The 112,537-nt window shown below is 71.4% G+C and carries 115 protein-coding genes and 1 pseudogene (1 of these 116 only partly in view); 27 read left to right on the plus strand and 89 right to left on the minus strand.

The features are described from left to right. Together J4557_RS21205 and J4557_RS21210 are read right to left on the minus strand one after the other, a co-directional pair. Positions 1-417 carry the beginning of an FAD-dependent oxidoreductase gene (locus tag J4557_RS21205; RefSeq protein ID WP_243776130.1) on the minus strand. 1,341 nt of this gene lie to the left of the window's left edge, so the window shows 417 of its 1,758 coding nt (coding positions 1-417); its start codon is at positions 415-417; the stop codon falls past the left edge of the window. A 2-nt stretch (positions 418-419) separates the two neighbouring features. Continuing rightward, positions 420-2,000: a succinic semialdehyde dehydrogenase gene (locus tag J4557_RS21210; RefSeq protein WP_208268460.1), complete on the minus strand. Its 1,581-nt coding sequence runs from the start codon at positions 1,998-2,000 to the stop codon at positions 420-422. 619 nt (positions 2,001-2,619) lie between these two features. On the opposite strand from J4557_RS21210, the gene J4557_RS49750 reads away from it, so the two are divergent. After that, on the plus strand, positions 2,620-3,285 hold the full coding sequence (locus J4557_RS49750; RefSeq protein ID WP_307800118.1) for a TetR/AcrR family transcriptional regulator: 666 nt from the start codon (positions 2,620-2,622) through the stop codon (positions 3,283-3,285). Between the two features lie 1,070 nt (positions 3,286-4,355). On the opposite strand, the gene glpD is transcribed toward J4557_RS49750, so the two are convergent. From glpD to guaB, 3 genes are all read right to left on the minus strand, one after another. After that, a complete protein-coding gene (gene glpD, locus J4557_RS21220) occupies positions 4,356-6,092 on the minus strand; it encodes a glycerol-3-phosphate dehydrogenase (protein ID WP_208268462.1) in 1,737 nt (578 codons plus the stop codon). 97 nt (positions 6,093-6,189) lie between these two features. Then, positions 6,190-7,305, minus strand: coding sequence for a GuaB3 family IMP dehydrogenase-related protein (locus J4557_RS21225; RefSeq protein WP_208268606.1), 1,116 nt, complete (start codon positions 7,303-7,305; stop codon positions 6,190-6,192). 246 nt (positions 7,306-7,551) lie between these two features. Beyond that, entirely contained in the window at positions 7,552-9,048 is a 1,497-nt protein-coding gene (gene guaB / locus J4557_RS21230) for an IMP dehydrogenase (protein ID WP_208268463.1), read from the minus strand. Between the two features lie 273 nt (positions 9,049-9,321). Here guaB and J4557_RS21235 point away from each other — a divergent pair, with 273 nt between their 5' ends. Further along, positions 9,322-9,711, plus strand: coding sequence for a DUF5319 domain-containing protein (locus J4557_RS21235; protein WP_151596260.1), 390 nt, complete (start codon positions 9,322-9,324; stop codon positions 9,709-9,711). Between the two features lie 116 nt (positions 9,712-9,827). Here J4557_RS21235 and J4557_RS21240 read toward each other — a convergent pair whose 3' ends face one another. The 4 genes from J4557_RS21240 to groES form a co-directional block, all read right to left on the minus strand. Next, positions 9,828-10,706 (minus strand): serine/threonine-protein kinase, encoded by an 879-nt coding sequence (locus tag J4557_RS21240; protein WP_208268464.1) that lies wholly within the window; start codon positions 10,704-10,706, stop codon positions 9,828-9,830. Further along, positions 10,703-11,290: a sigma-70 family RNA polymerase sigma factor gene (locus J4557_RS21245; protein WP_208268607.1), complete on the minus strand. Its 588-nt coding sequence runs from the start codon at positions 11,288-11,290 to the stop codon at positions 10,703-10,705. Before J4557_RS21245 ends, J4557_RS21240 begins: the two co-directional genes overlap by 4 nt. A gap of 349 nt (positions 11,291-11,639) precedes the next feature. Continuing rightward, positions 11,640-13,265 carry a chaperonin GroEL gene (groL, locus tag J4557_RS21250; protein WP_208268465.1) on the minus strand — a complete coding sequence of 542 codons (1,626 nt, stop codon included), beginning with the start codon at positions 13,263-13,265 and terminating at the stop codon, positions 11,640-11,642. A gap of 87 nt (positions 13,266-13,352) precedes the next feature. Then, positions 13,353-13,661 (minus strand): co-chaperone GroES, encoded by a 309-nt coding sequence (gene groES, locus J4557_RS21255; RefSeq protein WP_089314894.1) that lies wholly within the window; start codon positions 13,659-13,661, stop codon positions 13,353-13,355. A 262-nt stretch (positions 13,662-13,923) separates the two neighbouring features. Here groES and J4557_RS21260 point away from each other — a divergent pair, with 262 nt between their 5' ends. The 3 genes from J4557_RS21260 (at position 13,924) to J4557_RS21270 (ending at position 18,657) form a co-directional block, all read left to right on the plus strand. Continuing rightward, positions 13,924-15,207: a class I SAM-dependent methyltransferase gene (locus tag J4557_RS21260; RefSeq protein WP_208268466.1), complete on the plus strand. Its 1,284-nt coding sequence runs from the start codon at positions 13,924-13,926 to the stop codon at positions 15,205-15,207. 610 nt (positions 15,208-15,817) lie between these two features. Continuing rightward, positions 15,818-17,467, plus strand: coding sequence for a hypothetical protein (locus tag J4557_RS21265; RefSeq protein ID WP_307800120.1), 1,650 nt, complete (start codon positions 15,818-15,820; stop codon positions 17,465-17,467). A gap of 230 nt (positions 17,468-17,697) precedes the next feature. Next, positions 17,698-18,657: a phosphotransferase family protein gene (locus tag J4557_RS21270; protein WP_208268467.1), complete on the plus strand. Its 960-nt coding sequence runs from the start codon at positions 17,698-17,700 to the stop codon at positions 18,655-18,657. Here J4557_RS21270 and tsaD read toward each other — a convergent pair. The 8 genes from tsaD to J4557_RS21310 all read right to left on the minus strand — a co-directional run bounded on the left by tsaD (position 18,647) and on the right by J4557_RS21310 (position 27,042). Next, positions 18,647-19,681: a tRNA (adenosine(37)-N6)-threonylcarbamoyltransferase complex transferase subunit TsaD gene (tsaD, locus tag J4557_RS21275; protein ID WP_208268468.1), complete on the minus strand. Its 1,035-nt coding sequence runs from the start codon at positions 19,679-19,681 to the stop codon at positions 18,647-18,649. The genes J4557_RS21270 and tsaD overlap by 11 nt on opposite strands. Continuing rightward, the gene (gene rimI, locus J4557_RS21280; protein WP_208268609.1) at positions 19,678-20,172 is read right to left on the minus strand and encodes a ribosomal protein S18-alanine N-acetyltransferase; all 495 of its coding nucleotides are present in this window, start codon (positions 20,170-20,172) and stop codon (positions 19,678-19,680) included. The genes tsaD and rimI overlap by 4 nt, the downstream gene beginning before the upstream one ends. Positions 20,173-20,177: 5 nt before the next feature. Then, the gene (tsaB, locus tag J4557_RS21285) at positions 20,178-20,858 is read right to left on the minus strand and encodes a tRNA (adenosine(37)-N6)-threonylcarbamoyltransferase complex dimerization subunit type 1 TsaB (RefSeq protein WP_208268469.1); all 681 of its coding nucleotides are present in this window, start codon (positions 20,856-20,858) and stop codon (positions 20,178-20,180) included. 115 nt (positions 20,859-20,973) lie between these two features. Continuing rightward, on the minus strand, positions 20,974-22,455 hold the full coding sequence (locus J4557_RS21290) for a hypothetical protein (RefSeq protein ID WP_208268470.1): 1,482 nt from the start codon (positions 22,453-22,455) through the stop codon (positions 20,974-20,976). A gap of 134 nt (positions 22,456-22,589) precedes the next feature. Further along, positions 22,590-23,051, minus strand: a complete 462-nt coding sequence (tsaE, locus tag J4557_RS21295; protein WP_208268610.1) for a tRNA (adenosine(37)-N6)-threonylcarbamoyltransferase complex ATPase subunit type 1 TsaE — start codon at positions 23,049-23,051, stop codon at positions 22,590-22,592. A 22-nt stretch (positions 23,052-23,073) separates the two neighbouring features. Then, positions 23,074-24,156: an alpha/beta fold hydrolase gene (locus J4557_RS21300; RefSeq protein ID WP_208268471.1), complete on the minus strand. Its 1,083-nt coding sequence runs from the start codon at positions 24,154-24,156 to the stop codon at positions 23,074-23,076. A gap of 2 nt (positions 24,157-24,158) precedes the next feature. Next, entirely contained in the window at positions 24,159-25,286 is a 1,128-nt protein-coding gene (gene alr / locus J4557_RS21305) for an alanine racemase (RefSeq protein WP_208268472.1), read from the minus strand. 283 nt (positions 25,287-25,569) lie between these two features. Continuing rightward, complete coding sequence (locus J4557_RS21310) at positions 25,570-27,042, minus strand: NAD(P)H-hydrate dehydratase (RefSeq protein ID WP_208268473.1); 1,473 nt, start codon at positions 27,040-27,042, stop codon at positions 25,570-25,572. 325 nt (positions 27,043-27,367) lie between these two features. Between J4557_RS21310 and J4557_RS21315 the strand changes: the two genes are divergently transcribed. The 3 genes from J4557_RS21315 to J4557_RS52205 all read left to right on the plus strand — a co-directional run bounded on the left by J4557_RS21315 (position 27,368) and on the right by J4557_RS52205 (position 28,938). Continuing rightward, positions 27,368-28,231: a helix-turn-helix domain-containing protein gene (locus J4557_RS21315; protein WP_208268474.1), complete on the plus strand. Its 864-nt coding sequence runs from the start codon at positions 27,368-27,370 to the stop codon at positions 28,229-28,231. Positions 28,232-28,274: 43 nt separating this feature from the next. Continuing rightward, positions 28,275-28,532, plus strand: a complete 258-nt coding sequence (locus J4557_RS21320) for a DUF397 domain-containing protein (protein WP_307800122.1) — start codon at positions 28,275-28,277, stop codon at positions 28,530-28,532. Positions 28,533-28,731: 199 nt separating this feature from the next. After that, positions 28,732-28,938: a DUF397 domain-containing protein gene (locus tag J4557_RS52205; RefSeq protein WP_190862704.1), complete on the plus strand. Its 207-nt coding sequence runs from the start codon at positions 28,732-28,734 to the stop codon at positions 28,936-28,938. Positions 28,939-29,080: 142 nt separating this feature from the next. Here the strand turns inward: J4557_RS52205 and glmS are convergent, their stop codons facing one another. Then, on the minus strand, positions 29,081-30,940 hold the full coding sequence (gene glmS, locus J4557_RS21330) for a glutamine--fructose-6-phosphate transaminase (isomerizing) (protein WP_208268475.1): 1,860 nt from the start codon (positions 30,938-30,940) through the stop codon (positions 29,081-29,083). Between the two features lie 124 nt (positions 30,941-31,064). On the opposite strand from glmS, the gene coaA reads away from it, so the two are divergent. Beyond that, complete coding sequence (gene coaA, locus J4557_RS21335; RefSeq protein WP_208268476.1) at positions 31,065-32,006, plus strand: type I pantothenate kinase; 942 nt, start codon at positions 31,065-31,067, stop codon at positions 32,004-32,006. Here coaA and J4557_RS49755 read toward each other — a convergent pair. Further along, positions 31,992-32,201, minus strand: a complete 210-nt coding sequence (locus J4557_RS49755; protein ID WP_243776183.1) for a hypothetical protein — start codon at positions 32,199-32,201, stop codon at positions 31,992-31,994. The two genes, coaA and J4557_RS49755, sit on opposite strands and share 15 nt — an antisense overlap. Before the next feature lie 139 nt (positions 32,202-32,340). Next, positions 32,341-32,946, minus strand: a pseudogene (locus J4557_RS52210) (DUF4328 domain-containing protein); the annotation flags it as partial. Between J4557_RS52210 and J4557_RS21345 the strand changes: the two are divergent. Further along, positions 32,909-33,493 carry a TetR/AcrR family transcriptional regulator gene (locus J4557_RS21345; RefSeq protein ID WP_208268478.1) on the plus strand — a complete coding sequence of 195 codons (585 nt, stop codon included), beginning with the start codon at positions 32,909-32,911 and terminating at the stop codon, positions 33,491-33,493. The pseudogene J4557_RS52210 and the gene J4557_RS21345 overlap by 38 nt on opposite strands. Positions 33,494-33,502: 9 nt before the next feature. Further along, on the plus strand, positions 33,503-33,826 hold the full coding sequence (locus J4557_RS21350) for a hypothetical protein (protein ID WP_208268479.1): 324 nt from the start codon (positions 33,503-33,505) through the stop codon (positions 33,824-33,826). Between the two features lie 19 nt (positions 33,827-33,845). On the opposite strand, the gene J4557_RS21355 is transcribed toward J4557_RS21350, so the two are convergent. After that, positions 33,846-34,316 carry a GNAT family N-acetyltransferase gene (locus J4557_RS21355; RefSeq protein ID WP_208268480.1) on the minus strand — a complete coding sequence of 157 codons (471 nt, stop codon included), beginning with the start codon at positions 34,314-34,316 and terminating at the stop codon, positions 33,846-33,848. Positions 34,317-34,401: 85 nt separating this feature from the next. Here J4557_RS21355 and J4557_RS21360 point away from each other — a divergent pair, with 85 nt between their 5' ends. After that, positions 34,402-34,986 carry a cadmium resistance transporter gene (locus J4557_RS21360; RefSeq protein ID WP_208268481.1) on the plus strand — a complete coding sequence of 195 codons (585 nt, stop codon included), beginning with the start codon at positions 34,402-34,404 and terminating at the stop codon, positions 34,984-34,986. A gap of 40 nt (positions 34,987-35,026) precedes the next feature. On the opposite strand, the gene J4557_RS21365 is transcribed toward J4557_RS21360, so the two are convergent. Continuing rightward, on the minus strand, positions 35,027-35,641 hold the full coding sequence (locus tag J4557_RS21365) for a TetR/AcrR family transcriptional regulator (protein ID WP_208268482.1): 615 nt from the start codon (positions 35,639-35,641) through the stop codon (positions 35,027-35,029). Positions 35,642-35,726: 85 nt separating this feature from the next. Between J4557_RS21365 and J4557_RS21370 the strand changes: the two genes are divergently transcribed. After that, on the plus strand, positions 35,727-36,548 hold the full coding sequence (locus J4557_RS21370; RefSeq protein WP_208268483.1) for an SDR family oxidoreductase: 822 nt from the start codon (positions 35,727-35,729) through the stop codon (positions 36,546-36,548). 118 nt (positions 36,549-36,666) lie between these two features. Next, on the plus strand, positions 36,667-38,127 hold the full coding sequence (locus J4557_RS21375; RefSeq protein ID WP_208268484.1) for an MFS transporter: 1,461 nt from the start codon (positions 36,667-36,669) through the stop codon (positions 38,125-38,127). Positions 38,128-38,193: 66 nt separating this feature from the next. Here J4557_RS21375 and J4557_RS21380 read toward each other — a convergent pair whose 3' ends face one another. The 5 genes from J4557_RS21380 to J4557_RS21400 form a co-directional block, all read right to left on the minus strand. After that, positions 38,194-38,910: an ABC transporter permease gene (locus J4557_RS21380; protein ID WP_208268485.1), complete on the minus strand. Its 717-nt coding sequence runs from the start codon at positions 38,908-38,910 to the stop codon at positions 38,194-38,196. Positions 38,911-38,917: 7 nt separating this feature from the next. Then, on the minus strand, positions 38,918-39,829 hold the full coding sequence (locus tag J4557_RS21385) for an ABC transporter ATP-binding protein (RefSeq protein ID WP_208268486.1): 912 nt from the start codon (positions 39,827-39,829) through the stop codon (positions 38,918-38,920). A 52-nt stretch (positions 39,830-39,881) separates the two neighbouring features. After that, the gene (locus tag J4557_RS21390) at positions 39,882-40,760 is read right to left on the minus strand and encodes an ABC transporter permease (protein WP_208268487.1); all 879 of its coding nucleotides are present in this window, start codon (positions 40,758-40,760) and stop codon (positions 39,882-39,884) included. Next, a complete protein-coding gene (locus J4557_RS21395; RefSeq protein WP_208268488.1) occupies positions 40,757-41,785 on the minus strand; it encodes an ABC transporter ATP-binding protein in 1,029 nt (342 codons plus the stop codon). The genes J4557_RS21390 and J4557_RS21395 overlap by 4 nt, the downstream gene beginning before the upstream one ends. Before the next feature lie 63 nt (positions 41,786-41,848). Further along, positions 41,849-42,805 carry a DUF389 domain-containing protein gene (locus tag J4557_RS21400; protein ID WP_208268489.1) on the minus strand — a complete coding sequence of 319 codons (957 nt, stop codon included), beginning with the start codon at positions 42,803-42,805 and terminating at the stop codon, positions 41,849-41,851. A gap of 152 nt (positions 42,806-42,957) precedes the next feature. On the opposite strand from J4557_RS21400, the gene J4557_RS51710 reads away from it, so the two are divergent. Both J4557_RS51710 and J4557_RS21410 read left to right on the plus strand, forming a co-directional pair. After that, positions 42,958-43,767, plus strand: a complete 810-nt coding sequence (locus J4557_RS51710) for an HNH endonuclease family protein (protein ID WP_307800123.1) — start codon at positions 42,958-42,960, stop codon at positions 43,765-43,767. A 28-nt stretch (positions 43,768-43,795) separates the two neighbouring features. Continuing rightward, positions 43,796-44,116, plus strand: a complete 321-nt coding sequence (locus J4557_RS21410; RefSeq protein ID WP_208268491.1) for a hypothetical protein — start codon at positions 43,796-43,798, stop codon at positions 44,114-44,116. A 71-nt stretch (positions 44,117-44,187) separates the two neighbouring features. On the opposite strand, the gene glmM is transcribed toward J4557_RS21410, so the two are convergent. The 3 genes from glmM to rplM form a co-directional block, all read right to left on the minus strand. Next, positions 44,188-45,531 carry a phosphoglucosamine mutase gene (glmM, locus tag J4557_RS21415; RefSeq protein ID WP_208268492.1) on the minus strand — a complete coding sequence of 448 codons (1,344 nt, stop codon included), beginning with the start codon at positions 45,529-45,531 and terminating at the stop codon, positions 44,188-44,190. A 187-nt stretch (positions 45,532-45,718) separates the two neighbouring features. Further along, entirely contained in the window at positions 45,719-46,231 is a 513-nt protein-coding gene (rpsI, locus tag J4557_RS21420; RefSeq protein WP_208268493.1) for a 30S ribosomal protein S9, read from the minus strand. Between the two features lie 90 nt (positions 46,232-46,321). Continuing rightward, positions 46,322-46,774 (minus strand): 50S ribosomal protein L13, encoded by a 453-nt coding sequence (rplM, locus tag J4557_RS21425; RefSeq protein ID WP_208268494.1) that lies wholly within the window; start codon positions 46,772-46,774, stop codon positions 46,322-46,324. A 561-nt stretch (positions 46,775-47,335) separates the two neighbouring features. Here rplM and J4557_RS21430 point away from each other — a divergent pair. From J4557_RS21430 to J4557_RS21440, 3 genes are all read left to right on the plus strand, one after another. Next, entirely contained in the window at positions 47,336-48,151 is an 816-nt protein-coding gene (locus J4557_RS21430) for a CAP domain-containing protein (RefSeq protein ID WP_307800124.1), read from the plus strand. Positions 48,152-48,268: 117 nt separating this feature from the next. Beyond that, entirely contained in the window at positions 48,269-49,579 is a 1,311-nt protein-coding gene (locus J4557_RS21435; RefSeq protein ID WP_208268495.1) for a hypothetical protein, read from the plus strand. Between the two features lie 24 nt (positions 49,580-49,603). Next, positions 49,604-51,394, plus strand: coding sequence for a hypothetical protein (locus J4557_RS21440; protein WP_208268496.1), 1,791 nt, complete (start codon positions 49,604-49,606; stop codon positions 51,392-51,394). Between the two features lie 95 nt (positions 51,395-51,489). Here the strand turns inward: J4557_RS21440 and truA are convergent, their stop codons facing one another. From truA to infA, 8 genes are all read right to left on the minus strand, one after another. Further along, complete coding sequence (gene truA / locus J4557_RS21445) at positions 51,490-52,407, minus strand: tRNA pseudouridine(38-40) synthase TruA (protein WP_208268497.1); 918 nt, start codon at positions 52,405-52,407, stop codon at positions 51,490-51,492. 250 nt (positions 52,408-52,657) lie between these two features. Beyond that, positions 52,658-53,176, minus strand: a complete 519-nt coding sequence (gene rplQ, locus J4557_RS21450) for a 50S ribosomal protein L17 (RefSeq protein ID WP_208268498.1) — start codon at positions 53,174-53,176, stop codon at positions 52,658-52,660. Positions 53,177-53,271: 95 nt separating this feature from the next. Beyond that, on the minus strand, positions 53,272-54,285 hold the full coding sequence (locus tag J4557_RS21455) for a DNA-directed RNA polymerase subunit alpha (protein WP_067454600.1): 1,014 nt from the start codon (positions 54,283-54,285) through the stop codon (positions 53,272-53,274). 128 nt (positions 54,286-54,413) lie between these two features. After that, complete coding sequence (rpsD, locus tag J4557_RS21460) at positions 54,414-55,040, minus strand: 30S ribosomal protein S4 (protein ID WP_190862654.1); 627 nt, start codon at positions 55,038-55,040, stop codon at positions 54,414-54,416. Between the two features lie 24 nt (positions 55,041-55,064). Continuing rightward, entirely contained in the window at positions 55,065-55,466 is a 402-nt protein-coding gene (gene rpsK, locus J4557_RS21465) for a 30S ribosomal protein S11 (protein WP_021596710.1), read from the minus strand. Positions 55,467-55,514: 48 nt separating this feature from the next. Beyond that, a complete protein-coding gene (rpsM, locus tag J4557_RS21470; RefSeq protein WP_208268499.1) occupies positions 55,515-55,895 on the minus strand; it encodes a 30S ribosomal protein S13 in 381 nt (126 codons plus the stop codon). A gap of 310 nt (positions 55,896-56,205) precedes the next feature. Beyond that, positions 56,206-56,319, minus strand: coding sequence for a 50S ribosomal protein L36 (gene rpmJ / locus J4557_RS21475; RefSeq protein ID WP_021596712.1), 114 nt, complete (start codon positions 56,317-56,319; stop codon positions 56,206-56,208). Positions 56,320-56,384: 65 nt separating this feature from the next. Continuing rightward, positions 56,385-56,606 carry a translation initiation factor IF-1 gene (gene infA / locus J4557_RS21480; RefSeq protein WP_018657567.1) on the minus strand — a complete coding sequence of 74 codons (222 nt, stop codon included), beginning with the start codon at positions 56,604-56,606 and terminating at the stop codon, positions 56,385-56,387. Between the two features lie 261 nt (positions 56,607-56,867). Here infA and J4557_RS21485 point away from each other — a divergent pair, with 261 nt between their 5' ends. Continuing rightward, positions 56,868-57,425, plus strand: coding sequence for a hypothetical protein (locus tag J4557_RS21485; protein ID WP_151545522.1), 558 nt, complete (start codon positions 56,868-56,870; stop codon positions 57,423-57,425). Positions 57,426-57,462: 37 nt separating this feature from the next. Here the strand turns inward: J4557_RS21485 and J4557_RS21490 are convergent, their stop codons facing one another. Next, positions 57,463-58,161: a GNAT family N-acetyltransferase gene (locus J4557_RS21490; protein ID WP_208268500.1), complete on the minus strand. Its 699-nt coding sequence runs from the start codon at positions 58,159-58,161 to the stop codon at positions 57,463-57,465. Between the two features lie 165 nt (positions 58,162-58,326). Between J4557_RS21490 and J4557_RS21495 the strand changes: the two genes are divergently transcribed. Beyond that, positions 58,327-59,142 carry a phosphodiesterase gene (locus tag J4557_RS21495; RefSeq protein WP_208268501.1) on the plus strand — a complete coding sequence of 272 codons (816 nt, stop codon included), beginning with the start codon at positions 58,327-58,329 and terminating at the stop codon, positions 59,140-59,142. Positions 59,143-59,152: 10 nt separating this feature from the next. Here the strand turns inward: J4557_RS21495 and J4557_RS21500 are convergent, their stop codons facing one another. The 31 genes from J4557_RS21500 to J4557_RS21650 all read right to left on the minus strand — a co-directional run bounded on the left by J4557_RS21500 (position 59,153) and on the right by J4557_RS21650 (position 80,229). Then, positions 59,153-59,593: a DUF1707 SHOCT-like domain-containing protein gene (locus tag J4557_RS21500; RefSeq protein ID WP_208268502.1), complete on the minus strand. Its 441-nt coding sequence runs from the start codon at positions 59,591-59,593 to the stop codon at positions 59,153-59,155. 40 nt (positions 59,594-59,633) lie between these two features. Further along, entirely contained in the window at positions 59,634-60,446 is an 813-nt protein-coding gene (gene map / locus J4557_RS21505) for a type I methionyl aminopeptidase (protein ID WP_208268503.1), read from the minus strand. 194 nt (positions 60,447-60,640) lie between these two features. Next, on the minus strand, positions 60,641-61,294 hold the full coding sequence (locus J4557_RS21510) for an adenylate kinase (RefSeq protein WP_151545526.1): 654 nt from the start codon (positions 61,292-61,294) through the stop codon (positions 60,641-60,643). Further along, positions 61,294-62,589 (minus strand): preprotein translocase subunit SecY, encoded by a 1,296-nt coding sequence (secY, locus tag J4557_RS21515; protein WP_173101564.1) that lies wholly within the window; start codon positions 62,587-62,589, stop codon positions 61,294-61,296. Before secY ends, J4557_RS21510 begins: the two co-directional genes overlap by 1 nt. A 216-nt stretch (positions 62,590-62,805) precedes the next feature. Further along, positions 62,806-63,273: a 50S ribosomal protein L15 gene (rplO, locus tag J4557_RS21520; protein WP_151545527.1), complete on the minus strand. Its 468-nt coding sequence runs from the start codon at positions 63,271-63,273 to the stop codon at positions 62,806-62,808. A gap of 1 nt (position 63,274) precedes the next feature. Continuing rightward, entirely contained in the window at positions 63,275-63,457 is a 183-nt protein-coding gene (gene rpmD / locus J4557_RS21525) for a 50S ribosomal protein L30 (protein WP_021596720.1), read from the minus strand. After that, on the minus strand, positions 63,454-64,077 hold the full coding sequence (rpsE, locus tag J4557_RS21530; RefSeq protein WP_372442255.1) for a 30S ribosomal protein S5: 624 nt from the start codon (positions 64,075-64,077) through the stop codon (positions 63,454-63,456). Before rpsE ends, rpmD begins: the two co-directional genes overlap by 4 nt. Positions 64,078-64,111: 34 nt before the next feature. Beyond that, complete coding sequence (gene rplR / locus J4557_RS21535) at positions 64,112-64,498, minus strand: 50S ribosomal protein L18 (RefSeq protein ID WP_190862635.1); 387 nt, start codon at positions 64,496-64,498, stop codon at positions 64,112-64,114. Positions 64,499-64,500: 2 nt separating this feature from the next. Beyond that, complete coding sequence (gene rplF, locus J4557_RS21540) at positions 64,501-65,037, minus strand: 50S ribosomal protein L6 (RefSeq protein WP_190862633.1); 537 nt, start codon at positions 65,035-65,037, stop codon at positions 64,501-64,503. Between the two features lie 16 nt (positions 65,038-65,053). Further along, positions 65,054-65,452 carry a 30S ribosomal protein S8 gene (gene rpsH, locus J4557_RS21545; protein WP_208268613.1) on the minus strand — a complete coding sequence of 133 codons (399 nt, stop codon included), beginning with the start codon at positions 65,450-65,452 and terminating at the stop codon, positions 65,054-65,056. Between the two features lie 139 nt (positions 65,453-65,591). After that, positions 65,592-65,777, minus strand: coding sequence for a type Z 30S ribosomal protein S14 (locus J4557_RS21550; RefSeq protein ID WP_018657585.1), 186 nt, complete (start codon positions 65,775-65,777; stop codon positions 65,592-65,594). A gap of 4 nt (positions 65,778-65,781) precedes the next feature. Next, entirely contained in the window at positions 65,782-66,357 is a 576-nt protein-coding gene (gene rplE / locus J4557_RS21555; RefSeq protein WP_151545531.1) for a 50S ribosomal protein L5, read from the minus strand. A gap of 5 nt (positions 66,358-66,362) precedes the next feature. After that, positions 66,363-66,671 carry a 50S ribosomal protein L24 gene (rplX, locus tag J4557_RS21560; protein ID WP_151545532.1) on the minus strand — a complete coding sequence of 103 codons (309 nt, stop codon included), beginning with the start codon at positions 66,669-66,671 and terminating at the stop codon, positions 66,363-66,365. Next, a complete protein-coding gene (rplN, locus tag J4557_RS21565) occupies positions 66,671-67,039 on the minus strand; it encodes a 50S ribosomal protein L14 (protein WP_021596728.1) in 369 nt (122 codons plus the stop codon). Before rplN ends, rplX begins: the two co-directional genes overlap by 1 nt. A gap of 109 nt (positions 67,040-67,148) precedes the next feature. Further along, a complete protein-coding gene (gene rpsQ / locus J4557_RS21570) occupies positions 67,149-67,418 on the minus strand; it encodes a 30S ribosomal protein S17 (RefSeq protein ID WP_208268504.1) in 270 nt (89 codons plus the stop codon). Further along, on the minus strand, positions 67,415-67,657 hold the full coding sequence (gene rpmC / locus J4557_RS21575; protein ID WP_151545534.1) for a 50S ribosomal protein L29: 243 nt from the start codon (positions 67,655-67,657) through the stop codon (positions 67,415-67,417). Before rpmC ends, rpsQ begins: the two co-directional genes overlap by 4 nt. Next, positions 67,657-68,076 (minus strand): 50S ribosomal protein L16, encoded by a 420-nt coding sequence (rplP, locus tag J4557_RS21580; RefSeq protein WP_067806120.1) that lies wholly within the window; start codon positions 68,074-68,076, stop codon positions 67,657-67,659. Before rplP ends, rpmC begins: the two co-directional genes overlap by 1 nt. Before the next feature lie 7 nt (positions 68,077-68,083). Then, on the minus strand, positions 68,084-68,965 hold the full coding sequence (rpsC, locus tag J4557_RS21585) for a 30S ribosomal protein S3 (protein ID WP_208268505.1): 882 nt from the start codon (positions 68,963-68,965) through the stop codon (positions 68,084-68,086). Next, positions 68,965-69,342, minus strand: coding sequence for a 50S ribosomal protein L22 (gene rplV / locus J4557_RS21590; protein WP_151543208.1), 378 nt, complete (start codon positions 69,340-69,342; stop codon positions 68,965-68,967). The genes rpsC and rplV overlap by 1 nt, the downstream gene beginning before the upstream one ends. Before the next feature lie 64 nt (positions 69,343-69,406). Continuing rightward, positions 69,407-69,688, minus strand: a complete 282-nt coding sequence (rpsS, locus tag J4557_RS21595) for a 30S ribosomal protein S19 (protein WP_067807019.1) — start codon at positions 69,686-69,688, stop codon at positions 69,407-69,409. A 12-nt stretch (positions 69,689-69,700) separates the two neighbouring features. After that, positions 69,701-70,534 (minus strand): 50S ribosomal protein L2, encoded by an 834-nt coding sequence (gene rplB / locus J4557_RS21600; RefSeq protein ID WP_151543207.1) that lies wholly within the window; start codon positions 70,532-70,534, stop codon positions 69,701-69,703. A gap of 46 nt (positions 70,535-70,580) precedes the next feature. Next, the gene (gene rplW / locus J4557_RS21605) at positions 70,581-70,880 is read right to left on the minus strand and encodes a 50S ribosomal protein L23 (protein ID WP_151543206.1); all 300 of its coding nucleotides are present in this window, start codon (positions 70,878-70,880) and stop codon (positions 70,581-70,583) included. A 13-nt stretch (positions 70,881-70,893) separates the two neighbouring features. After that, positions 70,894-71,496, minus strand: coding sequence for a 50S ribosomal protein L4 (gene rplD, locus J4557_RS21610; RefSeq protein WP_208243386.1), 603 nt, complete (start codon positions 71,494-71,496; stop codon positions 70,894-70,896). Further along, positions 71,493-72,143, minus strand: coding sequence for a 50S ribosomal protein L3 (gene rplC, locus J4557_RS21615; protein WP_208268506.1), 651 nt, complete (start codon positions 72,141-72,143; stop codon positions 71,493-71,495). The genes rplD and rplC overlap by 4 nt, the downstream gene beginning before the upstream one ends. Positions 72,144-72,157: 14 nt before the next feature. Next, complete coding sequence (gene rpsJ, locus J4557_RS21620) at positions 72,158-72,466, minus strand: 30S ribosomal protein S10 (protein ID WP_018657599.1); 309 nt, start codon at positions 72,464-72,466, stop codon at positions 72,158-72,160. Positions 72,467-72,574: 108 nt separating this feature from the next. After that, positions 72,575-73,768 carry an elongation factor Tu gene (gene tuf / locus J4557_RS21625; RefSeq protein ID WP_190862626.1) on the minus strand — a complete coding sequence of 398 codons (1,194 nt, stop codon included), beginning with the start codon at positions 73,766-73,768 and terminating at the stop codon, positions 72,575-72,577. 85 nt (positions 73,769-73,853) lie between these two features. Further along, complete coding sequence (gene fusA / locus J4557_RS21630; protein ID WP_208268507.1) at positions 73,854-75,965, minus strand: elongation factor G; 2,112 nt, start codon at positions 75,963-75,965, stop codon at positions 73,854-73,856. A gap of 48 nt (positions 75,966-76,013) precedes the next feature. After that, the gene (rpsG, locus tag J4557_RS21635) at positions 76,014-76,484 is read right to left on the minus strand and encodes a 30S ribosomal protein S7 (protein ID WP_021597494.1); all 471 of its coding nucleotides are present in this window, start codon (positions 76,482-76,484) and stop codon (positions 76,014-76,016) included. Beyond that, positions 76,484-76,858, minus strand: coding sequence for a 30S ribosomal protein S12 (gene rpsL, locus J4557_RS21640; protein WP_030176166.1), 375 nt, complete (start codon positions 76,856-76,858; stop codon positions 76,484-76,486). Before rpsL ends, rpsG begins: the two co-directional genes overlap by 1 nt. Positions 76,859-77,368: 510 nt before the next feature. Next, positions 77,369-79,003 carry a hypothetical protein gene (locus J4557_RS21645; RefSeq protein WP_208268508.1) on the minus strand — a complete coding sequence of 545 codons (1,635 nt, stop codon included), beginning with the start codon at positions 79,001-79,003 and terminating at the stop codon, positions 77,369-77,371. A gap of 245 nt (positions 79,004-79,248) precedes the next feature. Continuing rightward, entirely contained in the window at positions 79,249-80,229 is a 981-nt protein-coding gene (locus J4557_RS21650) for an aldo/keto reductase (RefSeq protein WP_208268509.1), read from the minus strand. 204 nt (positions 80,230-80,433) lie between these two features. Here J4557_RS21650 and J4557_RS21655 point away from each other — a divergent pair, with 204 nt between their 5' ends. Further along, positions 80,434-81,009 (plus strand): RNA polymerase sigma factor, encoded by a 576-nt coding sequence (locus J4557_RS21655; RefSeq protein WP_208268510.1) that lies wholly within the window; start codon positions 80,434-80,436, stop codon positions 81,007-81,009. Further along, positions 81,002-82,231: a CU044_5270 family protein gene (locus J4557_RS21660; protein ID WP_208268511.1), complete on the plus strand. Its 1,230-nt coding sequence runs from the start codon at positions 81,002-81,004 to the stop codon at positions 82,229-82,231. Before J4557_RS21655 ends, J4557_RS21660 begins: the two co-directional genes overlap by 8 nt. Before the next feature lie 114 nt (positions 82,232-82,345). Here the strand turns inward: J4557_RS21660 and J4557_RS21665 are convergent, their stop codons facing one another. The 3 genes from J4557_RS21665 to rpoB all read right to left on the minus strand — a co-directional run bounded on the left by J4557_RS21665 (position 82,346) and on the right by rpoB (position 90,174). Then, positions 82,346-82,579: a hypothetical protein gene (locus tag J4557_RS21665; RefSeq protein ID WP_208268512.1), complete on the minus strand. Its 234-nt coding sequence runs from the start codon at positions 82,577-82,579 to the stop codon at positions 82,346-82,348. Positions 82,580-82,813: 234 nt separating this feature from the next. After that, the gene (locus J4557_RS21670; protein WP_208268513.1) at positions 82,814-86,686 is read right to left on the minus strand and encodes a DNA-directed RNA polymerase subunit beta'; all 3,873 of its coding nucleotides are present in this window, start codon (positions 86,684-86,686) and stop codon (positions 82,814-82,816) included. A 20-nt stretch (positions 86,687-86,706) separates the two neighbouring features. After that, entirely contained in the window at positions 86,707-90,174 is a 3,468-nt protein-coding gene (gene rpoB / locus J4557_RS21675; RefSeq protein ID WP_208268514.1) for a DNA-directed RNA polymerase subunit beta, read from the minus strand. 438 nt (positions 90,175-90,612) lie between these two features. Between rpoB and J4557_RS21680 the strand changes: the two genes are divergently transcribed. After that, on the plus strand, positions 90,613-92,430 hold the full coding sequence (locus J4557_RS21680) for a sensor histidine kinase (protein ID WP_208268515.1): 1,818 nt from the start codon (positions 90,613-90,615) through the stop codon (positions 92,428-92,430). Here the strand turns inward: J4557_RS21680 and J4557_RS21685 are convergent. Next, positions 92,371-92,976: a response regulator transcription factor gene (locus J4557_RS21685; protein ID WP_208268516.1), complete on the minus strand. Its 606-nt coding sequence runs from the start codon at positions 92,974-92,976 to the stop codon at positions 92,371-92,373. The two genes, J4557_RS21680 and J4557_RS21685, sit on opposite strands and share 60 nt — an antisense overlap. A gap of 139 nt (positions 92,977-93,115) precedes the next feature. Here J4557_RS21685 and J4557_RS21690 point away from each other — a divergent pair, with 139 nt between their 5' ends. Genes J4557_RS21690 through J4557_RS21700 form a run of 3 tightly spaced genes read left to right on the plus strand, consistent with a single transcriptional unit; the run spans position 93,116 to position 96,284 of the window. Next, positions 93,116-94,120, plus strand: coding sequence for an aldo/keto reductase (locus tag J4557_RS21690; protein ID WP_243776135.1), 1,005 nt, complete (start codon positions 93,116-93,118; stop codon positions 94,118-94,120). A 41-nt stretch (positions 94,121-94,161) separates the two neighbouring features. After that, positions 94,162-95,400: an alpha/beta fold hydrolase gene (locus tag J4557_RS21695; protein ID WP_208268518.1), complete on the plus strand. Its 1,239-nt coding sequence runs from the start codon at positions 94,162-94,164 to the stop codon at positions 95,398-95,400. After that, positions 95,397-96,284, plus strand: a complete 888-nt coding sequence (locus J4557_RS21700) for an alpha/beta hydrolase (protein ID WP_208268519.1) — start codon at positions 95,397-95,399, stop codon at positions 96,282-96,284. Before J4557_RS21695 ends, J4557_RS21700 begins: the two co-directional genes overlap by 4 nt. 125 nt (positions 96,285-96,409) lie before the next feature. On the opposite strand, the gene J4557_RS21705 is transcribed toward J4557_RS21700, so the two are convergent. From J4557_RS21705 to J4557_RS21775, 15 genes are all read right to left on the minus strand, one after another. Beyond that, positions 96,410-97,636 carry an Rv1363c family protein gene (locus tag J4557_RS21705; RefSeq protein ID WP_504740039.1) on the minus strand — a complete coding sequence of 409 codons (1,227 nt, stop codon included), beginning with the start codon at positions 97,634-97,636 and terminating at the stop codon, positions 96,410-96,412. Between the two features lie 2 nt (positions 97,637-97,638). Next, entirely contained in the window at positions 97,639-98,127 is a 489-nt protein-coding gene (locus J4557_RS21710; RefSeq protein WP_208268521.1) for an Rv1363c family protein, read from the minus strand. A gap of 10 nt (positions 98,128-98,137) precedes the next feature. Beyond that, complete coding sequence (locus J4557_RS21715) at positions 98,138-99,619, minus strand: MCE family protein (protein WP_208268522.1); 1,482 nt, start codon at positions 99,617-99,619, stop codon at positions 98,138-98,140. Then, a complete protein-coding gene (locus tag J4557_RS21720; protein ID WP_208268523.1) occupies positions 99,616-101,007 on the minus strand; it encodes an MCE family protein in 1,392 nt (463 codons plus the stop codon). The genes J4557_RS21715 and J4557_RS21720 overlap by 4 nt, the downstream gene beginning before the upstream one ends. After that, on the minus strand, positions 101,004-102,308 hold the full coding sequence (locus tag J4557_RS21725) for an MCE family protein (protein ID WP_307800125.1): 1,305 nt from the start codon (positions 102,306-102,308) through the stop codon (positions 101,004-101,006). Before J4557_RS21725 ends, J4557_RS21720 begins: the two co-directional genes overlap by 4 nt. Continuing rightward, on the minus strand, positions 102,305-103,381 hold the full coding sequence (locus tag J4557_RS21730) for an MCE family protein (protein WP_208268524.1): 1,077 nt from the start codon (positions 103,379-103,381) through the stop codon (positions 102,305-102,307). Before J4557_RS21730 ends, J4557_RS21725 begins: the two co-directional genes overlap by 4 nt. Beyond that, the gene (locus tag J4557_RS21735; RefSeq protein WP_208268525.1) at positions 103,382-104,413 is read right to left on the minus strand and encodes an MCE family protein; all 1,032 of its coding nucleotides are present in this window, start codon (positions 104,411-104,413) and stop codon (positions 103,382-103,384) included. Next, on the minus strand, positions 104,410-105,720 hold the full coding sequence (locus tag J4557_RS21740) for an MCE family protein (protein WP_243776136.1): 1,311 nt from the start codon (positions 105,718-105,720) through the stop codon (positions 104,410-104,412). Before J4557_RS21740 ends, J4557_RS21735 begins: the two co-directional genes overlap by 4 nt. 7 nt (positions 105,721-105,727) lie before the next feature. After that, on the minus strand, positions 105,728-106,576 hold the full coding sequence (locus J4557_RS21745) for an MlaE family ABC transporter permease (protein ID WP_208268526.1): 849 nt from the start codon (positions 106,574-106,576) through the stop codon (positions 105,728-105,730). After that, positions 106,576-107,427: an MlaE family ABC transporter permease gene (locus J4557_RS21750; RefSeq protein WP_243776137.1), complete on the minus strand. Its 852-nt coding sequence runs from the start codon at positions 107,425-107,427 to the stop codon at positions 106,576-106,578. The genes J4557_RS21745 and J4557_RS21750 overlap by 1 nt, the downstream gene beginning before the upstream one ends. Beyond that, the gene (locus tag J4557_RS21755; RefSeq protein ID WP_307800126.1) at positions 107,427-108,545 is read right to left on the minus strand and encodes an ABC transporter ATP-binding protein; all 1,119 of its coding nucleotides are present in this window, start codon (positions 108,543-108,545) and stop codon (positions 107,427-107,429) included. The genes J4557_RS21750 and J4557_RS21755 overlap by 1 nt, the downstream gene beginning before the upstream one ends. A 662-nt stretch (positions 108,546-109,207) precedes the next feature. After that, positions 109,208-109,600: a 50S ribosomal protein L7/L12 gene (gene rplL / locus J4557_RS21760; RefSeq protein WP_208268527.1), complete on the minus strand. Its 393-nt coding sequence runs from the start codon at positions 109,598-109,600 to the stop codon at positions 109,208-109,210. Positions 109,601-109,655: 55 nt separating this feature from the next. Next, positions 109,656-110,243 carry a 50S ribosomal protein L10 gene (gene rplJ, locus J4557_RS21765; protein WP_208268528.1) on the minus strand — a complete coding sequence of 196 codons (588 nt, stop codon included), beginning with the start codon at positions 110,241-110,243 and terminating at the stop codon, positions 109,656-109,658. A gap of 354 nt (positions 110,244-110,597) precedes the next feature. Next, positions 110,598-111,482, minus strand: coding sequence for an SCO4651 family lipoprotein (locus J4557_RS21770; protein WP_208268529.1), 885 nt, complete (start codon positions 111,480-111,482; stop codon positions 110,598-110,600). A 118-nt stretch (positions 111,483-111,600) separates the two neighbouring features. Further along, positions 111,601-112,452, minus strand: a complete 852-nt coding sequence (locus J4557_RS21775; protein ID WP_208268530.1) for an SCO4651 family lipoprotein — start codon at positions 112,450-112,452, stop codon at positions 111,601-111,603. Between the last annotated feature and the right edge of the window lie 85 nt (positions 112,453-112,537).

A 112,537-nucleotide genomic window follows, 5' to 3' on the forward strand; every position in this document is an offset into this window, starting at 1 on the left:
CTGGTCGTAGTAGGGGGCGAGCTCGTCCTGCCAGTCGGTGATGTGCGCCCACTGCCGGTCCTGGAAGAACGGCGCGGGCGGCACGTACAGGGTGTTGGCGTAGTTGAGCGACCCGCCGCCGACGCCCGCGCCGGCCATCACCAGGACCCGGCTGGACTTCGCGCCGCGGATCAGGTGCAGCCGTTGGATCCCGGTGAGGCCGAGCGCCGGCGCCCACAGGTACCGGGAGACGCGCCAGTTCGTCTTCGGCAGTGCGGGGTACCGGGCGCCGGGCGCCGCGGAGGGAGCGGTGTCGAAGCGGCGGCCCGCCTCGATCACGCCGACCTTGTACCCCTTCTCGGTCAGCCGCAGCGCCGAGACGCTGCCGCCGAACCCTGACCCGACGACGAGCACGTCGAAGTCGTGCTTCACGGCCATCCTTACTTGATCCGCAGCTTCTTCATCAGCTTGATGCCGGTGGCCATGAAGTCGGCGAACTTGTCATAGCCGAGGGAGCCGGGGGGCTCGAGGTCCATGATGTGCTGGCTCGCGACGGTCTGCACCTCGGTGAACTTGAGCATGCCCTCGGCGCCGTGGCGGCGGCCCACGCCGGACTGCTTCATCCCGCCCATCGGCGAGTCGTAGGACGCGTAGGCGGCGCCGTACCCGTCGTTGATGTTGACGGTGCCGGCCTGGATCCTGGCGGCGAGCCGGCGGGCCCGCGCGGGGTTCTTCGTCCACACCGAGGCGTTCAGCCCGTAGGCGGTGTCGTTGGCGCGGGCCACGACCTCGTCCTCGTCCCGGTACTTGTAGATCGCGACGACCGGGCCGAACGTCTCGTTGGCGCACAAGTCCATGTCGCCGTTGACGTCCGCGAGGAGCGTCGGCTCGTAGAAGAGCGGGCCGATGTCGGGGCGGGCGTTGCCGCCGGCCAGGACGGTCGCGCCCTCCTTGACGGCCTGGTCCACGTGCTGCGTCACCGCGTCCAGCTGGCGCTGGTAGGTCAGCGAGCCCATCTCGGCCTCGAAGTCCAGGCCGGTGCCGAGCTTCATGCCCTTGACCAGCTCGACGAGGCGCGGGACGAACCGGTCGTAGATGTCCTCGTGGACGTACATCCGCTCGATCGAGATGCACAGCTGCCCGGCGTTGGTGAAGCACGCGCGGATGGCGCCGCGCGCGGTCCGCTCGACGTCGGCGTCCGCCATCACGATCATCGGGTTCTTGCCGCCGAGCTCCAGCGAGTACGACACCAGCCGGGGGGCGACGCGCTCGGCGATCGCCTTGCCGCCGCGCGTGGAGCCGGTGAACGAGACGTAGTCGGCGTCGTCGATCAGCGGGTCGCCGATCTCGCCCGGGTCGCCGACGACGATCTGCCACACGTCGCGCGGCAGCCCCAGCGCGACCAGCAGGTCCAGCACCCACAGGCTGGACAGGCACGTCTGGGTGTCCGGCTTGTGGATCACCGCGTTGCCCGCCATGATCGCCGGAGCGATGTCGCTGGCGCCGAGCGCGAACGGGTAGTTCCACGGCGAGATCAGCGCGACGACGCCCTTGGGGTGCCGCAGTTCCTGCACGCGGGTGAGGCCCGGCATCATGCCCTGCCGGCGCCGCGGCTTCAGCAGCTTCGCGGCCCGGCGGGCGTAGTAGAGCGAGCACAGCGCCACGTCGAGGAACTCCTCCATCGCGTGGCGGCGGGCCTTGCCGGTCTCGAGCTGGATGATGTCCAGGATCTCCTCGCGCCGGTCGACCAGCGCGTCCGACAGCCGCAGGAACGGCTTGACGCGCTCGCTCACCGGCAGCGCGGCCCACGCGCGCTGCGCCTCTCGGGCCCGCTCGTAGGCGGCCCGGACGTCATCGGCTCCGGACCGAGGGACCGTCGCGAGCGGCTCGCCCGTGAACGGACTGGGGATCGTCACCGTCTCGGCGCCGCCCGAAGCGACATGGGAGGCCAGCCGGTCGATCAGGGACTGCGGGAGCTCGTGCTCTGCCTCGCCTTTGGCAGGGACCGTCGGGGATGCCATGCAGGCAGGGTATGACCCCCTGGCCATTTTTGGCTACCCGCAGGTAACAGCGCACTTGCCGTGAAATGCCCCACCTTCCATGGGTTTTCCCGTCCGGCACTGACAACCATCCACCGAACGGACCGTTCCAACCCCGGCGGAGTTGCGCAACTCCGGGACTGACCGCGTCCGACCGGTGTATTCCGAGAACAGGAGGAGAATCCGGCGCCCATCCCGCCGCTCCCGGACGTCCGCTGCCGCGCGTCAGGAGCGCCGTGGACGCGCGCCATGGCAGCGGAGGGAACAGCACATGAACGACGCCCACGGCGACCTACGGCCCGAGGGTGACCCGACGGACGCGAGCGACCCCCGCACCCCGCGCCCGCCCAGCGGCGGCAGCACGACCCCGTCCGCACCCCCCACAGAGACCACCGCCGGTACGGCCGCCCTTCCGGACGGCCCCACCGTCGGAGGAGCGCTCGCCACGACCACCCGCCCCGATGAGGCGACCACCCTCACCGGGGACCCTGGCAAGGTCGGCAACGGTGCGTCCCCGCGCGCCGCCGTGCCCGCCGCGCGACCTGGCGAACCGGAGAGCGGAAGCCAGGCACCACTGCCTCCGGGCTTTGGAGGGCGTCCGGTGACCACCGAGCCGCGAACACTCGAGCGCGACGCCGGCCAGTCACGGCAGCCCGCCCGCGGGACGGGACGAGCGGGCCAGGTGAACGTGCGGCAGGAGCGCCGCGAACAGACCCGGACCGCCCTGCTGTCCGCCGCGGAGCGCCTGTGGGCGGAGCGCGGGATCCACGGCGCCTCGCTCGACGACATCGCCGCGGCGGCGGGTCTCACCAAGGGAGCGGTGTACTCGAACTTCGCCGGCAAGACGGACCTGCTGCTGGCCCTGCTCGAACGCTTCACCAGCGACCGCCTCGGCACGGACGTCTGCGACGAACTGCGGTCCGCCGACCAGGCGCGTGACGACGCCGGGCGCACCGGCCGCAACACCTCGCGCGACGGCTCCGACGACCGCGCCCGCCGACTCGCGCTCCTGCTGGTGGAGTTCTGGCTCTACGGCATGCGCGACTACGCGGCGGGCTGGCGGATCGCCGACTGGTACGCCGAACGCCGGGCGCATCTGGCCAGCGAGTTGCGCGACGTGGACGGCATCGCCCCGTCCGAGCGCGCGGCGCTGGCGATGGCGCTGGACTTCGGGCTGGCCTTCCAGCACCTGCTCGACCCCGATCGCGTCCCCGCCGACCTCTACTCGACCGGCATAGACCTCATGCTGGGGCGAGCAGCCAGCTGATCCGCCTTTCCGGCCCACCGGACAGGCGCGGTCGACCAGCCGGCACCGCCGCCTGGCGTGCACACCTGGCGCAGGCGGGCGGGGCCGCCCACCTGGCAGGGCCAGCCCACCCCGCTGGCATGGTCAGGCGCACGCCCGGGCGGCACCGCCGAGCAGCGGGGAAGAAGGCCCCACGAAACCGGCGGCCTGCACCACCGGTGACCAAGCCCCCCCGGCACGGCCGACCCGCCCGGGCGGCAGGGTCGAACAGCGCGGACATTGCCCCACCACCATCTGGCGGGTCGGCACGCCCGGTGAGCGAGGCACAACCGGAACCGTCAGCCCACGCGGCCGACAGGGTCGCCCGGGCGCCCCTGTCGGCCGCACCGTTGAGGGTGCGAGCAGTCAAGCCCTCGCTGGCCCGGCCGGTCGGCATGGGCGACGGTCGGTCTGCGCGGCCCGGGCGGCGCGGGCGGTTGGCCCCCGGGTGGCAAGATCGGGCAGCCCACGCCCTCGGCGCAAACGGCTGAGGTGGTTGGGCAGTCGCGGGCGGTGGGGCCACTCAACCGGCGTGCCGGTGCGCCGGTCGAGTGGCCCCACCTGCTTGCTCGGGCAGCGCGGGTGATCCGGCCTGCCGCTAGGCCAAACGGCCCTGCCCACCCATACGACCCACCCGCCTGGACGGGCACGGCGGCCAACCCGACACGGCCAACCCGACCGGGCTGGGACGGGCGGCCAACCCAACCAGGCGATCACGCCTGGGCGGGCACGGGCGGGCGGCACGCCTGGACGGGCTCGGGCGGACTGCACGGGCGGGTGCCGCGCCTGAGCGGGCTGGGACGGGCGGCTGATCCGACCGGGCGGCGCGTCTGGGCGGGCACGGCCTACCCGGCGCGGGCAGCCGGCCCGACCGGGCGGACACGGGCACGGCCCGACCGGGCGGGCATGGGCGGCCGACCTGGGTGGGCGGCGCGCCTGGGCGGGCCCGGGCGGGCTGCGGGGGGCGGCTCGGCTTTGGGGAGTTGCCCGGCTGGTGCAGCTCCCGAGGGGTTTCGGCTGCTGGGGGGAGTCTGGTCGTAGAGGTGGGCGGGTCAGATGGCGGTGGGGACGATGTCGGGGGCGCCTCGGCGGCTGGCGTCGGCTTCCTGGTCGTCGTCCTGGGTCTGGGAGGCGCGTTCGGCTTCGACGCGCTTGCGGTAGTACTCGATCTCCCGGTCGCGCTGCTTCTTCGACCAGCCGAGGACGGGCGCGAGGAGGTCGGCGGCCTCCTGCGCGACGCCGACGCCCCGGTCCCACGTCTCGATGGAGATGCGGGTGCGGCGTGCGAGGACGTCGTTGAGGTGGCGGGCGCCCTCGTTCGTGGCGGCGTAGACGACCTCGGCGCGCAGATAGTCGTCCGCGCCGGACAGGGGCTTGCCGAGGTCTGGCTTGTCGGAGATGAGTTCGAGGAGGTCGTCGGTGAGGGTGCCGTAGCGGCCCAGGAGGTGCTCGACGCGGGCGACGTGCACGCCGTAGCGGGACGCGAGGCGGTGGCGGGCGTTCCACATGGCCTGGAAGCCGTCGCCGCCCACGAGCGGGACCCGGTCGGTGCAGGACTCGGGGATCTTGCCGTCGAGGCCGTGGGCGACGGCGTCGATGGCGTCCTTCGCCATGACGCGGTACGTCGTGTACTTGCCACCCGCGACCAGCACGAGGCCCGGGACGGGGTGCGCCACGACGTGCTCGCGGGACAGCTTGGACGTCTCCTCGGTCTCGCCGGTGAGCAGGGGCCGCAGGCCCGCGTAGACGCCTTCGACGTCGTCGTGGGTGAGCGGGGTGGTCAGGACGGTGTTGACATGGTCGAGGACGTATTCGATGTCGGCCTTGGACGCGGCCGGGTGGGCCTTGTCGAGGTCCCAGGCGGTGTCGGTGGTGCCGATGATCCAGTGCCGTCCCCACGGGATGACGAACAGCACGGACTTCTCGGTGCGCAGGATGATCCCGGTCGAGGAGTGGATGCGGTCCTTCGGGACGACGAGGTGGATGCCCTTGGACGCCTTCACGTGGATCTGGCCGCGGCCGCCGACGAGCTCCTGGATGTCGTCGGTCCAGACGCCGGTGGCGTTGACGACCTGCTTCGCGCGGACCTCGCTGGTGGTGTTGCCCTCCAGGTCGCGGATGCGCAGCCCGGTGACGCGCTCGCCCTCGCGCAGGAGACCGAGGACCTGGGTGCGGGACGCGATCTGCGCGCCGTACTCGGCGGCGGTCCGCAGCACCGTCATGACGTAGCGGGCGTCGTCGACCTGCGCGTCCCAGTACTGGATGGCGCCGGTGAAGGCGTCCTTGCGCAGGGACGGCGCGAGCCGCAGCGCGCCGCGACGGGTCAGGTGCCGGTGGTGCGGGACGCCGCGCGACAGACCCATCTGGAGGGACAGGAGGTCGTAAAGGGCGACGCCGGCGCCGAAGTAGGCGCGTTCCCACACGTGGTGGGTGGTCGGCAGCAGGAACGGGACGGGACGGACCAGATGCGGTGCGATCTGCTGCAGCAGCAGGCTGCGTTCGGTGAGCGCCTCGCGGACCAGGTCGAAGTTGTACTGCTCCAGGTAGCGCAGCCCGCCGTGGATCAGCTTGGACGACCGGGACGACGTCCCGGACGCGAAGTCGCGCGCCTCCACGACCGCGACCGAGAGGCCGCGGGTCGCGGCGTCCAGCGCCGCGCCGGCCCCGACGATCCCGCCGCCCACGACCACGACGTCGAATTCCTCGCGGCCCATCCGGTCGAGCGCGGCGGCCCGTTCGGCGGGGCCGAGCCGTGAGCTGCCGAGGCCGGTCACCGGTGATCCCGTCATCGCGATTCCCCCCAGATCGGTTCGTTTACGAGCAGTACCTACCCAACAGTAAGGACAGGTCCACCCTCGAAACGCCCGATTCGGCGTGGGGTCGCTCTCAGTCGGTGGACCGGCGCGGCGCCACCACCACCTGTACCCGCTGGAACTCCTTCAACTCCGTGTACCCGGAGGTCGCCATCGCGCGGCGCAGCGCGCCGATCAGGTTCATCGAGCCGTCCGCGACGTGCGAGGGGCCGTGCAGGATCTCCTCCAGCGAGCCGATGGTCCCGAGGTTCAGGCGGGTGCCGCGCGGGACGTCGCCGTGGTGGGCCTCGCTGCCCCAGTGGTAGCCGCGGCCGGGCGCCTCGCTGGACCGGGCGAACGGGGAGCCGACCATGACGGCGTCGGACCCGCAGGCGAACGCCTTCGCGATGTCGCCGCTGTTGGTCATGCCGCCGTCGGCGATGACGTGCACGTACCGTCCGCCGGACTCGTCCATGTAGTCGCGGCGGGCGGCGGCGACGTCGGCGACGGCGGTGGCCATCGGGACGGCGACGCCGAGAACGGTCCGGGTGGTGTGCCCGGAGCCGCCGCCGAACCCGACGAGCACGCCGGCCGCGCCGGTCCGCATCAGGTGCAGCGCGGCGGTGTAGGTGGAGCAGCCGCCGACGATGACGGGGACGTCGAGGTCGTAGATGAACTGCTTGAGGTTCAGCGGCTCGGCGCGCCCGGACACGTGCTCGGCGGACACGGTGGTGCCGCGGATGACGAACAGGTCGACGCCCGCGTCGATGACGGCCTTGTGAAACTGGGCGGTGCGCTGCGGGGACAGCCTCGCAGCGACGGTGACGCCGGCGTCGCGGATCTCCTGGATCCGGCGGCCGATCAGGTCCTCCTGGATCGGCGCGGTGTAGATCTCCTGGAGCCGCTGTGTGGCGCGGGCGTCGTCCAGCTCGGTGATCTCGGCGAGCAGCGGCTCGGGGTCCTCGTAGCGGGTCCACAGGCCTTCGAGGTCGAGCACGGCGAGGCCGTCCATCCGGCCCATCGCGATCGCGACGGCGGGGCTGACCACGCTGTCCATCGGCGCGACGACCAGCGGCATCTCGAACCGGTAGGCGTCGATCTGCCAGGCGACGCTGACCTCCTCGGGGTCGCGCGTGCGGCGCGACGGGACGATGCCGATGTCGTCGAAGGCGTACGCCCGCCGACCGCTCTTGCCCCGGCCGATCTCCACCTCAGCAGCCACTGCGCCCTTCCTCCACCTCGCGGACAAGCGTGGTGTTCCCGCCGGTGGCGGGAACAAGCCCCGCAAGAGCTTACGGCAGGCCGCGCCGTACCCCGCGACCAGGACGGATCCCGTCCCGTCCGCGACCACGCCGAGCACCGCCCCGTGCCCGGCCTCACCATGCCGGGCGGGGTGGCGGTGAACGTGCCTAGGGGCGGCGGTGGACGTGTCGGCGGGCGCCGGTGCAGGGCCGGGTCAGCGGCCCTGGTAGTTGGGGGCTTCGACGGTCATCTGGATGTCGTGCGGGTGGCTCTCGCGCAGGCCGGCGGGGCTGATGCGCATGAGCTGGCCGCGTTCCTGCAGCTCGGGGATGGTGCGGGTTCCGGCGTACCACATGGACTGGTGCAGGCCGCCGACGAGCTGGTGCGCGACGTTGGCGAGCGGACCGCGGTAGGGCACCTGGCCCTCGACGCCCTCGGGGATCAGCTTCTCCTCGGCGGTGACGTCGGCCTGCGCGTAGCGGTCCTTGGAGAAGGAGCCGCCCCGCTCGCGGTTGCGCATCGCGCCGAGCGAGCCCATGCCCCGGTACGACTTGTACTGCTTGCCGTGCACGAAGATCAGCTCGCCGGGGGACTCCTCGACGCCGGCGAGCAGGCTGCCGAGCATCACGGTGTCGGCGCCCGCGACGAGCGCCTTGGCGATGTCGCCGGAGTACTGCAGGCCGCCGTCGCCGATCACCGGCACGCCCGCCTCCTTGGCCGCGCGCCCGGCTTCGAAGATCGCCGTGAGCTGCGGGACGCCGACGCCGGCGACGATCCGGGTGGTGCAGATCGAGCCGGGTCCGACGCCGACCTTGACCGCGTCGGCGCCCGCGTCGATCAGCAGCTTCGCGCCCGCGTAGGTCGCGACGTTCCCGCCGACGACCTGGACGGCCGCCCGGGCCTTGATCGCGGCGATGGTGTCGGCGACGCCCTTGGAGTGGCCGTGCGCCGTGTCCACGATGATCACGTCGGTGCCGGCCTCGATGAGCGCCCGCGCGCGCTTGATCGCGTCCTCGCCGACGCCGACCGCCGCGGCGACGAGCAGCCGGCCGTCGGCGTCCTTGGTGGAGTCGGGGTACTGCTCGCTCTTGGTGAAGTCCTTGGTGGTGATCAGGCCCTTGAGCCGGCCCTCGCCGTCCACCAGCGGCAGCTTCTCCACCTTGTTGCCCGCCAGCAGCCGGAACGCGTCGTCGCGCGCCACGTCCACCGGCGCCGTGACGAGCGGCATCGGGGTCATGACCTCGCGCACCGGACGGGAAAGGTCGGACTCGAAGCGCATGTCGCGGTTCGTCACGATGCCTACCAGCACGCCCCGGACGTCCGTCACCGGCACGCCGGAGATCCGGTAGCGGGCGCACAGCTCCTCGACGTCGGCGAGGGTCGCGTCCGGCAGGCACGTCACCGGATTGGTGATCATCCCGGCCTCGGACCGCTTCACCCGGTCGGCCTGGCCGGCCTGCTCCTCGATCGACATGTTGCGGTGCAGCACGCCGATGCCGCCCTGCCGCGCCATCGCGACCGCCGTGCGGGCCTCGGTCACCGTGTCCATCGCCGCCGACACCAGCGGGATCCGCAGCGAGATCTCGCGGGTCAGCCGGGTCGTGGTGTCGGCCTCCCCCGGCTGCAGGTCCGAGTAGCCCGGCAGCAGCAGCACGTCGTCGAAGGTCAGGCCCTGCGGGAGGAATTTGGCGGGCTCGGCGGCGGGGTTCATGGTTGCCTTCCATAGGGGTGGCGGTATCCGGCCAGGTCACGGCGACCCTGTCCCCATGGTAGGCCGTCGCCCCGCGCCGGGACGGGCTGTTGCGGACACCGGGCACGTGGCCTTGATGACACCCCGTAACGCGCACCCGACCCGGCCGCATTCCCGCGTGACGGGCGTTCCGGGCCTGCACGGGGGTCCCCGGCGGGCACGCGGAGTGATTGTTCGCGCACAGAGGAGACCGGGGGGTGCACCTGGCGGGGCGGCGCGCAGTAGCGTAAGGGTGTGCACGACGATGCCCCGCTCGACCCGTTCGCCGGAGACCCGGAGGATCCGGCGGCGTCGCTCGGCGACCCCGGCGAGGACGCCGCGCCGCTGAGCGTCGCCGAGCGCGAGGACGTGCTGGCCGACCTCGCCGACCTGGAGGTCTTCCGGGCGCTGCTGGAGCCCCTCGGGGTCCGCGGCCTCACCGTCGACTGCGCCGACTGCGGCAAGCTGCACTACATCGACTGGGACCTGCTGCACGGCAACCTGCGCCACCTGCTCGACCAGGGCCTGCCCCGCGTGCACGAGCCCGCCCTCTCCCCCGATCCCGTCGACTACGTGAGCTGGGAGTACGCCCGCGGCTACGTCGACGGCGTGATCGACAGCGAAGAGGGCCGCGACGAGAACTGACCGGCGCCCCGCAACGGAGCGCCGGCACGCCGCGCGGCCCGGTGGCCCGATGGCCGGGCAGCCGCCCGCAGGCACGCCGACGGCGGCCACCCCGACGCCGGGAGCCCTGGCGGGGCCTACTCCGGGTCCGGGCGCTCGTACGGGCTCAGGCGCTGCTGGGTGCGCTTGCGGATGTCGTCGATGGTGCGGCGCGGGTCGTCGTCGGACGGGAACTGCGGGAACGCGGGGCGGATCGCCGGGGCCGAGCGCGGTGCGTCCGGGCGGCGCGCCCCGGACCGGCGGGGCCGCTCGGCGTCGCGGATGATCTGCTCCAGGCGACGCTTCATGCGGTCGTAGTCCCGGCGGCCGGGGTCGTCGGCGGCGGGGGTCCTGGCCGCGGGACGGGCCGGGGAGGGCATGGACGCGGGCGCCTGAGTCGGGGACGTGGTGCGCGGGGCGGCGTGGGTGCCCGCGTCGGTGTCCTTGGCGTGCGGTCCGGCGGTGCCGGACACCCCGGCGTCGGCGGGCGGGGACGCCGCGGCGCGCTCGGTGACGCCGCCGCCCGCCGCGGCGACGCCGGTGCTGGCCAGGACGGCTCCGGCGACGCCGAGCGCGACGATGGTGCGGGGGCCGCGGCGGCGCGGGCCCGGTCCGGGGGCCGGCGGCGGCGTGCCGGGGCCGGGATCGGACGGCCCGGCGGCGTCGCGTCCGGGGCCCTGGTCGTCGACGTCCGCGATCAGCGCGCGCAGCAGCCGGACGGCGGGGTCGGCCGAGCCCTCGTCGGCGTCGGCGGCGCGGGCGCACTCCCCGGCGGCGCGGTCAGCCGCGGGACGGCCCGTGGAGCCGGCAGCGCGCCGAGCCGCCAGCGCGTCGATGAGCGCGTCGGTACGGCGCACCGCGCCGAGGTCGGCGAGCAGGGTGACCGCCGGGGCCGGCGGCCTGCTCCCCGGCTCGCGGGTCCCGCCGGAGTTCGAAGGCCCGACCGGATCCGGGGCGCCAGGGCTCCGCTCCGTCAAGCGATCGACTCCTCTCTGGCCATCGCGCGGAGCCGGGCCAGGGCCCGGTGCTGCGCGACCCGTACCGCCCCCGCGGACATGCCCAGCACATTACCGGTCTCCTCCGCCGACAGGCCCGCCACCACGCGCAGCAGCACCAGCTCGCGCTGGTGTTCGGGGAGCCGCGTGAGCAGGTCGCGGGCGCGCTGCGCCTCGATGTAGCGGACCACCGTCTCCTCGGGTCCCGGACGGTCGTCCGGGCCGTCGGGCAGGTCCTCGGTGGGCACGGCCGCGCGGACCGCGCTGCGCAGCGCGTCGGCGATCTTGTGCGAGGCGATGCCGAAGACGAAGGACGCGAACGGGCGCCCCATGTCGCGGTAGCGGGGCAGCGCCGACAGCACCGCGATGCAGACCTCCTGGGCCACGTCGTCGGCGATGTGGTACTGCCCGGAGACCCGGCCGAGACGCGCGCGGCAGTAGCGCACGATCATCGGGCGGACCTCGCCGATGAGCACCTCGATGGCGCCCGGGTCGCCCTGGACGGCGAGGTTGGCGAGTTCCCGGAGGTCGCCGTCGCCCTCGTTCGCCGCGCGGAGCACGCGCATGCGGCGGCCGGTGTCGTGGCGCGGCGGAGGGGCCGGTCCCCCCGAGGGTTCCACAGCGCGCGCGGTCATGGTCCCGGCGTAGCTTCCCTCGGTCACGTCAAGCATGATGCCCAGCACCGCCGGGCGTGTCGCCACTGTCGTCGGCAACGGAATGGTCACAGTGCGGGGACGAGCCCGGAAATACCACGCATTGCTGTCACCCAAGTGCCGAGAGTGGCGATGCGGCCCTCCCCGTTCGGAGGGCACGGCGGAAAGGAACGGGGAACGGCGAAGGCCCCCGCCCGGTGTCGGACGGGGGCCTCGGCGATCTCCGCGGCGGGCGAGCCGCACGCCCGCCGAGAACGGACGATCAGTGGCCGTGCCCGTGGCCGTGCCCGTGGCCGCCGGCCGCCGGCTCCTCCTCCTCGGGCTTGTCCACGACGAGCGCCTCGGTGGTGAGCAGCATGCCCGCGATCGACGCGGCGTTGGTGACGGCCGAACGGGTCACCTTGACCGGGTCGATGACGCCCTGGGCGATCAGGTCGCCGTACTCGCCGGTGGCGGCGTTGTAGCCGTGGCCCGGCTGCAGCTCCTGCACCTTGGAGACGACGACGTAGCCCTCCTGGCCGGCGTTCTCGGAGATCCAGCGCAGCGGCTCGACCAGCGCGCGGCGCACCGCCTCCGCGCCGGTGGCCTCGTCGCCGGACAGGCCGAGGGCGTCGAAGCCCTCCTTGGCCACGTGCACCAGCGCGCTGCCGCCGCCGGACACGATGCCCTCCTCGATCGCCGCGCGGGTCGCCGAGATGGCGTCCTCCAGGCGGTGCTTCTTCTCCTTCAGCTCCACCTCGGTGGCGGCGCCGACGCGCAGCACGCAGACCCCGCCGGCCAGCTTGGCCAGGCGCTCCTGCAGCTTCTCGCGGTCCCAGTCGGAGTCGGAGTTCTCGATCTCGACCTTGATCTGGTTGACCCGCGCGGTGATCTCGTCCGCGGAGCCCTCACCGTCGACGATGGTGGTGGCGTCCTTGGTGACGGTGATGCGGCGGGCGCGGCCGAGGTCCTCCAGCCCGATCGAGTCGAGCTTGAGGCCGATGGCCTCGCTGACGACCTGGCCGCCGGTGAGGGTGGCCATGTCGCCCAGCATCGCCTTGCGGCGGTCGCCGAAGCCCGGCGCCTTGACGGCGACGGAGGTGAAGGTGCCGCGGATCTTGTTGGCGACGAGCAGCGCCAGGGCCTCGCCCTCGACGTCCTCGGCGACGACCAGCAGCGGCTTCTTGGTCTGGGCGACCTTCTCCGCCAGCGGCAGGAACTCCTGCACGTTGGAGATCTTGCCGTCCACGATGAGCACGTAGGCGTCCTCCAGGACGGCCTCCATGCGCTCGGGGTCGGTGACCATGTGCGGCGACAGGTAGCCCTTGTCGAACTGGAGGCCCTCGGTGAACTCCAGCTCGAGGCCCATGGTGTGGGCCTCCTCGACGGTGATGACGCCGTCCTTGCCCACCTTGTCGAACGCCTCGGCGATCAGCTCGCCGATCTGCGCGTCCTGGGCGGAGATGGTGGCGACGTGCGCGATCTCGCCCTTCTCGTCGACCTCGCGGGCCGACTTCAGGAGCTGGTCGGACACGTGCTGGGCGGCCGCGTCGATGCCGCGCTTGAGGCTGAGCGGCGAGGCGCCGGCGGCCACGTTGCGCAGGCCCTCGCGGACCAGGGCCTGGGCGAGGACGGTCGCCGTGGTGGTGCCGTCGCCCGCGATGTCGTTGGTCTTGGTCGCCACTTCCTTGGCGAGCTGGGCCCCGAGGTTCTCGTAGGGGTCCTCCAGCTCCACCTCGCGGGCGATGGTGACGCCGTCGTTGGTGATGGTCGGCGCGCCGAACTTCTTGTCGATGACGACGTTGCGGCCGCGCGGGCCGATCGTCACCTTGACGGCGTCCGCGAGAGCGTTGACGCCGCGCTCAAGAGCCCGGCGAGCGTCCTCCTCGAACTCCAGGATCTTCGCCATGGGGTTAACTCCTATGTCACGCGATCCGCCCCGGCCGCCCCGCCGGTGGGCGGCGCGGGCCGGGGCGGGCGCATCACGTCTCGGTGATTACTTCTCGATGACCGCGAGCACGTCGCGGGCCGAGAGGACGAGGTAGTCCTCGCCGTTGTACTTGACCTCGGTGCCGCCGTACTTGCTGTAGAGCACGACCTCGCCGACCTTGACGTCGACCGGGACGCGCTCGCCCTTGTCGTCGACGCGGCCCGGGCCGACGGCCAGGACGGTGCCCTCCTGCGGCTTCTCCTTGGCGGTGTCCGGGATCACCAGGCCGGAGGCGGTGGTGGTCTCGGCCTCAAGCGGCTGGACGACGATGCGGTCCTCGAGCGGCTTGAGAACAACCTTGGTGGCGGTCGTCACGATCTGACCTCCCCTTCGATTGGTCCTCGGCGGCCATGGCCGGCCGCCGGCAATGTGACAGAGAGGCGACCCTGGACCGGCCTGCCGTCGCGGGTGCCAGACCGACCTTGTCGCTGTGTTGGCACTCTCGCGGTGAGAGTGCCAGTCAGTGAGACTATGCCGTGCCCGTTGGCCCGTCAACACGGACACGGAGGCACGGCCCGCGGCGTTCCGGTGCGTTCACCCGCGGATCACCCGGCGCCGCGCTCGGTACGGTCCAGGCATGGACATCGCGTCGTTCCGGGAGCTGCTCACCCCCGTCGGCCAGGCACTTCTGGCAGAGGCGGGCGAAGCGGACATCTCGGAGGCCGGGTTGCTCGGCACGGCGTCGCGGCTGCGCGAGCGGTACGGGGCGGACCTCGTGGCGGCGGCGCTGACGCAGGTGCGGCTCCGGCGGCGCGCCGAGGCGAAGTTCGGTTCCAGCGCGGGCCGCATGTACTTCACCCAGGCCGGCCTGGAGCAGTCCACGCGCGCGAGCGTGGCGGCGCATCGCGCGCGGCGGTTCGCCTCGAAGCTGCCCGCGGGCGCGCGCGTGCTGGAACTGGGGTGCGGCATCGGTGCCGACCTTATGGCGCGTTCGCAGGTGGGTCTGACGGGCGACGGCGTTGAACGCGATCCGCTCACGGCCGAGGTCGCCAGGGCCAACGTGACGGCGTTCGGCTTGGACGGCCTCGCACGCGTGCGCGTGGGCGACGCCCTGGAGGAGGACCCGGACGGGTACGCCGCCGTGTTCGCCGACCCTGGACGCCGGACGGCGCGGGGCCGCGTCTTCGACCCGCGCTCCTACGAGCCGCCGCTCGACGCCGTCCTCGGCCTCGCCGGACGGGCGCCGGCCGCGTGCGTCAAGGTCGCGCCCGGCATCCCGCACGAGGCCGTGCCGGCGGGCGCGGAGGCGGAGTGGGTGTCGGTCGCCGGGGACGTGAAGGAGGCCGCCCTGTGGCTGGGCGGACTCGCGGGGGACGTCGGGTGGCGCGCCACGCTCCTGCCCTCGGGCACCCCCTCGGGCGACCCGTCCGACGGGGAGGCGGTCACGCTGGTCCCGGCCGGGCTCGGCGATCCGGACGTCCGCCCCTGGGGCCGCTACCTCTACGAACCGGACGGGGCCGTCATCCGGGCGCATCTCGTCGCCGAGGTCGCGGCCCTGGTCGGCGGCGGGCTCGCGGACCCGCACATCGCCTACGTCACGTCCGACGAGCTGCGCCCGACGCCGTTCGCGTCCGCGTACGAGATCGACGACGTGCTGCCGTTCTCGGTGAAGCGGCTCAAGGCCGAGCTGCGGCGCCGCGGGACCGGCGTGCTGACGGTCAAGAAGCGGGGGTCGGCGGTCGACGTGGACCGGCTCCGCCGCGACCTCGGCTTCGGCGGGCGGCGGGCCGGGTACGGCGCCGCCGAGACCACGGTGGTGGTGACCCGGGTCGGCCGGGACCCGGTCGCGCTGCTCGCCCGGCCCGTCCCGCGGCCCGGGCCGGCGGCCGCCGACCCGCCCAGGGCGGGCCGCGCCGGCTAAACGGTCCAAAGATCTTCCGCACGGCACCGCAATGCCAAGGGCGTTCGTGCGACGCACCATGCCCGTGCAAATCATTCACACTTTCCGGCATTGCGTTCGCCAGGGATTCCGGGTGCCCGGCAAGGTGAGCACGGCGGCCGGGGAAACGGCGCGGCGAGATCCACGGGCGGCAGAACACCAAGGCAGGTTCAGCGATCGGGTTCCGGGCTCCCACGAATGCCGGCCTGAAATGGCGGCGGGCGCGGCGGCGCACGCCCGGCGGACCGGCCCCGCGCCCGCGCGCCGCGCGTGGAGGGCGGCTCGGGAACTGCCGATGTTGGACGAGATGTACGGACAGAGCCCCCGCCGCAGGGGCTCTGACCCTGTCCGGTCGCCGGCGCGACGACGGAACCGATCGCCACGATCGCCGCGAAGCCCTCGAATACCTGAAATCACCTTTTGGACGGCGCTCAACGTCAATTCTCATCATCGGGATAACAGGCGCATTCCGCAGAACCCGCGACGTTCCCTGCTACCCGTTATAGCGGCGCTTCACACGCACTACAGTGGCGACTTCACGATTCATTGCCGTGCGCCATTTCGACGCGTCCGGCACACGAAGGAGCATCGGGTGGAAACGAATCACAACTTCCTGCAGACGGGGGGTCAACCGGTCTCGGATCGGATGCGGGAGTTGCTCGCCCGTGCGGCGCAGGACCACGTCTATGAACAGCGCTCACAGGGTCAGGTCCTGGACGAGATCCGCCAGCGGCTGGAGGGTATGGAGTGGCTGCTCCGCGAGGTCCGCGAGCGCGAGCTCAGCGGGCTGACCGGGCAGCTCGACAGCGTGCGGGGCCAGGTCGACGAGCTGGTCGGCAAGCCCCCCGAATGGGCCGAGGGACTGGCCGAGCACATCGACGGCCTCGGCGAGCGGGTCAAGCCGGTCGCCGAGCTCCCCGCGCTGTGGGCCGACGTCGGCGTCGTCGCCGAGAACGTCGACGAGGGACTGACCCGCATCCAGGCCGTCCTCGACTCCGCGCAGCACATCACCGACGCCACCCAGCAGGCGTCGCAGCGCATGGAGGAGATGACCAAGCGGCTGGACAAGCTCCAGGGCAGCATGGAGGCCGCGTCCGTCCGCTTCAACCGGCTGGACAAGTCGCTGGCCGAGCTCGGGCACCGGTCCGAGCGGCTGGAGCACTCGATCACCGGCGTCACGGCACGGGTCGACCAGTCGCTCGGGGAGATGGCCGAGCGGATGGAGCAGGGTCTTGAGGCGGTCAACGGCCGGGTCGAGGGCGTCGGCGGCCGCCTCGACGGGCTGGACGGGCGGCTGGACGGGGTCGACGGGCGCCTCGAGGGCCTGTCGGGCAAGCTGGAGGGCCTGGACGGCCGGTTCGAGAGCATCGACGGCCGGATCGACGGCGTGGGCGAGCGCATCGCCCGGCTCCCTGCCACGCTGGAGATCGCGGAGATGCACCGGGTGCTGGGCGAGCTGGCGCGGCGCCCGCCGATGGACCACAGCGACCGGTTCGACGCGCTGGAGAAGCACCTGGCCGACGCCGTCGACCCGCTGATCGAGGAGCTGCGCGCCCGGCCGGACCGCGACGAGGTCAAGGCCACGATGTCGCAGATCGCCGAGACGGCCTACAGCGACGTCGCCCGGCGCATGGACGAGTTCTCCCGCCGGTTCGAGGACGTGCACGAGGACGTCCGCAAGCGGATCGAGGGGATCCACGAGGAGGTCGCCAAGCGTGTCGACGTGGCACTGGAGGAGTTCACCGCGCAGGTCGACCTCGTGTCCCGCCGGGTGGAGTCGGTGCACACCGACGTCACCAAGCAGGTCGAGTCCGTGCACAGCGAGGTGGTGCGGCAGGTCAGCGGGGTGCACGACGACTTCGGCAAGCGGATCGGCGACATCCACGAGGACGTCAGCCGGCAGGTCGGGGCCATCAACGACAACGTCGCCAAGCAGGTCGCCGGGATGCAGGAGGACGTGGCCCGCCAGGTCGGCGGCGCGCAGGAGGAGTTCGGCCGCCGGGTGGACGGCGTGCAGGACGAGGTGACGCGCCGGGCCGAGGCGGTGCAGGCCGAGTTCGCCAAGCGGTTCTCGTACGTGCAGGACGAGGTCGGGAGGAAGGTCGACGGCGTCCACGACGATGTGTCGAAGCAGGTCAACGCGGTGCACGAGGACGTGCTGAAGCGGCTGTCCACGCTGGAGGAGACGATGCTCGCGCTGGCCGAGGCGCTCCTGCGCCCCCGCCGCGACGGCAAGGACTAGTGAGGGGCGCGGGCTCCGGGAAGCGGGTCGGGTGGGGTCGCGGCGCGGCCCCACCCTGCGCCGTCGCCGCGTCTCGGCCGGAGCTCCGGATACTCAACCGGATCCGTTGAGTTCGTCCGGGTAACCGGTGCGATGACCGGAGAGCCTCCGCCAAGACCCCGCGATGACGTGCATTTTGTTACGTTCCGTCTTCGCAAAATCACTCCCAATACCCTTCGGAATCCGTTTTCATGGATCTCGTGACTCCCACACCGGCCCAGTGCCTGCCGACCGGCACCCTGCCCGGCCACGCCATCCTGCGCTGGGTCGAGGGCTGTCTCGGCGCGGGCGCCGAGGTGCGGCTGGTGCGGCCCCTGCCCGGCGGCACCGCGCACGCCAACCACGCGCTCGTGGTCGAGACGCCGTCCGGCAGCGCGCACCGGCTCGTGCTGCGCCGCTGGACCGGCCGCGACTCCGGCCTGGACGCGGGCCCCGGCCGCCGCTCCTACGGCGACACCGAGTTCTCCCCCGAGCGCGAGATCGCCGCGCTCGCGCTGCTCGCCGGCTGCGAGATCCCGACCCCCGAGCTCGTCGCCGCCGACCCGTCCGGCGCGCACTGCGACGTCCCCGCCCTGCTGATCACCCGGCTGACCGGCCACCCGCCGCGCCCGTCCCCCGACGACCTGCCCGAGTACCTCATCCAGCTGGCCGCAGCCCTGCTGCCGGTGCACGCGCTGAACGGCGCGGCCACGATGCCGCCGTACGTCCCCTACAACCGGCTCGACCAGCGGCTCCCGCCGAAGCACGCGCTCCGCCCGCAGCTGTGGGAACGCGCCTTCGAGGTCGCCGCCGGCCCCGCCCCCGAGGCGCCCGCCCGGTTCGTCCACCGCGACTACCACCCGGACAACACGCTGTGGTCCTACGGCAAGCTGACCGGCGTCGTCGACTGGTCGGACGCCTCGTCCGGGCCCGTCGCCGTCGACGTCGCGCGCATGCGCCGCGCCCTCGCGCTCCGCTACGGGGTGCCCGTCGCCGACCGGTTCCTCGGCTCGTTCGACCAGGTCTCCGGCGGTTACGCGCACCACCCGTACTGGGACGTCCGCTGCCTGCTCGACCTGCTCCCGGAGGACGACGGCCGCATCGTCGACGAGGCCAAGGTCCCCCTCTTCGAGGACTACCTCGACGCCCTGCTGGCCGCCCTCAGAGGGTGACGGACTCGATCGGCAGGCTGGAGTCGGCCGGAAGGTCCAGGTCGGACGGGGCGAGGCCGGAGGCGACGAGTTCGGAGCCGAGCGCGGCGACCATCGCGCCGTTGTCGGTGCACAGCTTCGGGCGCGGGACGCGCAGCCGGACGCCCGCGGCCTCGCAGCGCTCGGCGGCCAGGGCGCGCAGCCGGGAGTTCGCCGCGACGCCGCCGCCGATCAGCAGGTCGCGCACGCCGTTGTCCTTGCAGACCTTGAGGGCCTTCTGGGTGAGGACGTCCACGACGGCCTCCTGGAACGACGCGGCGACGTCCGGGACGGGGACGGCCTCGCCCGCGCGCTCCTTCGCCTCCACCCACCGGGCCACGGCGGTCTTCAGGCCGGAGAACGAGAAGTCGTAGGTGCCGTCGTTGTACTTGCCGCGCGGGAACGCGATCGCGGCGGGGTCGCCCTCGCGGGCCATCCGGTCGATCACCGGGCCGCCGGGGAAGCCGAGGCCGAGGACCCGCGCGACCTTGTCGAACGCCTCGCCCGCCGCGTCGTCGACGGTGCTGCCGAGCGAGCGGACGTCGCCCGCCACGTCCGGGACGAGCAGCAGCGAGGAGTGCCCGCCGGACACCAGCATCGCGACGCACGGCTTCGGCAGCGGGCCGTGCTCCAGCTGGTCGACGCAGACGTGCGCGGCGAGGTGGTTGACGCCGTACAGCGGCTTGCCGAGCGCCAGCGCGTACGCCTTGGCGGCGGCGACGCCGACCATCAGGGCGCCGGGCAGGCCCGGGCCGGCGGTGACGGCGAACGCGTCGATGTCGTCGAACGTCACGCGCGCCTCGTTCAGGGCCCGCTCGACGGTCGGGCCCATCGCCTCCAGGTGCGCCCGGGACGCGACCTCGGGCACCACGCCGCCGAAGCGGGCGTGCTGCTCGACGCTGGAGGCGATCGCGTCGGCCAGCAGCGTGTGCCCGCGGACGATGCCGACGCCCGTCTCGTCGCACGAGGTCTCGATGCCGAGGACCAGCGGCTCTTCGCGGATCATTGGTTCCCCCTGGTGAAGCCCACCGGGCGGCGCTCCAGACGGCGGCACATGACGACCGCGTCCACGTCGGCGGGCTGGTAGTAGCGCTTGCGGACGCCGACCTCGAAGAACCCGAACCGCTCGTAGAGCCGGCGCGCGGCCGGGTTGTCGGCGCGGACCTCCAGGAACACCGCCTCGGCGTTGCGCCGGGACGCCTCGTCGATCAGCTCGGTGAGCAGCGCCGCGCCGATCCCGGCGCCGCGGCGGTCGGCGCGGACCCCGATCGTCTGCACGTCGGCCTGCCCGCCCGCGGCGGCGAGGCCCGCGTAGCCGACGATCTCGCCGTCGGGCTCCTCGGCGACGACGTAGTGGCGGGTGTCCGGCGCCCCGGCGAGCTCCTCGGCGAGCATCTGCCGGCTCCACGCGTCCTCGGGGAACAGCACCTGCTCCAGCAGGTGGACGGCCGCCAGGTCCTTCGGGGTCATCCCGCGGAGCACGACGCCGGTCGCCATGCCGGTCACCGAGGCGTCACCTGCTTGCGGGGGCCGGGCTCCCGCGCGTCGGGCCTGCGCAGGTAGAGCGGTTCGGGCGGCAGCAGGTCGGGGCCCTTCTCCCCGGCGAGCCGCGCGACGGCGAGTTCCGCGATGGCGGACGCGGTGGGCAGCAGCGGCTCGTGCCCGGACTCCCCGAGCACCTCCGGGTACAGGGCGGCGCCCTCGCCGATGACGGGGAGGCCCTCCGGCGCGCCCTCCAGGACGTCGGACGCGGGACCCACGGCGGGTTCGGTGGCGCGCGCGCGGGACGAGTCGTACCGCGCCCAGTACACCTCCTTGCGGCGGGCGTCCGTGGCGACGGCGAAGGGCTCGTCGCGTCCGGCGGCCCAGGCGATGGCGTCGAGGGTGCAGACGCCGTGCACCGGGATGCTCAGGGACGCGCCAATGGCGCGGGCCGTGACCAGCCCGACCCGCAGGCCCGTGTACGGGCCGGGGCCGACGCCGACGGCGATCGCGCTGAGGGTGTCGGGCGCCGCGCCGGCCTCCGCCAGCACCGCCTTGATGGACGGGGTGAGCAGCTCGGTGTGCCGGCGCCGGTCGACGGCCTCGGCGTGGCCGCGGCGCCGCGCGCCCTCGCCGGGGATCCACTCATGAAGCGCCACCGTGATCGCGGCGGTCGCGGTGTCGAAAGCCAAGACCAGCACGGGTTGTAAGCCTAGTCCAGACTCCGCCCTGGACGGTCCTCATCTGCGACGGGACGGCTCCGCCACCCGCACGCCGCCGGGTGCGCGGCCCGGCGGGCGGGCGGATCGGGCCGGTTCAGGCCTTGGCGAGCGCCTGCAGGACGGTCTTGGCCGCCTCGGTGGCGCCGTCGCCGGCGTCCTTGGACGACAGCGGGTCGCCGCCGTCGGAGCCGGAGTAGTGGATCGTGACCAGGACGTTCGCGAGCCGCACGTTGGTGATCGCCTCGCCGGACCCCTGCCCCTTGTCGACGCTGTAGACCAGGTAGCCCTCGTCTCCGACGCCCTGGAGGTCGCTCTTCTCGGTCAGCTCCTGGCCGGCGAGCAGCGACTTTCCGGACTCGTCGGCGCTGCGCTCGGAGGAGATGGTGCCCTGCGCGACGGCGGTCGGGGTCTGCGAGGCGGTCCCGGCGATCGCGCGCAGCTCGACGGTGAGCTGGCGCTTGTTGTCGCCCGCGTAGGCGCCCCAGACGCAGCCGTTCTGCTGCTCGTTGTTCTGGTAGTTGTCGGCCGGGTTGCGCTCGGCCCCGGGAGCGAGCCGGTTGACCAGGTCGTCGGCGACGACGGAGCAGGAGTCGGGCACCTCGGTGCGCTCGCCGCCGGCGGTCGGCGAGCTGTCGGCGCCGCTGCCGACGGCCTGGCCGGTCCCGTGCTCGGAGCCGCCGCCGACGCCGTGCAGGATGACGAACACGGCGAGCGCGCAGGCCGCCACGGTGGCGCCCGCCGCCAGGAGGACCGCGCCGCGCCGGCCGCCGCGGCGCTCGCGGGCGACCCGGTGGCTGCCGCTGCCGGACCGGTAGCCGCCGCTTCCCGCCCGGTGACCGCCGCTGCCGGACGCGTATCCCCCGCTCTCGGAGGCGTAGCCGCCGCTTCCGGAGCCGTAGCCGCCGCTGCCCGAGCGCCCGCCGCCGCCCTCCGTGCGGTAGCCGCCGCTGCCGGAGCGGTAGTCGCCGCTGTCCGACTCGTAGCGGTCCCGCCGCGAGTAGCCGCCGCTGTCGGCCGGGTAGTTGCCGCTGCCGGAGCCGGTCTCGTAGCTGCCGCCCGTCCGGTAGTCGCCGATCGGGTAGCTCCCGCTCCCGGCCGGGTGGCCGCCGGAGGGCCGGCCGCCCGGCGGGTAGCGGCCGCTTTCGGACACGTACGCGCCGCCCGCGGTCGAGTACCGCCCGCTTCCGGACGCGGAGCCCCCGCTCTCGGCGGGGTAGCCGCCGCTCGTCGAGTAGCGGCCGCTGCCGGCGGACCGGTCGCCGCCTTGCACGGGGTATCCGCCGGTCGAGTAGCCGCCGGTCGAGTAGCCGCCGGTCGAGTAGCCGCCGGTCGAGTAGCCGCCGGTCGAGGAGTCACCGGTCGGGTACTCGCCGGTCGGGTAGCCGCCGGTGGAGTAGCCGCCCGGGTTGCCGCCGGAGCGGGGCGCGGACGGGTAGCCGCCGGAGCCGCTCTCGAAGCCCCCGGTGCTCACCTGGTGGCCGCCCGTGCCCGAGGCACGGCGGCCGTCCTGTCCCGGGTACGGCCCGTACTCGCCGTCCCCCATGCGGTCGTCGCCGCTGCGATGGCTGCCACTCACCGGATCCCACTCCTGCTGTGAGGAAATCTCTGATATGTCGCGAAGGTGAGGTTCGTTCCGGCAAAGAGTACGACATCTCACAGCAAAGTGGTCCGGGGGCACTTACCAAATTCGGAGAAGATCTCCGATCCTTCTCAGACCAGGTCGACGGGCAGGTCGCGCCAGCGATCACCAACCCCTTCGATCCTTACTTCGCGGATCTCGCTCGGCCCCTCCCCGCGAGAAATGATCACTTCCAGCCGGTCGTCGGCGAGGCCCTCCGCGAGCCCTTCTCCCCATTCCACGATCGTCACCGATTCCGCCAGCGAGGCGTCCAGATCGAGATCGTCCAGCTCGGCGAAACCGCCCAGCCGGTAGGCGTCCACGTGGACCAGCGGCGGCCCGCCCGCCAGCGACGGGTGCACCCGCGCGATCACGAACGTCGGCGAGGTCACCGGCCCGCGGACCTTCAGGCCCTCGCCGATCCCCTGCGTCAGCGTCGTCTTGCCCGCGCCGAGGTGCCCCGTCATCACCAGCAGGTCCCCGGCCCGCAGCAGCCCGGCGAGCCGGACCCCCAGCTCGCGCATGTCCCGGTCGGTCGGGACGGTCACCGTCATGCCGTTCACGCCGTCATGCCCTTCACGCCGTGCGCTCCTCCTCGTCCTCGTCGCAGCCGGGACGGACGCGCTCGACCAGCCGGCGCAGGCCGCCGGTGACCACGCCCGGGTACTCCAGGGGCAGCACGTGCCCGGCCTCGTCCACCTCTACCAGCTCCGCGTCCGGCAGCGCCGCCGCGACGCGGCGGCCGTGCTCCGGCGGGGTCAGCCGGTCCCGGCCGCCCACCAGCACCAGCGCGGGCACCCGCCCCAGCACGTCCAGCGCGTCCAGCTTGTCGTGCACCATCAGCGCCGGATAGAACTCCGCGATCACGTCGATCGGGGTCGCCCTGATCATCTGCTCCAGGAAGTCCACCACCGTCGGGCTGACGTGCTTGTCGGCGAACGCCATCTTCCTGGTGACGACGAACGCCAGGTCGGCGCCCAGCCCGCGGGCCCGCTCCACCAGCTCGGCGCGCCGCCCGAGGCCCCGCAGCGTCCGCGGCGCCAGCGGGCGGACGACCTTCGCCAGCAGCAGCGGCAGCCCCAGCGTCATCTCCGCGAGGTCCCCGCAGGAGGTGTTCACCAGCGCGACGCCGACGATCCGCGTCCCGAACAGCTCCGGGTGCGCGTCCGCCAGCGCCATGATCGACATCCCGCCCATCGAGTGCCCGGCGAGGATCACCGGCCCCTCCGGGACCGTCGCCCGCAGCACCGCGTACAGGTCCTCGCCGGTCTGCTCGATCGTCGCGGTCGCCGGGTCGCTGCGCCCCGACCGGCCGTGGCTCCGCTGGTCCCAGAAGACCATCCGGAACCGTCCCCGCAGGTCGCGGCGCTGGTAGTGCCACGAGTCGCGGTTCAGGCAGTAGCCGTGGCAGAACACGACCGTGAGTTCGGCGTCCTCCGGGCCGTCCACCTCGGCGTGCAGCTCCAGGCCGTCGGAGGCGCGGACGGTCAGCTCCCGGCCGCGCAGCTCGCCGAACGGCTCGTCCGCGTCCGGGTCGGGACGGAGCCGCACCCGGCCCACCGCGAGGTGCCGCAGGCCCACGGCCGCGCCGATCCCGGCCGCGCCGACGCCCGCCACGACCCCGGCGACGCCGATCCGCCGCCTGTTCTTGACGTCCATGCTCACGCCCCCTGCCGCTCCCGGTAGACCCTCGGCACCCGGGACCCGATGCGGGTGACGATCTCGTACGAGATGGTGCCGAGCGCCTCGGCCCACTCCTGCGCGGTCGGCTCGCCCCGGTCCCCCGGCCCGAACAGCACGATCTCCTCCCCCGGCGCCAGCTCGTCGTCACCGAGGTCGATGACGAACTGGTCCATGCAGACCCGACCGGCGATCGTCCGGCGGCGGCCGGCCGCGAGGACCTCCAGCACGTTCGAGCCGTGCCGCGGGATGCCGTCCCCGTACCCGGCGGGCACCACCGCCACGTTCGTCTCCCGCGGCGTGAAGTAGGTGTGTCCGTAGGACACGCCGCTGCCCGCCGGCACCCGCTTGACCAGCGCCGCGTCCGCGACGAGCGTCATCGCGGGCCGCAGTCCGAAGGTACCGAGGGACGGCACCGGCGTCAGCCCGTACGTCGCGATACCCGGCCGTACGAGGTCGAATCGCGCCTCGGGCAGCGTCAGCGCCGCCGCCGAGTTCGCCAGATGCCGGACCTCGAACCGCGCGCCCGCCTTCTCGGCGTGCTCCACCATCTCGGTGAACGCCCCGATCTGCGTGCCGATCGACGGGTGGCCCGGCTCGTCGGCGCAGGCGAAGTGCGACATCGCGCCGACCACCTGGAGGTGCCCGGCCGCCTCCGCCTTCAGCGCGGCGTCCACCAGGTCGTGCCAGTCCTGCCCGCGTACCCCGCCCCGCGTCATGCCCGTGTCGGCCTTCAGGTGCACCCGCGCCGGGCGCCCCGCCAGCTCCGCCGCCCGGACCAGCTCGTCCACCAGCCACATCGCGCCCACGGTGAGGTCGACGTCGCGCGCCACGGCCTGCTCGAACGGCTCGCCGGGCACCCCCAGGCACACCAGGGTCCGGACGTCCACGCCCGCGTCCCGCAGCCTCAGCGCCTCCGCCAGCTTCGCCACGCCCAGCCACGTCGCGCCGCCGGCCAGCGCCGCGCGCCCCGCCTCCACCAGGCCGTGCCCGTACGCCTCGGCCTTCACCATCGCCATCACCTCGGCGCCGCCGGACCGCTCGCGCAGCAGGCCGGCGTTCCCGGCAATGGCGTCCAGATCGACGCGCGCCTCCGCAGGAACCCTCATGGTTACCCAGTGTGCCGTTCCCCAGGCCGTGCCCGAAGCATCGCGGACAGGACCCGTCCCCGGGAGGGCCCACCCCCGTGCGCCCTTTGCCCGATATGACGCACCTTCCCCGCCCCTGGTTCAGCCCCGGGGACCCGCGCTGATCAAGGCCCGGGCCGCAGACCTCGGCCCGCACGCGAGCGCACTATCAGCCCCCACCGGGAAGCTCGCGAAGCGAGGTCGCGCTCGCCCAAGGCCGGTCAGCGGGCGAGCCGCCAGGCGAGCCCGCTGGGCCGGGATTGCTTCAAATACTGCGGAAGGCGTCGGGGAGGGCGGTGATGACGTCGTAGGCGCTGATGGGCGCCTCGGCGGCGGACGGGTGGGGTGCGGAGGCGAGGCGGGCGGCGAGGCCGTGCAGGTAGGCGCCGGAGGCGGCCGCGTCGAGGGCGGACATGCCGCCCGCGAGCAGGGCGCCGATCAGGCCGGACAGGACGTCGCCGGTGCCGGCGGTGGCCAGCCGCGGGGTGCCGGTCGGGTTCACGCGGACGGGCCGGTCCTGCTCGGCGACGAGCGTCGTCGAGCCCTTGAGCAGCACGGTCGCGGACAGCTCGGCGGCGGCGCGGCGGGCGTGCTCCAGCCGGCGGGCCTCGACGTCCTCGCGGGGGACGCCGAGGAGGCGGGACAGCTCGCCCGCGTGCGGGGTGAGGACGGTCGGCGCGGGCCGCAGCAGCAGGTCACGGCGGCGGGCGAGGACGGTGAGGCCGTCGGCGTCGACGAGGACGGGCAGCTCGGTGGCCAGGACGGCCGCCAGCAGCGACTCGGCGGCGTCGCCGGTGCCGAGGCCGGGACCGGCGACCCAGGCCTGGACGCGCCCGACGCGTTCGAGGACCTTCGGCTCGTGCGGGCCGGGCTCGATCACGGTGGTGACGACCTCGGGCCAGCGCTGCCGGACGAGCTCGACGGGGTGCGCGACGGAGGCGAAGCGGACCATCCCGGCGCCGCCGTGCACCGCGCCGCCGGTGCTGAGGACGGCGGCGCCGGTGTACTCGTCGCCGCCGGCGAGGATGCCGACGACGCCGCGCCGGTACTTGTCGGACTCGGGGCCGGGTTCGGGCGGGCGGACGTCGGCGGGGCGGGCGGCGACGACGTCGGGGTCGGGCAGGTCGTCGCCGAGGCCGATGTCGACGAGTTCGACGACGCCGCAGTGGGCGGCGCCCGGGTCGATGAGCAGGCCGGGCTTGTGGGTGCCGAAGGTGACGGTGATGTCGGCGTGGACGGCCTCGCCCTCGACGCACCCGGTGCCGGCGTCGACGCCGCTCGGGACGTCGCAGGCGACGACGAGGCCGGGCGCGGCGGAGGCGAGGGCGGCGAGGCGGGCGTGCGGGTCGCGGAGGGCGCCGGTGCCGCCGATGCCGGTGAGGCCGTCGACGATGAGGTCGGCGCCGGCGATCGCGGGCTCGGGGTCGCCGTCGAGGAGGCGGCCGCCGGCGGCGCGCAGCGCGGCGAGCCCGGCGTCGTGGATCTTGGAGCCGGCCTGGACGGCGTGCACCCGGGCGCCGCGGCGGGCCAGCCGGGCGCCCGCGTAGAGGGCGTCGCCGCCGTTGTCGCCGCCGCCGATCAGCAGGACCACGCGGGACCCGTAGACGGCGGGCAGGACGCGGGCGCAGACGGACGCCAGCCCGGCGGCGGCGCGCTGCATCAGCGCGCCGTCGGGCACCCGCGCCATGAGCGCCCGCTCCGCCGCCCGCACCTTGCCGACCTCGTGCGCGTACCTCATCCGCTGCTCCCCAAGCGCGCCGTCCGGACGATCACATGACTTAGCCTGCCACGCTCCACCCCGGCGTAACCGGCCGGAGCCGTTCCGCGATCCCGCCGCAATGGCACCGCCCCGCCGGGGTCCGATTCATGGTGCGCTACCCGAAAGGTGGGTTAGCGTGTGTTTTCACGGAAGTTGCAGTGCGGCGCGGGCGCGGAAAAACCCGTAAAATGATCAGCCAACGTGCAGCGACGGACGGTCCCGATGCGGCACACTGCGACGGGACCGCTCCCCGGACGAGAAGGGGGTCGGAACGGTGGTCGCGTCTCGGGGTGCCTCCGGGGACATGAGTCCGTTCCGGGGTCCCAACGTCCGGCAGCGCCGGCTCGCCGCCGAACTCCGGCGGCTCAGGGAACAGAAGGGACTCACCGGAGACGATGTCGCCGAGCGGCTGGCCTGGTCGACCGCCAAGGTGAGCCGGCTGGAGAACGCGCGTACCGGCGCGAAGATCGACGACATCCACGCGCTCATCGACCTCTACGATATCGCCGAATCCCACCGATCCGAGCTGATCGCCCTTGCACACGATGCCGCGGAGAAGGGCTGGTGGGAGGGTTACCGGGAACTGCCCGGCGGCTACTCCGCACTGATCGCACTGGAAGACGAAGCGAACAAGATCACGCAATGGGAGACCTACATCGTTCCGGGCCTCCTGCAAACCGAGGCGTACGCGCGCGCGACGATCTCCGGGCTGCATCTTTTCGACACCGTCCCGCCGCGGGAGATCGACCGCAGGGTCGAGGTGCGGATGCGTCGCCAGGGAATCCTGCACAGAGCAGAACCTGTCGAATACACCGTCCTGCTGGACGAGTCCGTGCTGCAGCGCCTCGTCGGCGACCACGCGGTGATGCGAGCGCAGCTCGACCATCTCCTCGAGGTCGCGGAGATGCCGAACGTGACTCTGCGCGTCCTGCGGCTGGGTGTCGCCCATCCTCTGATGGAGGCGTCGTTCCAGTTGCTGGAGTTCGACCCGGTTCACGACGTCGTCTTTCCGGACATCGTTCACACGGAAAGTCTCACGGTCAGCCAGTTTCTCGACGAGAAGATCACGCACATGTATCGGCTCGCCTTCGGGGGAATGGCACGGGTCGCACTCGACAGCGCCGAGTCCATGGAATTCATTGCGCAAGCGCGGGCCGTCTGGCGATAGCACCGCCCGCTATAGCGGTGCATATATCCGGAAAGGCCAACGCGTGTCCTCGTTCAAAATGTCGCCTGACCTCACCGTGCCCGCCGCCGGCGCGTCCGACAACGGCGTGACCGGCTGGCGGAAAAGCGCGCGCTGCGCGGGCAACGGCGCCTGCGTGGAAATCGGGAGCCTGCGCGGCGGCGCGGTCGCCGCACGGGACGCCTTCCACGGCGATACCGGGCCCGTGCTGACGTTCTCCGCCGCCGAGTGGCGGGCGTTCGCGTCCGCCGCCAAGGCCGGGCGCTTCGATCTGGCCCGCTGACCCAGGGGGTCCGCGGGGCGAAGAGGTGACCGAGGGCCCGCACCGGCTGCCGCCGGGGCGGGCCGCTCTTGCGTACCAGGGGTCGCAGCCGTACCGGCGCCCCCGTTGATCATCGGCATTTCCGGCGGATCTTGTTACCTTGTTCCTGGCATCGGCAGCGCCGCCGTGAGCAGAATGCGTCTCCGATTCGGGAGCCAGGATGAGTTTCCATGCCGCACCGCCCCCACGCTGGAGGAAGAGCACCCGCTGCGGGGCGAGCAACACCTGTGTCGAGGTGGCCGGGCACGACGACGGAATCGTCTCCGTACGGGACGGAGCAGCCGACGATACGTGCTTGGACTTCGCTCGCGGAGAATGGCGGCGGTTCGTCGCGGCCGTCCGGAGGGGAGCCTTCGACTTGCACTGAAACTTGCATTTACTGAGATTCTCAGAAACGACCGCGAATAGCTCCCCGCCCATCCGCACCGGCGCGGACGGGCGGGCACGCTGAGACTCCGCACGCGAAGGGCGGGGGAGGCGACCGCCTCCCCCGCCCCCCGTGTCGGCGGCTACTCGACCGTGACGGACTTCGCGAGGTTGCGGGGCTGGTCCACGTCGTGGCCCTTCGCGGTGGCCAGCTCGCAGGCGAACACCTGCAGCGGGACGGTCGTCACGAGCGGCTGCAGCAGCGTCGGGACGGCCGGGACGCTGATCAGCGTGTCCGCGTACGGCTCCACCGACTCGTCGCCCTCCTCCGCGATCACGATGGTGCGGGCACCGCGGGCGCGGATCTCCTGGATGTTCGAGACGATCTTGTCGTGCAGGACGTCCCGGGCGCGCGGCGGCACGACCACCACGACCGGCAGCCCCTGCTCGATCAGCGCGATCGGGCCGTGCTTCAGCTCGCCCGCCGCGAACCCCTCGGCGTGCATGTACGCCAGCTCCTTGAGCTTCAGGGCGCCCTCCAGCGCCACCGGGAAGCCCACGTGCCGGCCGAGGAACAGCACGCACCGCTCGTCCGCCAGGGACCGGGCCAGCTCGCGGACCGGCTCCATGGTCTCCAGGACCTTGTCGACCTTCTCCGGCATCCGCTCCAGCAGCTGCACCATCGCGAACACCTCGTCGCCCCACTTGGTGCCGCGCACCTGCGCGATGTAGAGCGCGATCAGGTAGACCGCGACGAGCTGGGTCAGGAACGCCTTGGTCGAGGCGACCGCGATCTCCGGGCCGGCGTGCGTGTACAGCACGCCGTCGCACTCGCGCGGCAGCGTCGAGCCGTTGACGTTGCAGATGCCGAGCAGCTTGGCCTTCTGCTCGCGGGCGTGCCGGACGGCCATCAGCGCGTCCATCGTCTCCCCGGACTGGGAGATCGCGATGACCAGCGTCGTCGGCGACAGGATCGAGTCCCGGTAGCGGAACTCGCTGGCCAGCTCCACCTCGCAGGGCAGCCCCGCCCAGTGCTCGATCGCGTACTTGGCGATCAGCCCGGCGTGGTAGGACGTGCCGCACGCCACGATGATGATCTTGTCGACCTCGCGGAGCTCCCGGTCCGAGATGCGCATCTCGTCCAGGTGCAGCCGGCCGTCCGCGCCGATCCGGCCGAGCAGCGTGTCGGCGACCGCCCGCGGCTGCTCGGCGATCTCCTTGAGCATGAAGTAGTCGTAGCCGCCCTTCTCCGCGGCCGACACGTCCCAGTCGACGTGGTACTCCTTCACCTCGGCGGGGCGGCCCTCGAAGTCGGTGACCGTCACCCCGCCCGACCGCAGCTCGACGACCTGGTCCTGGCCCAGCTCGATCGCGTCCCGGGTGTGCTCGATGAACGCCGCGACGTCGCTGGCGAGGAAGTTCTCGCCCTGCCCGACCCCGACCACCAGCGGCGAGTTGCGGCGCGCGCCGACCACCAGGTCGTCGTCCTCGCCGTGCACCGCGACCAGCGTGAACGCGCCCTCCAGCCGGCGGCACACCCGGCGCATCGCCTCCGCGAGGCCGCCCTGGGCGTTGCCGTCCACCGCCGCGAGCTCGTCCTCCAGCAGGTGCGCGACGGCCTCGGTGTCGGTGTCGGACTTCAGCTTGTGCCCGGCGTCCTCCAGCTCGGCGCGCAACTCGGCGAAGTTCTCGATGATCCCATTGTGGATCACCGCGACGGAGCCGGTGCAGTCGGTGTGCGGGTGGGCGTTGCGGTCGTTCGGCGCGCCGTGCGTCGCCCACCGCGTGTGCCCCATGCCGAGCGTCCCGGCGGGCGGCGGCTCCTCGGCGAGCGCCTCCCGCAGGTTCACCAGCTTCCCCGCCCGCTTCGCCGTCGCCAGGCGTCCGTCGGCCAGCACGGCCACCCCGGCCGAGTCATAGCCCCGGTACTCCAGCCTGGCCAGCCCGTCGACCACGACGTCGAGCGCGGGCCGGCCGCCTACGTACCCCACGATTCCGCACATGGCGGCAACTCTATTCGGTGTCTCCCCCCGGACCTACCTGCGGAGGGCGCGGACGGGTGGCGCTAGGTTGGACGCCCGGTGAAAACCCGGAGACCGGCCTGAACGAACGATTACCGTTCTGGCCATGACGAGCGGATGGGACAGCGTGCCGACCCCTTACGTGGAACTCTCCCGCGAGGCCTGGCGGGCCCTGCGCGAGAACACCCCGCTGCCCCTCACCCCCGGTGAGCTGGACGCCCTGCGCGGCCTGCGGGACCCGATCGACATCACCGAGGTCGAGGAGGTCTACCTGCCGCTGTCACGGCTGCTGAACCTGTTCTTCCAGTCCGACGGGCGGCTCCGCGACACCGTCAGCGGCTTCCTCGGCGGCGAGGTCGCCCCCACCCCGTTCATCATCGGCGTCGCGGGCAGCGTCGCGGTCGGCAAGTCCACCACGTCGCGGCTGCTGCGCACCCTGCTGGCCCGCTGGCCCGAGCACCCGACCGTGGAACTCGTCACGACGGACAGTTTCCTGTATCCGAACGCGATCCTTAACGAGCGCGGGATCATGGAAAGGAAGGGCTTCCCGGAGTCCTACGACCGGCGCGCGCTGGTCCGGTTCGTCTCGTCGATCAAGGCGGGGGCCGAGAAGGCGGAGATCCCGGTGTACTCCCATCTGGAGTACGACATCGTCCCGGACGCGGTGCAGACCGTCCGGCGGCCCGACATCCTGATCGTCGAGGGGCTGAACGTGCTGCAGGCGCCGCCGCCCGGCACCCTCGGCGTGTCCGACTTCTTCGACTTCTCGATCTACGTGGACGCCCGGGTCGAGGACATCATGCAGTGGTACGTCGAGCGCCTGTTCGCGCTGCGCCGCACGGCGTTCACCGACCCGCGCTCGTACTTCCACAAGTACGCCCACGAACTGGACGAGGACGAGACCGCCGCGTTCGCCAAGCGGGTCTGGCGGGACGTCAACGAGATCAACCTCGTGTCCAACATCCTGCCGACCCGGGCCCGCGCCACCCTCGTCCTACACAAGGGCCGCGACCACGCCGTGCAGCGCGTCCGGCTACGCCGGATCTGACACCGCCGGATCCGACACCGCCGGAGCTGCGCCGGTGGGATCCGAGACGGCCGGCCCGGTCTTCTCCGGTGCCGGTGCCGGCGACTCCAGCGCCCTCGGGGCGGGCGCGGCGACGGCCTCCGCCAGCCGGACCGCCTGCGCCTCCTGGAACCTGGTGATCCGCCAGACGACCAGCGCCGCGAGGGCGGCCGCCACGGTCCCGGCAGCGAGATCGGCGACGTAGAAGGCGAGCTCGTGCCGGATGCGCCCTCGAGCCGGAGAGGTCCAGGTCCACCGCCCGGCCGCCCAGCAGGTAGACGACCCACGCGGCCCACCACGCGTTCACCGGCCAGGCCGCTCGCCGGGGGCCGCTCGCGCGCCACAGGGCGGCGACGATCGAGCGCGGGATCCACAAGCTCATGACGGGCACGAACCAGCCGATGACCGCCCAGGGTCGCCCCCAGCCGTACGGCGCCTCGATGACGTCGGCGACCCCGCGCGCCCGCCACAGCCAGACGATCACCGCGACGCCGGTGAGGACGGTCAGCGCGAGCTGCCCGGTCGCCCCGTAGGCGAGGGCGTCGAGGACGTCGTCGGTCCGCCGCGTAAAGCCGTCCCGGTCGACCAGCTCGATCGCCCACAGGCCCGCCGCGGCGAGGGCGGAGAGCAGCAGGGCGTTCCCGGTCAGCGCCCCGACCGCCACGAGCGCCGCCGCCCGCGGCGGCTTGATGATCTCTGCTGGAGGGGGGTGCACGCTCACCTCGGTTCCTGAAGGGGGTGGCCCGGCCGCCCGATCCTTCCCGGGCGGGACGGCCGCCCGGAAGGCTTTCAAGATCACGAAGTCGGGACGCCGGGCTCTTGCCGGACCCGGTTCCGGGCGCGTAGTGTACGAAACCGTTTCGTTTCGAATGTGGAGGGTGAGCATGGCGGACGCACGGGGCGCGGCCCGCGAGGAGGCCATCCTGCGAGCGGTCCTCGACCTGATCGCCGAGGTCGGCTACGACCAGATGACCATGGACGCGATCGCCGCGCGGGCGCGGGCCAGCAAGGCGACGATCTACCGGCGCTGGCCCGGCAAGGCCGAGCTGGTGGTGGCGGCGGTCCGCGGGCGCGCCGGGGCCGCCGCGGTGACCCCGCCCGACACCGGGGAGCTGCGCACCGACCTGCTCGCGGTGCTGGGGCGGATGCGCGACGGCCTGCTGGCCCAGGACGCCGCGCTGATCCTCGGCCTGATGGTCGCCATGCACCGGGACCCGGCGCTGGCCGACGCCGTCCGGGCCCGGTTCGTGCACGACAAGCACGCGATGTTCGGCGCGGCCATCGCGCAGGCCATCGCGCGCGGCGACCTCCCGGCCGGCCTCGACGCCGCCCTGTTCATGGAGATCAGCTCGTCGATGCTGTTCTCCCGGCTGTTCGTCGCCGGCGAGCCGCTCGACGACGCCTTCGTCCGCCGCCTGGTGGACGACGTGCTGCTGCCCCTTCTCCACCACCGGACCAGCGCGACCTAGGAGCATCCGATGTGGCAGACGATCGTTCTCAGCGGCCTCGGCGGAGTGCTGGGCGGCAACGCCCTCCCCCACTTCGTGCGCGGCATCACCCGCGAGCGCTACCCGAACCTCACCGGCAACGGACCGCTGTCGAACCTCGTCGGCGGCTGGGCCGGGCTCGTGATGGCGCTCCTGCTCGTCCACTGGGCGGACCCGGGCCGGCACCCTGGCTGGGCCTTCGGGTCCACGGCGGCCGGCGTGCTGCTCATCGGCCTGTTCCACGCGGGCCCGGGCGCCTTCGGCCGCAAGGAGACCCCCGCCCCGGCCGCCCCCCGCCCCGGCCCCGCGGCTTGAGTCCCCGGACCCGGGCGCGTCAGGACGTCCAGGCGAGCTCGTAGTACTTCAGCGCGTCGTCCTCGGCGACCATGCGCATGCCCGCCGCCGCCATGACGCGCTGCGACGCGACGTTGCCGCGGTCGGTGTCGCCCCTCACGCGGGCGGCGCCGGCCGCGCGGGCGAAGCGGAGGAGTTCCCGGAGCGTCTCGGCGGCGTACCCGTGTCCGCGCGCCGCCTCGACCAGCCCGTACCCGATCGTGACGGTGCCGTCGTCGTCCGGGGCCGCGTGGAAGCCCGCGCCGCCGATGGCGCGCCCGTCGGCCCGTACCCGGATCTCGTAGGCGCCGAAGGGCCGCGGATCACCGTCGGAGGCGCAGACCCCCAGATAGCGGCGCGCTACCGCCACGTCCACGGCGGTGGGATAGCCGTCCGCCGGAGCCGGCCCGGCCTCCACCAGCCGCTCCGCCTCGGCGACGGTGAACGGGTGCAGCACGAGACGGTCCGTCACAAGTTCCTCCATGCCCCAAAGCAGTACCAGCCGGGCGGCCGGCAGGGCATGTGGTTTTCCGGGCGCGGCGGTAGGTTCGTCCGTTATGGGAGCGACCGTCGGTGCGGCGATCGGCATGTTCGCCGGGACCAACGTCGACGACATCATCGTGCTGACCGTCCTCTTCCTGACCGCGCGGACCGGCGGTGCGCCCCGGGTCCGGAAGATCTGGGCCGGGCAGTACGCGGGCGTCGGCGTCCTGGTCCTGGTCTCGGTGGTCGCGGCGCTGGGGCTGGCCGTCGTCCCGGACGCGTGGATCGGGCTGCTCGGCCTCGTCCCGTTCGCGCTCGGCGTCCGCGGGCTGGTCGGAGCGGTGCGGTCCGGGGACGGCGACCCGCCGCCCGTGGCGTCGGGCACCGCCGCCGTGGCCGCCGTCACGATCGCCAACGGCGCCGACAACATCGCGGTCTACACGCCCGTGTTCCGGACCATCGGGCCCGGCGCGACGGCCGTGACGATCGCGGTGTTCGCCGCCGGGGTGGCGCCGTGGTGCCTGGCCGGGTCATGGCTCGGCTCGCACAGGAAGGTCATCGAGGTCGTCGAGCGCTACGGCCGCTGGCTCGTCCCGCTCGTCTTCATGGCGATCGGCGCGATCATCGTCGCCGGTTCCGGGGTGCTGACCCGGCTCTGATCAGGGCCCGGCCGCGCGGGCGCTGCCCGGCCGTGAGGATCTACGCCTGACGCGGGGCGGACGGCGGCGCGGGCAGGGTGTCGAGCCAGCGGATGAGGCGGGTCCCCTCGCCGGTCATGATCTCGGGGTCGCGCAGCGCGTTGGCCAGGAGCGACATGCCCTGGTAGCCGGCGACGAGAGTCACCGCGAGGCGGTCGGGGTCGGGCCGGCCAAGCTCGCGGAACTGGCGCTCGGCCCAGTCGAGCAGCCGCCGGATCACCCGGCCGGCCTCCACGTCGAGCACGCCGTCGGCGCGCTTGTCCAGCTCGGCGGCCAGGGTGCCGGTGGGGCAGCCGTAGCGGGCGGCGACGTCCCTTCCCCCCATCCAGGCCTCGACGAGGCCCTTCAGGCGGTCGCGCGGGTCGGGCAGCCGGTCCAGCCCGGCGGTGAGCTCGTCCAGGTGGGCCGTGTGCTCGGCGAGGGCCGCCTGGACCAGCTCGTCCTTGGTCTTGAAGTAGTAGTAGACGTTCCCGACGGGGACGTCGGCCGCGCGGGCGATGTCGGCGAGGGTGGTGCGTTCGACGCCCTGCTCGTGCAGCACCTTCGTGGCGGCGGCCGTCAGCCTGCGGCGCTTGTCCGCCCCGCGGGCCCTCGGTCGAGTCACTGAGTCAGTCACCCGACTCACTATAGACAACCGATACCGGTTCCGTGCTACCGTCCTCCTCAGTCAGTCAGCTAACTAACTAACTGAGGAGAACGACATGATCGTGGTCACCGGCGCCACCGGGAACGTCGGACGCGCCCTCGTGCGGGTCCTGGCCGAGGCGGGCGAGACCGTGACGGCGACGGCCCGCCGCATCACGCCCGCGGACGTCCCGGCGGGCGTGCGGGCCGTCCCCGCCGACCTCGCCGAACCTGCGAGCCTGCGTCCCGCCCTCGCCGGCGCGGATGCGCTGTTCCTCCTGGTCGCCGGGGACGACCCCGACGGTCTCCTCGCCGCGGCGCGGGCCGCCGGCGTCCGCAAGGTCGTCCTGCTGTCCTCCCAGGGCGTCGGGACCCGGCCGCAGTCCTACCGGCACCCGGCCCGGTTCGAGGCGGCCGTCGCCGCGAGCGGGCTCGACTGGACGGTGCTGCGGTCGGGCGGGATGGCGTCCAACGCCGTCGCGTGGGCCGAGCCCGTCCGGACGCACCGGACCGCCGCCGCGCCCTTCGGCGACGTCGGCCTCCCCTTCGTCGACCCCGACGACGTCGCCGAGGCGGCCGCCGCCGTCCTGCGGCAGGACGGCCACGAGGGCCGCACCTACGTCCTCACCGGACCGGAGCCGACCACGCCGCGCGCGCGTGCGGCCGCCATCGCCGACGCGATCGGCGAACCGGTCCGGTTCGTCGAGCAGACCCGCGAGGAGGCGCACGCCCAGATGGCGCGGTTCATGCCGGCACCCGTCGTGGAGGGGACCCTCGCGATCCTCGGCGACCCCACGCCGGACGAGCAGCGCGTCAGCCCTGACCTCCGCACCCTCCTCGGCCGGCCCGCCGGCACCTTCGCCGCTTGGGCCCGGCGCAACGCCGCCGCGTTCCGCTGACCCCTCCCCGTCCCGCGACCAGCACGCCCCCGGGCGTCCCGTGGCGCGCCCCGCCGCGCCACGGGACGCCCGCCCCGCCCCGACCGCTTCCGCGACACCCCGCGAACCAGGAGCCGACATGCCCACCCAGCAGACCTCGCCCCCGCGCGACGCCCAGGCGCCGCCAGCCCGCCGTCCAGGACCGATCCTCGCGTTCCTGTGCCTGGCCGGATTCATGACCTTCCTCGACGTGTCGATCGTCAACGTCGCGCTGCCCACCATCGAGGGCGAGCTCCACATCGCGCAGACGGCCCTGCAGTACGTCGTCACCACGTACGGGATGCTGCTCGGCGGCTTCCTGGTCCTGGCCGGGCGCCTCGCCGACGCGTTCGGGCGCCGCCGCATGCTACAGGCCGGTCTGTCGGTGTTCTCCCTGGCGTCCCTGCTCGCGGGCCTCGCCCAGGACGCGCCGACCCTGATCGCCGCGCGCGGTGCGCAGGGACTGGGCGCCGCGTTCATCGCGACCGCCGCGCTGTCCCTGCTCACCGCGAACTTCGCCGAGGGACCGGAGCGCACCAGGGCGCTCGGCGCCTGGGGAGCGCTCAGCGGGATCGCCGCGGTCGCGGGCGTCACGCTGGGCGGCGTGCTCACCGACGGCCCCGGCTGGCGCTGGATCTTCTTCGTCAACGTGCCGATCGGCGTGCTGGGCACCGTCGCCGCCCCGGCGATCGTCGGGGAGAGCCGCGCCGCGGAGCGCCGCCGCTCCTTCGACATCGCCGGCGCCGTGGCGCTCACCGGCGCGCTCGTCCTGCTGATCTTCAGCCTCGGGCAGGCCGTCGACGACTCCGGCGCCCCAGCGGCGCGCACCTACGGCGGCTTCGCGCTGTCCGCCGTGCTGCTGGCCGCCTTCCTGCTCATCGAGCGCCGCGCCCGCTCCCCGCTGATCCCGCTCGGCGTGTTCCGCCGCCCGTCGCTGCGCGCCGCGAACCTGGTCGCCGTCCTGCTGCTCGGCACGTGCGTCACGCTCTTCTTCTTCGCCAGCCTGTTCATGCAGCAGGTCCTCGGCTACTCGCCGCTGCGGACCGGCCTCGCCTACGTCCCGCTCGCCGTGATCGTCGCGGTCGGCGCGGGCCTCGCGTCCCGGCTGGTGACGAAGGTCGCCGCCAAGCCCGTCCTCGCGGCCGGGCTCGCGCTCACCGCCACCGGCATGGTGCTGCTCTGGCGGACCCCCTCGGACGCGTCCTACCTCACCGGCCTGCTGCCCGCCTTCCTGATCGCCGGTCTCGGCCTCGGCACCTCGTTCGTCCCGGTGCAGGTCGCGGCGTTCGCCGGCGCCGGACCGGAGGACTCGGGGCTGTCCGCCGGGCTGATCAACACTGCTCAGGAGGTCGGCGGCGCCCTCGGCCTCGCCGTCGCCGCCACCGTCGCCTTCCGCCGCGTCCCCGAGCTCACCGCGTGGGCCCATGGTGTGCCGGCCCGGGTCGTCGAGGCGCGCACCACCGTGTTCCACGACGCCTTCCTCACCGGGGCCTGCTTCGCCGCGGCCGGGCTGCTCGTCGCGCTCGTCCTGCTCCCCCTCACCAGGCCCGAGCCGACCTGAGCCCGCGTACGACGTCGGGCCCGGCGCACGCGCACCGGGCCCGACGTCGTACGCGGAGGGTCCGCTCTACTCGGCGCTGGCGATGGTCAGCGAGCGCAGCCGGAACGCCGCCAGGAACGCGGCGCCCACCGTGACGGCGACGAGCAGCGGGATCGCGACCCCGAGGTCGACCGACGAGCTGACGGGCGACGCCGGGGTCAGGGCGTCGGTGACCGACAGCGCCCACTGCTGGATGGACGCCGACTTGGCGCCCGGCGCGAAGCTCCCGAGCAGCGTCTCCCAGACCAGCGCGTACAGCAGCCCGATCGTCACCGCGTTCCGGCTCAGCACCGCGAGCGCCACGAACACCGCGCTGTAGGCGATGCCGCCGACCAGCACGCCGACGGTGAAGGCGGGCACCAGCTGCGCGGTCGTCCCGGTCAGCACCAGCCCGGCCAGCAGGGTCGGGACGACCGAGAACGCCGCGACCAGCACGATCGCGACCGCCAGCTTCGTCAGCACGATCACCTGCCGCGGGATCGGCTTGGTCAGCACGTACATGATCTGGCCGTCGTCGATCTCCGGGCCGATCACCCCGGTGCCCGCGATCAGCGCGAGCAGCGGTAGCAGCGTGGCCAGCCCGAACTTCTGCAGCACGTTCGCCGAGACGTCCAGGTCGTTGTTGCCGGTCCAGCGCAGCACGACCGCCAGGACGACCAGCAGCGCCGGCAGCGCGAGCAGGAGCAGCGCGCGCCGCCGGCCGAGCATCGCCCGGAAGGTGATCATCGCTATGGTCGCGTTCATCGGAGCATCACCGGGCCACCAGGTAGGAGAAGACGCTTTCGAGGGACTCGTCCGCCGGGGAGACCTCCCACAGCCGGACGCCGGCGTCCCGGGACACCTGCGGGAGCAGCCAGGTGAAGCGCTGGAAGTCGACCGCCTCGACCCGCAGGCCCTTGTCGGTGAGCTGGACGCTGCGGGCCGAGCCGTCGGCGATGACGGCGGCGGCGAGGCCCCGGTCGTCGGACGAGCGGACGAGGAAGATGTGCGGCCGGTCCGTCATCAGCCGGCGGATCTTGCGGAAGTCGCCGGACGCGGCGTGCCGGCCCGCGACGATCACCTCGATGTGCCCGGCGAGCCGCTCGACCTCCTCCAGGATGTGCGAGGAGAACAGGATCGTGCGGCCCTCGTTCGCCATCCGGGTGATCAGGTCCATCAGCTGGAGGCGCTGGCGCGGGTCCATCCCGTTGAACGGCTCGTCCAGCAGGAGGACGGGCGGGTCGTGCACGAGCGCGGACGCCATCTTGATCCGCTGCTTCATGCCCTTGGAGTAGGTGCCGATCGTGCGGTTCGCCGCGTACGCCATCTCGACCCGGTCGATGGCCTGGCGCGCGGCGGCGCGCGGGTCGGGCAGCTTGTGCAGCTTCGCCATCGACAGCACGAACTGCTCGCCGGTGAGGAAGTCGTAGGCGCTCTCGCGCTCGGGGACGAGCCCGAGCCGCCGGTAGATGCCGGGGTTCTGCCAGATCGGCTCGCCGTCCAGGGTGATCGTCCCGGACGAGGGGGCGAGGAACCCGCCCATCATGTGGATGAGCGTGGACTTCCCGGCGCCGTTCGGGCCGAGCAGGCCGGTGACGCCCGGGCCGATCGTCATCGAGACGCCGTTGACCGCGACGACGTTGCCGTACCAGCGGGACACCTTCTCCAACCGGATCTCGCTCATGCCCTGCTCCTTCGAGGGGGGACGGCCCCCCGCGCCCCCCGGTTCGCTCCGCTCATGAGAGGCCCGCCTTCCGGAACCGGCGGTACAGGACCGCGACCGAGCCGACGACGATCACCGCGCACAGCGCGAGCGCGACGACGCCGGCGAGCGTGCCGGACGGCACGTCCACCGAGGACTTCTCCTGCCCGAGCAGCCGCACCTGGACGATGTCGATCAGGTTGAACGGGGCGAGGAGCCCGATCCAGCCGGCCAGGGTGAAGTTGGTCTGGTGCTCGGCGATGCCCTGGATGATCAGCGTGAACGTACTGGTGATCATGTAGACGGCGATGACGGCGGCGACGCCGAGGCCGCGGCGCGGGGTGAACGCGGCGACGACCATCCCGATCGCGGCGAGCACCAGCGCGAACAGCACGCAGCCGGCGAGGCCCGCGAGGTAGTGCAGGAACTGGTGCCAGGAGTCCGGCACCTTCGTCACGAGGCCGCCGACGTACAGCACGGTGACGGGCACCGCCATCAGCGCGAACAGCGCGGTGGCGAGCGCGCCGAGCTTCGCCAGGACGAAGTCGAGGTGGCCGACCGGCCGGGAGAAGTACAGCGGGACGACGTGGAAGCGGATCTCCCGGGACGCCAGCACGGGCGCCTGCGTGGCCAGGAAGATCGCGATGATGACCTGGAGGGTGACCGCGTACGACGAGTAGCGCATCAGCGCCTCGGGCCGCTTGGCGACCGCGACGACCGCGACGGACCCGGCGGCCGGCAGCAGCATGATCGCGGCGAGCAGGAACGGCATGACCTTCGCGCGGGCGGGCCGTCCGAGCCCGAAGGCGGCGCGCAGGTTGTGCACGTACAGCGACCGCATCACGTAGGCGCGGCCGCTGCGGCGGCCCTCGTAGTGGCGGTAGCCGATGTCGTGGATGGTGCTGGTGCTCATCGCGGACCTCCCTGCGGCGCGCCGGGCGGCATCGGGACGGGCGGGGCGTCCGGCGGGCCGGGCGGCGGCAGGCCCGGCGTCCCCGGCGAACCGGGCGGACCCGGCATGCCCGGCGGGACGGTCTCCGCGGGCGCGGTCTGGAAGACCTCCTCGATGTGGTGGCGGCGCTGCTCCATCCGGATCAGCCGCAGCCCGAGGTCGGCGACGCCGTCCCGGACGAGGTCGTACGTCGCCTCCCCGGCGATGTCGATGACCAGGAACCGGCCCTCGGGGTGCACGGAGACGCCCTGGTCGTACAGGTGCCGCCCGAGCGTGTCGCGCCCCTCGTCCACCTCGACGGTGAGCACGCCGCTCTCGGCGGTGTACGCCTCGACGGCCTGCGAGCGCAGCAGCTTCCCGCCGTCGATGATGACCACGTGGTCGCAGACCCGCTCCAGCTCGCCCAGCAGGTGCGAGGTGACCAGCACGCTGATGCCGAACTCGGCGCCGATGCGCCGGATCAGGTCCAGCATCTCGTCGCGCCCGGCCGGGTCGAGGCCGTTGGTGGGCTCGTCGAGGAAGACCAGCTTCGGGTCGTGCACGAGGGCCTGGGCCAGCTTCACCCGCTGCCGCATGCCGGTCGAGTAGCCGCCGATGGGACGGTAGCGCTCCTCGTACAGCCCGACGTGGCGGAGGGTGTCGGCGGCGCGCTCGCGCGCGGCGGCCGGCGGCAGCCCGCACATCCGCGCCATGTGCACGACGAACTCCGTCGCGGACACGTCCGGCGGGAGGCACTCGTACTCGGGCATGAACCCGACGCTCTCCCGGATCCTGACGCCCTCGCGGGCGATGTCCATGCCCAGCACGGTCGCGGTGCCGGCGGACGGGGGCTGCAGGCCGAGCAGGATCTTGATCAGCGTGGACTTGCCGGCGCCGTTGGCGCCGACCAGCCCCACGACGCCGGGCTCGACGGCCACCGTCAGGTCGTCCAGGGCGGTCACCCGGGGGAACCTCATCGTCAGGCCCTGGGTGGCGATAATCGGCATGTCCCCGAACCTAGCGGCTGGGTGCGGCCGCGGCGTCACCCTTAGGTGGTACGCGGATGCGCCTTAGGTCGACCGTTTGGCCGCCGATCGGCCCCTCTGGCGGAGGACCGCGCTCCATACGGCGCGCTGGAGGAACAGCGTCCCCGTCCCGGCGATGATCATCCCGAGGAGGTTGACGCCGAGCTGCTCCAGCGACCCGGTGATCTCGGCGCCGTGCCGGAGCGCCATCGCGACCGCGAGGTTCCCGGCGGCCGGGACGGTGGTGACCGAGATGAAGACGCCGACCAGCGCCGACGACTTCCCCGCCGTCAGCGACAGCACCCCGGCGGCGCCCGCGAGCAGCGCGACGATGAACGACCAGCGGTCCGGGCTGTAGATGAACGCGGTGAGCGGCCGGTTCGCGGGCAGCCGGTCGCTCTCGATGACGCCGGTCCACTTGCTGACCAGCGCGCAGACGTAGGTGATGGCGATGGCGGAGGTGAACCCGACGACCAGCGCCCGGACCGCCTGCCAGATCCGCCCCGGCTGCCGCCGGAAGATCCCGTAGCAGATCGCCGCGATCGCGGCGAACTCCGGGCCGAGCACCATCGCGCCGACCACCAGGACCGGTGAGTCGATCAGCGCGGCGATCCCGGCCAGCTGCGTCGCCAGCGCGAGGAACGCGATGAACGACCAGGTCAGCATGGTGCCCTCGGTGACCTGCCGGTCGAACTCGTCCCACACGACCGCGTCGTCGCCGTGGCCGGGCGCGCGCCGCTCGGCCCGCTCGGCGACCTCCGACATCGACAGGTCGATCTTCTCCATCGCGATGGAGCCGTCCTTGTCGATGCCGAGCCGGCGCAGCGCGGCGAGGACCTCGTTGGCGGACTCGCGCGCCACGTCGATCTGGACGAGGTCGCCGCGAGGGGAGCGCGCGGCGCCGGGGAGGACGACGACGTTCGTGGCGCCGGTGCAGTCCGACAGGGCCGCGCAGACGGCCTCCGTCCGGTCCGGCGGGACGATCGCTCTGAGGTGCAGCACCCGCCACATGCTGCCGTAAAAGCCCGGTGACCGTGGCGTCGGCGCGAGTCCGTACGATTTGATCGTTTATTTACCCGCATCTGGGTGAAAGACGACAGAAAACTCCGGGTGGTGAGGGCATGACGCGGCGCGACGGTCTGCGACGGGAACGCGTGCGACGACGGGAAGGGGCGCCTCGACGGGCACACGGCCGGGACGGGACGGCCCTCGCGGCGGCGGCGCTCGCGCTCACCGTCCCCCTCGCGGCGTCCGGCTGCAAGACGAACGCGGGCGCGGGCGGATCGTCCGGTGGGTCGTCCGGCGGGTCCGGGCCGTCCCGGAGCGACGGGCACGCGGTGAGCCCCCTCGACAACCCCGACGGCACCAAGCCGGGCCTCGCCCCCATCACCTCCTCCGGCGACCTCGGCAAGGCGCGCGCGCTCATCAAGAAGGTCGCCACCAAGGGACGCGGCCCGAAGACCGGCTACGAGCGCGACGAGTTCGGCTACGCCTGGATGGACAACGCGCCCGACGTCCCGTTCGCGCACAACGGCTGCGACACCCGCAACGACCTGCTGAAGCGCGACGGGCAGGACGTGAAGTACCGGTCCGGGTCCAACTGCGTCATCGTCTCCCTCACGCTGGACGACCCCTACTCCGGCAAGACCATCCACTGGACGAAGTCGCACGCGACCGCCATCCAGATCGACCACGTGATGCCGCTGTCGTACGACTGGCAGATGGGCGCGTCGCGGTGGACGAAGGACAAGCGCGAGTCCATCGCCAACGACCCGCTGAACCTCATCCCGGTGGACGGGCCGCTGAACGGCGCCAAGAGCGACTCGGGGCCGGCGTCGTGGCTGCCGCCGAACAAGCGCGTCCGCTGCTCCTACGGCGTCCGCGTCGCGCAGGTGTCGCTGAAGTACGACCTGCCCGTGACGTCCGCCGACAAGCAGAAGATGCTCGAACTGTGCGGCGGATGACGGCGGCCCGCCCGCATATGCTCGTCGGATGAGCAACGAACCCGACGACCGGCCCGAAGCCGAGACCGCCGAGACCGCCGACCGGCCCCGGGTCCGCACCGAGCGCGGGGTCGGCGCCCGCGCCGTCGGCGCCGAGGTGACCGGCGCGTCCGCCACCGGCCTCACCCTGCGCCTCGGCAACGGCCTCGGCTCGCTCGCCCTCGGCTCCATGGCGCTCGGCGCGATCGCCATCGGCGCCGTCGCCATCGGCAAGCTGGCCGTGAAGCGCGCGATCATCGGCCACCTGGAGGCGGGCACCGTCGAGATCCGGCACCTCAAGGTCGGGCGCCTGGAGATCGACGAGCGCTGACCGCGCTCCCGCGCCCCCGGCCCGCGGCCGGGGTGCTCGCCCGGCGGCTCGCACCCCGGCCCTGACCGGCCTCAGCCGAGGAGGTCGCGGACGACCGCGGCCAGCCGCTCGGCGACGGCCTGCGCCTGGTCGTGCGACGCCGCCTCCACCATCACCCGCACCATCGGCTCGGTGCCGCTCGGCCGGATCAGCACCCGGCCCGTCTCGCCCAGCTCGGCCTCCGCGTCCGCCACCGCCGACGCCAGGCCCGGGTCGGTCTTCGCGCGCCCCTTGTCCACGTCCTTGACGTTGATCAGCACCTGCGGCAGCCGCGTCATCGCCTTCGCCAGCTCGTCCAGCGGGCGGCCCCGCCGCACCATCGCCGCCAGCAGGTGCAGGCCGGTCAGCACCCCGTCCCCGGTGGTCGCGTGGTCCAGCATGATCACGTGGCCGGACTGCTCGCCGCCGAAGACGAACCCGCGCTCCTTCATCGCCTCCAGCACGTACCGGTCGCCGACCGCGGTCTCCACGACCGCGATCCCGGCGTCCCGCATCGCCAGCTTGAAGCCGAGGTTCGACATCACCGTCGCCACGACGGTGTCGGCCGCGAGGGCGCCCGCCTCCCGCAGGTCCAGCGCCAGGATCGCCATGATCTGGTCGCCGTCCACCACCTCGCCCGACGCGGTCACCGCCAGGCACCGGTCGGCGTCGCCGTCGTTGGCGATGCCCGCGTCCGCGCCGTGCTCGCGCACCGCCGCGCACAGCGCGTCCAGATGCGTGGACCCGCAGCCGGAGTTGATGTTCAGCCCGTCCGGCGCCGTCCCGATGGTGATCACCTCGGCGCCCGCGCGGCGCAGCGCCTCCGGCGCCACCTCGCTGGACGCGCCGTTCGCGCAGTCCACCACCACGCGCAGCCCGTCCAGCGACACCGGCAGCGTCGCCAGCAGGTGCGCGACGTACTGCTCGACCGCGCCGTGCGCCTCCCGGACCCGGCCGACGCCCGCGCCGGTCGGCGGCTCCCACGCCTCCCCGAGCCGCGCCTCGATCCGGTCCTCGATCTCGTCCGGCAGCTTGTAGCCGCTGCGGTCGAAGAACTTGATCCCGTTGTCCGGCGCCGGGTTGTGCGACGCCGACAGCATGACGCCGATATCGGCGGCCAGCTCGTGCGTCAGGTGCGCGACCGCCGGCGTCGGCAGCACCCCGAGCCGCAGCACGTCGACGCCCGAGCTCGCGAGCCCGGCGACCACCGCCGCCTCGAGGAACTCGCCCGAGGCCCGCGGGTCGCGCCCGACCACCGCCATCGGCCGGTGCCCCCGGAACGCGCCCTGCTCGCCGAGGACCCGCGCCGCCGCGACGGACAGGTCCATGGCCAGCGGGGCGGTCAGGTCGCGGTTGGCGAGCCCTCGCACGCCGTCGGTCCCGAACAGACGAGCCACAGTTCAACTCCCGGAAAGACGAAAAGACCGCGCGAGCGGTCCGGAGCGGGTGCGCGCCCCGTCCGCCCATGCGGTCAAATCTAGTGGGCCAGGTCCTGCGAACACGGGCGAGCCGCCGCACCCGGTGCGCCGCCCGTGCGGGGCGGCCGCGGAAACGTCCACGGGGTGCGGCGGCTCGTGCCGTCGATCAGCGCTTGCTGTACTGCGGAGCCTTGCGGGCCTTCTTGAGGCCGGCCTTCTTGCGCTCCGGCACCCGCGCGTCGCGGGTGAGGAACCCGGCCTTCTTCAGCGCCGGGCGGTGCTCGATGTTCGCGAACTGCAGCGCGCGGGAGATCCCGAGGCGCAGCGCGCCGGCCTGGCCGGTGGTGCCGCCGCCGTTGACCCGGGCGAGGACGTCGAACTGGCCCTCCAGGCCGAGCAGGACGAACGGCTCGTTCACGATCTGCTGGTGGACCTTGTTCGGGAAGTACTGGTCCAGGGTGCGGCCGTTGATCTTCCACTGGCCGGAGCCCGGGACGATCCGGACCCGCGCGATGGCCTGCTTGCGGCGGCCGGTGCCCGCGGCCGGGCCGGTGGCGACCGGCTGGCCCAGGAAGCTCTCGCCGGCGGCCTCGGGGGTCTCGGTGCTGTACTCGGACGGAGCGTCCTCGTAGGAGTCGAATTCGACGCCCTCGGCGGGCGTCTCGGTGGACTCGGTCACGCTTCTCCTCAGGTGTTCTAGCCAGGGCGGCTGGCCCGGTGATCGGGTGCCCCGGCGGCCTCCACGGGCGCGCGCCGTCGCGCGTCCGCGTTACTTCGCGGTCTGGCTGATCTGGGTGATCTCGAACGGGACGGGCTTCTGCGCCTGGTGCGGGTGGTCCGGACCGGCGTAGACCTTCACCTTCCCGAACATCTTCCGGCCGAGGGTGTTCTTGGGCAGCATGCCCTTGATCGCCTTCTCGACCGCCCGCTCGGGGTGCTTGGCCAGCAGGTCGCCGTAGGCCACCGAGCGGAGACCGCCCGGGTAGCCCGAGTGCCGGTAGGCCTTCTTCTGCTCCAGCTTGTTGCCCGACAGCGCCACCTTGTCGGCGTTCACGATGACGACGAAGTCACCGGTGTCGAGGTGCGGGGCGTAGATGGGCTTGTGCTTACCCCGAAGCAGCTGCGCGACCTGACTGGCGAGACGGCCCAGCACGACATCGGTCGCGTCGATGACGTACCACTGACGCTGTACGTCAGCGGGCTTAGGGGTGTACGTGCGCACGGTCGTCAGCCTTCGTTTCTCGTCGACTTCACAGCGGATATCCTGCTCGCGCCGATCAGGACACTTGGATCTCCGACCTGGCGCTCCGGGAGGCCGGGGCCCGTAACGCGCGGACCCGTCCCCGGGACGGACACGCTGTGGGGCACACCGACACGTCGTTGCGATTCGTCTCCCGCCCGGACAGGCGTCGACGCATACAACAAACCCGCAGGATACCCGCGCGGACGCACGCGGGTCAAAACGCGGATCGCTGTGGCAGTCTCCCAGCCGCCTCCCAGTATGCAGCATCGTCCGCGGGGCCGGGCCCGGCGGCCCCGCCCCGCCCGGCGCGCCGTTTCAGACGATCTTCGTGTTCGCTCCCCCTTATAGGGATAAGGTGCCGCCGACCGGTCCACGCCGGCGCCGCCGGCCCGCACCCGGGAGCCCCCGCTGTCCCCTGCCCGCAGACCCGGCCGACGGCGCAGTTCCGGCCGACGGCCCGGACGCCACCAGGCCCGGCACTTCGGCGAGTCCGCGGCGCGCGGCTCTTCTCCTCTTCCTCCCGCTCGGGACTTCTCGCAGGTGCGGCCCGACCGGCCCGCGGGGTCCGGGCGGCGCCGTGCGCGGAAGGGGCGGCCCGGCTCCCGGCCCCTCCTCGCGATCGCGGTGACCATCGGCGCGTCGGCCCTCGCCATCGGCACGGGCGTCGCGCTCGACCGGCTCGTCCTGCCCCAGTTGCGGTCGGAGCCGATCGCCGCGTCCGACCACGGCGGCGGCCCGTCCCGCACCGGGGCCCCGGGCGGACGGGACGAGCCCGGCACCGGAACGGGCGGAGTCGCCGGCCCGGGGCGCGGTACGCGCACCGCGCCCGCCGACGCCCCGGCCGGCGTCGTCGCGACGGCGCCGCCGAGGACGGCGCACGCCCCGTCGCCGTCCCCGAGGCCGTCGACGGCGAAGACGACGCCACCCGTCGAGGACGCCGACCCGCCGGCGGACGGCCCGAGCGAGGCTCCCGGCGCGTCCGATCCGGCGAGCGCCGTCGTGGCGCTCACCAACGCGGAGCGGGCCAAGGCCGGCTGCAGGCCCCTCCGCGTCGACAAGCGGCTCGCCACCGCGGCCCGCGCGCACTCCGCCGACATGGCCGCGCACGGTTACTTCGACCACGACTCCCTCGACGGCGCCAGCCCCTGGACGCGGATGCTCGACGCCGGCTACCCCGCGCCGGGCGCCGAGAACATCGCCAAGGGGTACGCCACGGCCGCCGCGGTCGTCGGCGGGTGGATGGACAGCCCCGGCCACCGCGCGAACATCCTCGACTGCGGCCTCCGCGCCATCGGCGTCGGCATGGCCGCGGGCCCCGGCGGCCGCCTGTGGACCCAGGACTTCGGCTGGACGTGACGGCCCGGACCCGCTCCGCGACCTTCCGCAAAGCACCGGCGTCCGGTTCGCCCCCATGTCATGGTGGGTGTTCCGAAGGTCCAGAGCCCTGAACGAGGAACGGTAAGGTCCAGAGCCATGGGTTATCCGGGCGATCAAGGCAGGCCCGGCGGCCGGCCACCGGGGCCGTCGCCGCAGGCGCCGTACGGCTCCGGAGCCGAGGCGCCACCGTACGGCAACGACAACGACGAGACCTCCGCCCCGCACGGCGAAGCGTCCGGCGCGCGCCCGTTCGGCGGCGAGTCCTTCGGCACCGGACCGCTGGAGGCGGACCCCTTCGGGACCGGGCCGCTGGAGGCGGAGCCCTTCGCGGCGCCGTCCTCGGCGGCCGAGCCCCCGGGCGCGCCCGGCGGGCCGACGGCCGCCTGGGGCGAGCCGCCCGCGCAGGGCGGCCAGGACGCGTTCCCGCCAGGCGACTTCGGGTCCGCAGGGCACGACCGCTTCGGGCAGGACCAGTTCGGGCAGCAGCAGTTCGGGCACGAGCCGTTCGGTCAACAGCAGTTCGGGCAGGAGCAGTTCGGGCAGCCGCCCGGCGAGTTCGGGCAAGGCGACCCCGGGGGCGACCCCTACGGCGCCCCGATGCCCGGCGGCTACCAGCAGGGCGACTTCGACGGGGCGCCTCCCGGGCCGTCCGGCGAGGACGGCCCGTCCGGGCGGCGCCGCAGCCTCCCGCTGATCATCGGCGGCGCGGTCGTCGCCGGGCTGGTCCTCATCGGCGGCGGCGTCGGCGTCGCGTCGATGATGAAGGACGACTCCAAGCCCGCGAAGAAGGCGCCGCCCGCCGCCGCGTCCACCAAGCCGACGGCGCCGGCGTCGCCGACCGTCCCGCCGCTGCAGGCGGTGAAGCTCCAGAGCCGCGCCACCGACCCGGTGAAGCTCACCCTGTCGGAGGTGTTCGGCAAGGCGTCGTTCAAGGCGTCGGGCCTCAAGTACGTGCGGACCGCCGCGAACTCCACGACGAAGTGCAGCGCCGTCGTCGGCGGCGTCGCCCTGGAGAAGGCGCTGAAGAAGGGCGACTGCACGCAGGCGCTCCGCGCGACCTACGCGCTCAGCAGCGGGTCGCTGATCGGCACCATCGGCGTCCTCAACCTCAAGTCCGCGGACGCGGCCAAGGCAGCCCTGAAGGCCGCGTCCGCCAAGGACGCGTTCCTGCTGGCCCTGCCCGGCAAGGGCGTCACCAAGAAGGCGGGCAAGGGCCTCGCGTTCGGCACCTCGCAGGCGCGCGGCCACTACCTCGTCATGACCTGGGTGCAACGGCCGGACGGCAAGGCGATCGCCGCCAAGTACCATAAGGCGGTCAGCGTCTTCGGCGCCGAGCTGTACAAGGGCAGCGACCTCGCCTTCGCCCTGCACTACAGGGAAACAGAAGGCAAACCCCTCAAGAAATGACCGGTTTGAATACCCTGTCTGCTTATGTCTGGACCTAGAGACACCCGGGAGACCGCCGAGGAGGCGGGGACGGCCGCCGCCCCCGCCTCCTCGGCGCCCCCCAGCTTCGGTGCGGTCCCTCCCGCGGGGGGTTCCGCCGCCACCGAGGCCGCTCCCGCCAGCCAGGCCCCGATCGACGAGGCCGCCGCGCCCGCCACCGCGGGCGGCGCGGCCGCCGCCGACGAGGCACCGTCCGCGTCCTCCCCCCTCCGGCTGCCCGCGTTCGGCCTGCAGACCCCCTGGTGGGCCTCCGAACCCGCCGCCGACACGGGCGGCACCGGCGAACCGGCCGGAGCCGCCGCGGCTCCGGGCACGGCGCCGGCCGCGGAGACCGACGCGCCCGCCGGAACGGTCCCGCCCGGCACGCTCGTCGCCGGGGTCGGCGTCCCGAACGTCGACTCCCGCCGCGCCGTCCCGTCCGAGCCGCTCCGCAAGGGGCCGCTCGCCTTCGGCGACACCGACCCGGACGGCTTCCCCGCCATCCGCCCCGACGAGGACGCCGCCCCCGGGCCGGCCCCCTCCGGCGCGGACGGCGACCCGGCCGAGGAGGCCCCGCGCCCCTCCACGACGACCGGCCCCATGGGCATCGCGCCCCCGGTCCCGCCGAAGAACGGCAAGCCCGCCGGGCCCGCGCCCGCACGGGCCCAGCCGACCGGACAGCCCCAGCCCGCCGCGCAGGCCAAGGCGGCCGCACAGGGCCGGCCCGCCGCTGCGGCGAAGACGGCCGAGCAGCCCCGGCCCGCGCCGGAACCCCCGGCCCCGCCGCGCGGCGGAACGGACGGCACGGCGGCGTTCGAGAAGGCCGTGGAGGCCGAGAAGGCGTCCGCTGCGGTCGCCCCCGTTCTGGTCCCCGACGCGATCCTGCCGCCGGGCGTCCTGCCGCCCACCGGCAGCGGCCCGTACCCGCACGGCGAGGGGGGCGACGCGACCGCCACGGCCGAGCAGCCCGCCATGGCCACGGTGATCACCCCCGTCTACCACGCCGAAGGCGGCGTCCCGATCGACGAGTCCGCCCCGGCGGGCACCGGCGGGCCCGGCGGGCCGTCCGCGCCCGGCACCCGGCCGCGCGGGGGCAACGGCAGGCAGCGCCTCGTCCTCATCGGCGGCGGCGCGGGCCTCGTGCTCGCCGCCCTCGTGGCGCTGTTCGTCCTCGGCGGGACGGGCTCGAAGGGCGACGGCGCCACCCGCAAGGCCGCCGAGCCCAGCCACGCCGCGTCCGCGCCGCCGAAGGCGAGCACGCCGCCCAAGCCGAAGCCGACCGACATCAACGACGAGAAGACCGACCCGAAGGACCTGTCGTTCACCGAGGCCTTCCCCGAGACGACCGTCGAACTCGGCAGCCGCACCTTCGGCCGGGACCGCTGGTCCGTCAACAAGGATCTCAGCTACGCGGCGCGCGGCTCCATGCTGAAGGCGCTGCAGCGGGAGAGCTGCCGCAAGGTCGTCCGCGCCACCTTCGTCAACAAGATCAAGACGTGGGCCGTCACGACCGGGATCGCGGTCATGCCGAACCGGGCGGCGGCCCTGCGGGTGAGCCGCGCCGGCGACCCCGCCAAGTACGAGTGGTTCCGCGGCATGTCCGGCCAGGAGGCCAAGGACATCGACCGCGCCGGCGGCTACGCGGCCGTCACGGTCCGCGGCCGGTACGTCATCTACGCCTACGTCCAGGACCCGAGCGGCAAGCAGATCAAGCCCGGCGACCAGCTCGCCAAGCAGATCGCGCAGGAGTTCCTCGGCTACGACGCCCGTCCGATCGAGGCCCGCGCGCACGGCTGACGCACCGGAACGGCCGACGCACCGGAACGGCTGACGCACAGAACGGCGGCGGCCGAGGGGACGATCCCCCTCGGCCGCCGCCGTTCCCGTCTCGGCTAGGAGGCGGTGCCGGGCCGCTCCGCGCCCGCATTCGCCGCGCCCGCGCCCGCGTTCGCCGTGCCCGCGTGCTCCGCGGCCGCCGCCGCGGCGTTCAGCGTCCGGACCCGCCGCGTCTCCTGCGCCCGCTTGGCGAGGCTGTCGTCGTCCGGGTACCGGATCTCCTCCAGCGACAGGCCGTGCGCCGGCGCCACGTTCACGCCCGAGTCCCGGACGCGCGCCGCCAGCACCTGCGCGGGCCACTCCACGTCGCGGCGCCCGTCCCCCACCATCAGCAGGGCGCCCACCAGCGCGCGGACCATCGAATGGCAGAACGCGTCCGCCTCGACCGTCGCGAGCGCCAGATGCGGGTCCCGGTCGTCGCGCGCCCACTCGTAGCGCAGCAACTCCCGGATCGTCGTCGCGCCCTCCCGCTTGCGGCAGTACGCGGCGAAGTCGTTCTCCCCCACCAGCAGCCGCGCGGCCTCGTTCATCCGGTCCAGGTTCAGCGGGCGCGGATGCCACAGCACGTCGTGGCGGCGCAGCGGCTCCACGCCCACCGGGTTGTCGCACACCCGGTACACGTACCGGCGCGCCAGCGCCGAGAACCGGGCGTCGAACCCCTCCGGCGCCACCGACACCCGCCACACCCGCACGTCCGGCGGCAGCAGCCCGGCCAGCCGGCGCGGCATCGTCCCGTTGATCGCCGAGTACGCGGCGACCGGCACCACCAGATGCGCCACCTGCGCGCGCGCGTGCACGCCCGCGTCCGTGCGTCCCGCGACGGTCAGCATCGGCGGCGGATCCAGCCGCAGCATCCGCGCCAGGGCGTCCTCGATCACCCCCTGGACGGTGCGCTGGTTCGGCTGCCGGGCCCAGCCCGCGAAGTCCGTCCCGTCGTATCCGATGTCGAGGCGGAGTCGTACCAGTGCGGTCATGTCAGGTGGACTGTCCTTCGCCACTGCCCGTCCGTTCCCCCCGATGAGCCCGTGGTTTCATCGGGTGTTCCATTGACACGCTCCCCCGCCGTCCGCAGCCGCCTGACCTGACCATGCCCTCAAGTCTGACAAAGATCAGGCCCACCGTCTTACTCCGACGGTGGGCCTGTTCATCTCGTGCCTACTCTTGACGTCCCGCGAACCCCGCAGGCGCGGTGAACGGGGGGACGGCGGTCCGTAGCCTCGTCGGCTACTTCTCGTCCTTGCCCTCTTCCGCCTCGGCCTCGTCGGCGCCGGTGGCCTCGGCGGTCGCCGGGGCCTCGGTCTCCTCCGCGGTCTCCTCGGCGGGGGCCTCGGCCGGGGCGGCCTCGGTCGCCGGGGCGGCCTGCGCGGTCGCCGGGCCGGCCGACAGCTGCTCCTGCACCAGCTCGATCACGGCCATGGGGGCGTTGTCGCCCTTGCGCGGCCCGATCTTGGTGATGCGGGTGTAGCCGCCGGGACGGTTCTCGAAGCGCGGCGCGATCTCGGTGAAGAGCTCGTGCACGACGCTCTTGTCGCGGATCGTCCGGGCCACCAGGCGACGGTTGTGCAGGTCGCCCTTCTTGGCCTTGGTGATCAGCTTCTCCGCCAGCGGGCGCACCCGCCGGGCCTTGGCCTCGGTGGTGGTGATGCGGCCGTGCTCGAACAGCGCGGTCGCCAGGTTCGCCAGCATCAGCTTCTGGTGCGCGGCGCTACCGCCGAGGCGGGGGCCCTTGGTGGGCTGCGGCATGTCTCTTCCTTCCTGCACCGGCCGTGTCAGGTACCGGTGTCAGCTGGTTCCGGACCGGCCGGGGGAACGCGCCCCCGGCCGCCCGGAATCGGGTTCTAGTACTGCTCGGTCTCGGCGTAGCCCTGGTCGTCGTCGCCGTAGTTGTCGGCCGCCGCGCTCGGGTCGAACCCGGGCGGGGAGTCCTTCAGCGACAGGCCCATGTCGTTGAGCTTCTGCTTGACCTCTTCGATCGACTTGGCGCCGAAATTCCTTATGTCGAGGAGGTCCTGCTCGCTGCGGGCCACGAGCTCGCCCACCGAGTGGATGCCCTCGCGCTTGAGGCAGTTGTAGGAGCGGACCGTCAGGTTCAGCTCCTCGATCGGCAGGGCCAGGTCCGCGGCGAGCGCGGCGTCCGTCGGGGACGGGCCCATGTCGATGCCCTCGGCCTCGACGTTGAGCTCCCGGGCCAGCCCGAACAGCTCGACGAGGGTCTTGCCGGCGGAGGCGACCGCGTCGCGCGGCAGCATCGCCTGCTTGGTCTCCACGTCCAGGATCAGGCGGTCGAAGTCGGTGCGCTGCTCGACTCGGGTCGCCTCGACCTTGTAGGTGACCTTCAGCACGGGCGAGTAGATGGAGTCGATCGGGATCCGGCCGATCTCCTGGCCCGGCTGCTTGTTCTGCGCGGCGGAGACGTAGCCGCGGCCGCGCTCGACCGTCAGCTCCATCTCCAGCTTGGCCTTGTTGTTCAGCGTGGCGATGTGCAGGTCCGGGTTGTGGACCTCGACGCCCGCCGGCGGCGCGATGTCGGCCGCGGTGACCTCGCCCGGGCCCTGCTTGCGCAGGTACATCACCACGGGCTCGTCGTGCTCGGAGGAGACCACCAGCTCCTTGAGGTTCAGGATGATGTCGGTGACGTCCTCCTTCACCCCCGGGACGGTGGAGAACTCGTGGAGCACGCCCTCGATCCGGATGCTGGTGACGGCCGCACCGGGGATCGAGGAGAGCAGCGTACGGCGGAGCGAGTTGCCGATCGTGTAGCCGAAGCCCGGCTCCAGCGGCTCGATGGTGAACCGCGACCGGTACTCGTCGACCTGCTCTTCGGTGAGAGTTGGACGCTGAGCGATGAGCATGTTGGTGCCTTCTTCCCGCGGTGCCCGCTATTTGACGACCGCGTTCTGGAGTGTTCCCCGTCCCACCAGGATGCCACGCGGAGCGCGGCATCCTGGTGGAACGCGGGGTCCTGCGTGAAACCGGGCTCTTACTTGGAGTAGAGCTCGACGATCAGCTGCTCCTGGACGGGAGCGTCGATCTGCTGCCGGACGGGCAGCGCGTGCACGAGGATCCGCATCTTCTCGCCGTCGATCCCGAGCCACGCCGGGACCTGGCGCTCGCCGACCTCGGCCTTGGCGACCTGGAACGGCGTCATCTCGAGCGACTTGCTCTTGACGTCGACGATGTCGGCCTCGCTCACCAGGAAGGACGGGATGTTGACCTTCCTGCCGTTGACCCGGATGTGGCCGTGGCGGATGAGCTGGCGGGCCATGTCGCGGGACTTGGCGAAGCCCGCGCGGTAGACCACGTTGTCGAGCCGGCGCTCGAGCAGGCGCAGCAGGTTCTCACCCGTCTTGCCGCCCTGGCGGTTCGCCTCGACGTAGTAGTTGCTGAACTGCCGCTCCAGCACGCCGTAGATGCGCTTGGCCTTCTGCTTCTCGCGCAGCTGCAGCAGGTACTCGGTCTCCTTGGGCCGACCGCGACCGTGCTCACCCGGCGGGTAGGGACGGATCTCGATCGGGCACTTCGGGCCCTCGCACTTGCTGCCCTTGAGGAACAGCTTCATCTTCTCGCGGCGGCAGAGCTTGCAGTCCGCACCGGTGTAACGAGCCATTGTTCTGTGATCTCCCCTACGGCCTCAGACGCGGCGGCGCTTGGGCGGCCGGCAGCCGTTGTGCGGAACGGGCGTGACGTCCTGGATGGAACCCACCTCCAGGCCGGTGGCCTGGAGGGAGCGGATCGCGGTCTCGCGACCGGAGCCGGGGCCCTTGACGAAGACGTCGACCTTGCGCATGCCGTGCTCCATCGCGCGCCGGGCGGCGGCCTCGGCGGCCTGCTGCGCGGCGAACGGGGTCGACTTGCGCGAGCCCTTGAAGCCCACGTGGCCCGAGGAGGCCCAGGAGATCACGTTGCCGTTGGGGTCGGTGATCGAGACGATCGTGTTGTTGAACGTGCTCTTGATGTGGGCGTGCCCGTGAGCGACGTTCTTCTTCTCCTTGCGGCGCACCTTCTTGGCGCCGACACGGCTCTTAGGAGGCATCTGCTCTCTCTACTCTCGAGGTCATCGATCCGGAGGACCGACTCCGGACTACTTCTTGCCGGCCTTCTTCTTGCCGGCCACGGTCTTCTTCTTGCCCTTGCGGGTGCGCGCGTTGGTCTGGGTGCGCTGGCCGTGGACGGGCAGACCGCGGCGGTGCCGGATGCCCTGGTAGCACCCGATCTCGATCTTCCGGCGGATGTTCCCCTGGATCTCGCGGCGAAGGTCGCCCTCGATCTGGTAGTTCTTCTCGATCCAGTCGCGGAGCTGCACCAGCTCGTCGTCGCCGAGCTGGTGCACCCGCAGGTCACCGCTGATGCCGGTGCCCTCCAGGGTCGCCAGGGCCCGGGTCCGGCCGATGCCGAAGATGTAGGTGAGAGCGACCTCGAGGCGCTTTTCGCGCGGGAGGTCGACGCCGAGGAGGCGTGCCATCTTGGGCAGTTCCCTTCATTTCGCGGAGGTATGGACGCATCGCGCCCGCACACACCCTGCCCGGGTGGCGGCCTCGGCCTCCGTCGTCCGAGGGTCTCCCTTCACACAGTGGTGCCGTACAACCCGATCACCCGGAGTTCCGGGGCCCCGGAAGTCCGGGGTCGGCCCCCGGGGGTCCGGGGGTCGCTCCCCGGGAAGACACGGAAGTCCGGGGAGGAAGCCCCGGCTTCCGACCAGGGGTCGGGCTGTACGGCGACCTGTGCGAAGGCTGCGATGCGCTTGCTGTTGTGGACCGTCCGGCTGGTGCCGGTCAGCCCTGGCGCTGCTTGTGGCGCGGGTCGGAGCAGATCACCATGACCCGGCCGTGCCGGCGGATGACGCGGCACTTGTTGCAGATCTTCTTGACGCTCGGCTTGACCTTCACTGGGTCTCCTAGAGATAAGGGTCACCCCCGCGCCGCCACGCACGGGGAAGGCAACCCCAGTGGGATTACTTGTAGCGGTAGACGATCCGACCGCGCGTGAGGTCGTAGGGGCTCAGCTCCACAACGACGCGGTCGTCCGGCAGGATCCGGATGTAGTGCATCCGCATCTTGCCGCTGATGTGGGCGAGCACCTTGTGCCCGTTGTCGAGCTCCACCCGGAACATGGCGTTCGGGAGGGACTCGATGACGGTGCCCTCGATCTCGATGGCCCCTTCTTTCTTGGGCATGTCCTCCGCGCTTCACTGATCGGCTCATTGGACCCGGCCCGGAGACCCCGCGAGGGGTGTGGCCGCGCCCGTGCCACGACGCGGACGCATCGAGAACAAAGGGAACAGGCGGCCGACAACGGACCGGCACAGCAGTCTACGTCACCGAACCGCCCAATGCGAAATCAACGCATGATATGGGTCCGGAGACTGCTTCCGAGTCAAGCATACCCCGCTCGCGCGTTGTACCTTTCAGGAGAGATACGTCGGAGGAGGGTCAGCATGCCGAGCTATGACTTCGCGCTGATCCTGAGCCGTCCCCTCTACGAGGACGAGCTGGACCCGCTGTTCGACCGGACGCACGGCGCCGTCACCGTGTCCATCATCAGCGAGCCGCAGCACGCCGACCGTCCGGGCAACGCCTCGTGCGCCTGGCAGGGCGCGACCCTCGCCGCCGCCATCATGGAGGTGGTCGAGCACGTCGAGGCCAGCGCGGAGGGCCTGCACGTGCTGCAGGTGGAGGCCGACCCGCTGCTGACGATCCGCGACATCGCCGACCGCGTCGGCAGGTCCGCGGACTCGGTCCGGCACGCGATCACCGGCGCCCGCGGCGCCACCGGCTTCCCCGCGTCCGAGATCTCCACGGCGGGCCACCGGCTGTGGCGCTGGTCGAAGGTCGCCGCCTGGTACGGCGTCGACGACCCGCAGCTCGTGGAGGCCAAGCCGACGGTGCAGGCGATCAACGGCTGGCTGGCCCTGCGGGACGTGGTCCCCGACATCGCGCCCGCCCCCGAGGACGTCACCTCCGCCCTGTCCCTGGTCATCCCCCACGTCGCCTGACCCGGCGGCTCCGAGCCCGCCCCCGCTCCACGGCCGTTCAGTGGCGTGCGCCGCCGCCCCGGGACGCCTGCGCGGGTCGCAAGGCGCCCGTCGTCCAGGGCGAAGTGCCCTTCCATTCCGGTCCCCGGCCTGCTGCGCACTGCACGGGAGACGTGACGGACGACACGTACCAGACCACCGAGACCGTCCGCCCGTCCTCCAAGGTGAGATCCTCGCTCTCCCCCGCGGCGAAGCCGGCATGCCGCACGGCCTCGGCGCCCTCCGCGTTCTCGAGGGCCACGGCCGAACGGACCTCGAGGAGACCGAGGTGACGATGGGCGAGCTCACGCCACGCGTCGACCAGTTCCCCGAAGAGGTCACCCTCCCTGTAAGCGGGCGCCAGCCAGCCGCCGGCCAGGCCGACGTCCTCGCCCGTCGGACTCACCCCCAGTGCGCCCGCGAGCCTCGGCCGCTCCCGATCAAGGGCCACGAAGAGGTTCGGCAGCGGAATCGCGGGCGCCCCGTCCGAGAACGGCCGCATCGCCATGCGCCAGCGCAGCGCATGGCGCCTCCGCCAGGCGGGAACGACCTCCCTGGCGGGCCAGCCGAGGCCGCGCTGCGCCTCGGGGTCGCTTCCGGCCGCCACCAGCGGGAGGGCGTCGGCGAGGGTGGCGGTGCGCAGGAACAGGCGGGGCGTCGCGAGCGCGTGCCGGCCGGGGGCGCAGGTGCCCAGGCTCTCCAGGGTCCAGGGCGGCACGAACATCACTCCTGGGGCGTTTGTGCAGGGGCGGGCCGCAGCCTAGCGGCGCCGGTTCGACAGGGAGGCGCTCGGACGCGAAGATCGTCTGCGGCGCGGGGGCCGGGGGTGTCCTGAAGGCGGGGCCGTGATGTGCTGGGACGTGCCCTGGCGAGGGGAGGATCGATGGCGATCATCGCGCAGTTGAGCGACATCCACCTGGCCGCCGGACGTGACGGCGAGGTGGACGACGGGTCGGGGCCCGTCCGGGCCCTGCGCGCGGCGGTGTCCAGCCTGCTGGCGCTGCCGGCGCGGCCGGACGCGGTGGTGCTGACCGGCGACCTCGCCGACGCCGGGCGGCCCGAGGAGTACGCGCGGCTGCACGCGCTGCTGTCGCCGCTGCCGATGGCGGTCTACCCGATGCCCGGCAACCACGACGACCGGGACGCCATGCGCGCCGCGTTCGGCGACCACCCCGCCGTGGTGGCCACCGGGACCTGGCCGCAGGCGCCCGTCCAGTACGCGGTGGACGTGGCGGGCGTGCGGCTGGTGTGCTGCGACACGACGGTGGACGGGCATCCGCACGGGCATATGAGCGAGGAGCGGCTCGCGTGGCTGGACGGGGCGCTCGGCGCCGCGCCGGCCACGCCGACGGTGGTCGCGACGCACCATCCGCCGTTCCCGATCGGGATCAGGTTCATCGACGACATGCGCTTCGTCGACCCGGCGGGGTTCGCGGAGGTGATCTCCCGGCACCCGCAGGTGGTGCGGATCATCTCGGGGCACGTGCACCGGGGGTCGGTGGGGTCGCTGGCCGGGACGGTCAGCACGACGTGCCCGAGCACCTACCGGCAGCTGTTCCTGGATCTGACGCACCCGGGGCGGGCGGCCGTGACCGGGGAGCCCGCCGGCTTCGCGGTGCACCTGGTATCCGAGGAGGGCGCGGCCACGACCCATTTCGTCCCGACGGGCAACTACCGCCCGCTGATGGACGTGGAGTAGCGCCGGAAGGTCAGCGCTTCGGGCCGAAGACCGTCCTGATGAGGAGCAGGGCGCCCCAGGGCCCCGCCACCCAGATCCACCAGGGGTAGACCATGGTCCCGGTGAGCGCCAGGGCCAGCCACACCACGACGTTGATCGCGCTGACGGTCGCCCAGGTCGCCCAGACCGCCCGTCCGCCCTGCCGGTACAGGTCGCCGCCGGAGCGCCGGACGGCCGGGCTCGCGGTGCTGTTGGGGCGCGACGCCGGGATCGGGTACTGGTAGAGGTCGTGCTCCGGAAGATCCGAGGTGATCTCCTGGAGGTCGCCGAGGGTCTTGGCCGCGTAGGCGGCCTCGAGCCGCTCGTGCATCTCGTCCATCGTGATCCGGCCCTCGGCGCAGTGCTCGCGCAGGCTCTCCGCCACCCGATCGCGATCGGCGTCCGAGGCCCGGATGTCAGGGTTCGGCGCCATCGATGCCCTCCCGATCGTCACGACGCGATACGTCCTACGATCAGCCTACTTCCAGCCTGGCGAACCACTCCCGGCCCTCGTCGAGGGCCGTGAGGACGCGGGGGCCGTCCGGGGTGACCGCGAACGTGTGCTCGAAGTGCGCGGAGGCCCGGCCGTCGGTGGTGATCACCGTCCAGCCGTCGTCGAGCTCCGCGGTCTCCTTGGTGCCGAGGTTGACCATCGGCTCCACCGCGAAGCACATCCCGACCTCCAGCTCCGGGCCGTGGCCGGGGGCGCCGTGGTTCGGGATCAGCGGGTCCATGTGCATCTCGGTCCCGATGCCGTGCCCGCCGTAGCCCTCGACGATGCCGTAGGGGCCCTGAGAGCGGATGTGGGACTCGATCGCGTGCGACATGTCCGTGAGGCGGGCCCCGGCCTTTCCGGCCGCCAGACCGTGCCACAGGGACGTCTCGGTGACCTCCAGCAGCCGCCGCAGCTCGTCGGTGATCTCCCCGACCGGGACGGTGATCGCCGCGTCGCCGTGCCAGCCGTCCACGATCGCGCCGCAGTCGAGGGAGATGACGTCGCCGTCCCGCAGGATCTTGTCCGGCCGCGGGATGCCGTGCACGATCTCCTCGTTGATCGACGCGCAGATCGTCCCGGTGAAGCCGTGGTAGCCGAGGAACGACGGCACCCCGCCGTGGTCGCGGATGTGCCGCTCGGCAATCGCGTCGAGGTCCTGGGTGCTGATCCCCGGCCTCACCGCCTCCCGGAGCACCTCCAGGGTGCGGCCGACCAGCAGCCCTGCCGCGCGCATCCGCTCGATCTGCTCGGGCGTCTTCACCTGGATCGCGGGCCTGCGCCGCTTGAACATCTCTCCCCCTGACAAAGATCGCCGGGACCGCCACGAAGCGGCCCCGGCGTCCATATCCACCGTCTGTACCCGTTCTGGGACCCGCCTCGCGCGGGCCCCGGGCCGAGAACGGCCTGCCGCCGTCTCCCTGCTCCGTCACCCGCCGACGCGCCGGTCCCGGCGACCGCGAACGCGCGGTCCCGAAGCCCGGTCCCTCAGTCCCTCTCCAGCGGCCGCAGCGCCGTCAGCGCGCGCTTGGTGACCTCCTCGACCGGGCCGGTCGCGTCGATCCCCACGAGGATGTTCTCGTCCGCGTAGAACTGCACCAGCGGCGCCGTGTCGTGCCGGTAGACCTCCAGCCGGTGCATGACGACCTCTTCCTTGTCGTCGTCGCGCTGGAAGAGCCGCCCGCCGCAGTCGTCGCAGATGTCGTCCTGCTTGTCGTCGAAGTCGACGTGCCAGATCCGGCCGCACTTGTCGCAGGTGCGGCGGCCCGACAGGCGCCGGACGACCTCGTCCTCGTCGACGACCAGTTCCAGGACGATGTCCAGGCGGGTGTCCCACTCGGCGAGGATCTTCTTCAGCGTCTCGGCCTGCGGGACGTTGCGCGGGAATCCGTCGAGCAGGAACCCGTCGCGCGCGTCGTCCTCGGCCAGCCGGTCGCGCACCATCGCGATCGTCACCTCGTCGGGGACGAGGTCGCCGCGGTCCATGTACTCCTTGGCCTGCCGGCCGAGTTCGGTGCCGCCGCTCACGTTGGCGCGGAAGATGTCACCTGTCGAGATCTTCGGGATGGACAGATGAGATGCGATGAACTGGGCCTGCGTCCCCTTGCCCGCTCCAGGGGGGCCCACCAGCACGATACGCACTACCGGAGGAAGCCCTCGTAGTTGCGCTGCTGTAGCTGACTCTCGATCTGCTTCACGGTATCCAGTCCGACGCCGACGACGATGAGGATGCTCGTGCCGCCGAAGGGGAAGTTCTGGGTCGCGTTCAGGAGTGCGAACGCCACCATGGGGATCAGGGCGACGAGCCCCAGGTAGAGCGCACCGGGTGTGGTGATCCGGGTCAGCACGTAGTCGAGGTACTCGGCGGTCGGCCGGCCAGGACGGATACCTGGGATGAATCCACCATACTTCTTCATGTTGTCGGCCACTTCAGTGGGGTTGAAGGTGATCGCCACGTAGAAGTAGGTGAAGAAGATGATGAAGACGAAGAAGATCCCCATGTGCCAGGGATTGTCCTGCTGGAGATAGGGCTGCACCTTCTGCAGCCACTTCGTGTTCGGCCACAGTTGCGTCGCGAGCACCGGCAGGTACAGCAGCGATGAGGCGAAGATCACGGGGATGATGCCCGCCTGGTTCACCTTCAGCGGGATGTAGGTCGAGGTGCCGCCGTACATCCGCCGGCCCACCATCCGCTTGGCGTACTGCACCGGGATCCGGCGCTGCGCCTGCTCGACGAAGACCACGCCCGCCATGATCGCCAGACCGACGATGATCACCAGCGCGAAGACGAACCCGTTCTTGGCCTTGTAGATGCTCCAGAACTGGGACGGGAAGACCGCCACCACCTGAGTGAAGATCAGGATCGACATGCCGTTGCCGACGCCGCGGTCGGTCATCAGCTCGCCCAGCCACATGATCACCGAGGTGCCCGCCACCATGCAGATCACCATGGTGATGATCGGGAACACGCCGGTGTCGTAGAGGATGTTGTCGCTGCCCGACTGCCCCTGGAAGAGCTGCCCGGTGCTCGCCATCGCCACGATGCCGGTGGCCTGCAGGATGCCCAGCCCGATCGTCAGGTACCGGGTGTACTGGGTGATCTTCGTGGTGCCCGCCTGGCCCTCCTTCTTGAGGGCCTCCAGCCGGGGGATCACCACCGTCAGCAGCTGCAGGATGATGCTCGCCGTGATGTACGGCATGATCCCGAGCGCGAACACCGACAGCTTCAGCAGCGCGCCGCCGCTGAACAGGTCGACGAGACCGTACAGCTGGTTGCTCTTCTTCGCCGCGTCCGCGGTCGACTTCAGCACGCTCACGTTCACGTTCGGCGTCGGAAGGGTCGCCCCGATCCGGAACACCAGGATCATGAACAACGTGAACAACAGCTTCTTACGCAGGTCGGGCGTACGGAAAGCCCGAGTGAACGCGGTCAGCACCATTCCTCCTGCGCGACTGGCGAGAACATGGCCGCCGAGGGGCCGGTTACAGGTCCATGAGATCCGGCGGAAACGAAGATCGTGGGGAATCTCACGCGCGTCGCCTCCGCCGGTGTGACTCTAACAGCAGATGAGACCGGGGCCGCCCCGCCCGACCCGCGGGCCCCATGGCCCGCGGGACACGGCGAAGACGGCCCCGGCATCGAAGGTGTCGCCTTACAGCTCGTCGGCGGTCCCGCCGGCGGCGGCGATCTTCTCCTTGGCGGCGCCGGAGAAGGCGTGCGCCTTCACCTGGACGGCCACGGAGATCTCGCCGGTGCCGAGGACCTTCACCGGCCGGCCGCGGCGCACCGCGCCCTTGGCCGCCAGGTCCTCGGCGGTGACCTCGCCGCCCTCGGGGTAGAGCGCGGCGAGCTTGTCCAGGTTCACCACCTGGAACTCGACCCGGTTCGGGTTCTTGAAGCCCTTCAGCTTCGGCACCCGGCGGATCAGCGGCATCTGGCCGCCCTCGAACCCGACCGGCACCGTGCTGCGGGCCTTGGTGCCCTTGGTGCCGCGGCCCGCCGTCTTGCCCTTGGACGCCTCGCCCCGACCCTTGCGGATCTTGGCCTTGTTGGCGCCGGGGGCCGGACGCAGGTCGTGGATCTTGAGCGGCGTGCCGTCCTTCTCCAGATCGGCGGCCATGTCAGTCGACCTCCTCGACGGTGACCAGGTGGGCCACCGTCCGGATCATGCCGAGCACCTCGGGGCGGTCCTCGCGGACCACGCTCTGCCCGATCTTCTTCAGGCCGAGGGTGCGCAGCGTGTCACGCTGGTTCTGCTTCTCGCTGATCACGGACTTGGTCTGCGTGATCTTCAGGTTGCTCATGAGGTCGCGGCCTCCGCCCTCGGCTCGGAGCCCGCGGCGCGGGCCCGCAGCATGGCCGCCGGCGCGACGTCCTCGATCGGCAGGCCGCGCTTGGCCGCGATCTCCTCCGGACGCTTCAGCGCCTTCAGCCCCGCGATCGTGGCGTGCACGATGTTGATGGCGTTGTCGCTGCCCAGCGACTTGCTCAGCACGTCGTGGATGCCCGCGCACTCCAGCACGGCGCGCACCGGGCCACCGGCGATGACGCCGGTACCGGGGGCGGCCGGCCGCAGCAGGACCTCGCCCGCCGCGTCCCGCTCCTGCACCAGGTGCGGGATGGTGCCCTGGATCCGCGGCACCTTGAAGAAGTGCTTCTTGGCCTCCTCGACGCCCTTGGCGATCGCCGCGGGCACCTCCTTGGCCTTGCCGTAGCCGACGCCGACGGTGCCGTTGCCGTCACCGACGATCACCAGAGCGGTGAAGCTGAACCGGCGACCGCCCTTGACGACCTTGGCGACACGGTTGATCGCCACGACCTTCTCGATGTACGACTGGCCCTTGTCGGCGCCACCGCGGCGGTCGTCGCGGCGGCCGTCGCGACGGTCGCCACCCTGACCGCCACCACGCCTCTGCGCTGCCATCAGTGGTTCCTCTCGTTTGCCTTGGAAAGGGCCATCAGAGCTCCAGGCCCCCCTCGCGCGCACCCTCCGCCACAGCGGCGATGCGGCCGTGGTACTTGTTGCCGCCGCGGTCGAACACGACCGCGGACACGCCGGCCTCCTTCGCGCGGGCGGCGACGAGCTCGCCGACCTTGCGGGACTTAGCCGTCTTGTCGCCGGAGTCGGCGCGCAGGTCCGCCTCCATCGTCGACGCGTAGGCCAGCGTGTGGCCCTTGCTGTCGTCGATGACCTGGACGAACACGTGCTTGGTGGAGCGGGTCACGACCAGGCGAGGACGCGCGGCGCTGCCCACGACCTTCTTCCGGACCCGCAGGTGCCGGCGCTTGCGGGACTTGGCCCGCGCCGACGTGGCCTTGGCGGCCAGGGCCTTGGTGCCTGCCATGACTACTTACCAGCCTTTCCGACCTTGCGGCGGATCTGCTCGCCCTCGTACCGCACGCCCTTGCCCTTGTACGGGTCGGGCTTGCGCAGCTTGCGGATGTTGGCGGCGATCTCGCCGACCTTCTGCTTGTCGATGCCCTCGACCGTCAGCTGGGTCGGCCGCTCCACCGTGAAGGTGATGCCCTCGGGGGGCTCGACCGTGATCGGGTGGCTGTAGCCGAGCGAGAACTCGAGGTTCTTGCCCTTGGCCACCACACGGTAACCGACACCCTGGATGACCAGGGTCTTCTTGTAGCCCTCGGTGACGCCGACGACCATGTTGTTGATCAGCGAGCGGGTGAGCCCGTGCAGGGCGCGCACCGTGTTGATGTCGTTCGGCCTGGTCACAGTGACCTTGCCGTCCTCCATCGCCACCTCGATCGGCTCGGCGACCGTGTGCGACAGCGTGCCCTTCGGCCCCTTGACGGTGACCTCCCGGCCGTCGAGCGTGACCTCGACGCCGCTGGGCACGGTGATGGGGAGACGTCCGATTCGCGACATTGTTAGAGCCCTCCCCTCACCAGACGTAGGCGAGGACTTCGCCGCCCACGCCGCGCTTGCCCGCCTGCCGGTCGGTCATCAGGCCGGAGGACGTCGAGATGATCGCGACGCCCAGCCCGCCCAGCACCTTCGGCAGGTTGTCCTTCTTCGCGTACACGCGCAGACCCGGCTTCGAGACGCGCTTGATGCCGGCGATCGAACGCTCGCGGGTCGGTCCGAACTTCAGCTCGATGGTGAGCCTCTTGCCGACCTCGGCGTCCTCCACGGTCCAGCCCGAGATGTAGCCCTCCTGCTGGAGGATCTCGGCGATGTGCGCCTTGATCTTCGAGTACGGCATCGCCACCGAGTCGTGGTACGCCGAATTCGCGTTCCGCAGACGCGTCAGCATGTCTGCGATCGGGTCGGTCATCGTCATGGCCTGCTGGCCCTCCCTCGCCACGGTTTCCTCGGGGTGATGTCGTCCCGTGGACCTTTGGCGTGGTCGTGGGCACCCGTGCGGGTGCCCGGTGGTTGATACACGCCGGCGGGCTCCCCCCGTCGCCGGGGGGAGGCTCCTACCAGCTGGACTTGGTGATGCCCGGCAGCTCGCCGCGGTGGGCCATCTCCCGGAAGCACACGCGGCACAGGCCGAACTTCCGGTAGACGGAGCGCGGGCGCCCGCAGCGCGAGCAACGAGTGTACGCGCGCACGCCGAACTTCGGCTTCCGCGCCGCCTTGGCGATCAGCGACTTCTTCGCCATCTGCTCAGTTCTCCTTGAAGGGGAAGCCCAGGAGCTTGAGCAGCGCCCGGCCCTCGTCGTCGGTCTTCGCGGTCGTCACGACCGTGATGTCCATGCCCCGCGTCCGGTCGATCTTGTCCGGGTCGACCTCGTGGAACATGACCTGCTCGGTCAGCCCGAAGGTGTAGTTGCCGTTGCCGTCGAACTGCTTCGGCGACAGGCCGCGGAAGTCACGGATGCGGGGCAGCGCGGTGGCGAGCAGCCGGTCGAGGAACTCCCACATCCGGTCGCCGCGCAGCGTCGCGTGCGCGCCGATCGGCATGCCCTCGCGCAGCTTGAACTGCGCGATCGACTTGCGCGCCCGGTTCACGGCCGGCTTCTGCCCGGTGATCTGGGAGAGGTCGCGGATCGCGCCCTCGATCAGCTTCGCGTCCTTCGCCGCGTCGCCGACGCCCATGTTGACCACGATCTTGGTCAGCCCGGGGATCTGCATGACGTTGGCGTAGCCGAACTGCTCCTGCATCTGCTTCGCGATCTCCTCGCGGTAGCGGAGCTTGAGCCTCGGCTGCGGGACGGGACGCTCGGTGACGGTCTCGGTCATCGGTCTCAGATCTCCTTACCGCTACGGCGCGAGATCCGGACCTTCGTGCCGTCCTCGTTGATGCGGTAGCCGACCCGGACCGGCTTGCCGTCCTCGGCGAGCGCGACGTTGCTGACGTGCAGCGGCGCCTCGACCGTCACGCGGCCGCTCTCCTTGCCGGCACGCTGCTGGTCGGCCTTGATGTTCTTCGTGATGAGGTTGACGCCCTCGACGACCACGCGGTCCTCGCGCGGGAGGACGCGCAGGACCTTGCCCGTGGCGCCCTTGTCCTTGCCGGCGATGACGACGACCTCGTCGCCCTTGCGGATCTTCATCACAGCACCTCCGGCGCGAGCGAGATGATGCGCATGAACTTCTTCTCGCGCAGTTCACGGCCCACCGGGCCGAAGATGCGGGTGCCGCGGGGGTCCCCGCCGTCCTTGATCAGGACCGCGGCGTTCTCGTCGAAGCGGATGTAGGAGCCGTCCGGGCGCCGGCGCTCCTTGCGGGTGCGCACGACGACCGCCTTGACGACGTCACCCTTCTTCACGCCCGCGCCGGGAAGGGCGTCCTTCACCGTCGCGACGATGATGTCGCCGACTCCCGCGTAGCGCCGACCCGAGCCGCCGAGAACGCGGATGCAAAGGATCTCCTTCGCACCCGTGTTGTCGGCGACCTTGAGTCGCGACTCCTGCTGGATCACGTCAACTCCTGTTCGTCACACCGGTTCTCTCCCGGACCTGGTCCGAGGAGCCTGGTGGAACCATCGGTGTTCAATGCGGGACTCGCGTCCCGCGAGAGCCTCGCGGCTCCTACTTGGCCTTCTCCAGGATCTCCACCACGCGCCAGCGCTTGCTCGCCGACAGCGGGCGGGTCTCCATGAGACGGACGCGGTCGCCGACGCCACACTCGTTGGCCTCGTCGTGCGCCTTGTAGTTCTTCGTGCGGCGGATGACCTTGTGGTACTTGGCGTGCTTCACACGGTCCTCGACGGACACGACCACGGTCTTGTCCATCTTGTCGCTGACCACCAGGCCCTCCAGGACCTTGCGGCTGCTCCGCGTCTCGGTCTGCTCGGTCATTCGGTGCCCTCCACGGCGTCCTCGGCGACCGTGACGATGCCGAGCTCGCGCTCCCGCATCACGGTGTAGATGCGGGCGATCTCGCGCTTGACGGTGCGCAGCCGCCCGTGGCTCTCAAGCTGGCCGGTCGCGGCCTGGAAGCGGAGGTTGAACAGCTCCTCCTTCGCCTCCTTCAGCTTGGTGACCAGAACGTCCTCAGGCTCGGTCCGCAGGTCGTCGGCGGTAAGACCCTTGGCCATCAGGACTCACCCACCTCTCGCTTAACGATCTTGCACTTCATGGGAAGCTTGTGGATCGCGCGGGTCAGCGCCTCGCGGGCGATCTGCTCGTTCGGGTAGGAGATCTCGAACAGCACGCGGCCCGGCTTGACGTTCGCGACCCACCACTCCACGGAGCCCTTACCGGAACCCATCCGGGTCTCCGCGGGCTTCTTGGTCAGCGGACGGTCCGGGAAGATGTTGATCCAGACCTTGCCGCCACGCTTGATGTGACGGGTCATCGCGATACGCGCGGCCTCGATCTGCCGGTTCGTCACGTAGGCGGCCTCGACCGCCTGGATGCCGTACTCGCCGAACGTCACCTTGGTGCCGCCCTTGGCCATGCCGCGGCGCTTCGGGTGGTGCTGCTTGCGGTGCTTGACCTTGCGAGGGATCAGCATGGGTTACTCAGCTCCCCTCACCCTGCGGAGCAGCGTCGGCCGTCTGCGCCGGCTGCTCGGAACTCTGCTGCTGCTTCGGCGCCTCGTTGCCGCCGCGGGCCTCGCCGCCGCGGGCACCGCCGCGCTCGCCGCCGCGTCCGCCGCGTCCACCGCGACCGCCGCCCCGGCGCTCACCGCCACCGCCGCCGCCCCGGCGCTCGCGGCCACCGCCGCCACCGCCGGCGGCGCGCTGCTGCGCGGCCTTCTGCTCACGCTCGGCGCGCGTCGCCGCGGCCTCGCCCTTGTAGATCCACACCTTCACGCCGATGCGGCCGAACGTCGTCCGGGCCTCGTAGAACCCGTAGTCGATGTCGGCGCGCAGCGTGTGCAGCGGGACCTGGCCCTCGCGGTAGAACTCCGACCGCGACATCTCGGCGCCGCCGAGACGGCCGCCGCACTGCACCTTGATGCCCTTGGCGCCGGACTTCATCGCCGACTGGATCGCCTTGCGCATGGCGCGGCGGAACGCGACCCGGCTGGACAGCTGCTCAGCCACGCCCTGCGCGACGAGCTGCGCGTCGATCTCGGGGTTCTTCACCTCGAGGATGTTCAGCCGGACCTGCTTGCCGGTCAGCTTCTCCAGGTCGCCCCGGAGCCGCTCGGCCTCCGCGCCGCGGCGGCCGATGACGATGCCCGGCCGGGCGGTGTGGATGTTGACCTCGACACGGTCACGGGTCCGCTCGATCTCCACCTTGGAGATGCCCGCCCGGTCCATGCCCTTCTGCAGCATGCGCCGGATCTGGACGTCTTCCTTGACGTAGTCCTTGTAGAGCTTCGTGGCGAACCACACGCTCTTGTGGTCGGTGGTGACGCCCAGACGGAACCCGTGCGGGTTGATCTTCTGACCCACTACCGGGCCCTCCTCGTCTTCTTACCGCCGGCCGAAGCGACCTCGTCCTTCGGGGCGACGACCACGGTGATGTGGCTCGTGCGCTTGTTGATGCGGTAAGCCCGACCCTGGGCGCGGGGGCGGAAACGCTTCAGCGTCGGGCCCTCGTCGACCCACGCGCCGCTCACGACGAGCGTGCCCGTGTCGAGCTTGAAGTTGTGCTCGGCGTTGGCAATGGCACTGGCCAGCACCTTGCCCACCGGCTCACTGGCGGCCTGGGGGGCGAACCGCAGCACCGCCTGCGCCTCCGCGGCAGGCAGGCCGCGGATGAGGTCCACCACGCGGCGGGCCTTCATGGGCGTGACGCGGATGAACCGCGCCTGGGCCCTGGCTTCCATCGCTGTTCCCTCTCTCCTACGTTGCGATCCTCGCCCGCCTTGACGGGCGAGCGCCTCTGCCTGCTCAGCCGCGACGGCTGCGGCGGTCTTCCTTGACGTGGCTGCGGAACGTCCGCGTCGGCGCGAACTCGCCGAGCTTGTGCCCCACCATGGCGTCGGTGATGAACACCGGCACGTGCTTGCGGCCGTCGTGCACGGCGATCGTGTGACCGATCATGTCCGGCACGATCATGGAGCGCCGGGACCACGTCTTGATGACGTTCTTGGTGCCCTTCTCGTTCTGAACGTCCACCTTCTTCATCAGGTGGTCGTCCACGAAGGGACCCTTCTTAAGGCTACGTGGCATGACGAGCGACTCCTACCGCTTCTTCTTGCTGCGACGACGGACGATCAGCCGGTCGCTCGACTTGTTCGCCTGGCGAGTGCGGCCTTCCTTCTTACCGTTCGGGTTCACCGGGTGCCGACCGCCGGAGGTCTTGCCCTCACCACCACCGTGCGGGTGGTCGATCGGGTTCATGGCCACACCGCGGACGGTCGGGCGCTTGCCCTTCCACCGCATCCGGCCGGCCTTGCCCCAGTTGATGTTCGACTGCTCGGCGTTGCCGACCTCGCCGACCGTCGCGCGGCAGCGCACGTCCACCATCCGCATCTCGCCCGAGGGCATGCGCAGCGTGGCGTACTTGCCCTCCTTGGCCAGCAGCTGGACGCCGGCGCCCGCGGAGCGGGCGATCTTGGCGCCGCCGCCGGGCCGCAGCTCGATGGCGTGGATGACGGTACCCGTCGGGATGTTGCGCAGCGGCAGGCAGTTGCCCGGCTTGATGTCCGCGCCCGGCCCGTTCTCGACGCGGTCGCCCTGGCGCAGGTTCCGCGGCGCGAGGATGTAGCGCTTCTCGCCGTCCGCGTAGTGCAGCAGCGCGATGCGGGCCGTGCGGTTCGGGTCGTACTCGATGTGCGCGACCTTCGCCGGGACGCCGTCCTTGTCGTGCCGGCGGAAGTCGATCACGCGGTAGGCGCGCTTGTGGCCGCCGCCCTGGTGCCGGGTCGTGATGCGGCCGTGGTTGTTACGGCCGCCCTTCTTGGGGAGCGGACGCAGCAGCGACTTCTCCGGCTCGCTGCGCGTGACCTCGACGAAGTCGGCCACGCTGGAGCCGCGACGACCCGGAGTCGTCGGCTTGTAGTTACGGATGCCCATCTTTTTCGTTCATCCCTATTTCAGTCTCCGGAACGACCCTGGCTCTTTAGGCCGGGCCGCCGAAGATGTCGATCCGCTCGCCCTCGGCGAGGCTGACGATGGCGCGCTTGGTGTCCTTGCGCTTGCCGTAGCCGAACCGGGTCCGCTTGCGCTTGCCGGGCCGGTTGAGCGTGTTCACGTTCGTCACCTTGACGCCGAACACCGACTCGACCGCCTGCTTGATCTGCGTCTTGTTGGCGTCGGTGCGGACGACGAACGTGTACTTGTTCTCGTCCAGCAGGCCGTAGCTCTTCTCCGAGACGACCGGCGCGATGATGACGTCGCGGGGGTCGGCGATCTTGTTCACTGTGCGACCCTCCTTACTTCTTCGCCGCGCGCGAGATGAACTCGTCGTACGCCTTCTGCGTGAAGACGACGTCGTCGTTCACCAGCACGTCGTAGGTGTTGAGCTGGTCGGAGACGAGAACGTGCACGCTCGGCTCGTTGCGCAGGCTCTTCCAGGTCAGCTCGTCCTCGCGGTCCAGGACCAGCAGGACGCGCTTGGCCTCGGTGACCGAGCGCAGCGCCGTCAGCGCCGTCTTCGTCTTTGGGGTGTCGCCCTCGATGATGTGGTCGACCACGTGCACCCGGCCGTAGCGGGCGCGGTCCGACAGGGCGCCGCGCAGCGCGGCGGCCTTCATCTTCTTGGGCGTCCGCTGCGAGTAGTCCCGCGGCTGCGGGCCGTGCACGACGCCGCCGCCGGCGAACTGGGGCGCGCGGGTCGAGCCCTGGCGGGCCCGGCCGGTGCCCTTCTGCCGGTACGGCTTCTTGCCGCCGCCGGACACCTCGCCGCGGGTCTTGGTGGAGTGCGTGCCCTGCCGCGCCGCGGCCAGCTGCGCCACCACGACCTGGTGGATCAGCGGCACGCTGGTCTTCGCGTCGAAGACCTCGGCGGGCAGATCGATGTCGATCTTGGAGGTCACTTGCCCGTCCCCTTCACTGCGTCGCGGACCAGCACCACGGCGCCGTTGGGACCGGGAACCGCGCCCTTGATGAGCAACAGGTTCTTCTCCGCGTCGACGGCGTGGAGGGTCAGGTTCTGCACGGTGGTACGGGCGTTCCCGTGCCGTCCCGCCATGCGGAGGCCCTTGAAGACGCGACCCGGGGTCGCGCAGCCGCCGATCGAGCCCGGCGAGCGGTGCTTGCGCTGGGTGCCGTGCGAAGCGCTGAGGCCCTTGAAGCCGTGGCGCTTCATGACACCGGCGGTGCCCTTGCCCTTGCTCGTACCGGTGACGTCGATCTTCTGGCCGGCCTCGAAGACGCCAGCGGTGATCTCCTGGCCGAGTTCGTACTCGGTGGTGTCATCGGAGCGCAGCTCGACGAGGTAGCGGCGCGGCGTGACGCCGGCCTTCTCGAAGTGGCCCGTGCGCGGCTTGTTCACCTTGCGCGGGTCGATCTGCCCGTACCCGATCTGGACGGCGGTGTAGCCGTCCTTCTCCTGGGTGCGGAGCTGCGTGACGACACACGGCCCGGCCTGGACGACGGTCACCGGAACGATCCGGCCCTCATCGTCGAAGACCTGGGTCATGCCGAGCTTCTCGCCCAGGACGCCCTTCCTCTGCGTGCTCATTTCTGGTGCGTCCCTCAGAGCTTGATCTCGATGTCAACGCCGGCCGGAAGGTCGAGCCGCATCAGCGAGTCGACCGTCTTGGGCGTCGGGTCGATGATGTCGATCAACCGCTTGTGCGTGCGCATCTCGAAGTGCTCGCGGCTGTCCTTGTACTTGTGCGGCGAGCGGATGACGCAGTACACGTTCTTCTCGGTCGGCAGCGGCACCGGGCCCGCGACCTTGGCGCCCGTCCGCGTCACCGTCTCAACGATCTTCTTCGCGGAGGTGTCGATGACCTCGTGGTCGTAGGCCTTGAGCCGGATGCGGATCTTCTGTCCCGCCATGGTGGCCTCGGTGTCCTTTGCTGTAGTGCCGCTGTTTACTTCCTGGTCGTGACGCGGCGGCCCGGCTGCCGGTGCTCGGCGGCCGGGCCGCCGCGTCCACGAGGGGTGTTACTTGATGACCTTGGTGACGCGACCCGCGCCCACGGTCCGGCCACCCTCGCGGATGGCGAACTTCAGGCCCTCCTCCATGGCGACGGGCTGGATCAGCTCGACGCGCATCTCGGTGTTGTCGCCCGGCATGACCATCTCGGTGCCCTCGGGGAGGTTCACCACGCCGGTGACGTCCGTGGTCCGGAAGTAGAACTGCGGACGGTAGTTGTTGAAGAACGGCGTGTGGCGGCCGCCCTCGTCCTTGGACAGGATGTAGACCTGCGCCTCGAACTCGGTGTGCGGGGTGTTCGTGCCCGGCTTGATGACGCACTGGCCGCGCTCGACGTCCTCGCGCTTGATGCCGCGCAGCAGCAGGCCGACGTTGTCGCCCGCCTGGCCCTGGTCGAGCAGCTTGCGGAACATCTCGACACCGGTGACGGTCGTCTTGGACGACGCGTCCTTGATGCCGATGATCTCGACTTCCTCGTTGACGTTCACGACGCCGCGCTCGATGCGGCCGGTGACGACCGTGCCGCGACCGGTGATCGAGAAGACGTCCTCGATCGGCATCAGGAACGGCTTCTCGGTGTCGCGCACCGGCTCCGGCACGTTCTCGTCGACGGCGTTCATCAGCTCGACGATCGACTCGGACCACTTCTCGTCGCCCTGCAGCGCCTGGAAGGCGGACACGCGCACGACCGGGACGTCGTCGCCCGGGAACTCGTACTCGGACAGCAGCTCGCGGACCTCGAGCTCGACGAGCTCCAGGATCTCCTCGTCGTCCACCATGTCGCACTTGTTCAGCGCGACGACGATGTAGGGGACGCCGACCTGGCGGGCCAGGAGCACGTGCTCCTTGGTCTGCGGCATCGGGCCGTCGGTCGCGGCGACCACCAGGATGGCGCCGTCCATCTGCGCCGCACCGGTGATCATGTTCTTGATGTAGTCCGCGTGACCGGGGCAGTCCACGTGCGCGTAGTGCCGGGACTCGGTCTGGTACTCCACGTGCGCGATGGAGATGGTGATACCGCGCTCGCGCTCCTCCGGCGCCTTGTCGATGTCCTCGAACGGCGTGAAGGGGTTGAGGTCCGGGTACTTGTCGTGGAGCACCTTGGTGATCGCCGCGGTAAGCGTGGTCTTACCGTGGTCGATGTGACCGATGGTGCCGATGTTCACGTGCGGCTTCGTCCGCTCGAACTTGGCCTTCGCCACTGGTTGCTCCTTGTTGCGATCCTCGGCCGTCTGGAACGACCGCTTCGATGTACGTCTGGTGTGATCTGTGGGCAGGCCCGGGTGCTTACTCGCCCCGCGCCTTGGCGATGATCTCCTGCGCGACGTTCCCCGGAACCTCGGCGTAGGAGTCGAACTGCATGGTGAAGACAGCCCGGCCCTGGGTCTTGCTGCGCAGATCACCCACGTAGCCGAACATCTCGGACAGCGGCACGAGCGCCTTGATGACGCGCATCCCGCTGCGCTCGTCCATGGACTGGACCTGGCCGCGGCGGCTGTTGAGGTCGCCGATCACGTCGCCCATGTTGTCCTCGGGCGTGGTGACCTCGACGGCCATCATCGGCTCCAGCAGCGTGGGGGACGCCTTGCGGGCGGCCTCCTTGAACGCCATGGATCCGGCGACCTTGAACGCCATCTCCGAGGAGTCGACCTCGTGGTAGGCGCCGTCTCGCAGGGTGACCTTGACGCCCACCATCGGGTAGCCGGCGAGGACACCGAACTCCGCGGCCTCCTGGCAGCCCGCGTCGACCGACGGGATGTACTCCCGCGGGATGCGGCCGCCGGTGACCTTGTTCTCGAACTCGTAACCGTCGGACCCGCCGCCGAGCGGCTCCAGGTCGATGATCACGCGGCCGAACTGGCCGGAGCCACCCGTCTGCTTCTTGTGGGTGTACTCGACCTTCTCGACCTTCTTGCTGATGGTCTCGCGGTAGGCCACCTGCGGCTTGCCGACGTTCGCGTCGACCTTGAACTCGCGCTTCATCCGGTCGACGAGGATCTCCAGGTGGAGCTCGCCCATGCCGGAGATGACGGTCTGGCCGGTGTCCTCGTCCGAGCGGACCTGGAAGGACGGGTCCTCCTCGGCCAGCCGCTGGATCGCGGTGCCCAGCTTCTGCTGGTCGGCCTTGGTCTTCGGCTCGATCGCCACGTGGATGACCGGCGCCGGGAAGTTCATCGACTCGAGGACGATCGGGTCCTTCTCGTCGCACAGCGTCTCACCGGTGGTGGTCTGCTTGAGGCCCATCACCGCGACGATGTCGCCGGCACCGGCGCGCTCGATCTCGGTGCGCTTGTTGGCGTGCATCCGGTAGATCTTGCCGATGCGCTCCTTGCGCTCCTTGACGGAGTTCATCACGCTCGCGCCGGACTCCAGCACGCCGGAGTACACGCGGACGAAGGTGAGCTTGCCCAGGTGCGGGTCGCTGGCGATCTTGAAGGCGAGCGCGGAGAACGGCTCGTCCTCGCTCGGCTTGCGGGTGAGGACCTTCTCCTCGTCGCGGATCGCGTGGCCCTCGATGGCCTCGACGTCCAGCGGCGAGGGCAGGTAGCGGACGATCGCGTCCAGCAGCGGCTGCACGCCCTTGTTCTTGAAGGCGGTGCCGCAGGTCACCGGGGTCACGGCGGCGGAGATCGTGGCGCGGCGGATGCCGGCGTGCAGCTGCTCCACGGTGGGCTCGTTGCCCTCCAGGTACAGCTCCATGATCTCGTCGTCGTTCTCGGCGAGCGTCTCGACCAGCTTGTCGTGCCACTCGCGGGCCGACTCGGCGTGCGTCTCGGGGATGTCGACCGTGTCGTACATCTCGCCGAGCTTGGCCTCCTCGTTCCACAGGAGGGCCTTCATGTTCACCAGGTCGATGACGCCCTTGAAGTCCGCCTCGGCGCCGATCGGCAGCTGCAGCACGAGCGGGACCGCGTTGAGGCGGTTCTCGATCATGTCGACGCAGCGGTGGAACTCCGCACCGACGCGGTCGAGCTTGTTGACGAAGCACATGCGGGGCACGCCGTAACGGTCGGCCTGGCGCCACACCGTCTCGGACTGCGGCTCGACGCCGGCGACACCGTCGAACACCGCGACCGCGCCGTCGAGCACCCGCAGGTTGCGCTCCACCTCGATGGTGAAGTCGACGTGCCCGGGGGTGTCGATGATGTTGATCGTGTGCTTGACGTCGTCGACGGGCCATTCGCAGGTGGTGGCGGCGGAGGTGATGGTGATCCCCCGCTCCTGTTCCTGCTCCATCCAGTCCATGGTGGCGGCGCCGTCGTGGACCTCGCCGATCTTGTAGCTGATGCCCGTGTAGTACAGGATCCGCTCGGTCGTCGTGGTCTTGCCAGCGTCGATATGGGCCATGATCCCGATGTTGCGGACCTTGGCCAGGTCTACACCGGTTTTGGTAGCCACAGTGTCCTCGCGTCCTCGCGTCGTCTCGTCGTTCTCAACCCGCCGGGGTTACCAGCGGTAGTGGGCGAAGGCCTTGTTGGACTCCGCCATCTTGTGGGTGTCCTCGCGCTTCTTGACAGACGCGCCGAGTCCGTTGCTCGCGTCGAGCAGCTCGTTCATCAGCCGCTCGGTCATGGTCTTCTCGCGACGCTGCCGGGCGTACACCACCAGCCAGCGCAGGGCGAGGGTGGTGCTGCGGGCCGGCCGCACCTCGACGGGGACCTGGTAGGTCGCGCCACCGACACGGCGGCTGCGGACCTCCAGGGTCGGCTTGACGTTGTCGAGCGCGCGCTTCAGCGTGACGACCGGGTCGTTGCCGGTCTTCTCGCGGGCGCCCTCGAGAGCGTCGTACACGATGCTCTGCGCGATGGAACGCTTGCCGTCCAGGAGAATCTTGTTGATGAGCGCGGTGACCAGCGGCGAGTTGTACACCGGGTCAGCGATCAGCTGGCGCTTGCCAGCGGGGCCCTTGCGCGGCATCAGCTCTTCTCCTTCTTCGCGCCGTACTTGCTGCGCGCCTGCTTGCGGTTGCGGACGCCCTGAGTGTCGAGCGACCCGCGGATGATCTTGTACCGAACACCCGGGAGGTCCTTCACACGGCCGCCGCGCACGAGCACGATCGAGTGCTCCTGCAGGTTGTGACCGACGCCGGGGATGTAGGCCGTGACCTCAATCCCGCTGGTCAGCCGGACACGGGCGACCTTGCGAAGCGCGGAGTTCGGCTTCTTGGGCGTCGTCGTGTAGACGCGCGTGCAGACACCCCGGCGCTGGGGGCTCTCCTTCAGCGCGGGCGTCTTGTTCTTGGTCACCTTGTCCTGGCGGCCCTTGCGGACCAGCTGCTGGATCGTGGGCACCGCGTCTCCGTCTTCCCTCGTACCGAGCCGGTAAGTCCTGTTGCTGCAATCACCACCTCAGGCGAGGCTGTGACCTGCCGGTTTCCCGACCTCTCCGACCCACGCGGTCGGGCGTGTCGCCGGTTCACGGAGCATTGCCCGCGAACAACCGACACAGACCGCCCGGCCCATCTCAGGGCCGAATCAAGCCGGGGAGTAGATGCGGCGCTGGGCCGGTCCTGATCGAACCTCGCCGGCGCGCACGCATAGCGGCCCGCATACAGCGGGCACAAGTGAAGAGGTTACCGACCCCTTCGCCAAAGTGCAAAGCGAACAGCGCACTACCGCGCGAGCCCGGTCCGGCGCAACCCCGGAGGGCCCTCGAAAGCCGACTCACCCGCAGGGATCAACGGAAGAAGGCCGACGGGTGTTCCCGCCCGGTGGCGGGAAGACCCGTCGGCATTGTGACTCACACCCCGGCCCTTGGGGAAGACGTCGACGATCTTTTACGCCCTCCCCCGCCGGCCCCCGCTACAGGACGAACGCGACGATCAGGACGATGAGGATCACCGCGACGACCGCGCCGCCGATGATGTACAGGAGCGTGTTGCTCTTGCCGCCCTTGCCCTCGTCGGTCCCGTACGCGGGCGGCTGGCCGTACTGACCCGGCTGCCCGAACTGTCCCTGCTGGCCGTGCTGAGCGGGCTGGCCCGGCTGGCCGAACGCGGGCTGGCCGCCGTACTGCTGCTCGCCGTACTGCTGCTGCTCGCCCGGCTGGCCGAACTGCTGCCCGCCCTGCTGGTGCTGGCCGAAGCCCTGCTGCCCGTAGTCCTGCTGCTGGCCGTACTCCTGCTGACCGAACTGCTGGCCCGGCTGCTGGCCGTACTGCTGCTGGTCCTGCTGGGCGCCGAAATGCTGCGCACCGTACTGCTGCTGCGCGCCCTGCTGCTGGCCGTAGTCCTGCTGCTGCCCGTAGTCCTGGCCGAACTGCTGCGCGCCGGGCTGCGGCGGCTGCTGCTGCTGGGACTGCGGCTGCCACGACTGCTGCCCGATGTCCAGCCGGGTGTGCTCGCCCAGCCCGCCGGACGGCTCAGCGGCGTGCCGGCCCTGCGACTGCGCCGACGGGTCGAACGCCTCGGTCGGCCGGGCGTCCTCGACGCCGCGGTCGGCGTGGGCGCCGAACGCGGGCGGCTCCTCCGGCTGCGGGGACCCGCCGAAGCCCGACTCGGGCGGCGGGACCATCATCGTCCGCTCGTGGTCGGCCTGGCCCTGGCCCGGCCCGCCCTGCCGCTGCCCCGGCTGGGACGCCTCGGGCGACCACGGCTCCGGCGTCGACGGTGGCACCGGCGCCTGCCACGGCTCGGCGGGCGGCTCCTGCCGGCGTTCCGGGCCGGTCGCGACGGGCACGTCGGTGCCGGGCGACCAGTGGAGCGTCGCCTGGTCGTCCACCGGGGGACGCTGCGGCCGCTCGGGCTCCTGCCCGCCCGCACCGGGGCCGGGCACGATCAGGGTGCGCTCGTTGCCCGCGTCCTGCGGCTGCCCCGGAGCGGGAGGCGCCTGCTCGGCGGGCGAGCCGCCCTCGGGCGAGCGCGGCTCCTGGGGCGGCGCGTAACCGCCCTGGGCGCCGAACGGCGGCTGGCCGTACTGCTGCTCCTGCGGCGCGCCGTGCATCGGCTGCTGCGGGTACGCCGGCTGCTGGGGCTGACCGTACTGCTGCTGCTCGGGCTGCCGGCCGTACTGCTGGCCCGGCTGGCCGCCGTACTGCTGCTCCGGCGGCGGGAAGCCGCCAGGAGCGGGAGGCGCGCCGTAGGGCGCCTGGCCTCCGGGCTGCTGCCCGTAGGGCTGCCGCTCCTGCTGCTGCTCGTACTGGGGGGCGCCGAACTGCTGCTGGGGCGGCGGCGGGGGCTGCTCGCCGTACTGCCGCAGCGGCTGCTCGACCATCGTCGGGGGCGGCGGCGGAGGGGCCTGCCGCTCCTGCTCGCCGGGCTCCTGCGGCGCCGCGGGCCGCTGCCCGCCGGCCGCGCCGCCCAGCTGCGGGGCGCCGAACACCACGGTCCGGTCGCCGAGCGGGCGCGCGGGGGGCTCGCCCCGCTCCTCGGGGGCCGGCCGGCCCTCGTCCTCCGGCAACGGCCGCTGCGGTCCCTGCGTGCCGTCATTCTCGGTCATCGTCGGGCTCCTTCAGCGCCGTCGTCCCGGGGCTCCTCAGTCCCGGTCGTCCGGAGATCCGCTCGGCGGTTCCCCGGACCTGTCACTCGTCTCGCCCCGTGGCGGTCTGGCCGCCCGTGGGCGTTCTGGCCCCCAGCCTGCCCCGATCGCCGGTGGTATCGCAAATCATCGCCCAAGATAGACGTCCGGCGCCCCCGATCCGTTCCGACCGGGGGCACCACCTGCGGGAACGTCCGGGGGGCGGTTCAGCCGTGCCCGCGCACCGGGTGCGGCCGGTACGGCGCCTCCAGCCGCTCGACGTCCTTGTCGTCCAGCGCGAGCCCGGCGGCCGCGACCGCGTCGTCGATGTGCGCGACCTTCGTCGCACCGACGATCGGGGCCGTCACACCGGGCCTTCCGAGCAGCCAGGCGAGCGCGACCTGCGCCATGGGGGCGCCCTTCTCCCCCGCGACCTCGCGGACGACGTCGACCACGTCGAAGTCGGCCTCCTCGTACATCATCTCGCCGTAGGCGTCGTTGCCCGCCCGGACGGTGTTGGTGCGCCCGCCGCGGTCGCGGTTGCCCGCCAGCCGGCCGCGGGCGAGGGGGCTCCACGGCAGCAGGCCGACGCCCTGGTCGGCGCAGAGCGGGTTCATCTCCCGCTCCTCCTCGCGGTACAGCAGGTTGTAGTGGTTCTGCATCGTGACGAACTTCGTCCAGCCGTGCCTGTCCGCCACATGCTGCGCCTTGGCGAACTGCCACGCGAACATGCTGGACGCGCCTATGTACCGCGCCTTGCCCGCGCGCACCACGTCGTGGAGGGCCTCCATCGTCTCCTCGATGGGCGTTCCGTAGTCCCAGCGGTGGATCTGGTAGAGGTCCACGTAGTCGGTGCCCAGGCGCCGCAGGGAGTCGTCGATGCCCGCCATGATGTGCTTGCGGGACAGCCCCTTGTCGTTGGGCCCGTCGCCCACGGGGAGGCAGACCTTGGTGGCGAGGACGTAGTCGTCCCGGCGGGGGAACAGCTTCGCCAGCAGATGGCCGGTGATGATCTCGCTCACACCGCGCGAGTACATGTCGGCGGTGTCGAAGAACGTCACACCGGCCTCGACCGCCCGGCGCACGATCGGCTCCGCGGCCTCCTCGTCCAGCGCCCAGGGCCGTTGCGCGGGGTCGCCGAAGCTCATCATGCCGAGGCAGATCCGCGAGACCCTCGTCCCGGTCGTCCCGAGCCGCACCTGTTCCATGTGTCTCTCCTCTCGGTTCAGCGTCCCCCACCATGCAGAACGAGACGGCCGTTGGCCAACCCGTTTCCGCCGGATCCGGACGGGCGCGCGGAGCACCGCGTGACCGCGGGGCCCGAGCAGGGCGCAACCGGAAGGCGGCCTTCGGGATAGAGGGGGTGTCAGCACCCCCCCAGAGTCACGGAGACCCACCATGAAGAGACGCCCATGGCCGTGGTGAGCCGGGCCCCCGGCGAACTGGGCGACGCCGAGATCGTGACGGCGTCGCTGCGCACCCCGGAGGCGTTCGGCGAGCTGTTCCGCCGCCACGCGCCGCGGCTGCACGCCTACGTCCGGCGGCGGCTCGGGCCCGCCCTCGCCGACGACCTGGTGTCGGAGTCGTTCGCGACGGCGTTCCGGCAGCGGGAGCGGTTCGACGGGCGCGCGGAGTTCGGCGCCTGGCTGTGGGGCATCGCCTCGAACCTGATCGCCAAGCACCACCGGCACGAGACCCGCATGTACCGGGCGTTCGCGCGGACCGGCGTGGACCCCGCCGAGGACGGCGTCGCCGAGCGCGCCGGGGACCGTGCGGCGGCCGCCGCGCTCGGTCCCGAGCTGGCGAGGGCGCTGGCGTCGCTGAACGCGCAGGAGCGCGACGCGGTCCTGCTGCTGGCCTGGGCCGAGATGTCGTACGGCGAGATCGCGGCGGCGCTCGGACTGCCGCTCGGCACCGTCAAGGCGAAGATCCACCGGGCCCGGACCAAGCTCCGGAAGGCCCTCCCCCTGGAGGAGAACGATGGATGAACTGGACGCGCTGCGTCACATGCGGACGGCCCTGGCCGAGGAGGAGCCTCCGGACGCGCTCGCCGCGCGCATCGACTGGCACCCGGACGAGACGGACGGATCCCAGGCCCGCGCCACCCGATCCCGGCCGCTCCGCCGCCGTCTCCGGCTCCCGCTCGCGGGCGCGGTGGCGGCGGCCCTCGCCGCCGGAGCCGCCGCCGCCGCCGTCGTCGTGTCGCAACCCGGGGACCGCGCGCAGGGCCGCACCGAGCCGCCGAAGGAGGGGAACGTGCTGCTGGTGGCCGCCACCAACGCGGACAAGGCCCCGCTCGGCTCGTACTGGCACACGCGGAGCATCAGCGGCCAGATCTTCGCGGTCGGCAGGAGCGCGCAGGACTTCTACAAGGTCGACTCGCGGCAGGGCAACGAGACCTGGACGGGCCGCGACGGCAAGGGCAGCATGTTCCACCTCGACATGGCCGACGTCCCGCTCACCGCGGAGGACGCGCGGAAGTGGCGCGCGGCGGGAGCGCCCAAGATGGCCCGCGTGCCCGACCCCGAGGGCGCGGTCGGCTCCGTCTTCCTGGACATGGGCCCCCGCACCATGACCGCGGGCCCGTTCCCCGTGTCGTCCGGCGACCTGGCCTACGGACTCACGCCGGCGAAGCTCGCGCGGCTTCCCACGGAGCCGAAGGCCCTGGAGGACGCGCTGCTGAACCTGCGGGGCGACTGGCACGCGTACTCGGCCAAGCGGACGAAGGAGCCGATCCGCTCCCTGCGGGGGCAGGAGCGCCTCCGGGCGCTGAGCGACGTGACGACCGCGCTGCTGTCCACGGCGCCCGCGCCGCCGAAGGTGCGCGGTGCCGCGTTCCGGATGCTGGCGGCGCAGCCCGGCGTCCGGGCCGGGGGGCGGACGACCGACCCGCTCGGCCGCGCCGGCACCGTGATCTCGCTGCCGCTGAAGACCACGGTCCCGCTCGGCCTGTACACCGCGCCCAAGCAGCTCGGCACCTACACGCGCGAGCTGATCGTCGACCCGGCCCGCGGGGCGCTGCTGGCCGTCCGGGACCTGGTGGCGACGCCGCCGAAGGGGAGCCGTCCGCTGCCGCCCGGGGACGACGGGAAGCCGCGCGCGCTGGCGGCGAAGAACATGCCGGACCGGTTCAGCCGTCCCGGTGACCTGGCGTCCTACCAGGCGTTCGAGGTCGCGCAGTGGACCGACCAGGCGCCGCCGCGCCGCTGAACCCGCTCCCGATCGCGGGGCCGGCTCCGGCTCCGGCGACATGGAAGGGCCCGCTCCCCTGGAGCGGGCCCTTTTCCGTGTGCGTCGGTCAGTCGAACCGATCAGCCGAACCGGTCAGGCGAAGGCGTGGCACTCCACCTCGGCCCGCGCGTGGGTCATTCCCAGCTTGACGTACTTCTCCGCGCAAGCGCGCTGCTTGGCGTTGAGGTCGATCTTGCCGCACGCCTTCACGCTGGAGTAGGTGCGGCAGTCCTGCTGCGTCCCCTGGCCGCCTCCGGACGGCTGGGCGGCACTCGCGGTGCCCACCCCTCCGAGCACGACGGCGGTGGCGAGCAGCGTTGCGGTCATGACCCTCTTCATACGATTTCCTCCCCCGACGCGACTTCAACCAGCATCTGGGTCGTCCCCGGGCACAGCACCGCAAAACACGCTCAAGGGTCAAGAAAGTCGGCGAAACCGCAGGTAGATCACCTGTACGCGGCCGGCGCCGATCCGGATGGAACGGCCCCCCGAACGCGGAAGGCCCCTCCCGCCGCAGCGGAAGGGGCCCTCGCCACCGGGGACGCGTCCCCGGCTCAGGTGTTACCGGTTGTACTGGCCGAAGTCGTACTCCTCCAGCGGCACGGCCTCGCCGGAGCCCTGCCCGAAGGCGTACTCGGCGCCGTCGTCGTAGGAGCCGACGGAGTACACCGCCGCCTTCGCCTCCTCGGTCGGCTCGACCCGGACGTTGCGGTACTGCGGCATGCCGGTACCGGCCGGGATGAGCTTACCGATGATGACGTTCTCCTTGAGGCCGAGCAGCGGGTCGCTCTTGGCGTGCATCGCGGCCTCGGTGAGCACCCGGGTCGTCTCCTGGAAGGACGCCGCCGACAGCCACGACTCGGTCGCGAGCGAGGCCTTGGTGATGCCCATCAGGACGGGGCGGCCGGCGGCGGGCGTGCCGCCCTCGGCCACGACGTTCCGGTTCGTCTCCTCGAAGATCGGACGCTCGACCAGGTCGCCCGGGAGCAGCTCGGTGTCGCCCGACTCGAGGATGTTCACCCGCTTCAGCATCTGGCGGACGATGATCTCGATGTGCTTGTCGTGGATCGACACGCCCTGCGACCGGTAGACCTCCTGGACCTCCTGCACCAGGTGCAGCTGCACCGCGCGGGGGCCGAGGATGCGCAGCACCTCGTGCGGGTTGATGGCACCCGCGATGAGCTGCTGGCCGACGTCGACGTGCTCGCCCTCCTTGACCAGCAGCCGGGACCGCATGGGCACCTGGTAGCCGATCTCGTCGGAGCCGTCGTCCGGGACGACGACGACCTTGCGGGTCTTCTCCGTCTCGTCGATCTTGATCCGGCCGGCGACCTCGCTGATCGGGGCCACACCCTTCGGGATGCGGGCCTCGAACAGCTCCTGGACGCGCGGCAGACCGTGCGTGATGTCACCGCCGGCGACACCGCCGGTGTGGAACGTCCGCATGGTCAGCTGGGTGCCGGGCTCACCGATGGACTGCGCGGCGATGATGCCGACGGCCTCGCCGACGTCCACCCGCTTGCCGGTCGCCAGCGAGCGGCCGTAGCAGGCGGCGCAGACACCGATCTTCGCCTCGCAGACCAGCGCGCTGCGGGTCCGCACCGACTCGACGCCCGCCTCGACCAGCCGGGTCACCACCGCGTCGGACAGGTCGGTGTCGGCCGGGAAGATGACCGTCCCGTCGACCACGACGTCCTCGGCGATCGTGCGGCCGATCAGCGCGGTCTCCGAGGTGGCCAGCTTGACCAGCGTGCCGTCCGGCAGCTTCTCGGCGACCTCGAACGGGATCGTCCGGTCGGTGCCGCAGTCGATCTCGCGGACGATGACGTCCTGCGCGACGTCCACCAGGCGCCGGGTCAGGTAACCCGAGTCGGCGGTCCGCAGCGCGGTGTCCGCGAGGCCCTTCCGGGCGCCGTGCGTCGAGATGAAGTACTCGACGACCGACAGCCCCTCGCGGAAGGACGACTTGATCGGGCGCGGGATGGTCTCGCCCTTCGGGTTGGAGACCAGGCCGCGCATACCGGCGATCTGGCGCAGCTGGAGCGGGTTGCCTCGGGCGCCCGACTGGATCATCATCCAGATCGGGTTGGCCTTCGGGAACGCCTTCTCCATGTCCACCGCGACGTCCGCGGTGGCCTTGTTCCAGATCTCGATGAGCTCCTGCTTGCGCTCGTCGTCGGTGATCAGACCGCGGTTGAACTCGCGCTGCACCTTCTCCGCGCGCGCCTCGTAGCCGCTCAGGATGTCCTGCTTGTTGGGCGGCGTGACGACGTCGTCGATGGAGATGGTCACACCGGACCGGGTGGCCCAGTGGAACCCGGTGCTCTTCAGCGCGTCCAGCGCGTTGGCCACCGCGACCTTCGGGTAGGTCTCGGCCAGCTCGTTCACGATCGCCGACAGCTGCTTCTTGCCGATCTCGTCGTCGACGAACGGGAAGTCGTCCGGCAGCGCCTCGTTGAACAGCGCGCGGCCGAGCGTGGTCTCCAGCCGGTACGGCTGGCCGGGCTCGTAGCCCTCGGGCGCCTGCCAGCCGCGCGGCGGCGGGACGTCCTTCAGCCGGATCTGGATCTTGGCCTGCAGGTCCAGCTCGTGCCGGTCGTAGGCCATGATCGCCTCGGCGATCGAGCCGAACGCGCGGCCCTCGCCGTCGGCGCCGTCCTTCTGCGTCGTCAGCCAGTACAGGCCGATGACCATGTCCTGGGTGGGCATGGTGACGGGCTTGCCGTCCGACGGCTTCAGGATGTTGTTGGTCGACAGCATCAGGATCCGCGCCTCGGCCTGCGCCTCGGCGGACAGCGGCAGGTGCACCGCCATCTGGTCGCCGTCGAAGTCCGCGTTGAACGCGGTGCAGACGAGCGGGTGGATCTGGATGGCCTTGCCCTCGACCAGCTGCGGCTCGAACGCCTGGATGCCCAGGCGGTGCAGGGTCGGCGCACGGTTCAGCAGCACCGGGTGCTCGGTGATGACCTCTTCCAGCACGTCCCACACGACCGGGCGCGCGCGCTCGACCATCCGCTTGGCGGACTTGATGTTCTGCGCGTGGTTGAGGTCGACCAGCCGCTTCATGACGAACGGCTTGAACAGCTCCAGCGCCATCTGCTTGGGCAGGCCGCACTGGTGCAGCTTCAGCTGCGGGCCGACGACGATGACCGAACGGCCGGAGTAGTCGACGCGCTTGCCCAGCAGGTTCTGCCGGAACCGGCCCTGCTTGCCCTTGAGCATGTCGGACAGCGACTTCAGCGGACGGTTGCCGGGCCCGGTGACCGGGCGGCCGCGGCGGCCGTTGTCGAACAGCGCGTCGACGGCCTCCTGCAGCATCCGCTTCTCGTTGTTGACGATGATCTCGGGCGCGCCCAGGTCGAGCAGGCGCTTGAGCCGGTTGTTCCGGTTGATGACCCGGCGGTACAGGTCGTTCAGGTCGGAGGTCGCGAAGCGGCCGCCGTCCAGCTGCACCATCGGACGCAGGTCCGGCGGGATCACCGGGATGCAGTCCAGCACCATGCCGAGCGGGCTGTTGCGGGTGTTGAGGAACGCCGAGACGACCTTCAGCCGCTTGAGGGCGCGGGCCTTCTTCTGGCCCTTGCCGGTGCGGATGATGTCGCGCAGCTTCTCGGCCTCGGCGTCGAGGTCGAAGTTCTGCAGCCGGGCCTGGATGGCCGCGGCGCCCATGCCGCCCTCGAAGTACTTGCCGAAGCGGTCGCGCATCTCGCGGTAGAGCAGCTCGTCGCCCTCCAGGTCCTGGACCTTGAGGTTCTTGAACCGGCTCCACACCTCGTCGAGGCGGTCGAGCTCGCGCTGCGCGCGGTCGCGCAGCTGCTTCATCTCCCGCTCGGCGCCGTCGCGCACCTTGCGCTTCTGGTCGGCCTTCGCGCCGGCCTCCTCGAGCTCCGCCAGGTCGCCCTCCAGCTTCTGCTGGCGGGCCTCGACCTGCGCGTCGCGGGCCTGCTCGATCTGCTGGCGCTCCACGGAGATGTGGGCCTCCAGCGTCGGCAGGTCGCGGTCGCGGCGCTCGGCGTCCACGCTGGTGATCATGTAGGCCGCGAAGTAGATGATCTTCTCGAGATCCTTCGGGGCCAGGTCCAGCAGGTAGCCGAGGCGCGACGGGACGCCCTTGAAGTACCAGATGTGCGTGACCGGCGCGGCCAGCTCGATGTGGCCCATCCGCTCACGGCGCACCTTGGCGCGGGTCACCTCGACGCCGCAGCGCTCGCAGATGATGCCCTTGAACCGGACGCGCTTGTACTTGCCGCAGTAGCACTCCCAGTCCCGGGTCGGACCGAAGATCTTCTCGCAGAAGAGCCCGTCCTTCTCCGGCTTGAGGGTCCGGTAGTTGATCGTCTCCGGCTTCTTCACCTCGCCGTGGGACCACTGGCGGATGTCGTCGGCGGTCGCCAGGCCGATGCGAAGCTCGTCGAAGAAGTTGACGTCAAGCAACTGTTTTCCCCTTGAGTTGATCAGACCTCTTCGACACTGCTCGGCTCGCGCCGGGACAGGTCGATGCCGAGCTCCTCCGCTGCGCGGAAGACGTCCTCATCGGTGTCGCGCATCTCGATGGACATGCCGTCGCTCGACAGGACCTCGACGTTGAGGCAGAGCGACTGCATCTCCTTGATGAGCACCTTGAAGGACTCGGGAATGCCGGGCTCGGGGATGTTCTCGCCCTTGACGATGGCCTCGTACACCTTCACGCGGCCGAGGACGTCGTCGGACTTGATGGTCAGCAGCTCCTGGAGGGCGTAGGCGGCGCCGTACGCTTCCAGCGCCCACACCTCCATCTCACCGAAGCGCTGGCCGCCGAACTGGGCCTTACCGCCGAGCGGCTGCTGGGTGATCATGGAGTAGGGGCCGGTCGAGCGGGCGTGGATCTTGTCGTCGACCAGGTGGAGCAGCTTGAGGATGTAGATGTAGCCGACCGAGATCGGGTCGCTGTACGGCTCGCCGGTGCGGCCGTCGAACAGCCGCGCCTTGCCGCCCGGGCCCACCATCCGGTTGCCGTCGCGGTTGGGCAGAGTGCTCTCGATCAGACCGGTGACGTCGTTCTCGCGCGCACCGTCGAAGACCGGGGTGGCCGTGTTGGTCCACGGCGGAGCCTCGTCCGCGCCGATCTCCCTGAGCGCCCGCTTCCAGTCGGCGTCGTCGCCCTCGACCTTCCAGCCGCGGGAGGCGACCCAGCCGAGGTGGGTCTCCAGGACCTGGCCGACGTTCATCCGGCCGGGCACGCCCAGCGGGTTGAGCACGATGTCGACCGGCGTCCCGTCCTCCAGGAACGGCATGTCCTCGACCGGGAGGATCTTGGAGATGACGCCCTTGTTGCCGTGCCGGCCGGCCAGCTTGTCGCCGTCGGTGATCTTGCGCTTCTGGGCCACGTACACCCGGACCAGCTCGTTCACGCCGGGCGGGAGCTCGTCGCCCTCGTCGCGGGAGAACACCCGGACGCCGATGACCTTGCCCTCTTCACCGTGCGGCACTTTCAGGGAGGTGTCGCGGACCTCGCGGGCCTTCTCGCCGAAGATCGCGCGCAGCAGCCGCTCCTCGGGGGTCAGCTCCGTCTCGCCCTTGGGCGTGACCTTGCCGACCAGGATGTCGCCGGGGACGACGTCCGCGCCGATGCGGATGATGCCGCGCTCGTCGAGGTCGGCCAGGACCTCCTCGGAGACGTTCGGGATGTCCCGGGTGATCTCCTCGGGGCCGAGCTTGGTGTCGCGGGCGTCGACCTCGTGCTCCTCGATGTGGATCGAGGAGAGGACGTCGTCCTGCACCAGCCGCTGGCTGAGGATGATGGCGTCCTCGTAGTTGTGGCCCTCCCACGGCATGAACGCCACGAGGAGGTTCTTGCCGAGCGCCATCTCGCCGTCGTCGGTGCACGGGCCGTCGGCGATGACCTGCCCGAACTCGACCCGCTGGCCCTCGTCCACGATCGGCTTCTGGTTGAAGCAGGTGCCCTGGTTGGAGCGCTTGAACTTGGACACGCGGTAGGTCGTCCGGGTGCCGTCGTCGTTCATGACGGTCACGTAGTCGGCCGAGACCTCCTCGACGACGCCGGCCTTCTCGGCCGTGATCACGTCGCCGGCGTCGGTCGCCGCGCGGTACTCCATGCCGGTGCCGACCAGCGGCGCCTCGCTGCGCAGCAGCGGGACGGACTGGCGCTGCATGTTGGAGCCCATCAGCGCGCGGTTGGCGTCGTCGTGCTCCAGGAACGGGATCATCGCGGTCGCGACCGAGGTCATCTGCCGGGCCGAGACGTCCATGTACTGGACCTCGCGGGCCGGGACCAGCTCGACCTCGCCGCCCTTGCGGCGGACCAGGATGCGGTCGTCCTGGAAGGTGCCGTCCTCGTTGAGCAGGGAGTTGGCCTGCGCGATGACGAAGCGGTCCTCCTCGTCGGCCGTCAGGTAGTCGATCTGCTCGGTGACCCGGCCGTCCTCGACCTTGCGGTACGGGGTCTCGACGAACCCGAACGGGTTGACCCGGCCGAACGCGGCGAGCGAGCCGATCAGGCCGATGTTCGGGCCTTCCGGCGTCTCGATCGGGCACATGCGGCCGTAGTGCGACGGGTGGACGTCGCGGACCTCCATGCCGGCGCGCTCACGGGACAGACCACCGGGGCCGAGCGCGTTCAGGCGGCGCTTGTGCGTCAGCCCGGCGAGCGGGTTGGTCTGGTCCATGAACTGGGACAGCTGGCTGGTGCCGAAGAACTCCTTGATGGAGGCGACGACCGGCCGGATGTTGATCAGCGTCTGCGGCGTGATCGCCTCGACGTCCTGGGTGGTCATCCGCTCGCGGACGACGCGCTCCATGCGGGCCAGGCCCAGGCGGACCTGGTTCTGGATGAGCTCGCCGACCGTGCGCAGGCGCCGGTTGCCGAAGTGGTCGATGTCGTCGACCTCGATCGGCACGGAGACGGCCCCGAGGGTGGCCTCCTCCTCGCCGGCGTGCAGCCGGACCAGGTACTCGATCGTGGCGACGATGTCGTCCTCGGTGAGGGTGCCCTGGCGCATGTCCAGGTCGAGGCCGAGCTTCTTGTTGATCTTGTAGCGGCCGACCTTGGCGACGTCGTACCGCTTCGGGTTGAAGTACAGGTTCTCCAGCAGGGTCTGCGCCGACTCGCGGGTCGGCGGCTCGCCCGGCCGCAGCTTGCGGTAGATGTCGAGGAGGGCGTCGTCCTGGCCGGAGGTGTGGTCCTTCTCCAGGGTGACGTTGATCGACTCGTAGGCGCCGAAGTGCTCGCGGATGCGGGCCTCGTCCCAGCCGAGGGCCTTGAGCAGCACGGTGACCGGCTGCTTGCGCTTGCGGTCGATGCGCACGCCGACGTTGTCGCGCTTGTCGATCTCGAACTCGAGCCAGGCGCCGCGGCTCGGGATGACCCGGCAGCCGTAGATGTCCTTGTCGGACGCCTTGTCGAGGGCGCGGTCGAAGTAGACGCCGGGCGAGCGGGTCAGCTGCGAGACGACGACGCGCTCGGTGCCGTTGATGATGAAGGTGCCCTTCGGGGTCATGAGCGGGAAGTCGCCCATGAACACCGTCTGGCTCTTGATCTCACCGGTGGTGTTGTTGATGAACTCCGCCGTGACGAACAGCGGGGCGGAGTAGGTCATGTCCTTGTCCTTGCACTCCTCGACGGAGTACTTGGGCGGCTCGAACCGGTGGTCGCGGAACGAGAGGGACATGGTCCCGGAGAAGTCCTCGATCGGACTGATCTCTTCGAAGATCTCCTCCAGCCCCGACTGCGTCGGGACGCTCTTACTTCCGGCCTTCTGGGCCGCCTCGACCCGGGCCTTCCACCTCTCGTTGCCCAGCAGCCAGTCAACGGAGTTGGTCTGCAGAGCAAGGAGGTCCGGGACTTCGAGCGGCTCCTTGATGCGCGCGAAGGAGACGCGGTTCGGACCGGTTGCGGTATTCGAGGCGTTGCGCGAGGCTGCCAAGAGTGGTGGTCCTTCCGAGGGCTCGCGGCGTAACTGACGACACGCACGCCAGACGACCCACGTTCAAGACCCGTGCGTTAGGGTCCAAAACGGACCCGCTCGGGAGTGCTCTCACACGTGGATAGTCAGAGGGCAGCGCAAAGGGGCAGTGTAGCCGACTGGTACACCGCTCGCAACTCTAGCGCCGCAGTATGCATCACGTTGCCATGGAGCATCGCCCCTCAGGGCCTTGCAGTCAAGAGCGGACTTGGACTTTTCAGGCCCTGACCTGCAGTGAGGAAGGCCATAGTTTAAGGCCCCCACGCCCGGCGCCGGGTAGGGCCGCGGAGGCGCACGTTCAAGCCCGGAATCCCGACCATCCTCGCACCAGAACCCAGCATGAGAACGCTGCGCAATCTCCTGGTCGGCGGCCGGTCGGCAGGAGCTTAGAGTCTGGGCATGGACAGGGTGTCGCCGCGAGTGGCGCGCGGGATGATGTGGATCGCGCTCGGGCTGATCGTTCTCATCCGGCTGCTCAACGGGATCACCCACCATCGCGGCGGCTGCGCGCTGGCCCTGACGATGCTCCCGTATCCGCCACTGGTGGCGCTGCTGTGGCGGCCGTGGCCGCGGCGGCTGAGGTACGGCCTGGTCGTCGTCGTCACGGGGCTGGCCGCTCTGCCGTTCCAGGTCGTCGGGACGGACTGGGACTGGATCCCCTGGACCGTCGGCGCGGCCCTCCTGGTGGCCCTGCCCGGCCGGGCGGCCACGGCGCTCTTCCTGGGATTGCTCGGGGCGGTGCTGGCCGGTGGGCTGCTGGAGCACGACGGGGCCGTAGACGCCATCTCGCGGGCGACGGCGACCGTCAACGACGCCCTCATCGTCTTCAGCCTGTACTCGCTGGCGGGGATGATCCGCGATCTGAACGCCGCGCAGGGGGAACTGGCGCGGCTGGCTGCACTGCGCGAGCGGCTGCGCCTGGACAGCGAGCTGCGCACGATCGTCGGCGGTGGACTACGGGCGATCGGCGAGTTGCTGTCCCCCGGTGGGCCGGAAGGGGTCCGGGACGCCGCCGAGCGGGCACGGCGGACGCTGACCGGCATCCGGGAGGCGGCGGCCGAGTACCGGACGGAGGGCGTCGCGGCCGACCGGCCGGGCCCACGGTCGCCGCGGATCACGTGGCTTGTGCTGCTCGGGGTGCTGTGCATGCAGGGGCTGGCCAGGACCGCGGCCGTGGCGTCGGCCGATCCGGCCCAGCTACCGGTCATCCTGCCGATCGTCGCCACGATCATCGTGCTGTATCTGGTTCCGCACTTCCGGTTCCGGCTCCTGCTCATCGCCCTGCTGACCTTCCCGCTGGCCTGGCCGGGCTCCTATCTCGTGCCGACCTGGGGACTTGTCGACGGGATGTGGGGGTTCTTCATCGGGCTCGCGCTGGTCCGGCTGCGGCCGCCGGCGTCCCTGGCCGTGGTGGCCGGGGTGCTCTGCCTGCACGTCGTGCTGTGGGTCACCCCACCGCCGGTGCTGCCGCCGGTGCAGATCGGCTCGGGGCTGGTGTCCGATCTGATCCTGGGCGGGCTGGTCTACAGCATGACGCGGCTCGGCGAGCTGGTGGCCGTTCTGGAGAGGGCGAGGCACGAGCTGGCCGAGGAGGCCGTGACGAAGGAACGGGTGCGAATAGCCCGGGATCTGCACGATGTGCTCGGGTTCAGCCTGTCGGCGGTGGCGCTGCGGGGGGAGCTGGCGCTGCGGCTGCTGGACCGGGATCCGGAGCGGGCCGAGGCGGAACTGGCCTCGCTGCGGGAGCTGGTCGGCAGGTCGGCGGCTGAGCTGGACTCGATCACCGATGGCCGGATCCGGTTGCGGTTGGCGGAGGAGATCGATACGGCCCGGCAGGTGCTGGAGGCAGCCGGGGTGATGGTGGAGACCCTGGTGGACACCGGGCCGCTGGACCGGGAAACGGACACGGCCCTGGCGGCGGTGCTGCGGGAGAGCGTGACGAACGTGCTGCGGCACAGCCGAGCGCGCGAATGCGCGATCACCGTGGTGACCGACGGCGGGCTGGTGCGCCTGACCATCGCCAACGACGGGGTGCCCCCGCCCGTGGCCGCGCAGCGCGACGGGACCGGCCTGGACAGCCTGGCGGCGCGGACCGGAGGGCGGCTGACAGCGAGCCCCCGGCCAGGCGGCCGGTACGAGCTGGTCGCCGAGTTCGAGTCAGATCCAGCCCCGCTCGGTGGCGATGCGGATGGCGTCGATGCGGTTGCGGGCGCCTAACTTGGTCACCGCCGAGGTGAGGTAGTTGCGGACCGTCCCGTAGCCGATGAACAGCCGCTCGGCGATCTCCAGGGGCTGGGCTCCGGTCGCCGACAGCCGGAGCACCTCGGTCTCGCGGCGGGTCAGCGGGCTGGGCGGGGTGCGCAGCGCGGTCAGGGCGAGGGCGGTATCGACGGCCCTGCCGCCCGCGGCGATGGTGCGGATCGCCTCGACCAGCTCGGCCGGCCGCACGTCCTTGGGCAGGAAGCCCGCCGCCCCCGCCTCCAGCGCCCGCCGAAGCTGCCCCGGCCCGCTCAACCCGGTGAGGATCAGCACCTCGCACGACGGCAGCCGCTCGCGCAGCGCGGCGGCGGCGCTGATGCCGTCCTGGCCGGGCAGGTCGATGTCGATGACGGCGACGTCGGGCCGGTGCAGCTCGGCCTGCCGGACGATGTCGGCCCCGGAGGACACCTGCACCACGACCGCGAAACCGTCTTCCTGGTCGAGCAGCTCGGCCAGGGCCTCGCGGAGCAGCGACATGTCCTCGGCGAGGAGGAGCCGGATCACCGCACCATGATCCCACGACTATGCAAAATGCACGCTCAGATCACGTACAGGGGCACTACAGGCGGCGACGGCACCGGACGATCATTCTTCCCGTTCACGAGTTCTTCTCACGGGATGAGGCGGTTCGTTGCGTTACCGGATGCTGGGCCGAACCGGCCTGCGCGTCTCCGAGGCCTTCCTCGGGACGATGACGTTCGGCGAAGACTGGGGCTGGGGGGCTCCCGTCGAGGAATGCCGCAAGATCCTCACCGCGTACGCGGAGGCGGGCGGCAATGTGATCGACACGGCGAACAGGTACACCGAGGGGGCCAGCGAGCGGATCGTCGGCGAACTGCTCGGTGCGGACCGCGACCACTTCGTGGTGGCGACCAAGTACACGCTGACCATGGACGGGACGGACCCGAACGCGTCGGGCAACCACCGCAAGAACCTGGTCCGCTCGCTGGAGGCGAGTCTGGAGCGCCTGCGCACCGACCACGTCGATGTGCTGTGGGTGCACATCTGGGATCCGCACACCCCGATCGAGGAGACGATGCGGGCGCTCGACGACGTCGTACGGGCGGGCAAGGCGCTGTACGTCGGGATCTCCGACGCGCCCGCCTGGGTGGTGGCCCAGGCCAACACCATCGCCGCCTTCCGCGGCCGGACGCCCTTCGCCGCCATCCAGGTCCCCTACAGCCTGGTGAAGCGCGACATCGAGCGGGAACTCCTGCCGATGGCCGACGCCTTCGGCCTGTCGGTGGCGGCCTGGTCACCACTGGCGGGCGGCGTGCTCTCGGGCCGGTTCACCCGCGGCGCCGCCGCACCGCGGACCAGCCGCGGCGTCGAGGTGCCCGCGCACGAGCTGGCCGTGGCGCGAACCCTCGACGCGGTCGCCGACGAGCTGGGCGCCGGCTCGGCGCAGGTCGCCCTGGCCTGGACGCGGGCCGGGAACCCCCGGATCCATCCGATCATCGGCGTCCGCGACGCCGCCCAGCTCACCGACAACCTCGCCGCGCTCCGGCTGTCCCTGCCCGAGGACGCGCTCGCCCGCCTGAACGAGGCGAGCGCCATCGACCTGGGTTTTCCCAGCGAGTTCAGCGCGGCCACCACCGATTTCGTCTATGGCCCGGTCGGGCGGCGTGTCGACGGGCGGCGCCCGTGAACGCCCCGGGAAGGGCCGTTCGCGCCGCACTCGCGGCCGCTGTGACGGGCGCGGCCGGAACCGCGTTCGCGGTCGCCGTCCGTGCCGACTCCTGCGACCAGGCGTGCCAGGTCGCCTGGGCGTGGGAGGCACAGCATCGGAACGCGCTGCCCCGGACGACGCTCTACGACGCTCCGCACCCGCTGCGCCCCGCATCGCTGGGCGCACTGATCAAGCAGGAGCGGACGTCGGCTTACGTCGTCGAGGGCAGGCCGGTGCGGGGTGTCCGGGTGCTGTACCACTCGCGCACCTCCGCCGGCCGGGACATCGCCGCCTCCGGTGTCGTCCTCCTACCGCCGGGCGTCAAGCACCCGAAGGTCGTCGTCGACGCCCACGGCTCCAGCGGCATCGGGGCCGCCTGCGCGCCGTCGCTCATGAGGGACCTCTACCACGGGAACCAGATGACGCGGTTCCTCGAACGGGGCTACGCGGTCGTGGCACCCGACTACGCCGGGCTCGGCACCGACGGGCGTCCGGAGTTCGTGAACAAGACCGCGGAGGCAGCGGACATCGTCGGCGCCCTCCGGTCCGCCCGCCAGGCAGTGCCCGGCCTGTCACGTGACTGGGTCCTGTGGGGCCACTCCCAGGGCGGCGGCGCGGCTCTCGGCTTCGCCGAACGCCAGGTTTCGCGGCCCGAACCCGGCTACCTGGGCGCGGTCGTCACCTCACCCGCCACCGATCTGACGGCCCTGGTGGACCATCTGGACGCTACCTCGCCCTACGGCGGGTTCGTCCCCCTCATCGCCCAGGGCGCGGCGTTCAGCGACCCGAGCATCCGGCTGAGGAAGCTGCTCACCCCGGCGGCACTCGACCGGATCGGCACCACCCGCACCGGCTGTCTGAACGTCGCCCTCGCCGTCTACTCGGATCTGACCGGCGAGCGGCTGACCCGGCCCGGATACCTGACCGATGCGCCGTTCTCCCGCTACCTCGCCCGCAACAGCACCGGACGGCGGTACGTCGCCGGACCGGTCCTGTTCCTGCAGGGCGACGCCGACACCGTCGTCACCCGCCAGGTCAGCGACCGGACCGCCGCCGCGCTCTGCCGGACCGGCTCGCGGATCGACTACCGGGTCCGTCCCGGCCTCGAGCATGACACCTGGGGCGGCGCGACCGGCATCGACGACGGTGCGATGCCGGAGATCCTCGCCTGGATCGGGGACCGTTTCGCCGGCGGGACCGCCGGCACCGCCCACACCTGTGGATCACCTGCGCCAGAACGACAAGGAGTCTCCCGATGACCGTTGAGCATGTGACCTTCGACGCCGTCGGCGTCCCCCTCGCCGGCCTCCTGTACCGGCCCGACCACGCCTCCGGCGACCTGCCCGCGGTGGTGGTCTCCGGCTCCTGGACCAGCGTCAAAGAGCAGATGGCCGGGCTGTACGCGCAGCGGCTCGCCGCCCACGGCTTCGCCGCGCTGGCGTTCGACTTCACCGGCTATGGCGAGTCCGGCGGCGAGCCCCGCGACGTCGAGTCCCCTTCGCTCAAGAACCAGGACCTCGAACACGCCGTGAGCTTCCTGGCCGGTGCCGCGGGCATCGATCCGGACCGCATCGGCTCCGTCGGCGTCTGCGCGGGCGGTGCCTTCGCCGCAGTGCACGCATCGGGCGATCCGAGGGTCAGATCCCTGGCCATGGTCGCGGCCGGGCTGCAGGACGCCGAGTTCGCCCGGATGGCCCTCGGTGGCGAGGAGTCCTTCCAGCAGCACCTGGTCATCGGCCAGAAGGCCCGCGCCCACTACGAGGAGACCGGCGAGGTCCAGTACGTGCCCGCCGTCAGCGACACCGACCCGACCGCCGCGATGTACGGCCCGTTCACCTACTACCTCGACCGGTCCAGGGGCGCCATCCCCCAGTATCGCAACCGGTTCGCCCTGATGGCCTGGGCCGAATGGCTCACCTTCGAACCCGCCGAAAGCGCCGACCGCATCACCGTCCCGACCCTGTCGGTCCACAGCGAGACCGCCGCCATCCCGGACGGGATCCGCCGCTTCGCCGCCCGCCTCCACGCCCCGCTCCGAACCGTCTGGCTCGACGACCGCACCCAATTCGACTTCTATGACGACGACCGGACCGTCACCGAATCGGTGGAGCACGTCGCCCGCCACCTGAACGCCACCTTGTGACACCGCCGCGAGCGCCGGCCACGCCATCCGCACCGCCGTGACCGTTCTGATCACGGTCCGGCTTCACCCGTGCGGCCACCCTTCAAGGGGTGGCCGCACGGTCGTCTCCGACGGAGATCAACGGGTCAGGAGATGACGTCGACCTTCTCGGCCAGCCACTTCCCGTGGACCTTGACCATGGTCATCTTCAGCCGCAGCGACTCGGGGAGCTGCTGCGTCTTGTCGTTCTTGGTGGCGGACGAGCGGTCGGCGTAGACCAGCGCCACGACCCGGTCCGGGGTCGCGCTGACCACGCCGGTCTTCATCACCGTCGTGGTCCCGATGAGCTGCTGCGCGGTCGCCTGCGCCTTGAAGGACGGGATCTGCTTGACGTAGTCGTCGTGCAGCTTGCCCGTCGTCATGGCGGCGGCGGCCTTCGTGTCGGTGTCGATCGTCCGGTAGTCGTAGGACGACAGCTCCTGCGCGGCCTTGGACGCGGCCCACAGGCCGTTCTTGCGGGCATCGTCCGTGGCGCTCTGCTTCTGCGCCTTGAGGAACAGCAGCGTCGACGCGGTGCCGAACGCGATGACCAGGACGACCAGCACGGCGAGCAGGGTGAACCCGCCGGTGCTGAAGCGGCGCCCCGGCTCGGCGTCGTCGTCGTCTTCGTCGGAGTCGTCGTCGGCCTCGACCTTGGCGGCCTTCTTGAGGGTCAGCCTGCCGCCGCGCTTCGCCTTGGGCGCGTCGTCCTCGTCCTCGGCGTCGTCGTCGGTTTCGTCGTCCTCGGCGGCCTCCGCCTTGGCGTCGCCCTCGGAGTCCTCGTCGGCCTCGTCGTCCTCGTCCTCGGCTTCGGTCTCCTCTTCGGTGCCGATGCCGGCCGAGTCGCTCTCGGTCTTCTCGAGGCCGGTCTTCTCGGGCTTCGCGCCCGTCTCGACCTCGTCGACGTCGGCAGCCGATGCCTCTGCGGGCGCTGAGGCGTCCGCTGCGGGCTCGTCGTCCTCAGGCGCGACTTCAGGGGCCTTCTTGGTGCGGCGGGGCTTCACAGCCGTTTTGACGGCCTTCACCGAGCCTGCAGGGGCGTCGTCGCCGTCGCCGGCCTCCTCAGCCTCGTCGGCCGCTGCGGCCGCCTCCGCGGCGATCTGCGCCAGCCGTGCGGCCTCGCGGGCGCGCTCGGCTGCCTCCTCGGCGAGCCGCGCCGCCTCGGCGGCCTCCTCGGCCTTGGCGGCCTGCTCGGCGGCCGTACGGGTGCGGCCCTCGCCGCCCTCCTTGCCCGCGGCGTCGCCCTTGCCGGCGGCGCCGTCCTTGCCCGCCGCGCCGTTCTTGCGGGAGCCCTTGCCCTTCTCCGGTGCGGAGCGCTTGCCCCGGCCGAGCATGGTCACGGGACCACCTCCAGATCGGAAACGAGCCAGCGGTCACCGACCCGGCTGAGTTCCATCAGGTACCGGTAGGCGCGCGGGGCACCGTCCTTCACCTTGGGGTTGGTGACGGTCCCGTTGAGGGAGACCATCACCTCCGCGGAGTCGCCGTCCATGGACACGACCCCGGCCTCGACCTGGCTGACGGTCGACTTCGCCTGCGTCTGGCTCAGCGTGCCGAGCAGCGTCTTGGACTGGGAGGAGAGCTTGTTCTTCAGGTTCCCCGTGGTGCCCGCGACGATCCGGTCGAGGTCCTTCTGCGCGGACGAGGCGCTGATCGTCATCAGGTTGACGCCCATCTGGCGGGCCGACTGCGTCGCCTTCGCGCGCTGGTCGGCGGCGTCCTCGCCGTGGTACACGCGGACGGAGTAGACGCCGGTGAAGACGGCGAGCGCGACGACGAGCACGCCGAGGGCGATCGTGGCGATCTGCGGTGAGAGGCGTCTCATCGGCCCCGCCTCACTGGCTCAGGGGTCCGAGCATGAGCCACTTCCACGAGGAATCTCCCAACTCACGGTTGCCGGCGGTCCGCGGCATGACGTACTTCTTGCCGTCCGGGCCGTAGAGCGCGCCCGTCGACGGATCGTATCCAGCGAATTCCACTGAATTGGCCGGATACGACAGGTACAGCCGACCATTCGACAGCTGGCCCGTCGGGGCCGCCGCGGCCGCGGCCGTCCCGCCGTCGCCCGAGCTCTTGCCCTTGCCCTTCGCCTCGGACGAGCCGGAGCCGGAGCCCGCGTCCGAGCCCGTCCCGGACGCGCCGCCGGCCGGGAACCCCGCGCCCGCGGTGGCGCCCGGGGGCAGCACCGGGACGGGCGAGAGCTCGTCCTTGGGGAAGTTGCGGGCGCCGCGCACGGCGGTGGACGAGTCGTGCGGGGCCTTGCAGCCGATGTTCAGCGGCGGGTTGCGCAGCGAGGTGTCCTGCGGCCAGCGGTGCTTCACGCCCTCGTAGCCCTTGGTGCACGCGGGCGGCGAGCTGATGTTCAGGTCGAGGCCGAGGTGCTGGGTGCCGTCGCCGGGGGTGACGGTGAACGCGCCCGCCACCTCGACCGGGTAGAGGATGAACAGCGACCGCAGGCCCGCCTGCCGGGACGTGATGACCTGCCCGGTGGTGGACAGGTTCGCCAGCAGCGTCGGCAGCGTCGGGGCGAGCTGGTCGATGGCCTTGTGGGTCTGGTCGACGGCGCCCGGGGCGTTGTCGATCGTCTGGCGCAGGGCCGGGTCGTCCTTGCGGAGCGAGGCGGTGAAGTCGTTGAGGTTGCGGGCGAAGCCGCGGATGTTCGCGGCCTCGCTGCGCTGGGTGTCCAGCACCGTCACGCTGTTGTCGAGGAGCTGCTTGGTGTCCGGGTACGCCTGGTTCGCGGTCTCCAGCAGCCGGTGCGTGTCGTCCAGGATCGACTGCAGGTCCGACGCGGAGCCGTTGAACGCCCGGCCCAGCTCGTCGACGATCGTGCCGAGGTCCTTGGTGTTCACCGACCCGACGAGCTGGTCGACGTTGCGGAGCAGCTCCTCGGTGCGCACCGGGAGCGTGGTCATGTTCGCCGGGATCGTGTACGGCTCGCCCTGGTCGAGGTAGGGGCCGGTCCTCTTGCTGGGCTCGAGGTCGATGTACTGCTCGCCGACCGCGGACCGGTTCGCGACGATCGCCTTGGTGCCGTCGCGCGGGATGCGCTTGCCGCGGTCGAGCTGCAGCTTGACCTTGATGCCGTCCTTGGTGAGCGACATCGGCCCGACCCGGCCGACGGGGACGCCGCGGTAGGTGACCTCGGCGTTGGTGAACACGCCGCCGGAGTCGGTGAGGTCGACGTAGGCGGTGTACTGCTTGCCGAGGACCTGCCGACCGACGCCGATGTAGTTCACCAGGACGATCGTCACGCCGACGATCGTGATCACCGCGAAGGCGATCAGCTGGACGATGACGCCGCGCTTGAGGATCACCAGAGGCCCCCCATCAGGGTCCGCAGACCGTCGTCACCCGAGGCCGGGGGCAGCGCGCCGGTCTTCGAGCCGCCGGAGCCCCTCGTCTTCGCGCCCTTGGTCGGCGTCGGCGTGGGCGTGGTCGCGCCGGGCAGGCCGGGCAGCCCGCCGGCGCCGCCGCCGGACGACTGCGGCAGCGAGCCGAGCGGCGAGTCGGGAAGGGTCACGTTGGGCACCTGCAGCATGTTGCGCATCTGCTTGCCGCTGCCGATCTGGTTCTCCAGGTCGGTGCCGCCGAGCAGGTTCTGGGCGAGGTCGTTGAAGTCCAGGTCGACGGTGAGCTTCACGTTGCCGTAGTCGCCCTGGATGACGTTGGCGAAGGTCGGCGGGAACGGGAAGGTGATCAGCGACTGCAGCGCGTTCGGCAGGTCGGAGCCGGCCTTGTTGAGGTTGGCGAGGATCTTGTTCAGGTCCTTCAGGTTCGCCACGAAGTTGGCCTGCGACTTGTCGATCACGTCGGTGGTGGTGCGGCTGAGCTTGTTCAGCGCGACCAGCATCTTCGTGAGGTCGGCCCGGTTGCGCTTGAGGATCGTGATCGCCGGGCCGGTCTCGTCGATGGTGTCGCTGATCGTCTTGCGCTCGTCGGACAGCTTGCCGGTGAGGCGGTCGAGGCTGTCCAGCGCCCGGGTGATCGCGGCGCGGTTGGTGTCCAGCGTCCCGGCGAAGGTGTCGACCCGCTGCAGCACCGCGCGGATCGAGCCCTCCCGGCCGCTCATCGCGGCCTGCAGCTCGTGGCTGATCGTCGCGACCTGCTGGATGCCGCCGCCGTTCAGCAGCAGCGACATCGCCGACAGCACCTCTTCGATCTCGGTGCCCTGGCCGGTGCGCGACAGCGGGATGACGTCGCCGGAGCCGAGCCGCCCGGTCGGCGGCTCGGTGGTCGGCGGCTCGAGCTGGACGAACTTCTCGCCGAGGAGGCTCGTCTGGCTGATCGTCGCGTGGGCGTTGTCCGGCAGGTTCACGTCGCCGCGGACCTTGACGGTGACGACGGCGTGCCAGCCGGCGCTGCCGCCGGCCAGGTCGACCTTCGTGACCTTGCCGACCGACACGTCGTTGACCTTGACCACCGACTGCGGCACCAGGTCCAGCACGTTCGCGAACTCGATCTTCACCGTGCGGGGGTGGGAGCCGAGGTCGGGGCCGCCGGGCAGCGGCAGCGACGAGACGCCGTTGAACGAGCAGCCCGACAGCGCCGTGACGCCCGCGAGGACGGCGGCGCCGACCAGCCTGCCGCGCCGGAGCGGCGCCCGGCCCTCGACCGGCGCTGTGCCCTTGACCGGCGCCCGGCCCTGGGCCGCCGTGCCGGACGGCGCGGCCGTCCCGGCGCGCCTGCGGGGTGTCCTGCTCATCCGGCACCTCCGGGCAGCAGCGAGGTGATGCTCTTCGGGTCGTGCGCGGTCGCCGTGCCCGTCTTCGTCGTCTTGGCGGTCTTCGAGGTCTTCGTGCTCGTGGAACCGCTCCGGCCGCCGGGGCCGTAGGCGTCGGGCGGGATCGGCACGGGGTCGTAGTGCGTGGTCAGCGCGGTGATCCAGGACAGGTCCAGGCTGACCCCGGCCAGCGCCTTGCCGATGCCGTTGTACGGCTTGACGAAGTCCAGGCACTGCTTGGCGGGCGTCCCGACCGAGTACGCCAGCGAGCACACCCAGTCGGCCAGGTTGTTGAACTGGCGGAAGTTGTCGCGGGTGTGGATGGTGCCGCTGATCGGGTCGTAGGCGCGGGCCAGGTTGTTGATGGCGAGCGGGCCGGCGGTCAGCACCTCGGCCAGCGCGTCCTTCTCCTTGACCAGCACGCCGGTGACCTGCGCGAGTTGCCGGACGTTCGACGACAGCTCGGTGCGGTTGTCCTTGATGAACTTCTGCACGTTCCGCAGCGTCGGGGCGAGGGTGTTGAGGGCCGCGCTGAGCTCCTCCTTCTCCCCGTCCAGCTGGCCGGACACCCCGTTCAGGTGGGTGCTGAACGACCGGATCTGCTGGTCGTTGGCCTTCATCGTGTCGGTGATGATCCGCAGGTTCCGGATCGTCGTGGCGATGTCGCCGCGGTCGGTGCTGAGCGTGCTCAGCATCTGCGAGGTGTCGGCGATCGTCTGCCGGATGTCCTCGCCCTGCCCCTGCAGGTTCTGCGCGCCGACCTGGAGCAGCCGCGACAGCGAGCCCTGCTGCTTGTCGGGGGTGGTGGCGTTCGCGCCCTGCGGGCCGAGCGCCTTGGTGAGGTCGTTCAGGCTGCCGCCGACCTCGTCCACCTCGACCGGGATCTGGGTGCGGCTGGTGGTCAGCGTCGCGCCGTCCGCCAGCACGGGCCCGCCGGTGTAGGCGGGGGTGAGCTGGATGTACCGGTCGGCGACCAGGGTCTGGTTGACGATGACGGCCTTGGCGTCCGCCGGGACCTTGTACTTGGCGTCCCACTTCAGCTCGACCTTCACGGCGTCGCCGACGGGCTTGACGCTGGTGACCTCGCCGACGGGGATGCCGAGGATGCGGACCTCGGCGCCCTTGTACAGGCCGACGGTCTTGGTGAAGTAGGCCGTCATGTGCCGCTGCTTGGGTTCCTGCAGGAGCAGGACGAGCGCGGCCGCCAGCACCGCGACGGCGAGGATCGCGCCGCCGAGGCGAAGTATCAACGCGGAGTTACGCACTATGACCTGCCTGCTCACGGGAGGAAGGGCAACGGGTTGTCGCTGCTGTTGCCGGTCTGGCCGTTCTGCTTCTGCCGGCCGCCGCCCTGGGTCGTGGCGCCCGTCCCGGTGCCCGAGCTCTTCGGGGCGTCCTGGATCGAGGCGGGGATCGGGAGAAGGTTCTGGATGTAGGAGTCGAACCAGCGGCCGGTACCGACGACGTCGGAAAACTGCCGGGCGTACGGCGCGAACAGCTGGATCGTCCGGTCCAGGTTGTCCTGGTTCTTCAGCAGGATCCGGTTGACCTTCGTGAGGTTGTCCAGCATCGGCCTCAGCTGCGCCTGGTTCTCGCTGATCAGCGCGTTCACCTGCTGCGACAGCGTGACCGTGTTGACCAGCAGCTGGTGGATCACCGCGCGGCGGGCCTGCACGGCCTGGAGCACCTTGTCACCGTCCTGGACGAGCTTGGCGAAGTCCTGGTTGCGGTCGGCCAGCAGCTGCGAGACGTCCTTGGCCTTGCCGGCCAGCTCGTGCAGCTGGTCGTCGCGGGACGCGACGGTGTTCGACAGCCGGCGCAGCCCCTGCAGGGACGCCCGCACCTCCGGCGGGGAGTTCCTGAAGGTGTCCGACAGGGTGTCGAACGACTTGGCGAGCTGCACCGTGTCGATCTGGTCGACGCGCTGGCTCAGCTGGCTGATCGCCGGGACGACCTCGAACGGCGTGTGGGTGTCCGCCAGCGGGATGTTGCGGCCGAGCTTTCCGGTGCCCTTCGGGGTCAGCGCGAGGAAGTGCTGGCCGAGCAGCGTCTTGATCTTGATGTCGGCCTGCGTGCGGTCGCCGAGCCTCACGCCGTCGTCCACCCGGAAGGTGACCTTAACGTGGCCGTGGTCGAGGTCGAGGCCGGTGACCTTGCCGACCTTGACGCCGGCGATCCGGACCTCCTCCCCCGACTTCAGCCCGGCCGCCTCCGCGAACGTGGCGGTGTGCGTGGTGCCGCCGTTGACGAACGGGAGGTTCCCGAGATTCATCGCCAGCACGAGCGCCAGGATGATCACCGCGAAGCCGATGAGGGCGATGGGGACCGGGTTGCGCTCCCGGAACGGGATCCTCATCTACTTGCACCTCGCGTTCTCGTTCACGATCGCCGGCGTCTGGTAGACCGGTCCGCCCGGCAGCCGCACCCGCGCGTCGAGGCCGCAGATGTACATGTTGAACCAGGAGCCGTACTGGGAGATGCTGACCAGCTTCTGCAGCGTCCTCGGCGAGCCCTCCAGGGCCGAGTTCAGCTGGCCGCTGTTGGCGTCGAGGGTGCCGGTGAGCTGCTTCAGCCCGGCGATGTCGCTCTTGATCCCCGGCCGGGACTGCTTCAGCAGGCCCGCGGTGGTCCCGGTCAGCTGGTTGATCGCCGACACCGAGTCGAAGATCGCCTGGCGGTCGCCGGACACCCCGCTGACGAACCCGCGCAGGTCGGTGATCAGCTGCTCGACCTGCTGGTGCCGGTCGTCGATCGTGCCGAGCACGGTGTTCAGGTTGTCGATCACGTCGCCGATCACCTGGTCGCGGTCGGCGAGGGTGTTGGTCAGCGACGCCACGTGCGACAGCAGGCTGTTGACCGTCCCGCCCTCGCCCTGCAGCACCTGGATGATCTGGGTGGCGAGGGTGTTGACGTCCTTCGGCTCCAGCGCCTGGAACAGCGGGTGGAACCCGTTGAACAGCGCGGTCAGGTCGAGCGCGGGCTGGGTCTGCGCGACCGGGATCGTGCCGCCGGTCCTGAGGTAGCTGTTGGCCTGCCCGGCGCCGTCGCTCAGCGACAGGTACCGCTGCCCCATCAGGTTGCGGTAGCGGATCTGCGCCTGCGTGGACGACGGCAGCCCCGCCTCGAAAACGCCGTTCTTCTCGATGCTGAACGTCACCTGGGCCAGGTTGCCGTGGTAGAGCTTGACGCCCTTCACCTGGCCGACCCGGACGCCCGCGACGCGCACGTCGTCGTTGTCGAGCAGCCCGGTCGCGTCGGTGAAGATCGCCTTGTACTCGCGGGACGGCCCGAACCGGGCGTTGGAGATCGTCATCGCCAGCACGCCGGTGGCGAGCGCGGTGAGCACCACGAAGATGCCGAGCTTGATCGCGGCGCTGGTCGTCCTCACTTGATCGTCACCACCGATCCGCGCAGCAGCGGCCCGTACATCAGCGAGGCGACGTCGGAGACCTCGTCGGCCGGGGTCCGCGTCATCGGCCCCACGATGTTCTTGATCTTGTCGTTCTCGCTCATCGAGCCCGGGTCGACGAACACGTCGGAGATGCCGCGGCCGCGCGAGCCGCCGCCGCTGCCGCCGTTCGGGTCATCGGGGTTCTTCCACCACAGGTCGTCCTGGGTGCCGTCCAGCGCCAGGTAGTCCGGCGAGGGCACCTTCGGGTTCGGCAGCCCGTAGCAGCGCGGGTTGCGCTGGTCCTTGGCCTCGGGCAGGTCCAGCGGGTACTTGTAGCCCGGCCGCGGCTTGACGATCTCGACGGTCAGGTTGAAGGTCTTGGACCCGTTGCCGCCGGCCACCCGCTCGGCCTCCGGGCGCAGCTTCACCAGTCCGGCGAGCACGCACGGCAGCGACGGCGAGTACCGGGCGATCAGCGAGAGCCCGGTGCGGCTCGCGATGTTCACCCCGACGATCTTCGGCGCGTTCTGCGTCATGAACGCGTCGCCGTCCTGCGCGAGCGCGGTCGTCGCCGGGATCAGCTGCTCGATCGTCGCCTTCTTGTCGGTGATCGTCCTGCTGGTCACGTTGATGTTGCGCAGCGTCTGGAGGAGGTCCGGCGCGGCCTGGTCGTAGATGTCGGAGACGTCGGCGAGGCCGTGCAGGTCGTGCACCAGCGTCGGCAGCTGCGGGTTGATCTTCTGCAGCAGCGTGTTGGCCTCGTCGATGTCCTGGCCGATCTGGTCGCCGCGGCCCTGCAGCGCGGTCGCCAGCGCGTTCAGGGTGGTGTTCAGCTCGGCCGGCTTCACCGCCTGGAGGACGGGCAGCAGGTCGTCCAGCACCTTGTTGATCTCGACGGCCTGCTGGGAGCGGTCCTGCTGGATCGTCTGGCCGGCGCGCAGGCCCTGCGGCCCCGGCTGCTGCGGGATCTCCAGGTCGACGTACTTCTCGCCGAACAGCGTCTTCGGCAGCAGCCGCGCCTGCACGTTGTTCGGGATCAGCTTGGCCTTGCCGGGGTCCAGCGCGAGGTCGAGCGTCGCGCCGCCGCCGGAGACGTGCGTGCCGCGGACCTCGCCGACGACGATGCCGCGGACCTTCACGTCCGCGTGCGGCAGCAGCTGGAGGCCGGCCCGCTCCGTCGCGACCTTCACGTTCGTCACCGGGGTGAACCACTTGTTGTAGAACGCCACGGTCAGCGCCAGCAGCAGCACGATCACGAGGATCATGGACAGCCCGAGCACGCGGTAGCGCATGCGTTCGCTCATGGCCGCGTCACCCCGCGATCCGGACGCCGGTGCTGGTGCCCCAGATGGCCATGCCGAGCAGCAGGTCCGCCACGTTGATCACCACGATGCTGGTGCGCACCGCGCGGCCGACCGCGATGCCGACGCCGGCCGGGCCGCCGCTGGCGTTGTAGCCGTAGTAGCAGTGGATCAGCATCACCAGCACCGAGAAGATGATCACCTTGCCGAACGACCAGTAGATGTCGTGCGGCGGCAGGAACAGATGGAAGTAGTGGTCGTAGGTGCCGGACGACTGGCCGTAGAACATCGTCACGATCACCCGCGTCGCGCCGTAGGAGGCGAGGAGGCCCACCACGTACAGCGGGATCACCGCGACCATTCCGGCGATCATCCGGGTGGTGACCAGGAACGGCATCGACGGGACCGCCATCACCTCGAGCGCGTCGATCTCGTCGGAGATCCGCATCGCGCCGAGCTGGGCGGTGAACCCGCAGCCGACGGTCGCCGACAGCGCCAGCGCCGACACCAGCGGCGCGATCTCGCGGGTGTTGAAGTAGGAGGCGATGAAGCCGGTGAACGCGGCGGTGCCGATCTGGTCGAGGGACTCGTAGCCCTCCAGGCCGACCTGGCTGCCGGTGAAGAACGTCATGAAGCCGACGATCACCACCGAGCCGCCGATGACGGCGAGGCCGCCGGTGCCGAGGCTCACCTCGGCCAGCAGCCGCAGCACCTCGACGCGGTACCGGCGCAGCACCCGGAACGTCCACGCGAACGCGCGGACGTAGAACGACATCTGGTGGCCGAAGTCGTCCAGCCGGTCCAGGGGCCCGCTGATCGCCCGGCCGACGGCCTTGCCCGCCTTCGTTGGGGCCGCCATCACATGCCCTTCGCCGGGACGAACTGGGTGTACAGCGCCGAGATGATGAAGTTCTCGACGAACAGCAGCATGAAGGTGATGACCACGGTCTGGTTGACCGCGTCGCCGACGCCCTTCGGGCCGCCCTTGGCGTTCAGGCCCTTGTAGGCCGCGACCAGGCCGGCGGTGATGCCGAACACGAACGCCTTGATCTCCGCCTGCACCAGGTCGGGCAGCTGGGCGATCGCGTTGAACGAGGCGAGGTAGGCGCCCGGCGTGCCGTCCTGCAGCACGACGTTGAAGAAGTAGCCGCCGAGAAGGCCGACCACCGACACCAGGCCGTTCAGGAACAGCGCGACGAACGCGCACGCGAGGGTGCGCGGCACCACGAGGCGCTGCAGCGGGTTGATGCCGAGCACCTCCATGGCGTCGATCTCCTCGCGGATCTTGCGGGAGCCGATGTCGGCGCACATCGCCGACCCCGCGGCGCCCGCGACCAGCAGCGAGGTGACCAGCGGGCTGGCCTCGCGGACGATCGCGACCACCGCGGTCGCGCCGGTGTAGGACTGCGCGCCCAGCTGCCGGATGAGCCCGCCGACCTGCAGGGACAGCACGCCGCCGAAGGGGATGGCGACCAGCATGGTGGGGACGACGGTGACGCTGACGATGAACCAGGCCTGCTCGATGAACTCGCGCCACTGGAAGGGCGGGCGGAACAGCTGCCACCCGGTGTCCAGGCACATCCCGAAGAAGCGGCCGGGCTCCTTGATCGCGACGTTGGCCGCGCCGTCCCCGATCTTGCGGAGCGTGCCGGAGGACCTTCCGGCCCGCCTGCCCCCTCGCTGGTCCGCGCCGATACCAGGAGTGGACATCAGTACGCCGCACCTCCGGGCGCGCCGGGCGGCGGGCTGCCGGGGAACATGCCCGGGCCGCCGGGACCGCCGGGCGGCGGGCCCGCGGGCGGCGGTCCGCCCGGGGCCGCCGGGGCGGCGGCCGCGCCGGCGGACATGGACGCCACGTACCGCGGCCACTCCTCCACCCAGTTGCGGCCGAGGTCGTCGATGAACGACCCGGGCGGCGGCGTGACGCCGTGCGCGGCGCACCAGGCGCCGGGGGCGTGCATGCCGGCCCGCAGCATGCCGTTGCTGGGCATCTGCTGCGGCGGGATGGGGGGCAGCTTGCCGGAGTCCAGGCCCATTCTCGACTCGGCCTCCAGCTCGGAGGCGTCCTTCTCCTCCGACATGCCGATCGGGCCGATCTTGCTGGCGTTGAGGAACTGCCGGACGACCGGCTCCTCGCTGGACAGCAGCATCTCCCGCGGCCCGAACATCGCCAGGTGCCGCTGGTACAGCAGGCCGATGTTGTCGGGAATGGTGCGGGCGGTGTTGATGTCGTGGGTGACGATCAGGAACGTCGCGTTGAGCTGCGCGTTCAGGTCGATGAACACCTGGTTCAGGAACGCGGTGCGGACGGGGTCGAGGCCGGAGTCCGGCTCGTCGATCAGCAGGATCTCGGGGTCCAGCACGAGGGCGCGGGCGAGGCCGGCGCGCTTCTTCATACCGCCGGAGATCTCGCCGGGCAGCTTGTACTCGGCGCCGAGGAGGCCGACCATGTCCATCTTCTCGAGGACGATGCGCTTGACCTCGGACTCGGACTTCCTGGTGTGCTCGCGCAGCGGGAAGGCGATGTTGTCGAACAGGTTCATCGACCCGAACAGCGCGCCGTCCTGGAACAGCACGCCGAACAGCTTGCGGGTCTCGTAGAGCTGCGACTCGGGCAGGTACGGGAGGTCCTTGTCGCCGATCCAGATGTGCCCGCGGTTCGGCTTGAGCAGGCCGACGAGGGACTTCAGGAAGACCGACTTGCCGGTACCGGACGGGCCCAGAAGAACGGAGATCTCACCTGCGGGAATGGTCAGCGACACGTCCTGCCAGATCACCTGGCGGCCGAAGGATTTGGTCAGGCCCTCGACTCTGATCTCGACGCCCACTCGTCACCTTTCGTCCAGGCCGGGGGGAATCCCGAACCAATGAGCGAGTAGCACTCTGGCTCTGTCTGCCCGTCACACCTCGTGTCCGTCCCATTGCTACCGCCCGGTAGCCGTGACGGGTGCCACTACCGTAGCGGCCCCCCGTCCAAATGGAAGGGGTTCCGCCCCAGATCAGCGGCAAAATCCGACGTCGTAAGACAATCGTTACTTACGTGCCCTATGAGACTAGTGGTCCAAGAACCGGCGCCTCAAGCCAGGGGGTGCGGCGGCGCGCTGGAGCCGTCGGCCGGGACAGGGCGGCCGGGTGTGGCCACAGCGTCAGAACGGGACGGTACGCCGCCCGCCGACTACCGCACAACCCGCCCCGGCACACGCTTTTCACCAGCTCTTTATCACTCGCCCACAGGAAACGCACACGGAACGGGCCCTCTGTTGCGCCATCCCGACAAGGCGCTTGCGCCGGGCCCTGGGCGTAACCTCGTTCACCTGCGCGAGCACCGGTCGGGACGGCCCCCGCCGACCCGAAAAAGGCGCGCCAATGCGAACCGGCGGACCCACGCGAACAAGCCCACCGACGCGAAAAGGCGGCCGCCCCACCCGAGGGTGGGACGGCCGCCTTGAGAGCAGCGGAGCCGCGCGGCTCCGGGACGCTCCGGAGGGCCTTACTTGACGGTGACCGTCGCGCCGGCCTTCTCCAGGGCCTCCTTGGCCTTGTCGGCCGTCTCCTTGTTGACCTTCTCGAGCAGCGGCTTCGGCGCGCCGTCGACCAGGTCCTTGGCCTCCTTGAGGCCGAGGCTCGTCAGGCTGCGAACCTCCTTGATGACCTGGATCTTCTTGTCGCCGGCGCCCTCGAGGATGACGTCGAACTCGTCCTGCACGGCGGCTTCCTCGCCACCGCCGGCGCCACCGGCGGCCGGGGCGGCGGCCACGGCCGCGACGGGCGCGGCGGCCTTGACGTCGAAGACGTCCTCGAACTGCTTCACGAAGTCGGACAGCTCGAGGAGGGTCATCTCCTTGAACGCGTCGAGCAGCTCGTCGGTGCTGAGCTTCGCCATGATGTTTCCTCCGCTATGGCTTCAGGATCTGGGGTGTAAGGGGAACCGCGGGTGCCTATTCGGCGGGTGCCTCGTCGGCGGCCTCGGCGGCCGGCGCGTCGGCGGGGGCCTCGGCGGACTCGCCGCCGGCCTCGCGCTTGGCGCGCAGCGCCTCGGCGAGCTGGGCCGCCTGCGTCGGCAGGGCGTTGAAGAGCGCGGCCGCGTTGGCCATGGAGCCCTTCATCGCGCCGGCCAGCTTGGCCAGCAGGACCTCGCGGGACTCGAGGTCCGCGAGCCTGGTGATCTCCGAGGCGTCCATCGACTTGCCGTCGATGAAGCCGCCCTTGATCACCAGCAGCGGGTTGGCCTTGGCGAAGTCACGCAGGCCCTTGGCGGCCTCGACCACGTCGCCGCGGACGAACGCGATGGCCGACGGGCCTTCGAGCAGCTCACGGAACTGCTCGTCGACACCGGCCTCGTTCGCGGCGCGCATGGTCAGCGTGTTCTTCACCACGGCGAACCTCGCGGTCTCGCCGAGGTTGGTGCGCAGCTCCTTGAGCTGCGCCACCGTCAGCCCGCGGTACTCGGTCAGCACGGCGCCGTTGGAGCTCTCGAACTCGTGCTTGAGCTCGGCGATCGCCGCGGCCTTCTCGGCCTTAGCCATGTGGCCTCCTTCCGATTACCTGGGTGGTCACGATCCGCGCCCGGCCCTCGCGGGTCAGGCGCCGATCCACCAAAAAACGCCCCGGCGCAGGTGTGCACGGGGCGTCATGCCAGGCCCGGGAAAGGCCGAGCGGAAGGCTCTCGTCTCACCTACGCAGGCCGCCCGAACGGATCGGGACCTTCGGCCGTCCCTCGCGGAACGGCGACCGGCGGTCTTCGGTAGACAACAGAGTACGTGCCGGGACGGCACGAGGCCAAATCGGCGCGAGGCCGCATCCGCGCGGAGGGCCGCGCCGGTCCGCCGGCGCGGCCCTCCGTCATCGGTGCCGTCGTTGGTTCCGTCGTTCGTCGCCCGTCAGGCGCCCGGGGCCAGGCCGTTGCCCAGGCCCTTCAGCAGCGAGCTGAAGTCGGTGACCTGGCTCGCCGGCGGCGCGGCGACCTGCACCGGCTTGCCGAAGTCGCGGTAGGCGGTCGTGATCGTCATGACGCCGGCGGCCGTCTGGCCGGTCTTCATCGTCATCTTGCGGGGCAGCTGCTGCCCGTCCACCCACAGGTCGAAGTGCATGTCGCCGTTCATGCCGGACTTCGCCAGGTTCTTCTCGTACGCCTGCCGCTGGTCGGCGGGGAGCTTGGCGACCGCGTCCGCCATCCGGTAGGTGCCGGTGTAGTGGGTGGTCCGGACGCCGTTCACCGTCTCCTTGCCGACCTCGCGGGCGTCCTTCGACGCCGTCAGCATCTTGGTGTTCTGCACCGGGTCCATCTGCTGCGACTGCTGGAGCAGCTGGTCGACGTTCAGGCCGGACCGCTTGCCGACCTCGTCCAGCGACATCTTCACCCAGGGCTTGGCGGACGCGCCGCCGCCGAGCTGCGCCAGCTGCGGGATCTTCATGTAGATGGTGCGGCCGACCAGCACCTCCTTCATGCCGGCCATCGACCTGCCGCCGACCGACATGCTGCCGAAGTCCATGCTGAAGGCGAGGTCCGGCTTGGTCCGGTACTGCATCGTCCCGGACATGGTGATGTCGCCCGTGGGCGAGCCCGTCGACGTCATCGACATGTCGGCCTGGAACGAGTCGATCTTCCCGGTCTTCTGGGCCGTCCTGCCGAGCGCCTCCGCGGCGGTCAGCTTGATGTTCTTGCCGGCCTCGTCCACCTTGTTCCCGGCGTCGCCGAGACAGCCGGTCAGCGCGAGGGCGAGGCCGGCGGCGACCGCCGTGCCCGCGGCGAAACGTCGGATCATGGGTGCATCTCCTCGGTCTGCGTCATGAGGCCCGGACGCTCGGACCGGACCCTCTATGAGACGCAGGGGAGACTAGCGGGGTTCGATCTGTCCCGTGTCGCCCGGTGTGACCCGTGTGTCAGTTACCGCGGAGGAGCGAGCCCAGCGACATGGTGCCGACCTGGTCGGACGGCGGCGCGTTCACCCCGAAGGACTTGCCGTAGTCGCTGTACAGCACCGTCACCGAGCCGTTGTCGCCCTGCTTGTCGGACGCCTTGGACACGAGCTTGCGCGGCAGGTTGTTCCCGTCCGTCCACAGATCGAAGTCGATCTTGCCGTTGGCGTGGTCCTTCGGCAGCCACCCGTCGACCTTGTCCCGGGTCTGGGCGTCGAGCCGGTTCAGCGCGTCCTTGACGGTGACCGTGCCCGCGTAGTGGACGGTCTTGACGCCGTCGATCGTCTCGGTGCCGACCCGGTGGGCGTCCTTCGAGCCGGTGAACATCTTGGTCTGCTCGGCCGGGTTCACCTTCTCGACCTGGTTCACCAGGCTCTGCACGTCGAAGCCGGTGCGCTGGGACACCTGGTTCACGTCGATCTTCACCCACGGCTTGCCGCCGCTGATGAACTGCGCGAGCTGCGGCACCTTGGCGTAGAGCGTGTTGTCGGTGAAGATCGCCTGGCCCTTGGCGCCCGGCACGGTCTGCCCGTTGTGGGTCACGTCGTCGAGCTGCGCGCTGAACTTCAGCGCCGGCTTGAGCCGGAACTGGCCCGTCGCGTGGATCTTCCCGGAGTCCGAGCCGCTGCCGGTGACGGTCAGGTCGGCCTTGAAGGTGTCCGACTCCGCCGTCTTCTGTGACGATCTCAGCAGCGCCTCGTTGGCGCTGAGCTTCATGTTCGCGTTCGAGCCCGACCCGTCCCCGTTGCACCCGGACAGGAGGAGCGCGGCACCTACGGCGGTGCCTCCGGCGGCCACTACCAGTCGTCGGTTCATGAGGTTTCGGCCTCCCTTGTCGCCCTGCTGGTGTTCCCAGTCTGTCGAGGCGCTAACGGCGCTACATCCCCCGGTGGTACGAACG

The organism is Actinomadura nitritigenes (assembly GCF_017573545.1).
GTDB classification, from domain to species: domain Bacteria; phylum Actinomycetota; class Actinomycetes; order Streptosporangiales; family Streptosporangiaceae; genus Spirillospora; species Spirillospora nitritigenes.

Bases quoted from the DNA above. Each gene is read 5' to 3' on its own strand.
- J4557_RS21660 (WP_208268511.1), top strand. From the start codon at position 81,002: ATGGATGAACTGGACGCGCTGCGTCACATGCGGACGGCCCTGGCCGAG.
- J4557_RS21700 (WP_208268519.1), top strand. From the start codon at position 95,397: ATGACCGTTGAGCATGTGACCTTCGACGCCGTCGGCGTCCCCCTCGCC.
- groL (WP_208268465.1), bottom strand. From the start codon at position 13,265: ATGGCGAAGATCCTGGAGTTCGAGGAGGACGCTCGCCGGGCTCTTGAG.
- J4557_RS21770 (WP_208268529.1), bottom strand. From the start codon at position 111,482: ATGATCCGACGTTTCGCCGCGGGCACGGCGGTCGCCGCCGGCCTCGCC.
- truA (WP_208268497.1), bottom strand. From the start codon at position 52,407: ATGACCGCACTGGTACGACTCCGCCTCGACATCGGATACGACGGGACG.
- rplJ (WP_208268528.1), bottom strand. From the start codon at position 110,243: ATGGCTAAGGCCGAGAAGGCCGCGGCGATCGCCGAGCTCAAGCACGAG.
- glmS (WP_208268475.1), bottom strand. From the start codon at position 30,940: ATGTGCGGAATCGTGGGGTACGTAGGCGGCCGGCCCGCGCTCGACGTC.
- J4557_RS21690 (WP_243776135.1), top strand. From the start codon at position 93,116: ATGCTGGGCCGAACCGGCCTGCGCGTCTCCGAGGCCTTCCTCGGGACG.
- map (WP_208268503.1), bottom strand. From the start codon at position 60,446: ATGTTCAAGCGGCGCAGGCCCGCGATCCAGGTGAAGACGCCCGAGCAG.
- J4557_RS21500 (WP_208268502.1), bottom strand. From the start codon at position 59,593: ATGGCGCCGAACCCTGACATCCGGGCCTCGGACGCCGATCGCGATCGG.
- J4557_RS21395 (WP_208268488.1), bottom strand. From the start codon at position 41,785: ATGCCGATTATCGCCACCCAGGGCCTGACGATGAGGTTCCCCCGGGTG.
- J4557_RS21705 (WP_504740039.1), bottom strand. From the start codon at position 97,636: ATGCTCGGCCGGGGCAAGCGCTCCGCACCGGAGAAGGGCAAGGGCTCC.
- J4557_RS21455 (WP_067454600.1), bottom strand. From the start codon at position 54,285: ATGCTCATCGCTCAGCGTCCAACTCTCACCGAAGAGCAGGTCGACGAG.
- rplF (WP_190862633.1), bottom strand. From the start codon at position 65,037: ATGTCGCGAATCGGACGTCTCCCCATCACCGTGCCCAGCGGCGTCGAG.
- J4557_RS21385 (WP_208268486.1), bottom strand. From the start codon at position 39,829: ATGAGCGAGATCCGGTTGGAGAAGGTGTCCCGCTGGTACGGCAACGTC.
- J4557_RS21375 (WP_208268484.1), top strand. From the start codon at position 36,667: ATGCCCACCCAGCAGACCTCGCCCCCGCGCGACGCCCAGGCGCCGCCA.
- J4557_RS21410 (WP_208268491.1), top strand. From the start codon at position 43,796: ATGAGCAACGAACCCGACGACCGGCCCGAAGCCGAGACCGCCGAGACC.
- J4557_RS21245 (WP_208268607.1), bottom strand. From the start codon at position 11,290: ATGCGCGTGCTCCGCGCGGCGAACGAGGGCGACGGCGACCTCCGGGAA.
- rpsS (WP_067807019.1), bottom strand. From the start codon at position 69,688: ATGCCACGTAGCCTTAAGAAGGGTCCCTTCGTGGACGACCACCTGATG.
- rplR (WP_190862635.1), bottom strand. From the start codon at position 64,498: ATGGCAGGCACCAAGGCCCTGGCCGCCAAGGCCACGTCGGCGCGGGCC.
- J4557_RS21485 (WP_151545522.1), top strand. From the start codon at position 56,868: ATGCCGAGCTATGACTTCGCGCTGATCCTGAGCCGTCCCCTCTACGAG.
- rplC (WP_208268506.1), bottom strand. From the start codon at position 72,143: ATGAGCACGCAGAGGAAGGGCGTCCTGGGCGAGAAGCTCGGCATGACC.
- rpmC (WP_151545534.1), bottom strand. From the start codon at position 67,657: ATGGCCAAGGGTCTTACCGCCGACGACCTGCGGACCGAGCCTGAGGAC.
- J4557_RS52205 (WP_190862704.1), top strand. From the start codon at position 28,732: ATGAGTTTCCATGCCGCACCGCCCCCACGCTGGAGGAAGAGCACCCGC.
- rplB (WP_151543207.1), bottom strand. From the start codon at position 70,534: ATGGGCATCCGTAACTACAAGCCGACGACTCCGGGTCGTCGCGGCTCC.
- J4557_RS21495 (WP_208268501.1), top strand. From the start codon at position 58,327: ATGGCGATCATCGCGCAGTTGAGCGACATCCACCTGGCCGCCGGACGT.
- J4557_RS21650 (WP_208268509.1), bottom strand. From the start codon at position 80,229: ATGGAACAGGTGCGGCTCGGGACGACCGGGACGAGGGTCTCGCGGATC.
- rimI (WP_208268609.1), bottom strand. From the start codon at position 20,172: ATGGCGACCGGCGTCGTGCTCCGCGGGATGACCCCGAAGGACCTGGCG.
- J4557_RS21680 (WP_208268515.1), top strand. From the start codon at position 90,613: ATGGACAGGGTGTCGCCGCGAGTGGCGCGCGGGATGATGTGGATCGCG.
- rpsM (WP_208268499.1), bottom strand. From the start codon at position 55,895: ATGGCACGCCTCCTCGGCGTCGACCTCCCGCGCGAAAAGCGCCTCGAG.
- J4557_RS21645 (WP_208268508.1), bottom strand. From the start codon at position 79,003: ATGACCGAGAATGACGGCACGCAGGGACCGCAGCGGCCGTTGCCGGAG.
- alr (WP_208268472.1), bottom strand. From the start codon at position 25,286: ATGAGGGTTCCTGCGGAGGCGCGCGTCGATCTGGACGCCATTGCCGGG.
- J4557_RS21440 (WP_208268496.1), top strand. From the start codon at position 49,604: ATGTCTGGACCTAGAGACACCCGGGAGACCGCCGAGGAGGCGGGGACG.
- tsaE (WP_208268610.1), bottom strand. From the start codon at position 23,051: ATGACGGTGACCGTCCCGACCGACCGGGACATGCGCGAGCTGGGGGTC.
- rplX (WP_151545532.1), bottom strand. From the start codon at position 66,671: ATGAAGATCCGCAAGGGCGACGAGGTCGTCGTCATCGCCGGCAAGGAC.
- J4557_RS21730 (WP_208268524.1), bottom strand. From the start codon at position 103,381: ATGAGGATCCCGTTCCGGGAGCGCAACCCGGTCCCCATCGCCCTCATC.
- J4557_RS21390 (WP_208268487.1), bottom strand. From the start codon at position 40,760: ATGAGCACCAGCACCATCCACGACATCGGCTACCGCCACTACGAGGGC.
- J4557_RS21315 (WP_208268474.1), top strand. From the start codon at position 27,368: ATGAGTCCGTTCCGGGGTCCCAACGTCCGGCAGCGCCGGCTCGCCGCC.
- rplQ (WP_208268498.1), bottom strand. From the start codon at position 53,176: ATGCCGCAGCCCACCAAGGGCCCCCGCCTCGGCGGTAGCGCCGCGCAC.
- coaA (WP_208268476.1), top strand. From the start codon at position 31,065: ATGACGAGCGGATGGGACAGCGTGCCGACCCCTTACGTGGAACTCTCC.
- J4557_RS21750 (WP_243776137.1), bottom strand. From the start codon at position 107,427: ATGTCCACTCCTGGTATCGGCGCGGACCAGCGAGGGGGCAGGCGGGCC.
- rplE (WP_151545531.1), bottom strand. From the start codon at position 66,357: ATGACCGAGACCGTCACCGAGCGTCCCGTCCCGCAGCCGAGGCTCAAG.
- J4557_RS21310 (WP_208268473.1), bottom strand. From the start codon at position 27,042: ATGAGGTACGCGCACGAGGTCGGCAAGGTGCGGGCGGCGGAGCGGGCG.
- J4557_RS21740 (WP_243776136.1), bottom strand. From the start codon at position 105,720: ATGAGCGAACGCATGCGCTACCGCGTGCTCGGGCTGTCCATGATCCTC.
- J4557_RS21270 (WP_208268467.1), top strand. From the start codon at position 17,698: ATGGATCTCGTGACTCCCACACCGGCCCAGTGCCTGCCGACCGGCACC.
- rplP (WP_067806120.1), bottom strand. From the start codon at position 68,076: ATGCTGATCCCTCGCAAGGTCAAGCACCGCAAGCAGCACCACCCGAAG.
- rpsQ (WP_208268504.1), bottom strand. From the start codon at position 67,418: ATGACCGAGCAGACCGAGACGCGGAGCAGCCGCAAGGTCCTGGAGGGC.
- rplO (WP_151545527.1), bottom strand. From the start codon at position 63,273: ATGGCCGCCGATCTGGAGAAGGACGGCACGCCGCTCAAGATCCACGAC.
- J4557_RS21350 (WP_208268479.1), top strand. From the start codon at position 33,503: ATGTGGCAGACGATCGTTCTCAGCGGCCTCGGCGGAGTGCTGGGCGGC.
- rplL (WP_208268527.1), bottom strand. From the start codon at position 109,600: ATGGCGAAGCTCAGCACCGACGAGCTGCTCGACGCGTTCAAGGAGATG.
- J4557_RS21380 (WP_208268485.1), bottom strand. From the start codon at position 38,910: ATGAACGCGACCATAGCGATGATCACCTTCCGGGCGATGCTCGGCCGG.
- J4557_RS21665 (WP_208268512.1), bottom strand. From the start codon at position 82,579: ATGACCGCAACGCTGCTCGCCACCGCCGTCGTGCTCGGAGGGGTGGGC.
- rpsE (WP_372442255.1), bottom strand. From the start codon at position 64,077: ATGGCAGCGCAGAGGCGTGGTGGCGGTCAGGGTGGCGACCGTCGCGAC.
- rpsK (WP_021596710.1), bottom strand. From the start codon at position 55,466: ATGCCTCCTAAGAGCCGTGTCGGCGCCAAGAAGGTGCGCCGCAAGGAG.
- J4557_RS21710 (WP_208268521.1), bottom strand. From the start codon at position 98,127: ATGAGACGCCTCTCACCGCAGATCGCCACGATCGCCCTCGGCGTGCTC.
- J4557_RS21655 (WP_208268510.1), top strand. From the start codon at position 80,434: ATGGCCGTGGTGAGCCGGGCCCCCGGCGAACTGGGCGACGCCGAGATC.
- J4557_RS21300 (WP_208268471.1), bottom strand. From the start codon at position 24,156: ATGGACGTCAAGAACAGGCGGCGGATCGGCGTCGCCGGGGTCGTGGCG.
- glpD (WP_208268462.1), bottom strand. From the start codon at position 6,092: ATGACGGGATCACCGGTGACCGGCCTCGGCAGCTCACGGCTCGGCCCC.
- J4557_RS21720 (WP_208268523.1), bottom strand. From the start codon at position 101,007: ATGAGCAGGACACCCCGCAGGCGCGCCGGGACGGCCGCGCCGTCCGGC.
- rplV (WP_151543208.1), bottom strand. From the start codon at position 69,342: ATGGAAGCCAGGGCCCAGGCGCGGTTCATCCGCGTCACGCCCATGAAG.
- rpsD (WP_190862654.1), bottom strand. From the start codon at position 55,040: ATGGCTCGTTACACCGGTGCGGACTGCAAGCTCTGCCGCCGCGAGAAG.
- J4557_RS21260 (WP_208268466.1), top strand. From the start codon at position 13,924: ATGGACATCGCGTCGTTCCGGGAGCTGCTCACCCCCGTCGGCCAGGCA.
- J4557_RS21370 (WP_208268483.1), top strand. From the start codon at position 35,727: ATGATCGTGGTCACCGGCGCCACCGGGAACGTCGGACGCGCCCTCGTG.
- J4557_RS21435 (WP_208268495.1), top strand. From the start codon at position 48,269: ATGGGTTATCCGGGCGATCAAGGCAGGCCCGGCGGCCGGCCACCGGGG.
- rpsJ (WP_018657599.1), bottom strand. From the start codon at position 72,466: ATGGCGGGACAGAAGATCCGCATCCGGCTCAAGGCCTACGACCACGAG.
- J4557_RS21550 (WP_018657585.1), bottom strand. From the start codon at position 65,777: ATGGCGAAGAAGTCGCTGATCGCCAAGGCGGCGCGGAAGCCGAAGTTC.
- J4557_RS21745 (WP_208268526.1), bottom strand. From the start codon at position 106,576: ATGGCGGCCCCAACGAAGGCGGGCAAGGCCGTCGGCCGGGCGATCAGC.
- infA (WP_018657567.1), bottom strand. From the start codon at position 56,606: ATGCCCAAGAAAGAAGGGGCCATCGAGATCGAGGGCACCGTCATCGAG.
- rpsH (WP_208268613.1), bottom strand. From the start codon at position 65,452: ATGACGATGACCGACCCGATCGCAGACATGCTGACGCGTCTGCGGAAC.
- tsaD (WP_208268468.1), bottom strand. From the start codon at position 19,681: ATGATCCGCGAAGAGCCGCTGGTCCTCGGCATCGAGACCTCGTGCGAC.
- rpmD (WP_021596720.1), bottom strand. From the start codon at position 63,457: ATGAGCAACCTGAAGATCACGCAGACCAAGTCCGTGATCAGCGAGAAG.
- guaB (WP_208268463.1), bottom strand. From the start codon at position 9,048: ATGAACCCCGCCGCCGAGCCCGCCAAATTCCTCCCGCAGGGCCTGACC.
- rpsG (WP_021597494.1), bottom strand. From the start codon at position 76,484: ATGCCGCGCAAGGGCCCCGCTGGCAAGCGCCAGCTGATCGCTGACCCG.
- J4557_RS21775 (WP_208268530.1), bottom strand. From the start codon at position 112,452: ATGAACCGACGACTGGTAGTGGCCGCCGGAGGCACCGCCGTAGGTGCC.
- J4557_RS21360 (WP_208268481.1), top strand. From the start codon at position 34,402: ATGGGAGCGACCGTCGGTGCGGCGATCGGCATGTTCGCCGGGACCAAC.
- J4557_RS21345 (WP_208268478.1), top strand. From the start codon at position 32,909: ATGGCGGACGCACGGGGCGCGGCCCGCGAGGAGGCCATCCTGCGAGCG.
- J4557_RS21210 (WP_208268460.1), bottom strand. From the start codon at position 2,000: ATGGCATCCCCGACGGTCCCTGCCAAAGGCGAGGCAGAGCACGAGCTC.